This is a genomic window from Lysinibacillus sp. GbtcB16, assembly GCF_019091145.1.
GTDB lineage: Bacteria > Bacillota > Bacilli > Bacillales_A > Planococcaceae > Lysinibacillus > Lysinibacillus fusiformis.
This window is the reverse complement of sequence record NZ_JAGXJV010000002.1, coordinates 346,029-461,371: the sequence shown is the minus strand read 5'-3', so window position 1 is coordinate 461,371 and position 115,343 is coordinate 346,029. Positions and strand designations below refer to the sequence as shown.

Sequence of the window (115,343 nt, the reverse complement as noted above, 5' to 3'; positions counted from 1 at the left end):
TAAGACTACATGACCTCCACCAAATACAAGTGCCCCTGCTAGATAAAACTTCTCAAGCATTGTTACCCATTCATGATTCCACAAAGTACTCATCATCGGTAACCCAAAGAGCAATAGTAAGAAAAGGCTTAATAAAGCAATACCAGTGGATTTAGAAATAGGCATATGAATCGCTAAAGGTGCATTGCCCTCGTTACTTTTTTTTATTCGTTGAAAGCCGATACAAGCAGCTAGTAAAATGGCTGTTATTTGTGCCAGCGGATGGGCCCATAATAGCACGATGATAAGCGCCATTATAGCGATCACCCCATGCAATTTTGTTGATAGTAATTTTTTACTCATATCAAATATTGCTTGTGCCACAATTGCCACAGCTACTAACTTCAAACCATGTATCCAATCCATTTTTAACTCTGTATACATGGAAATATAGGCAAATACCATCAATAACAACACAGAGGGTAGCGTAAAGCCCAGGAATGAAAGTACACTCCCTAATAAACCACCCCTTAATAAGCCAATCCCCATTCCCACCTGACTAGATGCAGGCCCTGGTAAAAATTGACTCAATATGACAAGCTGACTATAATCTTGGGCAGATAGCCATTTACGTTTTTGCACGTATTCTTGTTGAAAATAACCTAAATGAGCTGTTGGTCCCCCAAATGACGTACAACCTAATTTTAATGAAACATAAAAAATCTCCCATAGCGTTCGCAAACTCTCAACTACTTTCCATATCTTTTTTTTCATCTTACACGGAAAGGTGATCCTTTCAGATTAAGAGTTTGTAAATTTTCATTCATCGCTAATCTTTTTTTATTTTAATGGCGGAATCAAGTCTACTCCCATCCTTATCGACAGGAACTAACGTATAATTTTTCTCAGATAAGTATAGTCCATCCAAACGGCTTCCCCACTTTGTCCCTTCTTTATTTAAAGGATAGGGTGTTTCAAAAGTCCATGATTGCCCACCTTTAGACTGAATTTTAAAGAGTAGAGCCTCATTGACAATACTTTTCTCAGAATGAAAATAAATAGTAGTAGAGATAGGGGTGGAAACTACACGATCAATCATTAACTCTTGCTGATCAATATGTTTGACTTTTTTATCGATTGGAAAAATATGTCGATCTTCTTGTAATTGCTCTTGTGATGCCTCTACTTGAAATTCCCACGGCTTTTCAATGCGTGTTTCTACATTCCAATCTTTATAACGAATATCCAATTCTAAAATTTCATCTGTCGGGAAATCATCCATTTTGATGCTATTATAAATGGTATAAACATTTGCAGATTTTGCAATAGACTGACCTCCATTACGAACCATATAATCTTTACCGTTAACAAGTATTTGGGGAAAGAAAAACACCTGATGATCTGGCTTAAACTCTTTAGCAGGCTCGAAGGTTGCATTTAATAAAACTTGATTGTCATCCATGATCACTTCATTTAACGTTAAACGCCCAAGACTATTGTTAGCTGTTTCCCCTACCTCTGTTTTATAAGCTTCAAAATCTACTTCCCTATCCCATAACCAGTACAGCAAAGAAGAACTACTAACTACTAAGACTAATAAGAATACAACAACAATTCCCCATTTTTTGCGTCCTCGATTTTCCTTATTTAAATCTACAACTCGAAAGATATCATCGGACAACAAGTACACCTCTTTTTTATAAATAGTTATGATTTATTGTAGTTAGTAAAGAAGCATTATATAACCTGAATAGAAAGAAGGTTGGACAAAATCAATATGTATTTAAAGGAATTATTCAATCCCTTTATTTTAGATGACGAGCCTTATTTACTTCTTGCATTAAATAGTCCACGAATAGATCATCCCTTACTAGCCAAGCCTGGTAATATCGCTTTACATACCATTCAGCATCTTTAAAGCTCATAAAGGTTTGCTCAAGCGGCATTTTATTTATTTCAATGATCCAATCCATTTCATTATTTGAATAGAGAAGAAATAATTCATCGTGGTGATTTTTATAGAAGGTTCCAAAGGTGGTACCCTTAAGGTTATAGCGATTTCTTTTTGCGTCCTCAGGAATGGGCTCTACGTGGAAAGTTTCTAGCACAAATTGCTTGTATGCCTCCACTGTTAATGAGCACCCAGCTGCTTTTTGATGCCCTCCTCCACCAAACAAGGCTGCGATGGCCGCCACATTAATATGATCATGTATCGTACGGAAGGAAACTCTTTTACTCCCCATGTTAATCATGGCAATATAATCAAGATGAACGTTTTCTTTCCCTAATTCATTGCCAAGCTCAGAATGATAAGATTCCGCATAAACAACCCCACCATAGAAGTCACCTAAATTTGTTTGAATTAGCTCACGTTTTTTTCGGCGAATATAACGTTCTATTTTCTCCTCTTCCATGCTTAAAATTTTCTTTTCAAATTCATCAAAGTCGAAATGAGGCTGACTTTTTAATCGATCCAGCATTTTCTCTTCGAATTCTTCTATAGACACTAAAAAAAAGAGTGCATTCAATCGTTGCGCCTGATAATTTCCGTTCCTTTCCCATTCCCATGTATCATACTGTCGCACTAACTCAACAAACTCTGTTAGAACATCTGTTTTTTCTAATAGTCCATGCATGACAAGATATTGATAAAATAATGATGTGGCAGACGTTAAAAGGCCTTGTTCATCTTCCATTACAACCTTACCCCACTCGTACTGATTGAGGTGGAGGGCTGTTTGGTGATGGTCTAAAAGCTGCACATTCCCAGTAGCCTGAAAGTAATCATCAATTCTTTTTTCGTTCCCCTCATTCGGAGAAAGATCTGTAATAAATAAAAAAGATTTGGACTGTTCATTTTCCAAAAAGAACTCGATCTCGCGGTCAAGTGCTGTAACAGAGTTATATCGTATTTTCACCTGATCGTTAAACGCTAGCTTAGCTAGAATCCCGCAACCTACACCATCTAAATCGTTATGTGATAGTAATTTATACATGTCTTCACCTCCGATATAGTATGGTTACTTTTTTGTTATTCAAACAAAGAATGTCGTTGAAAAAGAATACGTGATCACATACATTTAAAACAATTAATTCAGCTACACAAATTCATATCAGAAGGAGAAATATCAATGAAACGTAAGCTCGCCTATAGTGGAATTGTCATCGTAGTAATACTTGCCTTCACATTTTCAGCCTATAAACTAATGAATGCCCGCAAATATCAATTGTTTGGAAACCTAACCTCTCAAGTTGAGACAAATGACAAAGTTGTTGCGTTGACATTTGATGATGGACCAACTAAAAATACCGATGCTATCTTAACGTTACTAGACGATTATCAAGTGAAAGCAACGTTTTTTCTAATCGGAAAGGATATCGAAGGACAGCCTGAGGAGGCGAGAAAAATTGCTGAGGCTGGTCATCAAATTGGAAATCATACGTATTCACACAAGCGTATGGTATTAAAGAGTCCTGCCTTTATTAAACATGAAATCGAAAAAACCGATGACTTAATAGCTGATATTGGCTATACGGAATCAATCGTAGTAAGACCTCCATATGGCAAAAAACTAATTGGATTCCCCTATTATTTAAATAAACATAAGCGAGAGACGATTACATGGAACTTAGAACCTGATACGTTTTTCACACAGGCTGATGAAAAAGTGAGGTATGTAAAAGAAAACATTCGACCAGGTTCCATTATTTTAATGCACCCTATGTATGATTCTACGGGTAATGAATTACAGGCCATAGAGAAAATTTTACAGACATTAATGGACGAAGGTTACACATTTGTAACGATTGATGAACTTTTAACCATCAAAAACGATTAATAAAAAAACACTAAGGAATCTGTGCCTACTATAGGACAGATTCCTTAGTCAATAATAGTCATGAGGCAGCAATATCATGTTCATTCACTATAATATTAACATTATAGTATTTTATATTATTTACTCTCCTACCATTCCACCCTCACAAATTTTACACAGCCTATATTCCCTTAATATAAAGTTAAACAACGAATTTTCTCAATGTTAGATTTTTCGGAAATGTTAATATATATTTTTTCAGTAAAATATAATCACCATCTCTGCTAAAATATGCTATTATACTTTTAGTATAAGGACCTATTTTTATTCAATTAAAAATAGAGGAAATATGAACTACGAAGGATGATGATGATGCAAAATATCCAACAATTATTCCAGAGCGAAGATGGAAATATTCAACAAAGAGAGAATTTTTTATCCTTATTAGAGAAAATTGTTTCTTCATTAGATAAGTTAAAGGATCCAAATAAAACGACACTAGGTCCAATGAAAGACCGCTCTGCTAATTTTTATCAAGAGCTTATGCAGGACCATCAAGTACCGACAACTGGCGTTGGCCTCGATCAAGTGGTAGAAGAATTAACAGAATTAATGCAAGGGCATCCCTACCATACACGTAACTTTGTCACAAATGTTTTGCCAATGGCCAGCATTCCTGGCGTATTAGGTCAGTTTACAAATGCCCTTCTGAATGGCAATAACTTATGGGATGTTTATGGACCTGCTGCTGCTGAGTGTGAGGTAAAGGTAGTAGCTATGATGTCTAAATTAGTAGGCTATGATTACACGAAAAGCTTTGGCTATACTACATGGGGCGGTCAAGGGGCTGTTTTCAGTGGTTTACGTCTAGCTATTGCAAAGCAATTCCCACACGCTAAGGAAGATGGTATTCCTAATAATTTATATTGTTTTGCTTCAGAAAACGCTCATTATAGTCTTTTAAAATCTATTGAAGCAGTAGGAATTGGCAGTAAACATCTAGTACGTGTAAAAGCAGGCGAAGATCACTCCATGGATGTAGAAGACTTACGTGCACGCATGACTGAGGTCATTGAAAAAGGCGGTATTCCTGTCTATGTCGTAGCAACTACAGGGGCAACAGATCAATTTGGTATTGATGATGTAAAGGCTGTAAAAGAAGTTACAACTAGCCTTGAGCAAAAGTACAACCTACAACCAGTACATATTCACGCTGACTCAGCTTTAGGTGGTTTTTATGCATTTTTCAATGATTATGATTTCAAGAATAACCCACTTCAATTTGAAGAGGATGTATTACAAGGTCTGTCTCAAATCCATGAACGTATGCAGCATCTAGCCATTGCAGATAGCCTTTGCTTCGATTTCCAAAAACTTGGACAAACTCCTTATTTAACAAGCTTATTCTTAATTAAAGACGGTAAAAGCTTACAGCTATTAGATATTGAGGACTTTGATACACCTTATGTTGGTAATCGTGGCTACGGCTCCTATCATACAGGTTATACGTTAGAATGCTCTCGCATGGGTAGCTCTATTGCCATTTTGGCTGCTTTACAAGCATTCGGTAAGGAAGGCTATCAACAAATACTAGCCAATTATGTACGCGTGAATTTAGCATTCCGTGCACAATTAGCTGCAGAAATACCAAGCCTACAGGTTGTCAATGAAATGAATATTGGTCCAGTCACTGCCTTCCGTTTATACCCTGATGGCTTGAACTGGCAAGCAGAACAAGCTGGTCACTATTCACAAGATCAAATTGAACGTATTAATGCCATCAATGCTTCTTTATTTGAGATTATCGGAGAAGGTCGAGACGAAGTATTCTTTGGTGATACAACTCGAGTTTGCACAGTTCGTACAAATGATACAACACAACTTGTACCAGTGGCTGCGGCAAAGTTCTTCTCCATTTCACCTTATACGGAGACTGAGCATATCCCTAATATGATTCAATTCTTACAGAAAAAGCTTCAAGTATTGGAGGCGTCTCAAATTGCGTATCGTCAATAAATTTAAGAGTTCTTTACTCTATAAATATATTGCTAGCTTTACTATTCCGATAGCCATTATTTCGTTGATATTTAGCATTGTCATGTTTGCTGTTTCCTATCGCATTATCGACAATTTTGTTATTAAACAATTTGAATCGACATTAGAAATAACATCGAGCACTATATTTGAAAATATCGATAAAAATGATGTCAAGGCTGCGGATAATGGTAGTCCTGAGAAATATAAAAAATTATTAGATCAATTGAATGCAACAATTAAAAAATACGATATTGAAAATGCCTATGTGCTATCTAATGCAAATGGGAAAGAGCATATCGTCGCTTTAAGTGATACGGACAATCATCAGCAAGATTATGAATTTAGTGTAGAAATGCGTGAAGCTATCAACACTGGAACGATTCAAACAAGTGATATTTATAAAGATGAGTATGGTATCCATAAATCTATATTCATCCCATTCAAAGATACAGATATTATTTTTGGTTTAGATATGGACGCTTCCTTTATCTCTAAACTTCAAACAGAAACACTTTGGATTTGTATTATTATGACGGTTATTTTTGTGATTTTAGGCATTATCGTTGCTTACTTCATTAGCGTAGGCATTACGAGACCTATCAAAAAAATGACTCAATATGTAGGACAAGTTGCACAGGGAGAATTAGCAGTTGAACCGCTTCAAATAAAGGGCTCCAATGAGATCGCTCAACTTTCGTCTGGCATTGAAAATATGACAGAGGATCTACGTATATTGATTCAGCAAATTGCTCAAAATGCTGAGCAAGTGGCTGCCATGTCTGAGGAATTAACGGCAAGCTCTGAGCAAACAAGTGCATCCATACAGCAAATTACTTCTTCTATGCAAGAAGTTGCCGCCGGTTCAGAAAAACAAACCTATTCGATTGAAGAAGTCGAAAGTCATATTACATCCATCTCAGGCAAAATGTCTGAGGTTGTTACAAGCGTTACGGATGTGACTGAAAAGGCATTTGATGCGTCAGCTATTTCAGAAAAAGGCAATACTACGATTAAAGATGCCACTGAAAAAATGGCTGTTACATCTCAAGCTATTCAAGAATCTGCAACTGTTGTGGAACGCTTAAGTACGTACACGAATGAAATTGGAGATATTGTCACATTAATTACACAGATTACTGATCAAACCAATTTACTTGCATTAAATGCTTCGATTGAGGCAGCTCGTGCAGGTGAACATGGGAAGGGCTTTGCGGTCGTTGCAGAGGAAGTACGTAAACTAGCAGACCAATCATTAGATGCAACAAATAGTATTCGTACACGTATTGAAACGATTAAAGAGGAATCTGCACAAGCCGTAAAATCAATGGCGATTAGCAGTAGCAATCTTGCTGAAAGCTCTACAACCTTCAACGCCTCGGGTGAAGCATTTGCTGATATTTATGCTCATATCACAGACCTGACGAAGGAAATGGATCATGTGAATAACATTATGGCCCATATCAACGAAGGAGTTAGCAGTATTGCGGTTTCTGTTGAGCAAGTGGGAGTTGTAGCTGTACAATCATCAGGCAATATTCAAAACGTAGCAGCTGCCTCCGAGGAGCAATCTGCAAGTATTGAAGAAATTACTGCATCCTCCAATAACTTAGCTGAGATGGCACAGGAACTTCGCCATATCATCCAGAAATTTAAATTATAAATAAACATAACCGCTATACCTGAAAAAGGTGTAGCGGTTTTTTAGTAGAACAAAAAAATCTTCTACCAAGAAGGTAGAAGATTAAGCAATAATACTTTTCACAACTTTTGAAATCGCTGCACCTTCAGCTTGACCAGAAAGTAATGGCTTAGCAATTTTCATAGCCTCTCCCATATTCATTCCTTTTTCAACACCAGCGGCTACTAATTTTTCAGCAATCTCTTCTTCCGATAATTGCGTTGGTAAGAATGATTTTAAGAGTACTAATTTAGCTTCTTCTTTCTCAATTAAATCTGCTCGTTCAGCCTTTTGAGCACCCTCTAAAGCCTGATTTGTTTGTTTGACCTCTCGATTTACAATGGCCATTTCTTCATCAGCAGTTAAAGCCTCTCCCTTTTCCTTTTCAGCCAAATCTAAAGCCGATTTTAAAAGAGATAATACACCCTTTGCCAAAATATCTTTTTCTTTCATTGCCGTTTTTAATTGTTCAAATACCTCTGTTTTTAACAATGTCCTCACTCCTTCAAGCCTTTATATTCCAAAAAATTATACCACAAAACTAGCCTGAACACTTTTAATCAGAACTTCACTTGATAATGGAGCATTCCCCTTAGCTCCCCCTGATAAGAAATGAGCCACCTTGGAGCCATTTCCTCGCGCAATAAATTCTCCCCAATAAAAAACACACTAACAAAACTAGCTTTAAATTCAGCTGTTCGCCTAGTGTTGTTCATGTGTTCTCCTTTTATTCGGTTGTTAAAAAAACCTTCCCTTTATTAGTATGGCTAGATTCAACGGCGTCTATTGCCTTGTGAATGTCCAATAATGGAAAGTACGCATTTACGTTCATCATTGTTAATGTCCTATTATGTACAAGGTTGATTAGATGTTGCATAAATTGTTGCCATTTTTCTGTTGTCGACTGAAGTTGCCAATGTCGTAAATGAAACATCCTAGCCTGGACCCTTGCTTCCTTCACAATGTTTGCCCAATCTACCTGTACTCCTGATAAAAGACCAATAGCTAAAAAATTCCCACCAGGTTTCACACAAAATGCAAGTTGATTGCCAGCATCTCCTCCTATGGAATCAATGGCAGCATCTGCTCCTCGCCCATTTGTTAATGCCATCACCGTCTCATACAGGGGCATATAGGACGTATCAATGACATAGTTGGCACCAAGTTGCTGTAAGGCATCCGTATGCCGACCATTTCTTGTAACCGCAATTAGCTGGAAACCTAATAATTTCGCAAATTGCGCATAAATATGTCCGATAGCTGAGCCACAAGCGTTCACTAATAAAACATCACTCGATCGTAATTTTATAACTTCTGTACAAGTTACTAAAGCTGTAAGAGGATTAATATACATTTGTGCTGCAGTAAAATTATCCATGTCAGCTGGGATCGCTATAGCAAATTCAGCTTGGGTTTTTACCACTTCTTGCCAAGTCCCCTCTCCCCGTAGAGGTAGCACTCGCTGACCAAGAAGCTTGGGCGAAACAAGCGATCCGACAGCTTCAACAATGCCAACGCCCTCATAGCCAGGTACTGTTGGTAAAGTGATTCGATGAGCATATTTCCCCCATATTGGGATAAGATCAGATGGATTGATCGGCCTTGCTAGCATACGTACAAGAATTTCATGGGGAGTAGGAGGTGTAATGGTTTTATTTTCAACCCTTATTACCTCTTTTGGATTTCCATATTCATATATTTTAAGAGATTTTACTTTCACTATTCTTTCTAGCTCCTTTATGGATTAACTATTAAACAGAATCATTCCAGGGGCATTTTTGCGTCACGTTTCTTAAACCCAAGCTTCTGATAAAATGTTTGCTTCCCTTTAGCGCAAAATAATTGAACCCATATAATATTTTCCTGCTGACAATGCTTTAACAAGGTCTCCATCTCCATTGTACCAATTCCTTTTCGCTGAAAATCTATGTGCACCATCACATTACAGATAAAGGTTTGATAGATGCCTGTACTAAGTCAACTATTTCTATTGCCTTGTTTAGCCGTTCATACAAATAAAGCCCCTTTGCATTCCAGCCAATTGTTTGGTGTCATGCTTGATACGCTTTCTTCGTTGGATAAGACTCACTTATTACATTTTAGGGTACTGTCATTGTACGACAGTTAGATGCCCCTTTTCGTTCATTATTAATTGGAGAGTGTCATTTATTTCTATACATAATGGACTGACCTGCGCAATCTTATCTGAAAAATACCACAGACGAGCACTAGGTCCTACTAAAATATTGGCTCCATCTTCATAGTTGCCTAGAAAATTCAGGGAATCCTGTTGAATATTTTTGTTATTAATTGGCTTTATACCATATTCATTTAACTCTCCTGCTACTGCTAAAATATCATCTGTTGTTAAATTAATTTCACCAATATGTAACACTTGATCGATTGAAAAAGTCGTTGTATTGAGCTTTGGATTCACTTCCTGTCTAGAAATAAACTCCACTATATTGCCCTCAGGATCATAAAAATAACATGAATAGGCTTTTAAAAATTGAAAATAAACTTCATCCTGACCTTCCGAAAAAAGTAGGCCGACTCGTTCATTCGCCCAATCCTTTGCTTGTTGAAATAAATTACTTGGAATGTTTAAAGCAAAATGATATTGTTTTTGTATTTGAGAAGAGACCTTCTCGAAAGTCATCTCACTCTCCCCAGCAGCTATTGTAAAATAATCCTCTGTACCTTTGACCAATGCAAATCCCATTTGCACACAATAAAATTGCTGCATTTTTTGTACATCATGAACAACTAGTTTAACCCTCGTAATTTTCATTCAAATCCACCCCTTGCTTGTAGTTAACTCTACTATACTAGTCATACAGGGCATTTTACTTCGTGCAAAAGAATGAAGTTTATTTAGATAACTTACAGATGATCTTGATCTCCTTTGCAAGTTGGCTGAGGACTAATCAAAAATTCCACATCAAATTGCGAATCATTTCGCATCTGGTGGCTGATTTGATGGTATTTTCATATTTCATTAAATCAAACCATCTTGTTTTTATTTCATGTAATGAAATTTACCAAATCTCTCATGTTAAAAATTCTGCTAAGCTTATTTTCTTTTTGTGATAATCTGCACCAATGTGTTGTAGTTCTTTTTCTAATTGAACTGCACCCGCTTCGATGCCTCTATAAATTAATAACGGCAACTGCTCTAAAGATTTTTTAGCTGTTGAATAATCACAGGACAGTCTCTTTTTAAGTAGTAATAAAGTTTTAAGCTTATCCTTTCCATTGCCGGTAATATAAATCTCATAATAATTGTAAGAATGATCTTCCAGTTGCTCCTCCTCTAGATTAGATGGTACAAGAACACTCTGAAGAAACGCTACGAGATGATCATAAGCCATTTCAAAATCCCAACTCCCTGCGCCATGATAGGCAGTGAAAATAGCCGTATCCCCTCTCGATATATCTATACAATATGGATCTCCCTCATCCGTAGCGATGACTACATAATGTTGTGGCCAATCAGAAATGATTTCTTTTGTGACTGGATTATAATTGTAACCATCCTGTCCTCGCATTAAATCGGTAGCCCCGTATATTTGTAGGTTTATATAGTCACCTGTATTCCATGTAATTCCTTCCACGACATAATGTTTCAAAAAGTAGATATATTCATCCGGTAATTGCCAATGGCTACCTATTAATTGACTGACATCTTCTTCTAGTGGCTGGTGAAAAATCATCGGATATATGCCATAAAATGAAGGATCTTGTTGTTGAATCTCTGAAATAAAACTACGCATGTTCTCTATTACTTCATCTATGTCCTTAAATACTTCATTCATAGGTAGTTCCCTCCTTACTGCTTTGCATTTATCATACCCCATCATTACCCAATGAAGGAGAACATGTTATAATTTTAAAGTGCACAGCTATAATTATTTTGTATATCCGTTTGTAATCTTATAACATTTATCCAAGCCGTCACCATACTAAAGACATACACCAGATCTATTAAAAACAGTAAAAGGAGAAATCTCTTTTGAGAAATATAATCATCAGACGCCCTGAGCCAGCAGATACTCCTGTACTACATCAATTCTTTTTACATGTCATTCAGGATACTTTCGCTAAAGAAGGTCTTGCCGAGCTGGTGGACGATCAACAACATGAATGGACAACGAAAAAACAATACTTAGCTGCTGACTTTGAAAGTCAGGGCCAAAAAAGGTTTTTCTGGCTGGCTGAGGATGACGAAACAAAAGAAATCATTGGCACCATCGAGTATGGTGAGTCAAATGAATTCATTCAAAAAACGATTATGGAAGACCTGTCAAATTGTCCAGAAATCGGGACCGTTTATGTTCATCCAAACTACCAAGGTTGTGGGATTGGAACGAGACTTGTAAAGAAAATGCTAACAACGTTAGAAATGAAAAACATCCCTAGCTTTTGTTTAGACAGTGGCTATAAACAAGCACAACTGGTTTGGCAGTAAAAATTCGGACAGCCAAACTATGTGCTTGAACATTTTTGAGGAACAAATAATCATCATATGATTTGGAAACGCGATTTACCATTTCAACTAAAGGAGTAAAAGATGTCCTTACAAATCACACAACAATTAGATGCAAAAAATAAATCCTATGTTAATCACATGCTTTATGAATATAATGTAGAACACTTCCCAAAAGACCTACAAGGGCGCTATAAGGAAATTAATTTATTTCTAACAGATCAAGACAGTCAAATTTTCGGTGGCATATTAGGGGAGGTTTGCTGGAACTGGTTAGAAATACACACATTAATGGTCGATGAAAAATTTCGTGGTCAAGGATATGGTTCAAAATTGTTAGCAGCCATTGAGGAAATTGCTTTAGAGAATAAGTGCGATTTCATTAAGGTTGACACCTTAAGCTTTCAAGCGTTAACTTTTTATGAAAATCATGATTATGAAATTTATGGGACCCTTGATCAAGTAGGAAGAGATTTTAAACATTACTATTTAAAAAAGACTTTACAATATGATTTTGATGATAAGTGAAATTCATTATCATTGACCTTTCATCGATGTGAGCAGTCCTAAATATTTGTTATACTTTTCGATGAATGTTAGTATTGTTTATACAGATTTAGTTTTTAATAGTGAAATAGTAAAAAATATGTAAGATTTAATAGCTTCAACTGTGACGTTGAGGCTTTTCTCTTTTCGCAATTTGTAAGTGCCTATACTTATTATGTTTGGAGGGAAATGAAATGTTAAAATTCATTGATGATTTAGCCGGTGCGATTTTCGATGTATTTATGCTATTTTGTTATTTCTTGGCAGGCGTAATAATTGTAGGGGTCCCTATTTTTTTATTAGCTAAATTCTTTTTATGGTTTCAATAAATATTGCAGGCGACATCAAAATGCCAAAAGGAATCACCCGCTTTACGGTGATTCCTTTTTGTTTTCTTTTTCATCTATGTTTATAGCTCAGCAAGCCCTTTAAACAATTCGACTCCTGTTACGATCAGGTCATCTTTAAAATCATATTCAAAGGTATGGATGTTTGGATAATCCTCTCCATTCCCTATATAGCAGTAAGAGCCTTTTGTCAGTTTTGTATAATGACCAAAATCCTCTGAAGCACGGAAAGCCTCCTTTAGCTCGAGCATTGGTATATTTTTCTCTGCACAAACCTGACGTATTTTATCGGAGCTCTCTTCGTGATTAGCCGTTTCAGGGAATTCATCCTGAAATTCAAAACGAATTTTCAGCCCATATTTTTCCGCTTCTGCTTGTGCTAGATTTTCCAATTTATGCTGAAGTTTACCCATCTCTTCCTCATATAGAGCTCGGATAGTCAATCTTAGTGTGCCCTTACTTGCGTTGACACCAAATGCTTTCTCTCCGATATCTACTTGGACGACGGTACATAATACATTACCTTTATTCGCTGTTGAATCAATCAAGCTTGGAATGCTATCAATAATTTTTGCTATGGCAAAAGCAGGGTTTATGCCATTCTCGGGTTCACTTGCATGAGAAGGTACCCCCTCCATATAGAAAGACATTCCTTTTGATGCATACTGGGCTGTTCCATTGGTAACATAAACCGTATTTTCTTTAATGCCACTCATATTATGCCAGCCAAAAATCTCATCAATTTTCTTTTCTTCTATTAAGACGGCACATTCTACAGCCCCATCACCAGTTTCCTCGGCATGTTGGAATAAAAAGAATATATTATTGTCAGAGCCCTTCTGATCGATTTCAAGGGCAAAGCCGCAAAGAGTTGCGGAATGTCCATCATGACCACATTTATGAGAAACACCAGGAAACTTCGAACCGTAAGAAAGCTCAATCGTCTCCTCAATCGGGAGGGCATCAAAATCAGCCCGAAAAGCAATATTTCTTTTGCCTACTTTTGAGTGATAAACGGCATAAAACCAACGCCCCTTATCTACTACTTCAAGATTTGTATGGGTTTTAAGAAACTCTATTAAATGCTGTTTCGTCCATGCTTCTTGATTTGATAATTCTGGATGCGCATGTAACTCATGTCGTAATTGTATAGCCAACTGTAAATTATTCTTTTCCATTATTCTGTATCTCCTTTAATTCATCGCAAATCTCTTAACATTCTGATTGTTTACTAGAAAAATGGATGCAACCAACGATCATGTTATTGATTATTTTATTTCTTTATCATGTATATGTGCTTCTAAAAATGGCTTATAGCTAGGATCATGAATTTTCCCTTTTTTATACAAATAAGTACCCACAATAAAGTACATTATTAGCATAGGAACACCAATATAGAATGAGAATCTTGTTTCAGGACTATAAGCTGTATAAATGGCAATGGCTATTAAAGCAGCTAAACAAAGTAGCGTTGGAATTGGATAAGTACGCATTTTGAATTTTAGCTTATCGACAGACCCACCATTTTTCACTAACCACTTCCTAAATTTATAGTGGGAAAGATAGCTACCAAACCAGCCAAGTAGTGTATTAAAGCCTGCAATAGATGTTAACCAAATAAATACTTTATCTGGTGAAATAAAGTTCGTAATCAACGAAACCTGTCCAAGGAATAATGTCAAAATTACCGCATTCATTGGAATGCCTCGTTTATTAACCTTCCCTAATGCTTTTGGTGCTTTCCCTTCTTTTGATAATGCAATCAGTGTTCTACTTAGGAAATAAACGATCGAGTTAGCTGCAGAAACCAAAGATGTTAGAATAATAATATTCATGATTGTTGCAGCTCCAGGAATGCCAGCTAAACCTAAAAGACCAGCATATCCATTACTTAGAACGCTTACATTTTGATAAGGAACAACTAAACCAATGATGGTAATAGATCCAACATAGAAAATTAAAATACGAAGGAAAATTGTATTAATGGCCCTTGGAACGTTTTTCTGCGGGTTTTCTGCTTCACCTGCCGCAGAAACAACTGTCTCAACACCTAGATAGGACCAAACTACACCAGTCATCATAATAATGACCGCTGTTAGACCATTTGGAAACATCGATTCACTGTTCCAATTTGAAAAACCTATAAATCCTTGTTCTCCAATCACTCCGAAAATCATTAGGACCCCAATGATAAGAAATACAATGATGGCAAGTACTTTAATACCGGCAAACCAATATTCAGCTTCCCCATAGGATTTCACATCAATTAAGTTCAAAAACAAAATGATAGCTGAAATACAAAGACAAAATATAAAGGTAGACGTACTTGGGAAAAATTGATTAAGAATCATCCCTCCCCCAACAATTTCAGCACCGAGCCCGAGGAATCCATTAATATATAAATTCCAGCCAACCATAAAACCTAGCACAGGGTGAACAAATAATCCTGAATAGGTAGTATAAGCTCCTGGTATAGGCATGAAGGTTGACATTTCTCCAAGACCCTTCATTAACACAAATACTAAAATACCAATCACTAAAAATGCTATAGGACCTCCAAGAGCTCCAGCATTTGAAACAACATTTCCAGATGCAAGAAATAACCCTGTCCCAATGGTTCCACCGATTGAGATCATTGTAAGATGTCTGCGTTTTAACCCACGTTGTAAATCGTACTCTTTATTCTCCACTGTAAATCCCCCTAAATCTTTCAAATCATTGCCTTTCTACACCAGTAATTACGTCTCCACATATGCCTCCGATGTTTTTCAAGTTCACTTGAAAAGCTTCTCTAAAAACAGTCAGCATAATATTACACAAGCACCTGCAGTAGAAAGGTTTTTTCCCCTTATTAAAGAGAGAGAAGTTTGTTGAAACAAAATAATCCCCTTTCTCCTTTGTTGAAAGACAATATATAATATTCAGTCTTTAATTCTATATATTATATATTTTATTTTATATGTCAATAAAAAAAGAATCTGTCTCATTCGAAACAGATTCTTAGTTTTTCCAGTTTTTCTAGCAATTATAGCAATACTTTCTCCGCTCTTTCCATATTCCAGTGAACTTCTTTGAGGAATCTTTCTAAAGCAATGGCATCTCCATTCTTGAAAAAATCAAGAATTTCCCGATGTTCATTGTTGAGCTGCGTTAACATTTCCTTTACTCGATCAGTTGAGTCATTTTCCCCTAAGTTTTTCATAAATTTTTTCTCTAATTGCAGTAAAAGTTCGATCAAACTTCTATTCGGGCATAGCTTATGATAAACACCATGAAAAGCCTCTTGCATTTTATCGTACATCCTGTAATTTTCTGTATTAATAGCTAAATCAATACTTTGAATATAAAACTCCATTTCCTTCATATCTTTTTCCGTTAAAAATGGCAATGCCAGTGAAGCAGCTAATCCATCCAATGCCCCAATAATAAAATAAGTCTCCTTCGCTTCTTCCTTCGTTAAACTTTTGATGACAAACCCTTTACGTGGGATATTTTCTAGTAAACCTTCTGATGTCAGCTGAATGAGTGCTTCCCTTACTGGTGTTCTACTTACATTGAGGCTTTCACTAATATGGTTTTCATTCACCTTTTTTCCAGCCAGCAAGCTCCCATTGTTAATTTGTTCCACAATATAATTATAAACATGGTCTTTTAGCGATAAATATTCCATTATGAATTCTCCAATACGTTATTTAATACAATATATTGTATGTATAAATTGATTTTAATATATACCCTATTTTTTCTCAATTAATTCTTTTCTTATCAATGGAAAAAGTACTAATTAACACAGAACATCCTAGTAGAGGTAAAAAGAAAAAGACCACCCTTTAGAGTGATCTTTAAGATTGGAACTATTTATTATTGTTTTTCAGTCAGCATTTTCACCATTTCTTTAATTTGCAGTTCTAATGAGATTGGGTCATTGCCCCAGAACAGCTCTGGGTCAAGCTTGAATACTCGGTCATTCTTCACAGCGTCAAGTGACTTCCAAAGTCCTTCGCTCTCCCCCCATACCTCTGAGATTAAATCACCTTGATCGATGAAAATATAATCGCCGGCATATTCAGGTATGACTTCATACGAAACTTGACGATAAGCTTCTTTCCCTATCATTTCTTTCGCCTGTTTCGCTGGTGGCTTTAGTTGAAGATGCTTATAAATAGCTTCTCCGCCTCTATAGCCTCCGTCAGCATAAATATAAAACCCTTTATCTACTACAAAAACGCCCATCAGCGCAAACGTATCATCAGGTTTAATTATAGTTGCAAGCTGTGCTCGTGCTTCCTCAGCTGTGTGATCTAATTGCTTAATCCATTTTTCCGCTTCATCCTTTTTGTCCAAAGCATCACCTAATAGACGCATAGTTTCATAAATATCCCCTGTTGAGCTATAAGGAATTGCAAGAGTTGGTGCAATCTTCTCATATTGCTGAAGGATTGCTTCATCACTCACCCAAGTAATAATTAAATCTGGTTTCAGTTGTACGATGGTCTCTAATGATCTCTCTCCAGTTGTTTCAATTCCATCAATCTGATCTTGGATTACTTTGTTCTCCAAATCCCATTGTGTAGAACCGATCGGCTTGACACCTAGTACAAGTAGCTCTGGTAAATAACCGTCTGTCACAATACGCTTTGGATGACTTGGCATTTCCAAATCCCCACGTTGTGTTTTAATAATCTTTGTTGCTGATTCTGACGTTTCGGCTGTAGAAGCATCCTGATTTGTATTGGTTTTAGTGCTGTCATTGGCATTGCCACATGCCGTAAGTATGGTGATTAAAGCAAGAAATAATATTGATTTTAACAACTTATGTAAGTACAAGATTGTACCTCCTTATTTGATAATGATTATCATTCGCGATGATATATTCATTATAGAGACAGTCTTGTACAAGAACAACGCCTTTAAATTGGATGTTTTATAGGGAAAATTGTTGGATTTAGTTTTATTTAATTAACAATTTTACCATTACATCCAGCTGGAGCTCCAATGAGAAACCATCATCAAACCAAAATTCATTGAGCTTCAGTAGATGTAATTGGCAGCCTTGCTCATACACTAATTGTTGCCAAATGGAACGCTGCATAAGCTGGGCACGAAAAGATTCCGTATCATCCGTTGGCACAATCAAAAACATATGACTTGCCGCATATATGGGCAAATCCTGTTCTGTCACTTTAAGATGCTTACCAGTTTGAAGTATCTCCCGTTCAATGGTTTGAGGGGCTCGTAGCCCTAATAATTCAAATAGAGTGTAGGCGGAGCGCACCGATAGATAAGGGATTAGCCATAAATTATCATGACTTAATTCAAAGATACCAGCTGTTGTATCTGACTTTAAAAATGGTTGAATGACTTCTCTTGCTTCTTGAGCCGACTGTTGTAGCTTTGCAATCCACTCCTCAGCCTGTTGTGTACGCCCTAGTAGTGTTCCAAGCAGTCTTACCTCTTCCAGCTTGTCCAACTGCCCCCAAGGAATTGTTAAAACAGGGGCAATTTGTTCGAGTATTTTCATTATATCAGGATAGTTATAAAAATAAGTTGGTGCCACAATTAACTCTGGTTCGAGCTGGCGTATCTCTTCGAGTTGATCAAAGGACTCTATTTCCACAATGGTCGGCAATCGTTTGTGCAATAGCTTAGAAGATTGAAGTAGCTCCCGTGTAGTAGCGAGGGGTTGAATGCCCAATGCTACTAATGCCCCTAGAAATTGTATACTAACTATACGATGAGAATGCCTCCTCTTACGAAAACTGCTAGGTGAAAGATGAACATATTTAGTAAAGGTTTTCCCCAAATATGAACCGTCTGCGAACCCTGTTTTCAACGCAATATCCTGCAATTTGTCATTTGTTCCTAGTAGTAGAAGCTTTGCTTGATCTACCCGAATTTGATTCACATACTCAGCAAAGCTCCACCCTGTTTCCTTCTTAAACAGCGAGGAGAAATAGCTTTCGTTAAAGCCAGTCATAGCGGCCATAAAAGAACGCGTTAGCGGTGCTGCAAAATGTTGTTTGATATATGTAACAGCCTGTTGAATTGCTTGATCGTTCGTCACAAAACTGTTATCAATACTCTTTCTTTCAAAAATGGTATCGAGTAATTCGTGCAGAAGCAAATGGAGCTTAGGGGTTGTATTCAGATTTTGCGTTCGCTGGAACTGTTCCAGCAAATTTTTAAGCAAACCTTCTGCATACCGAGGAAATTCCATGATCTGCCCATGTGCAGGCAAATGCGTTAAATCAATCACATATAATAGCTCATCCTTCTCCCGTTTTGCCAACCGATAACTAGTAAATGAGATGCTGTAAACAGGTGCAAAACCCTCCCTATCGCTTGGAACTAGATAGATATCCTGCTCTTGTTGTAAAAGTAAGACAAATTGCCCTTTACCTATTCGATAAATACCTTTCTCTGCTCGAATAGATACGGGCTGTGTCGGAATGATAACCATAGGAAATGGACCTGCCAGCACAACAGGGCTAATCGTTCCCTCGTCTGCTAGAAGCATTGTGTCCAGAAGCTCATATGTCAGCATTTCATTAAATTCCCCCATTTTATTTTTTGCAAAACAATCTTCTATATGAAATATGTACAGTGTTGTCAGACAGCAAGTGTGACCCAATCAATGAGGCCAAACCAACTAAACTGTAATCTACCATAAAAAAAACAAATCCAAAAGGGATACAAAGCGAATTAAATTGGCCATTTACAGTTTCTCGCCCATATATATTAAAATGATCTTGCTATTCACTTTATATGAAGAAAAATGCGTTAGCTTATAAAAGCTTTGCCCCAATAATCACCTCAAAAAAGCCCATGTTCCGTCCTGAACGCGAGCCTGGAGCTTATTAAACCTAATTAAGTTCATGCTTTATCTGTAATGCAAATTCTTCAATCGTTTTTCGATCTTGATAAATGGTAATTCCAATCCCAGAACGTGTAGACGACTTGACATATATTCACCAGCATCTATCCAACATTGGAATTGGTAAATTTGTTCTTCAATCAACTCACTTTTGTTTGCCGAGATAGACAACGAAAAGGAAGGATCCGTTGAATCCCATACTCCTGCTTCTAAAAATTCATCCCAATTTCTTAGAATTAACGTATGTAACATCATCAGGTCACTTCGTAAAACGAAAAATGTATAACCCAAATGATGATTACCACAATAAAAATGAATATTAATTGTACTAGAAACAGAATCCGTTTCCACTATCGTAAATTCCATACTTGTTTTCGAAGCACTAAATGATCTATCTTTTATAATGGCCATTCATTTTCACTTCCATTACTAGTAATAATTTTTAAAGCAATCACTCCAGCATCGAGATTACCAATTTTGGAATTTTCTACATAAAGAAAATGAATATTCTATATCTTTGTATAAGTGTACTTGTCCATGGATTTTTCGACCTTCTGCGACCTCCTGAAAAGAAGTGTTCGTATTCATTTACTATACATGAAGTTCACTGCTAGAATTATCTAATTTCTACACATACACAAAAACAACAAAATAAATTAATATGGCAGGAATTACATAAGAGGAAATACCCATTAAACTCCATTTGTCTTCATCAAGTGACCAAAGAAAAAGAAATAAAGTTATCATCGTAATCCCAAAAGCACTCATAATAATATTTAATAATCCAATAATCCCCATCCCCTTTTCTATCCTTTACATTACATCTAGTATATTCTTTAACCATTTAGACCATTCTAACCGCTTTTTCATATTCGAAGCATCCTTTACAAATAGCTGATAATTTTCATAAATGGTGTTTCATTAAATTTTAGAATTCTAAACCTCCAAAACTCATTCGATAATACATTTGCAAACTAAATTTACCCATTGGAATAATAAACTTAGTTAATAAATACTTTATAGTCTTAGTTTTTTACAAAATTTTCTATGTTAAAATAAATAGCAGCGTTCCAACGGGAAACAGAATAATTTACATTTCCAATTTATGTTATGTTAAATTCTTAAAAATGAGTTCCCTAGCTTTTGTTAATGCCAATGCAGTATTACCAACAACATATCTGCGAATAAAGTCCGTTTTTTAAAAAATACAGGTATAACATCATAAGGAGAATGAAAGTGGATAATGACAAAAGGCTGAATTTATGGATCATCTTTTTAAGTATTATTTTAGTTATTTGTTTGCCTTTTATTATTGGAAAAAGGGAAAATTATAATGATAATTTGGAAAATCTAATAGGAATCTACGGATTTCCATTTGATTGGTTACATATATATGCTAATAAGGGTTTCAGTTTTTTAGGTATAGGTTTTATAGTTAATACTATTTTTTTCTATTTTGTTATTAAAAGTTTGATATGGATTTTCAAGAAAATTATTGGCTATGTGCGTTTTTTTTTTTTCGTAATTTGGTTTATAAAACATAATAAAAGTATTTTTCGAAAAAAGTAATCAAATGACCACCAAAGGGTGGTCATTTTAAATATTTTTCGATTAAATTAAAATAAACGAGGGATATTTAATCGGATCAGTTAAATAATATCTGTAGGAGGTGTCAAATATGAAAAGAGATAAAAAAAATACAGAATTTGCAACAGATGAGCCAACAAAACAATCATTTTCTAGTGGAGCAGACTTAGGAAAAATTAAAGAACCTAATAGGGGTAAGGGTAATGAACTCCCTCACCCAGATAAAGAAGACCTTATTATGAATGAGAAAAAAGGTAAGTCCACTTCATTATAATCTAAGACTATTTAACGTTTTATCTATTCAGACCGCTCATTTGAAGTGGTCTTTTTTATATTAGTTTTTAGTTTTATTAATGAGTCAAAGGAACCTACTAATGACAACAGACATTGACATAACAAGCTGCCGTAATAGATTGCTGTCCACCCCAGTGAGAAAGTGGACAAAAATTTTACATACATCTCTGACTCATTCGCAAGCTCTATAAGAATTGCTTAAATATTTTATAGTGGTCCCCCCTTACTGATATAAAAGCACTTGTTTTATTCAACGCTGTTAGACCAATCTTACTTCGTATCATCCATCTTCAGTACAGCCATGAATGCCTCCTATAAAAATGCTATATTCAGGCATATCTTTTTATACTTCTATAGAACCGACAATCCTATAATATATAAGGGTTTGTCGGTTGTTTTTTTATTTAATTTTATTCATGGATATTTTCATTTATCGAGCTTTATTTTCTACGACTGGTGGAGATATGATGGGGAAAATTTAAGACCACCCATCATAGAGTGGTCTTTTTCTTTGGCTGTTTTCGTATAGATTGTTGCTTATGGTCTGGAACAACTATAGTGTCCCCTTAAATTTTTGGCTAATTTACAGTGAATCTTTTCACAGAGTAACTATAGCCTTTGAACCTCATACATTTTATTAAGATATTTTTTCTCACTCTTTTTCTTTTCTTTTCTTTTCGATTTTTCTAAATAATAAATAAACTATTGTAATTACAATATAAAGTATGACAAAATTTAGAAATACACTATTTTCATATTTACTATATATATATACGTATAACCCTACCACTACCGCTATAATCAATGGTTTGTACATCGAAATATTCATAATCAATCCACCTTTTCTTAATATTACAGTTTTGCTAACTGGAGCTGCTTGAACATTTGCAGAAGCAAGAGGAATAACTATAGCAGCTGTCGTAACACTTGCTGCTAGTGCTTTAATCATTAAATTATTGTTCGATGATTCCTTATGTAACATTTCATACCTCACCTTTTATATAAAATTATGTACATACCAAAGTTACCATATATCCCCTTAATAAGAAATATAGACTATAGGAGATAACTTCTTTTATATCCTTCTATCTACTAACACTACAAATACACGTCCTCCACACCTAAATAAATACAAAAAAAACCAGCCTTCATGGCGTGGCCTTTTTCTGGTTTATTTAGGTGAAGCCCTTTTAATTTTAATCTAATCTTAAGTTTCTATCGTTTAATATTCAACCGTTTTAACAAATTTCCAACAATCTCTATAGCTTCGTCTCTTTGCTTATAGTCAGAAGTGCAAAACCTAATCATTTCTAAATCATTCATAGCTTGTTCTACAATTTTGTTTATCTCTTTTGGAACATCAATCAAAGATAAGTTATGTTCTAAATCTGCAATATTATACACCCCTTCTTTAAACTTCTTACAAACTAATCCCAACTCATACAAATCATCCTTCAATGCCTTCCAATTAGGATTTCTTTTATCTCGTTCATTAGACTTTCGAACATTTTTAACAAACCTTTTCTCACAAGCACCATACCTAATATAATTTTTTTGTGCTTCAATAAGGGGCACTTGGTTAGCACCTAAATTGTACTCATTGTCTTTTTGAAAAGGGTCGTCCTCCCAAAAACAAATTGGGCATATATCATAATCTCCAACACTATTCAATGTTCTATAACCACAACATGGGCACGTAATTTTGTTCATAGTACACCTCACCTCTCGACTCAATTCTATGTAAATTTCTTCAAAATTCTATTGCATTAAACTACTCAATAAGTTTAATAATACCTCACATAACTTTCATTTGGATAACTATTTCCATTTGCCACTCAAGCCAATTATCTAGCGATGGTTCACTAAGCACTATTGATTGTGGAAGACTTTCGTAATGGAAGATGGTACGAAGATTTAAAACAGATAACTAAACAAGGTTGTCTGTTTTTTTGTATGCTTTCTTTGTGTTATTTCCTAAAATGGTAATATCAAGGGGTGTTGAAGAAATTATTTTACATTGGAGCAGTGAGGTTGGTGCTCATGAGGGATATGGAAATGAAATTTAACTGGAAATTATATATAGGCGAGATTGTAAAATAATGATTTTAGGTCACTCAATCGAGTGGTTTTTTTATTAAATACGCAAGATACTTATCATGGTAAATAAGTATCTTATTGGTTAAAGTTGTTTTTATAGGTTATTTATAATAGCCTTGTTAATTTAAAGGAGGATACATACGTGGTTAATTTATTAAAAAAACGTTTTATTTACCTAGCATTAATTATGCTAACATTAATCAGTTTTAATGTTGAAAATGCACATGCTGAAGATGGGTATTCAGAAAATTTAATACCTAAAATGACTTCAAATGAATCAGAATATGGTAAAGCATCATCTTCAAATTACTATGGTTCTACACCAAGTTGGAAAGCTTTTGATGGAGTATTAAGCTATCAAAATGGTGGTGAGTACCGAGCATGGGGAACATCTCAAAAATCAGGTTGGTTAGCATATGAGTTTACAGAACCAAAGGTAATCAGTAAATACGTAATCCATAATAAAGGTAATTGGCCAGAACAATTTCCTAATTCTTGGACATTCGAAGCTTGGGATGGTTCAAATTGGGTTGTATTAGATTCCCATAGCAATGTAACTAAAAGTGATTGGGTAGAAAAACCTGAGCAAAGTTTCACGTTTGAAAATACTAATAAATATAACAAATACAGAGTTAATGTTACCCTAACAAATAGTACTAATAACCAGGTAAATCTAGCAATTTGTGAACTACAAATGATGGAAAAACTATCAACACCTTCTAAACCTGAATCAATTTCATTAGATAGAAATACATTAGAACTTTTAGAAGGTAGTCTAGATAAATTATTCGCAACAGTTACACCAGATACAGCGAAAGTAATATGGACATCTAGTAATGAATCAATTGCCACTGTTGATCAAAATGGTAATGTAACTGCAATTAATGAAGGTACAGCAATCATTATAGCAACAATAGAAAACACAGATATTTCTGCTACAAGTACAGTTATCGTTAAGAAACCAGATAATGCATTTTCTAACGCTATTTTGAGTATCACTTTAGTAAACGGCATAACAAAGGAATATGATGTAACGAATACAGTATTAAACAATTACTTAAATTGGTTTGAAAGTGCACAAGGTACATCAACATTCAAATTTTCTAAAACGATATCTCCATATAAAAAAGTAACAGAATATATTGTACATGATAAAATTGCTTCATTTGAAGTAAGAGAATATTAAACAAAAAATTACCAGGTACTCACTTTCAATTGAGCGCCTGGACTTTATTTTAGTGACTGATTAATAATTTTTCTATCTGAATTTTAAGAGCCTTACTAGCATATCTGAGTACTACATCATTTCCTGCTGTCGCAATATGCACACAGCACTAAAATATTCGTCTATCTTTTCGCACTTCACCAATCTTATTTTATCCTTTGCCAACAGCCTTTTTGAATTGTAATAATCATAGCTTATGTCTTTTAGTAGCTTATCAAGGATTGATAAATAAACTTTACTCATTTTCAAATTTTCAATTACAAAGAAGAAGTCACGTTGCAATGATTGAACTGCCATTTCTAGAATTAAAAATTCATTGCTCAGGATTCACATACAACTCCACCCTCTCGACAAGAACATTCGCTTGTATTGTTTAAGAACAAACGTTCTCGTTTTGACAAGCATTAATTTGTGGAAATAAAAAAGCCTAGAATCAAATTAATGAGTACTAGGGCTTCTTAACTTTATAAGGAACAAACTTTGTTTTTTTTATTTCTTAAGAAAGCTATAAACTAGTGTAATTATTCCTAAAACAAAAAAAAGTGGAACAAATAAATTGTCGATAAACGAACTCATTTTAATATCCGGAACTTCTCCGGACATTTTACCTGCAAAAAAACCAGCTTGTGCAATGCTAGTTGATAGCATTGTAAATCCTCTTTCTAAAGTATAAATCAATCCAGACATAACTAAAAGCACAATTCCAACTATTTTCACGATGCACACTTCCAATCTTGCTTTATTTTGTAAATATGTTACAATTTGTTTGTACCGGTACATAATTGTTAATTATACCGAAAAGGAGCATAAAATGAAGAAAAATACATTAAAACTCATTTTTGCGGCTGCATTTACTTTTATTTTCGCGCTAAGTAATTTCAATGAAGCATCAGCAAATACGTTAGTTAATTCGTGTACATATGACTTAACTAGTTACACTTTAAAAGAATCTGACCTTGAGTCAAATAACGGAAGTAAAATATATGATGTTATTGATTTTGAAAAAGCAGCAGTTGATAACAACATCCCATTAGAATTAGATGGCAAGGAAATAATGGGTATATCTATTTATTTGCCTGAAAGCAATGAAGTAATAGAAGATGCCGATTCACTACCGAATTTTACAACTTTCGCAGGACCCCCATCTATTAAGGTTACAAATACTGGCCAAGTATGTGGAGTAGAACTGATACGATCATCTTACTTTCCTGCCGGAAATGCTAAAATGGAAATTAATCAAAAAGTTAGAGCACAGCTCAGTGCAAATGTTAAAGTCGATTTAAGTGTAATATCCGCAGCACTCGGCTTTGATGTAAGCAAGGAATATATGGTAACAGAAACTTGGTCTGATAAAGTTCCAGCTGGACAAACATGGAACGTTGTTGCTAACCCAACGTATTTATCTAAACAATATGATGTTTATAGAGATGGTAAAAGAACAGGTGATGGCACAGCATTAAAACCTATTGGTGTTTGTTTTGGTGTTATTAAATATAAAGACTAATTAATGTTAACTAATTAAAAAAATATTTGCAAAGCTCTTTTAAATTCTTTACAAGAAGAATATGAAAGAGCTTTGCAGTCCTCATTTTCATTTACTACGGCTTTTTTTAATTTACAACCCTGGTCATTTGCTATTGTTCAAATGGTATAAAGTTTGAATTAGAAATGATAGTCTTTTGAATCTCTTTTGTATTTAAGCCTTCTTATACTTACTTATTCACTACGCTGTGAAATGATAATCTTCAATCCTTCAAATCACCACTTGTCATATTGCCATTATCGAATTTCTCCAACCAAGATTTATTAATTAGTCCTTTACCGACTGCTTATTTAATGTAGTCACGTACAGCTGCCTTAGTTGTTTCATTAGTGAATAACATTTTATCATCATCCTTTGCAATTGGTTTAGTTATATTGCCTTCCACAGTTAATTGCACTTGGTATTTACTATTAGTTGGAATAATCACTTGTCCTTCAATTTTGTACCCCTTTGGCATAATCCAATTTGGCTTAACCTCAAAGTGAGGACGATCAATATTACCTATCCAATCTCCTCCCCATGTGATAGCTTACGAGCAATAGCACCTACTCGACTTAGGGTTGCCACATCATATAAATCCTGTGGAGGACCAACAGCAATATCCCATGCTAAGCTTGACTCATGGTTACTATCTAGTGTCCAAGTAACAATCTGCCCTGGTCGAGTTCTTCCCTGTGCATAAAGGTACTTCTGTCGTTCCTGTGAGCGATATGTTCAGTAATAAAGATGTTCTTAATACCGGCTTTAAAGCACTCTTGGAACAACAATCGACAGGCTGTTTGTGCAACTGGTAATAGTTCAGAAATGTCTCGGCAGGTTGTTGTAATGCTTGTCATTTCACATCACCCTTTACCTTGCCATAATTCAATGCTTGCTCGCTGTCTGGGGTACCTTTTGTAGTCGGGACGATAATAATACCGAGTAAACCTAAAATGCTTAACACAGTCTCTGAAATGGCTGTGATTTGTGCATTGTAAATCGTAATATCGACATTAAAAATGCCCGCTGTTTGATTAGCGAGCACTAGTAATAATGCGATTAATGACACCCAAAATTGCTTATGTTGAAGACGTACTTTCCAGTTGATTTTCATATTACATCAATCCTCCTTTAATAATTAAAGCCAATACTGCACTTGCAAGACCCCCAATTAACAATTTCAATATCCAAGTTGAATTGTCTTTATTCCCGCCTATATCTTCTCGAATTTCCTTGATATTTGGTACAGCTACGGTAAGACGTGTTTTCACATCGGTCATATCAGTTTCTAATCTTTCTATTCGGTGCTCCATATCAACACCCCACATATAAAAATATCACTGTTCGGCACAGCGCATTGCTTAGGTCTTGTTGTATAAAAATAGCCCTCCACAATTCTCTGTGGAAGACAATATAAAAAGCACCCTCAATTGAGAGTGCACTAAAACTACATAATACTAAATAAAATCTTCTCTATGGGCATGAAATAACCGTGACAATAGTATCTGGGTACCCCGTAGCTTTAATAGTTATTATCCATGTTCCATCTGTCATGAACCAATGTCCTGAAACAACCAATTGCCCACTAGTAACGTTAACAGCACTTGTAACATCATGGATCTGTAATCCAGTACTACTATGAGTATAAGTTAAGCTTGTAAATGCAGCTCTCCAAGCTGTATCATCGTTAAAGCTAAATACAAAAGGTGTATTTCTAACTACATGATAAATATTACCAGAACTAGAACCTACAGTTAATGGAACCACATTTACATTTCCGTTGCTATTCTCGTCTTATACCTTCTATATATATTTCAGTTTTATAACGAGCCTTCACCGAGCAGGCGATTTTCATCGCACACGGCGATCCGTCAACAATAGATATCCTAACACTTATTTCCCCACTTTAACTATATGCATATATATAAATATAAAATATTGAGGAATGTTAATTAGTTTTTCAAAAATGTTAGTGGTTTAGATATAAAAAATAACGCTAGCTAATGCTGCGTTTACTTGTTTAATGGATCCTGAAAACGATTATGTATGTAAAAAAGAAAATGGCGGACGTTGCACGCCAAGTGTAATTAAATATAATACTATTAAAATAAGCAAAAAATTAAACATCTGTTTTAGCAAGCATTCCTTACACCACACACATGTATGCAACAGCTTTAATCCAAAACGGTACATCTGTTATAACAGTAGAAAAAAGATTAGGACATAGCAAGCTGCCGTAACAGTTCGCTATGTCCACCTCAGAGAGAAAATGGTCAAGGGTGCTACATACCTCTTTGATTCATTCGCTCACACTTTATAAAAATTACTAGTGGTAGACCCACCTAACTTTGAAAAAGCACTCGTTTTATTCAACGCTGTTAGACCAATATTACTTTGTATCATCCATCTTCAGTACAGCCATGAATGCCTCTTGTGGGACTTCGACTGAACCTACTTGTTTCATACGTTTTTTACCTTCTTTTTGTTTATCAAGAAGCTTGCGTTTACGTGAGATATCCCCACCGTAACATTTCGCTAAAACGTTTTTACGGATCGCTTTAATTGTTGAACGTGCCACAATTTTTTGGCCAACTGCTGCTTGAATTGGAACTTCAAATTGTTGACGTGGGATTAATTCTTTTAATTTTTCAACGATAATTTTACCACGATCATAGGCAAAATCACGGTGTACGATAAAGCTTAGTGCATCAACTTGCTCACCATTTAATAAAATATCCATTTTCACTAATTTTGATTGCTGGTAACCGATTAATTCATAGTCAAATGATGCATAGCCTTTTGTATTTGATTTCAAATAATCAAAGAAATCATACACGATTTCTGATAGTGGCATTTCATAAATAATACTTACACGAGTTGTATCGATATAATCCATTGTCATGAAATTACCGCGCTTCATTTGACATAGCTCCATGACCGCTCCTACATAATCATTTGGCACCATAATTGTAGCTTTTACATATGGTTCCTCTACACGATCAATTTTTTGTGGATCTGGCATAAAGGAAGGATTATCTACTTTGATGGAAGAGCCATCTGTCATATGGACTTCGTAAATTACCGAAGGCGCTGTTGTAATTAGGTCAATATTAAATTCACGCTCAATTCGCTCCTGAATAATCTCCATATGTAGTAATCCTAAGAACCCACAACGGAAACCAAAACCAAGTGCTTGAGATGTCTCTGGCTCATACTGTAGAGCCGAGTCATTTAACTCTAATTTTTCTAAAGCTTCACGTAAATCATTGTATTTAGCTGTATCGATTGGGTATAAACCACAGTATACCATTGGATTTAAGCGACGGTACCCTGCTAGGGGCTCAGTAGCAGGACGGTTTGCATAGGTTACTGTATCCCCTACGCGTGTGTCCCCTACATTTTTAATAGATGCTGTTAAATAGCCTACATCTCCAACCGTTAATTCAGATTGTGGCACAACTTTTGGTGTATGTACCCCAACTTCAATGACTTCAAATTCCGCTCCTGTTGCCATCATGCGGATTTTATCTCCAGGCTTTACAGTCCCGTTGATAACTCGAATGGAGATGATAACGCCTTTATAGGCATCATAAATTGAGTCAAAGATTAAGGCTTGTAGAGGTGCATCTGGATCACCTGTTGGTGCTGGTACCTTTTCAACGATTTGCTCTAAAATATCCTCAATCCCAATTCCCGCCTTAGCAGAAGCTAATACTGCTTCAGATGCATCTAACCCGATGACATCCTCCACTTCTTGACGTACGCGTTCAGGATCTGCTGCTGGTAAATCAATTTTATTAATAACAGGTAAAATTTCAAGATCATTATCAAGTGCTAAATAAACATTTGCCAGTGTTTGCGCTTCAATACCTTGTGCAGCATCCACTACTAAAATGGCGCCCTCACAAGCAGCTAAACTACGGGAAACCTCATATGTGAAATCGACATGTCCTGGTGTATCGATTAAATGAAATGTGTATACTTCACCGTTTTTTGCTTCGTACTTTAATTGAACTGCATTTAATTTAATCGTAATGCCTCGCTCACGCTCTAAATCCATTGAGTCGAGGAGCTGTGCTTTCATTTCACGGGATGTTAATGATTTTGTTTGCTCTAAAATACGGTCAGCAAGCGTTGATTTCCCGTGGTCAATATGTGCAATAATAGAGAAATTTCGTATATTCTCTTGTCGTTTTAAACGTGCTTCTCGGTTCATCTTTTCCACTCCTAATTAAACTATAATGAATTATACTATGAACGCTACTCAAAGTACAACAGCAACTAGACTAGAAAGCCTATAATATCAATACTTTCAATGTTCGCTACCGCTATTAATTTTCATAGTTTTAAGTATATAAATACAGTGGGATTGGACTCCTCACTCAGTATGGATAGAAAAATTATTTTATTCTACGAAATAAAAAAAGTCAGCTACACAGACAAAAGCTGTATATACTGACTTTTTTATTCATTTATTTGTTGATAGATTGTTGAATAAGATTTGTTAAAACCTCAACACCCTTTTTCTCTAAATGAACACCATCTGGAGCGAAGTATTCTGGATGATTAAGGGCTGCCGCATGCCAGTCAATGAGTGTAATATTTTCATGTTCCTCTGACTTTTGGTGTAAAGACGCATTCACTTTCCCTTCCCATGAACGAGGCACACGTGTATTTACTAAATAAATATCTGCATTAGCAAATGCAGCTAGAAGTGTATCTATTTGGTCATTCGTAAAATAGCCATTTGTCCCTAATTGGATAATTATCGCATTATTAGATTGATTAAAACTCGCATAATTTGGTGCTAGCTTGACAGCTTGTGAAACTTGACGACCTATCTTCCCATCAATTGTAATGTTCGGAAAAACCTTATGTAAGCTCGTTGCTATATCGATCATAACAGAATCACCAATTGCTAGTATGTTTTGATAAGTATCCTCTTTCTCAGGTACAACATTTGTTTCGTTTTCTTCTGGCTTTGGTGTTTCTATATTTGGAACATCAGTTACTTCTTCCTCCTTACTAGGTGAAGGATTGTCGTTTGTTTTGTCCGGTTCTTTTATTGGATTAGCAGTAGGTTCATCACCATTAATTTTAATGGCAGTTGGATACGAATCCTTTGAACTTTGCTGACCTTCTCCCACGACCCCTGTAATCCCTGTGAAAAATACAAGTAGGAAAAGTGGAACCATGACAGTAGATACTTTTCTTGAAAATGTGAGGCTTCCCCATTTCTTTTTATTGAATACGAAATATGTCCGATAATAGGCCCAGAACCCTTCTTTACGAATCGGCATTTCAATAAAGCGATAGGAGCATTCTGCAATCGTCACGATGAGTACTAGCTGAAGCGCAATTCGCCAATAGGAGGGGTTTCCAATTTCATGAATAGGTGTGCCTAATACCATGACGGGGTAGTGCCAAAGATAAATACCGTAGGATCGAGAGCCAATCCAACATAGTGGTTTCCATGCAAGTATTCTTCCTAAAATACTAACTGGATGACAAACACAAGCAATTAATACGGCTGCATTCAAGCAAAATAGGAACATTCCTCCTCTATAAAGGAATGTTTGAAATTCATCCACATACATAATGCTGACAAGAAAAATAGTAAACGAAATAAAGCTAATAGCATTTAATTTCTTCATATGGCTTGTTGATAATTTTTGTGATGATAGTCTTTTCATTGGCCAAATAAGCGCTAACCAACAGCCAATTAATAATTCAAAACAGCGTGTGTCCGTTCCATAATATACACGACTCGGATCAGCACCTGGCTGGTAAAGTATCGCCATTAATAAGGCTGAGCAAATAGCTCCAAAGAAAACAATCTTTGCTAGTTTACTTTGTTTTTTTACAACATACAGTCCTATCATTAAAAGCAATGGCCAAATTACATAAAATTGTTCTTCAATGGCTAATGACCATAAATTCTTTAAGGGTGATGGAGAACCGAAACTATCAAAATAAGAAAGTTTATGAAAGATGAACCACCAATTACTTGAATAGAAAATAGAAGACAGTGCATCTCCACGTAATGTATGAAGGAGCTCTTTATGAAAGAGCATTGCCCAAACAAATGATGTAATAATCATAACGTAGGCAGCCGGTAGTAACCGTCTAAATCGCCCAATCCAAAATTTCTTTAGACTGACTGTTAATTGGTTTCCCTTTAAAGGTAACATGGTAGAGGTGATTAAATAGCCTGATAGTACAAAAAAGATATCAACTCCTAAAAAGCCACCTCTAGCCCAACTGAAGTTAAAATGATAAGCAATAACTGCTAATACAGCTAATGCTCGAATCCCGTCTAGTCCAGGAATGTAACGATGATTTAATGACTTGCCTGACATACTATTCCTTCCTTCAATAATCTATAAAACCTATTGTCAAGTAATGTGAAACCTTGATTGAAAACCATCCCCTCTCAAATGATTAGTTTGTTCACTTATATGTTTGACGTTTGAGAAACGATAAAAGTTTTAGAGAAATATTGAATATCATTACTTTTCTAGTCTCTTATAAAATTCATTCTCTACATATGTATTTCTAAAAAGGCATTACCATAAATGGTAGATACTACAAAAGCTCTTTCACCCTGTTAGCATATGCCTTCATTCATTATAAAATCGTGAGCCAACTTGAAAATTATAAGGCAAGAATTGAGCAATGGAAAGCCCAATAATTAGATTTTTTTCTGGAAATTTTTATTATAATAAAATATCAAAAAGCGAGCCTTTAGGAGACTCACTTTTTGAATACTATGTTTATTTTTTTGAATCATTAACAAATGCCTTTGATATGGCTTTCCCGATTACCGCAATCGTTCGATTTACCTCTTCTTCTGTATTGCCAATCCCACCGATTTCAATAATCATCATTTGCTTTGCTAAATCTTGATTATATCTCCCATCGACACCATCTCCACTTTTGGAAATAACACCTTTTGATATTTTCGGAACGATGGCATTCAATGTGGAAGATAAACTTTCTGCATAAGCTGTGTTCCAGCGGTAATTAGCATGCTCTGCCCCAACGACGATAGCGATTTTCGCATAGTTTTCCCCATTATATGAGATCGTTGTAAGATCATGTTTTAAGGAATCACGATGTAAATCTAGTATTAAATCATAATTATTGGTTTCTAAATGTTTACTAAGAAAAGGTCTTATTACATCATAGGATTGATGATAGCCCTTCCCCTGTGCTTGTAATTCCTTCATAGTATCTACATCAAGAATATCCGTCTTTAAACCATTGACATTAAAATGATTCACAATCTTATCCTTCAAGCTCATAATGTTGACCGTTTCATGAGAAGTCGCTACCTTACCACTCACAGCTTTCACCATCGGTTCGTATGCTTCATGCGTATGCGTAAATAATACTAACACCTTAAACGGATCTAAATCTGGTTCGGGCTCTTTCGTTTGTTCAAGTACATTCTGTTCTTCTAGATTAGTAGCGGCAAACACGACTTGTTTATCTTCAGGTTGTTTAATCGGAGTCGATGCTTGCTTGTTGAACGGAAGTTGCCCAGCAATGACAGGTAATACGAAAAAGAACAATAATATACCAAAAGACCATTGTAGTTTTTTTAGCAAAGTCACACCCTCCTCCCCATATCGTATGGAGGGGGGGTGTTATTTAGAACGTAAAAATTTTTCCTGATTTATGCATAATATTAGCTAATTTTTATAAATCACTGGCCCAGTTCATCAGCATTGAAGCGACTAAATTTGCGTAGCGATCAATCCAATAATCCGCTTCTTTAGGCGTTACCATCAATTGTCTATGTGAGGCTGCAAAGGTTTCCTCAAACAATTGCTGACGTTCCTCTCTCGTCCATGTTGCCCATTCCCCGAAAATAGGTTCAACCAATGACATATCTAGCTCCTTGTCGATATTTGGCTGCCATGAGGATAATGATAGCTTCGATGAAGGATTACTACGTTCAGCTACGCGAGCCGCTATTGATCGCAGCATAACTTCTACCGCATCAGCAATTAAAACAGGCGCATCTACCACTGTCGGTATACCTATGGCTGTTACAGGAATGCCAAGCATTTCATAGGAGATTTCTTGCCTTTGATTCCCTACACCTGACCCTGGATGTATACCTGTATTCGTTAATTGAATCGTTTTGCAAAGTCGATTACTAGCTCTTGTCGCAAGCGCATCAACGACAATGACTAATTTTGGCTTTAATCGCTCAGCAATTGCGGCTACAAACTCTCCCGTTTCATAGCCTGTTTGTCCAGTGACCCCTGGGGCATACATAACAAATTTATCATCAATCACATCTAAACTATGCAAATGATCTATCAGATACGGACCAATTGCATCAGGTGTAATAGTGCGATTACCCAAACCAATAATTAAAATTTTATCGTCTTCTTGCCAGGAGAGCGATTCATGTAATTTTTTAAAATTCTCTAGCAATTCTTGCTCTAACTGTACAAATCCGTCCTGATCTTCTAATGTCAGTGTAGGAACAGAAAGGGTAATATATTGGCCTTCTTTTTTGCCAATTTGCTTCTCACCTTCACCATCCACTAGCACATCCGTAATTTTCACTCGTCCGGCTGTTCGGTCTTCAATTTGAACGCCACTCGATTGTTTAAGCTTTTCTTTTTGCTCTTTCGTTTGATGGACAACTACCTCTTCAGATTCATCGATTAAATCTGTCCGATACCAGTTAAAATTTTGCATACAAATCACCTCAAGCAGTAGTTTGTTCAAACTGTCAAGTAAATATTCTTTGCATTTATCTATTGCAATTTAGCCAAGCGTTTGTTAAAATGATTTTTGTTGTATTAACACAAGAAATCAATGAGAAGATATCATCTCGTACCTAATTTAGGAGGTGAAATATATGCCAAACATTAAATCTGCGATTAAACGCGTAAAAGTTAACGAAAAAGCTAACATTGCTAATTCTCAAGCTAAATCTGCTATGCGTACTACAGTGAAAAAAGCTGAAAACGCTGTTGCTGACAATGCTGAAAACAAACAAGAACTTTTACAAGCAGCTTTCAAATCATTAGATAAAGCAGCTTCAAAAGGACTTATCCACAAAAACGCGGCGGCTCGTAAAAAGTCTCGCCTTGCTAAAAAAGCGTAATTGTTTAAAGGATCAGATACTCTATTAAGAGTAGCTGGTCTTTTTAATTTTTATAGAAAACATAAAAGCTGTCCGCTATTGGACAGCTTTTGTATTAAAGTTGACGAAGTAAAAAGAGCTCCAAATAACGTTCGCGATTACCACCTGTTGATTTCAACTGTAAATCGACCTCCGCTAGTTGATATAATGCTCTCAGTAAGCTTTCTTCTGACGGTCGATTACGTTGCTCCGTCATTAATTTGACACGATACGGATGTATTTTTAGGTTTTTGGCGATTTGCTGCGGATGGTACCCTTTTTTCAATAAATAAAAAACATTCGACATCGTGCGAACATTGGATGCTAGTAGTCCAACAAGCATAATCGGCTCTTGTTTTTGTCGCAATAAATCATGATAAATCGACAAAGCGCTGACCGAATCATTAGCCAAATAGGCGTTGAGCATTTTAAAGGCGTCCTGCTCCAATGTTTTTGCCACTAAATCCTCCACTAGCGATACCGTAATTTCTCCGCCTTCACCAAGATAAAGGGTAAGCTTGTCTATTTCCATTTGTAATTGAAGCATGTTCGCCCCAACCATCGTCACAAGAAGCTCAATCGCATCCTGTGTAATGCTATTGCCCTGTGCCTTAACATTACTTTGAATCCAAACAGCTAAATCCTGCTCTTTAGGTGTTTCTGCTTCGACCAGTAATGCATGCTCTTTCATCATTTTTGTCACTTTTTTACGCTCATCTAACTTTTCATATGGAGCAATAAAAACGGTTACGGAAAAATCAGAAGGGTTGGACAACCATGTCTCCAGTCGTTTCACATCATGGTCAATCTTTTCTTTTCCTTTCTCTGTTGCCTTTAAAAACGAAGCATTTTTGGCAATAATGAGCTTTTGCGCAGAGAAAAAGGGAATGGTATCCGCTTCATCCATAACAGCATCAACAGGTACTTCATCTAAATCAAAAGTACTTATTTCCAGCTCATCTTCTGGTCCCATTGCTTCTTTTATACGCTTAATGGTTTCATCTATAAAATAGCTTTCTTCACCAACTAGTAGATATACTGGTGCCAGCTCACCTTTTTTTATTGTTTTCCAAACCGTTGAAATCATAATTTTCCCTCCATCTAGCAATACTATAAGTATACATGATTTTATCTGGATTGAGCAGGCTACAACCTTGATAGATGCCATACTTATATGGCGTTCATTTGGTAAGCCAATCCAAGATTACATTTCAGTCGAGCAATCACCAAGCTATCTTAGGTGTCCTGTAGTGAGTTTGACCGAATTGTGTCGATTCCTTGCCAGCCGGGGAATTCTCCTTTTCGATATAGCTTTTATGTACATGTTGTCTTATAATAAATAACAGAATTGGAGGGATAACAATGAATCCATTTGAAGGAAAAAACATACAATGTCGACGTAACGATGCAATCGATTCAGGTGTTGGTTTCGGTGTATCATTTGGCGTTTTCACACTAATGTTTATTATCGCGACAATAGTAGAGTTCGTATCACAGTAATCAGACTTAAATACGAAGGAAAAAGACCTTGCTCATTGGACAAGGTCTTTTTCTTTTGCTGTGACTGTCAAACGATTCCCCCGAATACGTACTTCGATTGTGCCATCCTCTCCCGTTGTCCAAGTAGCTAAATTACGATTGACAAATCGCTCAACTACCTCTTCATGTGGATGACCATAACGATTTTGAAGCCCAGCACTGAAAACGGTGAATTGAGGTTGTACGAGCTCTACAAATGATTCGATACTAGATGTTTTACTGCCATGATGACCAGCCTTCAGAAGGGTTATATTAGCTATTAGAGGTCCATAATGCATCATTAGCTGTTGTTCGCCATACTTCTCTAAATCACCTGTAAATAACGCTGTAAACGCCTTCTGACGCATGTATAAAACAAGGGAGTCATCATTGCCTTCGTAATAGGTATCATGAGGCCATAAATAAGAAAAGCTAGTCTCGCCTTTCTGCCATGAAGTGCCCTTCATCTTTTCTTTTATAGGAACGTTTTGCTTTTGGGCTTCCCTTAACAAATCCCTCATAATAGGCTGTCCCAACGAACCAGGTGTAACGTGAATTTCTTTCATCCCAATCTCTTGTAAAATTTCCTCGGCTCCTTCCACATGATCAGCGTCTGCATGCGAAACAATAAAAATATCAATGGTTCGTATTCCCTTCCCTTTCAGAAATGGGACTACCACTTGTTTCCCCACCTCGTAAACATTATTTGGCTTCTTCCATTGCTCTTGTTCAAAGCGTAAAAGGCCACCAGCATCAATGACATATACAGCCTCCCTAAATGGCAATTCAATCACAATGCAATCACCCTGCCCTACATTTAAAAACGTTATCTTTGTGTCACTATAAAGCATTGGATAAAAATGAATCCAGATCGCTGGGATGACTAAAACAACAATCGCATGCCCAAAACGTTTTGTTTCTAAGAAATAGAAACACGCGAGAACGCTTAGCATCGCTAAACAGCAAAGCCAGATGGATGGTTTACCTGGTGACCATAATTGAAAAGGAAGTGCTTGTATTGAAAAAATGACATTCGTTAGCCCATTTCGCAGAGGCTCGTAGCCTGCAAATAAAAGGTTTGCTAATGGTAAGGAAATATACGTAAGAACTAGCGCTACAATATTAAAAGGTAAAATAAAGAAGGAAAACAATGGAACGAAGATAATATTGACAAAAAACGAGGAAATGGAAAGTTCATAAAAATGATGAAGTAATAATGGATAGACGAGTAGCTGACAGACGAATGTGACGAAAAAAGAACGGGATATCCAATTGCTAGTCTGTATAAAAATAAAACTAGAATAAACTAGACTAGCCGCTGCTAAATAGGACAGTTGGAAACCAATTTGAAAGATTACTCCCGGTTCAAGTAAAACAAACCCTATAAAGCTGATAGCAAGTGCATCATCGATTGACAGCGTCCATTTCAAATAACGGAGCAACATCATTAATTCTACGACTGAAACTGCACGCCATACAGACGGAGCACCCCCCGCAATGACCCCGTAGATCGGTAGTAAAATGAACAAGGCCACTGTCGCCATCTCTTTGCGAATACGTATGCGTAGTAAGCCTTCAAAAAATAACCATGACATCAGTGCTACATGTAAACCAGAGATAGCAAATAAATGAGTGATTCCTAGCTTTTGATAGGCTCGTTGTAGCTCATCATCCATTTGATCCTGTTCTCCAATGAGTAGGGCTTGAGCCTCCGCTACTAGTGTTTGGGGAAATGTCATTTCTATATGCCTTTTCATCTGTTGTCTCAGTTTAGCGAGAAATATGGTGGGGGAACTGCGCTTCTCCATAAAGGTCCAACTAGTGACTTCAACGATACCAGTTGCCCCCTTACTCGTTAAATAAGTTGACATGGAGAAGGCGTAATCATGGGCTGATGGCGAAGGAGTCACAAGCTCACCTTTCGCAAGATACGTCATTCCTGCTATAGATGTATGTTCATAATTAACTTTTTCTTGTTCTGAGGAAAATGTATATACTACATATAACTTTTGACCATTTGTAGTTGTAGCAAATCCACGGAGCTTTTGGCCGCTTATTTTATAGTCGTTTGACCAAGTTAAAGGGAAAGAGGATGGCAGTGGGGAAGGTGCTGTTAATTGAATTGTCACAAAAAAAATATGCGATATTAATCCACCTATTAACACAATCATCGCTAAGAAACGTGACTCACCCTTTAAGATGAGCCACAGGGCTAAAAGAAGTACTAATACGAGTAGCCATGCCGACTTGTGAGCCGCTAAGGATGCCACAAGTACAGCGAGAGCTATATAAATCCATTTATGCCTTAAAGCTTTATACCAAATAGTGCACTCACCTTCTGTTCATAGGGAAGCAATTTTTCTGCTGGCAATCCGTTCTCGCGAAGCTCATGAAGCATCTCTGTATACAAGGCTAGTTTTTCATCTCGTAAAAAATCGATTTTCCGTTCATCAAATGGTACATGGACGACTGTCACACCTGCTTTTTCAAATAATTCTTGAGCATATGGATTATTTTTATAATCAGTTGCATAACAAACACGCTCAATGCCTGCTTGAATAATAGATTTTGTACAAGGGAGACATGGGAAATGAGTCACATATAAATCTGCACCTTTTGTTGGTGTGCCGTATTTAGCACACTGTAGCAACGCATTCATTTCAGCATGCACCGTACGCACACAATGGTTGTCCACCACATAGCAGCCATTTTCGATACAATGTTCATCACCCGTAATGGACCCATTATATCCCCCTGCTATAATCCTTTTATCGCGGACAACAGTCGCTCCTACCGCTAGTCTTGTACATGTACTACGCAATGCGAGTAAATGGCTTTGTGCCATAAAAAATTGATCCCAAGTAATTCGCTCCATATGACTACCTCCAAAATTTTGCCTTACAAGTTTTTCGATCTCGTTGCTTTTCTACTATAGTGTAGCCCTTTTGGAAAAGGGGCGTCAATATGTCATATGCTATTAGCTTTACTTAACTGTAATAGAATCCTTTAATTTCTCAAATGTTTTCTCACCAATACCACTAACATTCCTTAAGTCATCAATAGTTTGAAAGCGTCCGTTCTGCTCCCGATAACTAAGAATACTTTGAGCTTTTGAGGGGCCAATTCCTGGTAATGTGGCAAGAGTCTCCGTATCAGCGATATTGATATTAATTTTTTGATCCTTATTCTCGCTCTCTATAGGTGAAAAGAGTAGATTTGTAGATGCATCTTCAAGATGCTCACCCTTGATGGGAATATAAATGACCATTTCGTCCTGAACTTTTTGCGCATGATTAACAAGTTGCGTATCCGCATTCTCAATATAACCACCTGCAAGCTGAATGGCATCGATAATACGATTATCTGGCTGAAGCTCATAAACGCCGGGATACATAACAGCACCCTTTATATCAACAAATATCTGCTGCTGGACCGCCTCCTCCACAGTAGATGTCACTTGATTTATTTCTTCAATAGGTTGGATGGTTTCGATGAGCTCTTCTTGGGGAAGTGAAGAGTCAGAACTCGAAAAATAGAAGTAAAAAAACAGTCCACTGATTACTAGTACGCCAGGGATTAGCATACCTTTTTTGTACTTTTGCCATAAAGATTGCAACATAGTACCATCCTTTCAATGCAAAAGGTCATCATATGGAGGTACCCTCATCATACACTAACAAACCTGGAATGCAAACCTGAAAGCAGGGACGAAAAACTCTCATTTGATCGCTCGATTGGTTATTTTTGTTCTATCCGTCACTTTTGCTGCCCTATCCGTCACTCTGACTCCATTATCCATCGCTTTCGGTTTATGAATCACTCTCGCTTTATCCGTCACTCTTGCTGTTCTATCCGTCATTCTGACTCCTCTTTATCCATCACCCTCGATGCTCTCTCCACCAGCTCTATAAAAAAAATCCACACTACCAATCGGCAGTGTGGTACTTTTCCATATTTATTTTACCGCACGGATGAAAATGCGTTCGCTTTCATATTCGGGTGTTTCGTCTGTAAAATCTGATGTTACTTCCACATCACTAAAGCCGATGTCGCGAAGCCAAGTCATATATTGTTCGATAGGAAACGTGCGTTGAATATGTTCCTCATCAAAGCGTTCATATAAATCACTTGTAGCATCACGCACATAAAAGGTCATTTGATGAATAATCGAATGCTCAAAGTCTCCAGGCTCAGTATGCCATACATAACTAATGTCTCCATCGTCATACGTAAATGGACCATCTAAAAAGATTTCAGTCATTTTAAATAGTGAATGGACATCAAAAAATAGCTGGCCCCCATCTCGTAATGCCTGATAGATCCGTTCTAACGTCGTATAGACTGCTTGCTCCTCTATAACATAATTCAGAGAATCAATGGCAATTGTGACCACATCTACTTCCTCAAAGCCATCGAGCTCATCCATGGACATACAATAAAACGGAGCCTCGTATCCTGTATTAGTAAAACGTTCAGTCGCAATGGAAAGCATTTCTTCTGATAAATCAACGCCGCTGACTTTGTAGCCAGCCTGTGCAAATAACAAGCTAAGCACACCAGTTCCACAACCAATATCCAATAGCTTTTTGTATTGGCCGCTAGGTGCATGCTGTACAACCCAATCTACATAAAGATTGTAAGGAATATCTGCTTGTAGCTCATCATAGACATGGGCGAAGCGTTCGTAACTACTCACTTAGGCCTCTGGCATGTCTAATTGTGGTGCATCGCCCCATAGACGCTCTAAATTATAATAAGCACGCTCATCTTTATGGAATACGTGTGCTACTACATCTCCTAGGTCTACTAGAACCCAACGAGCTCCATCAAAACCTTCGACACGGCGAATTTCATAGCCATCTTTTTCGGCTACATCCTGTAATTCGCGTGCAATTGCTTGCACCTGACGATCAGAGTTACCATGGGCAATGATAAAGTAATCTGCTAAAAGAGAAATTCCTTGCATATTTAAAACGACAATATCCTCACCATGTTTGTCGTCGATCGCTTTGTAAGCTGCTTGTAATAAAGTTGAAGTCATCCTTCACTATCCTCTCTGTTCATCATATCGTTATAACATTCTATTGATAACGGATAAATAGGCTGCCTTGTGTCGATTAAAAATGCCAATGTATGACGGACACATGCACTCATGGCCTTATCCAAATTTTTTTGCGCCTTTTTACGCAGACGATCCACACCATCAAATTGGCGATTTGGTTCAATCATATCTGCGACAAAAATAATTTTTTCTAAACGACTCATATTAGGTCGTCCTGTCGTATGGAAACGAATAGCATTCAACAGCTCATCATCTTTGATGCCGAATTCACTTTCTGCAATATATGCACCAACTGGGCCATGAAGTAGTTCACTGCCCCAGCCAATGAGACGTTCATCTAACTTTTCCGTTCGGACGATTTGCTCCATCCACTCTATTTCTGCATATTTAGCAATATCATGAAGGATTGCAGCTGTCTCAGCCTTTTTCTCATCCTCGCCGTACTTTCGTGCAAGATCGATGGCCGTTTCCATAACACCGATTGTATGAATGTAACGTTTTTCCGGCATTTTGGGCTTAATCGCCGCTAAATACTGTTCGCGTTCCATAAAGACCTTCCTCTCGTATGAACGACTCTACCGCTTCTGGTAGTAAAAGTGTCACCGTTCCTCCAGTTGCCAGACGTTCACGAATCAGCGTGGACGATAAATCGATTTGAGGCACCTCCACCATGCATATAGGGTACTCTGTGATAGCAGCTGTTCCTGGACGCTTGACACCAACAAATTGGACAAGCTCTACTAAGTCATCTATACAATGCCATGTATGTAGCGAATCAATCATATCGCCACCGATAATAAAGTAGAATTTTACAGAAGGTTCCTTTCTACATAATGCCGAAAGTGTCTCATAGGAATAGGATACGCCACCCTTGTCTACCTCATACGACTCTACCGAAAAATTAGGAAATGGGCGAATTGCACGCTCCACCATTTCAAGTCGTTCCACATTACTGGCATCATACCGTGCATGCTTATGTGGCGGTATGGCATTCGGCATAAAGCGTATTTCATCGAGTTGCAACGCATGAAATACTTCATTTGCCATTAATAAATGCCCCATATGTGGAGGATTAAACGTACCTCCTAGTAAACCGACCCTTTTCATCGTCTCACCTTATTTCGTTGCTTTTGGTAATACAATCTTTTTTTGATTGCGTGATTCTTTATATAAAACAACTGTAAGGCCGATTAATTGGACAAGCTCTGCATGTGCACCTTTTGCAAGTGCTTCTGCCACTTCATGTTTATCCTCTTCACAATTATCTAAAATACGCACTTTAATTAGCTCACGTACTTCTAATGCCTCACGAATTTGCTTAGTCATTTCATCATTTACGCCACCTTTTCCCACTTGGAAAATTGGTGATAAATGGTGTGCTTCTGCACGTAAAAAACGTTTTTGTTTACCTGTTAACATAAAAATTAGTTTCCTCCTAATTGCGCCTTTAGCTGCGCAATCATTGAATTTGTATTTGGATAGTTGCCCAACCAGTGCTCAAAAGAGATGGCTCCTTGATGCACAAACATCCCTAAACCTGTCACAATTGTTGCCCCTTTTTCCTCAGCCGCTTGTAAAAAAGGCGTCATTAATGGATTATACACAATATCCGCAACAATTGCTCCTTTCTCAAGACGATTTAAGGAAAATGGCATTGAAAAATTGCCCGTAGCAAGACCTGCCGAAGTCATTTGCACAATGATGCTGAAATCAGCCAATGTCTCTTGCGCTTCCTTTAATGAAATGGCACGGCCAATACCCATTTCATCCACAATAGCTTGGGCATTGGCTACTGTACGATTGGTAATGGTCAAATCATTATAGCCTTGCTGCTGCATAGCAAATGCTATACCTCGAGCAGCGCCACCTGCACCAACAAGTAATACAGGCTTGTCTTTATGAGATGAACCTACTGCTTCTTCTAGTGAACGCACAAAGCCGACACCATCTGTATTAAAGCCTTTCAGCTTTCCGTCTGTTGTTCGTACAACTGTATTCACTGCACCCATTTTTTGCGCCAAATCATCTAGCTCATCTAAATAGGGAATGATTGCTGTTTTATGAGGAATTGTTACATTCCAGCCACTTGTCCCTAAAGTTTTCAAGCCAGCAACTGCTGACTCTAATTGCTCAGAAGATACGTGTATTGGAATATATGTCGCATCTATGGACATTTCCTCAAACCAAGCATTGTGCATGGCTGGTGATTTTGAATGTTCGATCGGATCACCAATAACTGCAAACCACTTCTTCATTTCCTAGTCCCTCTTCTCTCCTGCATCCTTCATCTTCTATATAAGTGATGGACGTATTGAAACTTGTACACCTTTAGGCGCGTATGCTGCTACTACGACATTGGCATGCTGTACAGTAATCCAACCTAGCCCAGAAAATACAACATCTGTTTTCGCTTCTTTGATGGAAAACTCATGGCGAACTAAAGGTGGAAGTTGGTCAATAAACTCTGCAGTCGGTGGTGCCAAAAGTTCTCCCTTATGTTCTGCGTACAGCATTTCTGCCTTCTCAAGCTTTGTTCGGTGAATCGGTAAATCATTTGCCACATGGATGGTAAAGGCAGAACGGTCTCCTTGAATAAAATCAAATCTCGCCAATGCCCCAATAAATAAGGTTTGTCCCGCATTTTGTTGGTAGACTTTCGGCTTGATTTCTTTTTTGGGCATAATGTATTTTAATTCACTTGAATCAATATGATGGGCCATTTGATGGTGATTAATAATACCAGGCGTATCATATAATGCACTTCCATCATCCAATGGAATTTCAATCATATCTAATGTAGTACCTGGGAAATGGGATGTAGTAATAACCTCACCTTCTCCTGTTGCCTGCTTAATAATGCGGTTAATGAATGTGGATTTTCCTACATTGGTACAGCCCACAACATAAACATTTTGCCCTTGTCGATATTCATCAATGGCTTCCATGGCTTCGGCCATTCCCTTACCTTTATGGGCACTTACTAACAGCACATCAACAGGCTGAAGTCCTAACGCTTTTGCTTCGCGTTTTAACCAATTGATAACTTTTTTCGGTTTAACCGATTTCGGTAATAAATCAGCTTTATTCGCAATCAAAAGCACAGGATTCTTCCCTACAAAACGGTGTAGGCCAGGTAGCCAGCTCCCATTAAAATCAAAAATATCAACAATTTTTACGATTAAGCCTTGCTGTGTACCAAGGCCATTTAAAATGCGTAAAAAGTCGTCATCAGTTAATGACACTGGTTGAATTTCATTGTAATTTTTCAAACGGAAGCAACGTTGGCAAATGACCGCATCCTTTTCTAATGATGATGGGGGTGCATACCCAACTGCTGTTTTATCTTCTGTTTGAATTGTTGTACCACAGCCAATACAATTTGGCATTTCAATCATTCTTGTTCCTCCCAAGTTATAATTCCTTTTCGTTTCAAATCATTAAACACTCGACGTTCAATGAATCGATTCAGTTTTGTTACAAGGCCATCAGACTGTGCAACAGGTTTTACTAGCACTGTATGCAAGCCTAAGCGATTCGCACCCATTACATCTGTAAGAAGCTGATCGCCTACCATGACTACTTCATTAGGACGCAAGCCTAATTGAATAAGGGCATTATAAAAAGCATTTCGCAATGGCTTTTTTGCCTTATGAATATATGGAATACCTAAAGGCTCTGCGAAGCGTTTAACACGTGCCTCATTGTTATTAGACGCAATAATAACACGAATACCGGATTCCTTCATGATGCGCAGCCAGATAATCAGTTCCTCTGTTGCATCCTCACGATCCCATTCCACAAGGGTATTATCTAAATCTGTAATGATCCCTCTAATACCTAATTCTTGTAGTTTTTCAGGTGTAATTTCGAAAATATTCGTCACAAATTCGTTTGGTAATAAAAAATTATACAAAATAGCGACCCCTAATCTTAACGTATTATTCGACCATTATAGCATATTTGCAAAGGCTTCACCCATTCGAATTGGGTTGCCCTGAACAACATTTTCCGTAAACTCAATCGAATCCTTTTCGAACAGCATCACAACTGTTGAACCAAATGAGAAATAACCGACTTCCTGCCCTTTATACCAGTGAATTGTTCTATTCGTGAGCACAATGGAATTCACGAAGGTCGCACCCACTTTTATAAACGCTACTTGTTGATTATGTGCAGTTTTCAACTCTGTCACTAAACGGTAATTATGGGAAATTGGCTTTTTACCGTATGTAAGACCTACTTGATTCACAGGATAAGATTTCTGACCAAGCGTATACTGTCTTAGTACTTCCCCATCAATCGGGCTGTGAATACGGTGATAATCAGCAGGACTTAAATAAAAGACAATAAAATGGCCGTCTACATAGTTGGCTGCTCGCTCCGAATGACCAAGTAAATCCTCAAGTGCATATGGCTTACCCTTTACAAGGAAAGTCATATCCCATTCAATCCTTCCAAAGGATTCTACCTTTGCATCTACAGGACTTACATACACCATCGGATTTTTTTCAATCGGTCGTGCTTCTTCTAAAAGCTCTCTTGTAAAAAATTCATGTAAACTTGCAAATTGTTGTTGTTTTTTTGAAACTTCTTCAAGGTTTATATCGTATAACTTCATGTAGCTTGGAATTATACGTTTACTCCACTTAGCTTTCGCAATAGCTTGCAAAAGGTTGGAGGATTGCTTACCATTCGTTAGTTCTATCAAGCGTTGATATAGTTTTTCTTTCATTAGTAAAAACCCCTATCCATTAATTTAGACTGTCAATTTTTTCGCATTCGAAGTATAATGGTACAATATCTTAAGTGCAAAGGAGTGATCCCCCTTGTTTTTTTATCACAAGTTGGTGGATACCACGGTTAAGAAAATGAAATCGCACGCAGCTAACTTCATTACAATTAGTAATATGTCCTTTGGAGGCGCGGCTATAATGGCCACTTTACATGAATACTATAGCTATAGTGTCTTGTTTATCTTTATTGCAGCTCTACTTGATCGCTATGATGGTAAGGTAGCTAGAGCACTCGGACAAGTGTCTGAGTTAGGTAAACAATTAGATTCTATGAGTGATATTATATCATTTGGCGTGGCGCCTGCATTATTAATGTACGAAGTTGTTCTAGTTGATTTTGGTTTTGTCGGCATGATGATGGCCGTCCTGTTTATCGTTTGTGGTGCGATGCGATTAGCCCGCTTTAATATTAGTGAAGCAAATGGCTATTTCACAGGTTTACCTATTACAGCTGCTGGTACGTTCTTAACTTTAACGTATTTTGTAGCGACTACGTTCCATCCGGCCTTTTATCTTTTCCTTTTTCCAATTTTAGCTTTCCTCATGATTAGTACATTTACGTTAAAAAAAGTGTAACAGCACAATTGCTGTTGCACTTTTTTCATTTCCCACAGCTTTGAAACATATACTGTCGAAAAATGGGGAAAGGATGAAATCATTCAATGAGCGGAATTTTTACATCAATGTTGCAGTTATGGCTTGAGATCCCAGCGTTACTTGGCTATTTAAAGGGGCAAACATTCCATAAACCCTTTTCAAAAGAAGAGGAAGCTGCTTGTATTGAACGATTTTTAGGTGGCGACGAGCAAGCACGCCTGGACCTAATAGAACGCAATATGAGGCTCGTCGCGCACGTCGTAAAAAAATTCCATCCAAAACATGAACAACTAGATGATTATATTTCCATCGGGACGATCGGGCTAATGAAAGCAGTAGAAAGCTATACCCCGGACAAAAAAACAAGACTTGCCACATATGCAGCTCGATGTATTGAAAATGAAATTTTGATGCATCTACGCACACAGAAAAAAGTGCAGAAGGATGTCTCTTTATTTGAGCCAATCGGAACAGATAAAGATGGTAATGCGCTTCAAATTCGAGACTTACTCCAATGTGATGAAGAAAGTGCAACCGAGAAAATCGAACATAAAGAGCATGTGGCACAGCTATATCATTACTTGCATATGCTTGATGAACGAGAACTAGAAATTGTGACACTTCGCTATGGATTAAATCAACAAGATGCCCTCACGCAAAAGGAGATTGCAGCTCGCTTAAATATTTCTCGAAGTTATGTATCTCGGATTGAAAAACGGGCACTCATTAAACTCTATCAATTATACAAACGAGACCAAAAGTCAATTGAGTAATATATTGTAAAATGTTCACTAAGAAAATTCAATGTATCTTTGGCGGAGAATGTGCCGATTTTATGGCATAAAAAAAAGCCCTTTGCGACATTGTTATGTCGCAAAGGAACTTTTACATTTCATGAATGTGCGATTCTGATAATTCTGCCGTAATCAATGTACCTATTAAAGTAGTGATAATCACTACACCTACTGTTAATAATAGCATCATGAATGCCTCCCATTCTAATATGAAGAGATTTATTACAGCTAGTGTAGCATTTATACTATTCAATCACTGTGATTTTTCTCACATTAGAAACAACACATTTTGACCGTTTTGTGTATTATAGTGAGGCGATTGCTTGTAAGACAACTTGTGTCGAGTGTTTTGCAGCAACTGGTAAAAACTCATCAAAGCTAATGTTTGACTCTTTACCTGCAATATCTGATAAAGCACGAATTACTACAAAAGGTGTAGCAAATTGATAACAAACTTGCGCAACCGCAGCCGCTTCCATTTCCACCGCTTTCATTTGAGGGAAATGATGACGAACTGCTTCTACACGCACAGGATCATTCATAAATGCATCCCCAGAGCAAATTAGACCAATACCGTATTGATGCTCTCCAACTGCCTTAACAGCTTCCTCTGCTACTTTCATTAATCGTTCATCTGATTTATAAGCTGCTGGCATACCAGCCATTTGTCCAATTTCATAACCAAAAATTGTGACATCCACATCATGGTGACGGACTTCATCCGAAATGACTACAGCTCCCACCTCAAGGGCTTCGTCGTAACCACCTGCAGAGCCTGTATTAATCACAACATCGGGCTTAAACTCATGCAAAAGAATGGTTGTGGACATAGCCGCATTGACTTTACCAATACCACTTTTTAATAACACAACTTCCTTGCCTTCATATGTTCCTGTTGTATATTCACTACCTGCTATCGTTGTACTTTGTGCATTGCTTAAAGATGCTCGTAGTAATTCAACTTCCTGTTCCATTGCCCCAATTACTGCAATTTTCATGTAATGTTACTTCCCTTCTTTATCAACTCTATTAAAAATAATCAAAAGAGTGATTTTCGTCAATAGGCGCCTTCTAATGTATTCAGCTGTTCAAGCTTTACAGGCAACCATCCTTCATTATCCACCCATTCCATACTGACACGGTACATCTGTGTCTTATCTTTTGTTGAAACTGTGGCAATTGAAGAATTAGGACCACCATTATTTTGCATACGCCAAATAATCATATTATCTTGATTAATACCGGTTACACCTGTAACAGTTGCTACTTTTTCAGACCAGTCTACGGATGAAGAATCGTAGGATGATACATGCTGTCCCGTTTGAGTTGTAGGTGTTGGCTGCCAATTTTTATTTGTGATAACTTTCTCTACGTTTGGATTATCTGAAGTTGATTCTTCTGGCTCACCTTGTTCCTGTTGATTTTCTTCAGGTTGTGATCCATGCTCTTCCTCAGCTTGATCTTCTTCTACAGCCAGATCCTTTTCATCCTCTTTCACAGGCTCTTTATCTACTTCTTTGTTGTCATCTTTTTCCTCTTGAGCCGGTTCATCTTTCACTGTTTGTTCTGCATCATCTTGCCATTTAAACACATAAGTTGCTGTGATAATAATTAGTACAACTACTACACCAATTAAAACATTCAATAGTTTATCTAGCTTTTTATTACGAGATGGCTGCAAATGACGACTACTACGAGTTTGTCGTTCACTCATATTTCCTCCCCCTCTCTAGCAAATATTCTATCAAGTTCGACAGCACTTGCAAAACAATTATACTCATTAATTTATTTCGTGGCATTTCAGCCTGAAATATAAAAGCAGCTAGCCTCCCTGAATTAGAAAGACCAGCTGCTTGTCCACTTACATATTATTTAATTGAAACAATCTTAACTTTCATTTCGCCACCAGGTGTTTGAACAGCTACTTCTTCGCCTTCAGCGCGGCCAAGTAAGCCTTTCGCAATTGGTGATTCGTTTGAAATACGGAACTCCATTGGGTCTGCTTCAGCCGAACCTACAATTGTATAAGATTCTTCATCAGTTGATGGTTTACCATTAATAATTTCTACAAATGTAACCGTTTTCCCAAGTGATACCACACTGTTATCTGTCTCATCCTCAGAAATAATCACTGCATTGCGAATCATCGATTTTAAAGTTGAAATACGACCTTCTAAAAAGGCTTGTTCTTCTTTTGCTGAATCATACTCAGCATTCTCAGAAAGATCACCAAAATCACGAGCAATTTTTATACGTTCAACGATTTCTTTACGTGTTTCAGTTTCTAATTTCACTAATTCTTCTTCTAATTTTCGTTTTCCCTCAGCTGTCATAGGGTACTGTTTTTCATTTGCCAAAGTCCTTCACTCCTTGTTTCTTCAATATAAAAACATAAAACTCGACTAAATGCTTGGTAGGTGCATTTAATCGAATTTTATTATTTTTAAACGTTTTTCAAATTACGCTTTGACCTAATAGTATGCATGCTTTTTTTAAATATGCATGTAAATATTGTCAATACCACTCTATCTTATTACAATACGTTGTCGGTTTCAAGAATAGTTTTAATTTTCGTTACCATTAAATCAATCGCTACCTCATTATCCCCACCTTCAGGAATAATGATATCAGCATAACGTTTTGTAGGTTCAATAAATAAATTATGCATTGGTCGAACCGCTGATAAGTATTGATCGATAACTGAATCTGTTGTACGTCCACGTTCTTTAATATCACGCATAATACGACGAATAATTCGTAAATCAGAATCGGTATCTACAAATAATTTAATATCCATTAAATCACGCAGATCGGCATCTTCTAGCACGAGAATTCCTTCTAGAATAATAACATCTACCGGCTCAACATGGATCACTTCTGCTGCTCTAGTATGCTGCACATAATCGTAAACTGGCTTCTCGATTGGCTGTCGCACTAAAAGTTTTTTTATGTGCTGTATTAATAAATCATTATCGAATGCTAACGGATGATCGTAGTTTGTTCCTAATCGCTCTTCAAATGTTAAATGACTTTGATCTTTATAATAAAAGTCTTGTTCAATAACAACAACTGAATGCCCTCGGAAAACATCATAGATGGCGCGTGTCACACTCGTTTTACCTGAGCATGAGCCACCAGCGATACCGATAACAACAGGACGCTTCACTTCCATTAGTTATTCTCCTTTCGCATCATGTTATGCGGCATTAATGGTGTGTCACATTTAAATTTAACTATTTGTAATGGATGACGTGCTGCATCTAGGCTATTGCCATCTTCATCCCAAATTTCTCCCATTGTCAGACGGAAATTCTCGATTTCTGGACCAAAGAACTCTACTTCGTCACCAGGTTTAAAATAATTTCGTTGCTGCATCGTAACCATTTTTGTTTCTGGATCATGTTCTAAAATTAAACCAGCAAATTCATATGTTGTTTTTCGGCCATGAATACCAAACATTTGCTCCTCTGAGCCAGGTGCATCATGGAAAAATGCTTCAGCCGTATCACGGTTTGCACATTTATCTAGCTCCTCTAGCCATTCGCGTTTAATTTTAAAATTATCAGGATCAGCACAGTAAGCATCGATAACTTTGCGGTATACGGATACAACGGTTGCCACATAGTGAATCGATTTCATACGCCCTTCTACTTTTAATGAATCGATACCAAGCTCGATCATATGTGGAATCGCTTCGATTAATTTTAAATCTTTCGGACTCATAGCAAAAGATGCGTGATTATCATCAAACAGTGCTTTTTCTTCCCCATCTTCTAATTCATATAAATCATAATCCCAACGGCATGATTGGCAGCAACCGCCACGGTTAGAGTCACGAGCAGTCATATGGTTAGATAGAACGCAACGGCCAGAATAAGCAATACACATGGCGCCATGAACGAAGGCCTCGATTTCAATATCGACTTTTTCCTTCATCATTTTCATTTCTTCTCCGCCTACCTCACGTGCTAATACAACACGATGTAAGCCTTCTTCCTTCCAGTACTGCACTGCCTTCCAGTTGGACAATGACTGCTGTGTAGAAAGATGAATTTCAAGTTTAGGAGCAGCTGTACGACATGTTTCGATAATTAGTGGGTCCGCAACGATAATACCTGTCACACCTGCCGACTCGATATCTTTTAAATATCGCTCCAAGCCTGCCATATTTTCATTATGTGCAAATATATTTGTCGTTACATAAATTTTCGCACCATATTGATTAGCAAACTCTACCCCTTCACGCATTTCATCTATAGAGAAATTATCTGCATTGGAACGTAGACCAAACTCTCGTCCCCCAATAAATACAGCATCCGCTCCGTAATGCACGGCTACTTTTAATTTTTCTAAGCTACCCGCTGGGGCAAGTAGCTCTGGTTTTTTTGTAATGACACGTTTACCGTCGACAATGTCACGGATTTTGTCATTTTGTTCTAACGCTAATGCCATGTTATTGCCCCCTCTTAGTAAACAGTTTCCTTGAAGATAAAGCCTGTATCTAATGGTCTAATGGCTGGTTGAATATCTTCAATTTTTGCTAATAATTCATCTTTTATGTCATCATATGCTTCTTCGGATTCGTCAAAATATGCATCGATGGCTTTGCGATAGGCCTCAGTCACAGCTACCACATATTCTGGAGTTTGTAGCACACCCTCAATTTTTAGGGCATCGATGCCACCTTCGAATAATTCGCCAAGTTCATCAATAACACACATGTCATTAGGACTAAAAATATGTGTACCGTTTACATCTTCGTAAATTGGATATTTATTATTGCGCTCATCATCGTGTAGGAACATGTTACGATTTTCTTTACGATTTTCAATTTCCATTACTTTATCTTGATATAAGAAATAATGGCCAAGAAGCGGGCGTTTTGATTGGAACATACACGTCATACCATGTACTTGTACTTCAATTTCTAATTCCGCATTTTCTTTAATTTCTAAAACCTCATCAAGAGAAAGCTCACGTGCTAACACTGCCCGAGTCGCACCGCGTTTTCCCCAGTAATTAGCCGTAAACCAGTTTGTTGCAGTCGTCTCAGGATTCCAATGCAATGGAATTGTTACGCCTTGCTCACGACGAATAATTAATACTGCTGGGTCGCCATAAATTAAACGATCCACACCGATACGTTGCATTTCTGTTAAATAGTCGGCAAGTGCCTCCAGTTTTTCATTATGGAAAAGGCCATTCACTGCAACATAAACTTTTTTACCTGCCGCGTGAATGAGCTTCGTTGCCTCTTCCACCTCATCTACTGAGAATTCTCCTGCTAGACGTAGACCAAATTGTTGTTCACCAATAACAAAAGCATCCGCTCCAGCGTCTAAAAGTGCTTTAATATGTTCTAATGATTGTGGTGTCACAAGCAATTCTGGTTTTTTCATAGTAGTCACCTCTTCAAACATAGTAATAAACCGTCACCTACTGGTAAAAAAGCACTGGTGTAATCTGGGTGCTGCATTATCCATTCTGTGAAGTTTTTTAAATTGCGGATCATTGTGCGCTTTCGACGTGGGACATCCTTCAAATCTAGATCTGACAAGCCATGCATATACATATTGTCGATATACAAGACTCCGCCTGATTTTACGAGGGGCGCGTACTTTTCAAAGAATCGCTGATATTGTCCCTTTGCGGCATCGATAAATACTGCATCGAACTCTGTGTCAATGGCCTTATCCTCTACCTCTAAAGCGTCGCCTTCAATGACCTTAATTCGATCAGATACGGTTGACCGTTCAATATAGGCTTTAGCTTTTGTCACACGCTCTATATCGCGTTCAATCGTAACGATATGGACATTTGGTAAAGCTTCTGCCATGCGAATAGCAGAATAACCAATTGCCGTGCCAATTTCTAAAATTTTTTGCGGATTTTGAATGCGCAACAATTGATTTAAAGCATCAATACCTGCAAGTTGCATAATCGGTACATGATTCTCCTCCGCATATGCTTCCATTTCTAAAAGCAATTCATTACGTGGCTGTATAAATGATTGTATATACGCATCTGATAATTCCATTGTTCCACCCTCAATTAAAAGGCAACGTGCATGTAGCCGTTGTCCGTACTTCATCATTTATCAACAAAAAGAAAAAGACCAAACGTGATGTCTTGGTACTTTGCCATACAAAAATGAGCAATTGTTTTTGACATGCTCAAACAATTGCCACCACGCATATTTGTCCCGAATAAACGAATTGATCAAAAATCACACTTTATAATAGCATGAAAATAGAAGGAAAGCTATTTTTCTTTCCTTCTACTTCCTATGTTTGCTCTATGCCATTAACTCTTTGCTAACGCTTATTCTTCTTTTCGTAAATATTTTTCTACTTTCTGTAAATGTTCATCATATGTTTTCGAGAAGTGGTTGACACCCTCTTTATCTGCTAAGAAATAGAAATAATCTGTTTGACTAGGGTTTAATGTCGCCTCAATAGAAGTCTTTCCAGCACCCGCAATTGGGCCTGGTGGTAGGCCTTTATTTTTGTAAGTATTATAGGCATTATCTACTTCTAGGTCTTCATACAGCACACGATCTTTATGATCACCAAGCGCATATAAAACAGTTGGGTCTGTTTGTAGTGGCATCCCTTCATCAATACGATTATAGAAGACACTTGCTATTGTCTCTCGATCTGTTTGAGCCGTAGCTTCTTCTTCCAATAATGATGCAAATGTTAACAGTTGGTGAACGGACATTTGTTTTTCCACTAAAACATCACTGTAATTTTTCACCACATTGTTCATAGCCCCTATCATTTCTTCAACAATCGCTTCTAGAGATGGTTTCTCCTCATAGTACGAGTAAGTTGCTGGATATAAATAGCCTTCTAAATCATAGCGAATATTGTCAGCTAACACTGCATCCGTTACGAGCTCAGGGTAGTTGGCCATCATTTGTTGTACAAATGTGTCACTCGTTACTAAATCCATAAATTCCTTTTGTGTATATGGCGTTTTCTTTTCAATAACTTTCCCAATTTGCTCAATTGTTAAGCCTTCAGGAATCGTCATTGTAAAGACAGGTTTTCGGTATACCTTCCCTGTTTTTAAACTTTCAATAAGTTCATCAAATGTCATCGCTTGCGTTAAATCGTAATTGCCCGCTTGGAATTGAGACTCGTTTTTAAATTTTGCATAATATTTAAAAACACGTGCATCTTTAATAACACCTTTTTTCTCTAATAATGTAGAAATAGAACTTAAGCTAGAACCGATTGGTACTTCTACTGCAATTGCTTTTGTCGCGTCAGGATCTAGTGGTTTTAAAGCACCCTTAACATAATTGTACCCGAATAAACCGACAATCCCTATAACGAGGACAAAAACAATTGCCACAATGGCAACGATTTTTCTCACGATTTTTACCTCTGATTTTTTTTCCTGCATTTTTGAAAACATTTCTTGTTTTTTAGTACCGTTATCCACGGGTTTCCCCCCTATCACTATCCAATATCATACTAGAAATCAACTATCACGACAAACAGAAATCGACAATTCAGGAGAATTTGCATATATAAAAAAATCTGCTAGCTATTTTTTCCAGCAGATTGTCTTGCTAAAAACTTTAATAGTATCACTTTACAATACTATCAGACTGTCATAATTGCTCTTCTAAGATGTTCGATTATTGTAATAGAAATGTTTAAACTTGATGGTAAGATTCTTTACTAAAACAAAAAAATCCGAGTGGCTACTAACCACTCAGAGTTCTTATAGTTCGTTTAATATATCTTCAACGTACACCCATTCTTCATCTGTTTCTATTGGTAATAACTCTTCAATAGAACCATCGTTTCCAGCCAGATATTGAGCCGCGAAAATTTCACGCTCATCCATTGGCTCATCTGTCGCGGGCACATATAATACATACGATTTACCGAATTGCTCGGATGCAAAAGTATGAATTACCTCACAAACTTGATCCGTTCCATCTTCATTTGTCACGGTAATAAGCTGTGGCTCTTCTTCAAATTCATCTAGAAGTGTTAATACCACCTCATTAATCATTTCCCATTCAGCATCCGTTTCGACAGGCTGTAGATTGGTCATCTCGCCGTTGTTATCGTCATAATCGAAAGTCATCGCTGATAGATCTCCTGGAATTTCTTCACCATTGGCATCCAACAAAGAAAATAGCACATAGGATTTATCCTCTGCATCAAATGTAAAGACCACATGGCAACGTTGTTCCTTCCCATTTTCATCGATTATCATAAATTCTTGTGTTTCTTCATTCATTCGATTATCTCCTTCTGACAGTTTAATGTCATTTACTTAAGTAGTTACTTCTACACGTACTAAATATCTTCGAGCAGAATCTCACCATTATTCGGATATTTACATACTTTCAATAAAAAAGGAACAAGGACTGCAAGCTGCGATCCTTGTTCCAAGCTTTAAGAAAGAAGATTATTCTTATTCTTCGTCTTCATCTTCTAAAGCGTTTAATACGTCTTCTACCATATCCCATTCTGCTTCAGTTTCAATAGGTGTTAGTTCACCATCTTCACCGTTTTCAGACGGTACGAATGAAGAAACGAAAATTTCAACTGAGCCATCTTCATCTTCTTCTGCGCCTACCATTGAGTAAAATACGTATGATTTTCCAAACTCTGGAGATTCATGTACGTGAATCACTTCACAAAGCTGTTCATTTCCGTTTTCATCAATCACTGTAATGTGTTGAACGTGTAATTCTTCTTCATGGTTATGCTCGTTTGCCATGTATAGTCACCTCATCAATTAATTTTTGCTATCTAAATAGCCTTGTAAAATCATCACAGCTGCCATTTTATCAATGACTTGCTTGCGCTTTTTGCGACTCACATCTGCTTCGATTAGCATACGTTCCGCTGCCATCGTTGTTAAACGTTCATCCCATAATTTAACCGGTAGTGAGAACGTTTCTTCCAATAACGTTTTATAGTTTTCAGAAGCCTCTCCACGCGGTCCAACCGTATTATTCATGTTTTTCGGGAAGCCTACAACAAATTCTGTTATTGCGTATTCCTTTACTAGCTCAGCGATACGATCGATACCGAACTCGCCATTAGCCTCATCAATTTTTACGGTTTCAATACCTTGGGCAGTCCAACCAAGTGCGTCACTGACAGCAACGCCAACGGTTTTCGACCCAACGTCTAATCCCATAATTCTCATTTCTAGTCCTCGTTATTCTTTTTGATATAAAATTTAACAAGCTCTTCTAGAATTTCGTCACGCTCAAGCTTGCGAATTAAATTACGAGCATCCTGATGGCGAGGAATATACGCCGGATCACCAGAAAGTAAGTAACCAACAATCTGATTGATAGGGTTATATCCCTTTTCCTCTAATGAAGAATGAACTTTCAACATTACCTGCTTGACTTCCTGTTCCATTGATTCTTCTGGAAAATTAAATTTCATCGTTTGATCAAATGAACTCATGACCAGCACCTCGCTTTCAGAAATAAGGAGATGTGCGAACAAGCTCATCTCCAATTTCTCTTTATTATAACATGTTTTGGTGAATTAATTAAATGGATTTAACATAATCATACACAGAAAGTAGTGCTTCATCAAGTTTTGAAGCTTCTTTTGCTCCTGCCATCGCCATATCCGGACGACCGCCACCTTTACCACCACAAGCTTCTGCAACCATTTTAACGATATTTCCAGCATGGTAATTGCCACCAACTAATTCTTTTGATACTCCAGCACATAGCATAACCTTATCGCCATCCACTGCTCCAAGAACGATAACAGCCTTTGGCATTTTCGCCTTCAAATCATCCATCATCTGACGCAGTTGGTTATTGTCTTTTGCTTCTACCTTTGTAGAAAGAACTGTGACATCTCCAATTGTTTGTGCTGCATCAACAATTGCCCCAGCCTGAGCATTGGCAATTTTTTGAGATAATGCTTCATTGTCACGTTGTAATTCTTTGTAGTCACCTTGTAAGGCTTGTACTTTTGTTACGATATCTTTAGGATTTGCTTTTAACAATGCTGCTGCATCATTTAAAAGAGCTTCTTCTTCTTTGACTACTTCATAAGCCACTTTACCTGTAACAGCTTCAATACGACGAGTACCCGCACCAATTCCACCTTCTGAAACAATTTTAAAGAAACCAATTTCAGAAGAACGTTTTACATGGATACCACCGCATAGCTCGATGGAATAGTCTCCGATTGAAACGACACGTACAACATCGCCATATTTTTCGCCGAATAAAGCCATTGCACCCATTACTTTCGCTTTATCGATGGCCATTTCTTCAATAACGACCTCTATATCATCCCACACTTTTTCATTTACAATACGTTCAATTTGCTGTAATTCCTCTTTAGTCACTTGACCAAAGTGAGAGAAGTCAAAGCGTAAACGATCAGGGCCTACATATGATCCAGCTTGGTTGACATGATCACCTAATACATCTTTTAACGCACGTTGCATAATATGTGTCGCTGTATGGTTTTTAATAATTAAATTGCGATCATCACGATTAACAATTGCTTGGACAGCATCTTCCACATGCATTTCACCTGATTCAACAACTACTGTATGGAGTGGCTGACCATTTGGTGCCTTTTGAACATCCTTTACTACAGCGGTGAAGCTATCATTAGAAATGATACCGCTATCGGCAATTTGACCACCCATTTCAGCATAGAATGGTGTTTGAGCTAAAATAACTAAAGCTTCTTGGCCTTCAGATGCTACTTTTTCTACTTGACCATTCACAATCATTGCAGCAATTTCAGTTTTAGCTACTAATGTGTCAAAGCCAACAAATTCGCTGGCAACCGTTAAGTTTGCTAATACTTCATTTTGTACTTGCATAGAGTCAACATCTTGACGAGCTGCACGCGCACGTTCACGTTGTTCCTCCATCGCCGTTTCGAAGCCTTCATGATCGACTTTCATTCCTACTTCTTCTGCATATTCTTCCGTTAACTCGATTGGGAAACCGTAAGTATCATATAAACGGAAAGCATCTGCTCCTGGGATAAAATCATGACCAGCCGCTTTTTGTGATTCTGCTACTTCATTAAAAATTGCAAGACCACCATCTAATGTTTCATGGAAACGAATTTCTTCATTCTTAATAACACGTTGAATAAATTCACTTTTTTCCGTTACCTCTGGATAGAAGCCTTCCATGATTTTGCCCACTGTTGGGACCAATTCAAACATAAATGGTTTCTCAATACCAATTTGTTTTGCATAGCGTACAGCACGACGTAGTAAGCGGCGTAATACATAGCCACGGCCTTCGTTTGAAGGAAGGGCACCGTCACCAATAGCAAACGCTACCGTACGAATGTGGTCTGCAATAACTTTAAATGGCGTATTTATATCTTCTTCAGAGCCAAAGATTTCATTTAAATCTACTTCACTTGGGCGTTTGTATTTACGGTTGGCAAATTCCTCAATTTTTTCAATGATAGGCATGAATAAATCCGTATCGAAATTCGTTGGTACATTTTGAACCACGGAGACAATACGTTCTAGTCCCATACCAGTATCAATATTTTGCTTTGGCAGTGGTGTATACGTACCATCAGGATTATGGTTGAATTGAGAGAACACTAGGTTCCAAATTTCTAGATAACGTTCATTTTCCCCGCCTGGATACATTTCTGGATCATTTTCGTCTGAGCCATATTCTACGCCGCGGTCATAGAAAATCTCTGAGTTTGGACCAGATGGACCTTCACCAATATCCCAAAAGTTCCCCTCTAAACGAATTAAACGTTCTTCAGGAATACCAATTTCTTGATGCCAAACATCATATGCTTCCTGATCTTCAGGATGGATAGTGATAGATAGTAATTCAGGATTAAAGCCCATCCACTTTTTATCCGTTAAAAATTCCCAAGCATAATGAATAGCTTCTTTTTTGAAGTAATCCCCAATAGAAAAGTTTCCTAGCATTTCAAAGAAAGTATGATGACGCGCCGTTTTACCTACATTTTCAATATCGTTAGTACGAATTGATTTTTGTGCATTTGTAATTCGAGGGTTGTCAGGAATAACACGACCGTCAAAATACGGTTTAAGTGTAGCAACACCTGAGTTAATCCAAAGTAGGGATGGATCATTGATTGGCACTAGAGGCGCAGACGGTTCATGGTGATGCCCCTTTTCTTTAAAAAATTCCAAATACATTTGACGAATATCTACTGCTTTCATTGGATAAATTCCTCCTAGTTTATATTGTAAAATCACGATATGAATCAGACCTTGACGCCCTATCTATTCCCTGCAAACAAATATTGGTACCAACCACTATAATTGGAATTATTTTACTAAATGAAAATAAAAAAGCCCTCATCCCCAAAAAGGGACGAGGACTTATCATCTGTCTCGCGGTACCACCCTAGTTGTAAGTAAACATTCTTACTTACCTCTTTAGCACTTGTAACGTCAGTGAACGGCAGGGATTAACTGCACTCCGGAGTAGCTTTCGGTATTTGCACTGTGAGGATTTTTTCAGCCAAGAAATCCCTTTCTTCTACACGTGCAATTACGTACTTTTTCCATCGTCGTGTTTACTTTTTCTAACGAAATTATAAGAAAAATCTATTCACCTGTCAATTGGCACTACTACGACAAATCATAACTAAGCAATCATTCTTCTGAAGTATGCCCACATTCCCCATGTAAATAACACTAAAAAGGCACTCAGCGCAATCGTAGTAATAGGTGAATCTTGATAAGGTAATGGTACATTCATGCCAAAGAAGCTAGTAATAACAGTTAAAGGCAACATAATTGTAGAAATAACGGTTAATAAGTTCAGCTTTTCAATAGACTTGCCACTAATAATCGAGTAATACGTATCTAATGTGCTGTTGACTAAGTCTCGATACGTTTCAGTGGAGTCGACAATCCGCTCAAGATGATCATTTAAATCCTTATAGAAAGGGATATTTTCCTCTTGTATATCAAATTTCCATTGGCCATTAATTGTAGAAAAAATTCTTCGTTGTGGCATGATAGCCTGACGAATTAAAATAATTGTTCGTTTTAAAGAAAGGAATTCTTCTGTTACTACTTTCGGTTGATAATCATAAACTTCTTCTTCTAGCTCATCAATCCGTGCTCGAATTCGCTCTAATACAGGGAAATACTCATCTGTAATTCCATCAATAATCGTATGCAATAAAAAATCAGTGCCTTTTTCCAAATATTTCGCACTATTTAAACAAACTTGTTCTATATGGCCAAGCCATTGTAATTTTTGTTTATGGACCGTAACAATATAATTGGGTCCCATAAAAATATTTAACTCGACCGTTGTAATTTCATTGTTACTTTTTTCATTGTAGATAGGTGCATGGAAAACGAAAAATTTATAATCCCCATAACTATCCATTTTCGGGCGTGAGCCTTCATGTAAGCAATCTTCCACTGCTAGTGGATGAAAGCCAAATACATCTGCTATATTATTTAATTCATTATGACTATACGCATATAAATCCACCCATAATAAATCCTCGCTATGAATGGGAAGTCGTAAATCATTCATATTGAAATCGTGTTGAACTGTTTTGCTATTGTGATTGAAATAGTGAATTTTAATCATGATACTTCACCTCGTGTTTTATTATAAAAAGTAACAAAAGGTCATTTTTTAAAACCTTCTGTCGGTGCCGGCGATAAGAAACGACGGCTGTCTCCATAAATGCTGACTACCTACCTCATACTTACTCGGTTCAGGACTACTATCCATTTCTCATCACCTTCCTTTCATAACAAAAACACGCCTTCTAGGAATGAAGGCGTGTTGAATACACATATCAAAAAAACAGCAAAAAAACTTTGCATATTTGTTACCTTCAAACGTTGAGTTTTAGCACTATGCGGCATAGGAAATTATCCAGCTACGTTAAAAAACACCTTATTTCGATGATTTCTGTTGACCCATTGGCGTCTCTCGACATTTTTGGGTAGTAGCGTATCTCCACATAGGAGCCTCACCTAACGAAGGGAGTCTTATTTTTTTATTCCTGTACATAATAACGGATAGTTTCACAACTGTCAAACTTTTAATCAATCATTTTTCAAAAAGTCTTCTACTCTTTGTACTAAATGATCGCGCTTATACGATTGATAGAGTAGGCTTGACAGACGAACAGGATCGCCAAAGAAAAATCGTTCATACAGCGTTTGCCTTGTGCCAAAATTACTCATCGTTAAATCCCAAGCTAAACGGAATTTTTTAACTCGTTCCTCCCCTTTGTCTTGAAATGATTGCAGATAATGATCAAGATCCCCATCATCCGTTGCAAAAGCTTTTGCACTCGGTATGGACATTAATCCACTTGCTCCAAGTAGCTGGATGATATCTGTAAAGGTAGGATATACTTTCGGGAAAATATGAATAGCGACCTGTAATGTCGATAGGTCTGGTCTTATAAAGCCAAAGGAATCCCTTTGTGCCTCAATTTCTGATTTTAATTGCAGTGCTTTCATCGTTTCTAATGCTACGATGACATCTACCACTTTTTGATGGACATGCTGGTAATCCCCGATATTTATGGTATCCACAATCGTTTGTACAACCCCTAGGATGAATTCGGTCTTAGCAATTTGACGTGACAGCACATGATGCAATGTATACGCTTGGAAGCCACTAACATTCATAAATTGATTGGCTACTTCAACATTTTCATAATAAAATACACGCTCCCATGGAACAACTACATCATCAAAAACAACAATCGCATCCATTTCTTCAAAGCGTGCACTTAAAGGATGATCAAACCTAGAATCTCCTCCGACAAAAGATTGCCGACATAAAAACTTTAAGCCCTTTGTGTTACTCGGTATAGAAAAGCCAAAACCTTTTCCTTCATCATAGCCATTTGTTGATAGAACAAGAAGTTCATCCGTTATTCCTCCCTGTGTGGCTAGTAATCTAGCTCCTTTAATGACTAAGCCCTCGCCCGTTTTTGCAACAATTTTAGCAGCTATCGTTACTTCTTCATCCTCATAGTAATAACGCTTGCGGTTTACTTGCGGCTCTATAAAGGTATGTGTCATGGAAATATCATTCTCACGGGCATATTCATAAAACTTCAGCAAATGGTCTGGAAAACAATTTGGCTTATCTTTCAAAAAGTTCGATGCTGATGCCAAAGCCATCAATGTCGTATTCATGTAGTCAGGACTTCTTCCCATCAAACCGTTTGTTTGTAAAGCCCATTCTCTTGCGGCCAAACGTCTTTTTACTAGATCCTCGGGACTCATGACTTGAAGGAAAGACATGCCGACTCTCTCTTTGCTAGTTGGCGATTCATATGTCATTTTTTCAAGATATGCTTCTTGATGTTGTAGATCAAAAAGCTTTGCCTGACTTTGCATGATTCCCTTAAATGCAGGATGTTCTGACACCTTGCCCGTCACAACTTCCCCATCAATTGAAATATACGTATTTAAAGCATCGATACGTTCCATATACTGCTGTCCTGTCATTATTGGCATGTTGTCACTCCTAAACATTTCCTATGTTTTTGTACTTATGTAGTATATGAAATGTCCAAATATTAGGTGACGATACAGCGTATTAGAAAACCCGATTAGGAAGAATCTAATCGGGTACAATCGTTACTTTTCCAAAAAATCATAGGGGGAGACATCATCCATACCAATCATTGGATGAATATAAGGAGCTGTTTCTACTGTTAATTTAGGGTCCTCGATAGCCGCTTCTTGCACAACCTCTTGTTTTACTGGAACTGCCTCGACTTCAACAATGACTTCGTCGACATCCATTGGATTTAATCGAGCGCGCAACGAAGTAAAACGCTGTAAATCGTCTGTACGCTGCAAACCATCTGCCAGGACATCGGGTTCCCCACATAAAATCAAAAAGTTTTTCGCTCTTGTAATACCTGTGTACAAAAGATTACGCCGCAGCATTTTAGAATACCCTTTGACAACAGGCATAATGACGGTTTGAAACTCTGAACCTTGAGATTTATGAATGGAGCAACAATAAGCTAGTGTCAATTGATTGAGGTCACTTCGTTGATAGGTCACTTCAATGCCATCAAAGGAGACAATCAGTAAATCTTGTTTTTCTACTGTCTCTTTTGCCTTAATAATACTAATGACTTCTCCCATATCACCATTAAAAACATTACTTTCAGGCTGATTGACGAGCTGCAGAACTTTATCCTTTATTCGATATGTTACGTCCCCAAAGACAAGTTCCTTTCTTGTCCCTGTATCATTAGGATTAATAAGCTCTTGAATCATTTTATTTAAATTATCAATGCCAGCAGGACCTTTATACATCGGAGCTAATACTTGTATATTACGAATTTCTTGCCCCTTAGCAACAGCACTTTTTACTACCTGTGTCACAACATTTCCTACCTGATCGACGGATGATTTAATAAACGAGCGATCAGTAGTTTTCGATGTTAAATCTTTCGGAATGGTTCCTTTTTTGATTTGATGGGCTAGTTCAATAATTGTAGAGCCCTCTGCTTGTCGGTAAACATCTGTCAATTCCACCGTTGGAAGCTGCTTGGATGCTAATAAATCCTTCAACACCTGTCCTGGTCCTACAGGCGGTAATTGGTCCTGGTCCCCTACAAAGACAACCTGTACATCCTCATGTAAAGCTTTTAATAATTGATGAGCAAGCCACGTATCCACCATTGACATTTCATCTACAATAATAAGCTTACCTGTGACCTCTCGTTCAGTCTCTTCTTCTTTTTCTTGACCAGTAAAGCCGAGTAAACGATGAATAGTCATAGCTGGTAGTTCAGTCGATTCAGCTAAGCGCTTCGCAGCTCGCCCAGTGGGTGCACAAAGGATAATAGGAAAAGGCTCCTCTTTTTGAGCATATTCTTTTGGATTTAATGATAAGCCATGAAGCTTCGCATAAACTTCAACAACCCCACGTACAACAGTCGTTTTACCCGTACCAGGTCCACCTGTTAAAATCATTACGGCTGAATTTAAAGCCTGTTCAATGGCATTTGCTTGTGTTTCAGCATAAGTCACATGGAGTAGTTCCTCAGTTTCACCAATCGCTTTACGAATCTCATCTTTGCTAAAATGCTCAGCCTTGCTATTTCGTTCAACAAGCGTCAATATTTTAGAAGCAATTCCCACCTCAGAAAAATAAAGAGAGGGTAAATATAATCTTGTTTCTTCCCCACAAATTTTGCCTTCTTCTCGTAGCTCGATACATGCTTTTGAGATGTCTTCAAACGGAATTTCCTGACGTTGGCTTTGTTCAAGCATTTCCTTTACAAGTGGTAGAACATGCTCCGCATCTAGATAAACATGCCCGTCAGATAGTGCAGCCGTATTTAAAACATGGAAAATCGCTGCTTTGACACGGTCAGGATGTTTTCCGGTAATGCCTAATTTGGCACCAAGCTCATCTGCTCGAAAGAACCCTACCCCTTCCACATCTTCTATTAAGCGATATGGGTTTTCAGTTAGTAATTCAATGGCTTCAGTTCGATAGGTTTGATATATTTTCATTCCAAGCTGTGGACCAAAGCCCCATTCATTTAGCTGGATCATTACCCGTTCTAAACCAAGATTTTGCTCAATCGTGCGATGGATCACTTCTTTTTTTTCAGATGATAAACGTGGAACAGCATCCAGTGCACTCGGATCTTCTAAAATAAGACGTAATGCATTAGCACCTAGTTTTTCAACAATGGTTTCAGCCGTTTTTTTCCCGATTCCTACAAATAAGTCACTAGATAAATAATGAATAATTCCTTGTTCAGTAGCGGGTACCTCTTTTGTAAATGTCTCGATTTGGAATTGTGCACCATATTTAGGATGCTGTTTCAATATACCTGTAAAGCGGTATTGCTCATCCATTTGTAACGGTGGAAAATAGCCAACAACAATAATTTCTTTATCTTCATACTGTAAGTTTGTCTCTTGAATTTTCACTCGTATAATGGAATACATATTTTGTGTGTTATGAAAAATAGAGACAATCGGACGTCCGAGAATAAAAAATTTATTGAGTTCAAATAAATCGAGATGATCTGTCATATTCGGTCCGCCCTTTCTAATTGTTTTCAATCTTTTTATTTTACCATAGACCTTTCGAAATATCGTTGATAAAAATATTTCCTCTTTATTATTTTTACATTATTTCGACAAATGACAATTCTCAGCTTTTATCCATATTTCCATGCTATGATAAATAGAATTAGTGGCACGGAAGGATCGTGAAGTTATTGGAATTTAGACCTTGCATCGATTTACATGAAGGCAAAGTAAAACAAATTGTAGGGAGTACTTTAGGTACTACCAATCAAACAGTCGTTGAGAATTTTATTTCTAGTTATGATTCTAGCTACTATGCACAAATGTTTGCACAGGATGACTTAACAGGTGGACACGTCATCATGCTTGGTCAGGGAAATGAAGATGCTGCTCTAGCTGCTTTAGCTACATTTCCACAAGGCTTACAAGTCGGTGGTAGCATTACTGCTGCAAATGCCCAAAAATATATTGATGCTGGTGCCTCACATGTGATTGTCACTTCCTATATCTTTCATGATGGCAAGCTAGATTTAGAACGTTTACAACATTTAAACAAATTGATTGGTAAAGAACATCTTGTCATTGATCTCAGCTGCAAAATGCGAGACGGTAAGTGGTTTGTCATGACGGATAAATGGACAAAATTTAGTCACTTCGAAGTTAATGCGGCCTCTATTCAAGATATTGAGAATTATTGTGATGAACTGTTAATTCACGCAGTCGATGTGGAAGGAAAAAAAGGTGGGATGCAGGAAAGCTTGGTACGAGATCTTGCAGCCTGGACCTCCATCCCAACCACCTATGCAGGAGGCATTCGTTCAATAGAAGACTTAGAAAAGTTTAACCAAATAGCCAACGGAAAGCTTCATATCACAATCGGGAGTGCTCTCTCTATTTTTGGAGGAGAGCTGCCCTATACAGATGTCGTGAAATATTGTAAAAAAGGCGGGATTATGTGAACCTCATTTATAAAGATTATGTTTTTCCATTTCAAGAAACAAATTTGGAACGTATCATTGATGGCAAGTATTTCAAAGTAAATAAAAAAGATCATTCGCTTGCCATTCATGTTCAACTTGATAATGAACAAATGCTACTAGAGTTTTCTAAATCGTTAAAGGCAACTTGTGGTTTCCTACGCGATCAAGAAACAGAGCCGTATATAGGAACCTCTATTGACTTACAAATATTTGTGGATGAGTTTAATAAACGGTATAACTTAAATGCTGAAATTATTAGTTAACACAAAGGGGTAGTTTTCTCCCCTTTGTTTGCAACAATACTCCCCCTCCTTCACCTTTTACAATCCATTTTAGCCTTTTTGAAACCTTTTACCTCTTATGTGAGTTATATATGATGTAGAAAGGTTTTATCCTTATGAAAAACTATCCTAACATTTAAACCTTGCCAATCTTTGGCTGCTATTTTATTGAGATGAAGGACTATTCTACATAGAATGAGAAGTGGAACATCATTAAGTGTCCACAGACATAAGGGAAAGGATTTTTTTAATATGAAAACCGAACTCGAAGTAAACTCTTTAAAATCATTTCAAACGGAGTTAACACGCTTCTTTTTAGCTTATAAATTTGCTTTACAGGAAGTGGAAACGAAAATTAATATTTTGCAAGAGGAATTTAAGCTTATTCATGAATATAATCCCATTGAGCATATTTCAACACGCGTAAAGTCACCGAAAAGCATTTTAACAAAGATGTTAAAAAAGGAACTTCCTCCAACGATGGAGGACGTACGCGAAAACATTCGTGACATTGCAGGTGCTCGCATTACTTGTTCATTTGTCGAGGATATTTATAAAGTTAGTGCCATGTTGCAGGCACAGCATGACATTGAGGTTGTAGAGGTGAAGGACTATATTGCTAGTCCTAAAGAAAATGGCTATCAAAGCTTACACCTTATTATAAAAATCCCTATTTTCATGTCAGATCATATGGAGAAGGTCTATACAGAGATTCAAATCAGGACCATTGCGATGGACTTTTGGGCCAGCCTGGAACATAAAATTTATTATAAATATAATAAAGAAGTGCCAGAACATATTCGTGTTGAATTAAAAGAAGCGGCACTACAAGCTGCTGAGTTAGATCGAAAAATGGAGCGACTCAATAAAGAGATTAATATATTAAAGGAAAATGAGGCCGAGCCCACTTTATTAGATAGTACACCTATATCACAGCTAGCTAAATATTTTGCACAACTTCCAAACCTGAATCATCATGATTAAATCCTCTTGAACAAAAAATCCACCTTGCTCCAGCAAAAATATCGGCCTGGAACAAAGTGGATTTTCATTCATATTTAAGCCTTGTCTTTGGATTTCGTCACAATAAAGAAAGATAAAATAAGGGCACAAATGGCAAATACTAAAGTTGTTATATATACATAGCTTACACCATTCGCAATGGTTCCCTTCAAAAAGCTTATTTCTTCTAGACTAAAGCCGCCTTTTGCAAATTCACCATTAAGCTGAATTTCACCTTTACCTAATGAAGCCATTTTCTCACTCGTGGCAAGGTTAAAAACCATACCAAATAGCGCTGCACCTACCGCTTGACTAAATGTATTGGTAAAGGAATTGAGGCCAATTGAAATACCCAGTTGCTTTGGATTAGCCACCTTTTGAATGGAAATCATCAACATTGGCATAATAAAGCCCATACCAAGCCCGATTAATGAAGAGCCAAGATACACGCTTAAATCACTAGAGCCTGAGGATAGTCTAGCCAGCATAATCGTTCCCGTAACTAATAAAATCGTCCCCATTTGGATAATTCGTTTATTCGTTAAACGTCCGATTAAATAGCCTGCTGCAATGGAATTCATCGTCCAGAAAATGGACATGGGTGTTAGAAGTAGGCCAGCTTGCGTGGCATTTTTTCCAAGAACACTTTGCGCATATATCGGAATATAGACCGTCACACCAATGACAATTGACATCGTACTTAATGTGAGTGAATTAATCACCATGAGACGACCATTTTTAAATAATGTTAATGGAATAATCGGCTCTTCTGCACGGAGCTCCACCCATATAAAAACGCCTAAAAATACAGCTGCAACGGCATACATCATGAGCGATTGACTCGATAACCATGCTTGTGTCTTACTGTTTTCAATAATGACATATAAGAGCGAAACCATTCCGACCGTAAATAGGCCAGCACCTAAATAATCAATTTTCCGCTTCACTGCCTCAAGCTGTTCTTTATAATGTTTAACAATAAGATAGATAGAAGCTAAACCAAATGGTACATTAATGAAAAAGATAAAGTGCCATGATACTTGGTCAACAATAAAACCTCCAAAAAGTGGACCAACTACGCCTGATACGCCCCATACCATGCTTAAATAGCTTTGTCCTTTAGCACGTGCTTTTTCAGTCGTAAATAGTTCACCAACCATCGTTAATGTAATTGGTAAAATAGAGCCTGCACCTATCCCTTGGATCGCACGAAAGACAATTAATTGTTCCATTGACTGTGCTAACCCACATAACATGGAACCTAATAAGAAAATAATAATACCCGTAATAATCATTCGTTTACGCCCAAATAAATCGGCTAGCTTACCAAAAATAATCGCAGCGATAGCAGAGGCTAATAAATAAGCAGAATAAATCCAGCTTATTAAGTCTACGCCTAATAAATCTGCCGTTATACTTGGAATAGCTGTACTAACAATCGTTCCTTCAATTGCCGCAAGCGCTGTTACAAGTAATAGTGCCATAAATACTTTATTCATCGTGTCACCTATTCCTTTCCTGCATGACATACACTAACAAATTTAACCTAAAAATAAAAGAGGATAGGATAATTTTTATACAAAATATCAAATGACCATAAAAATTCAATCCACAATCCATCGACATCCTACTATAGAACTGCATAAAAAAGCAGCAAGTTCAGCCAATCACACTTGCTGCTTTTATCTATTAGTTAAATCGCTGAGCAATCATATCATAAATATAACGAGCTTGATCGTATTCTGGCTGTAAGGTAAAGGCCTGTTTTAAATGATACATTGCATCCTCTGTTTGCTCTGTAGACACTGCATACAGTACACCTAAATTATAGTGGGCATCTGCATTGTTCCAGTCCTGTTCAATTAAAAGATCCAGCTCCTTCTTCCCTTGCTCAAACATCTCTAATGCACATAGCACAATTGCATAGGCTAATCGAATCTGTGCATCTTCCGGAACAATTTCCACGGCTCTTTGTAAATAAGGCAATGCTAATTTTGGATTCTCCATACGCTCAAAGCATTTCCCCATCATATAGTACACATCTGCGCCTTCGATATGATGCTTAAGTGCTTGTTCATAAAGCTTTACAGCCTCAGCATAGCGTTCCCCATTGTAATAAAGGTTTGCTAAGCCATAATAAGCTGTAGCTGCTGTCTCATCCACTGTAATTGCCTTTTGGAAAAAACGCTCTGCACGTTCTGTATCCTCTAAGACTGCTAATAAATTGCCGAAGTTTACATAACCAATAGCATTTTCTGGCTCAGCTTCTATCGCCTTTGTAAATAGTTGTGCAGCCTCTTCATAACGCTTATCTTGAAATGCTTGAATGCCCTGTTCATTATAATTCATTATTTCTTCACCTCTATGTAGCGAAAGACTGCTTCCATGAAGCCATATGGCAATAAAAGCAGTCTTAGCGCAAGTTATCCAACATATGTTAGTTTTTCATTACTTTTAAAAACTTCATCAATCGTTCCGCCACCAATACATTCTTCTCCATCATAGAGAACAACTGCTTGTCCTGGAGTGATAGCACGGACAGGCTCTGCAAATGTAATATGAGTACGACCATCTGCTAATATTTCAACTTCTACTGGTGTATCCGTTTGACGATAACGGAATTTCGCCGTACAAGAAAATTTCCCAGGCAATTTTTTTGTCGAAGTATAGTTCATTTTTACAGCAGATAATGAAGTAGAATATAAATGCTCATTGTCAAAACCTTGTCCAACAAGTAGAACGTTACGCTCTAAGTCTTTCCCTAATACAAACCACGGCTCACCATCTCCACCAATACCAAGACCATGTCTTTGCCCAAGAGTATAATACATTAAACCATCATGTTTTCCCATGACAATGCCATCCATTGTTTCCATATTGCCAGGTTGAGCTGGTAAAAATTGACTTAAAAATTCTTTAAAATTACGTTCCCCAATGAAACAAATCCCTGTAGAATCTTTTTTCTTCGCTGTTGCCAATCCTGCTTCTTCAGCAATTTTACGCACTTCTTTTTTCTCAATATCGCCAATTGGGAACATAACATGTGCCAATTGCTCCTGTGATAGTTGATTTAAAAAGTATGTTTGGTCTTTGTTATTATCCACACCGCGTAACATTTGCACTTCTCCATCACCGCTACGATCGATACGTGCATAATGACCTGTTGCTAAATAATCAGCGCCAAGGCTCATCGCATGCTCTAAAAACGCTTTAAATTTAATCTCTTTGTTGCACATTACATCAGGATTTGGTGTACGTCCTGCTTTATATTCTTCTAAAAAGTATGTGAAAACTTTATCCCAGTATTGTTTCTCAAAATTTACAGCATAATAGGGGATGCCGATTTGATTACATACTTTTATGACATCATCATAATCTTCTGTTGCTGTACAAACACCATTTTCGTCAGTATCATCCCAGTTTTTCATAAAGATCCCGATTACTTCATACCCTTGTTGTTTTAACAAATATGCAGCCACCGACGAATCTACCCCACCAGACATGCCGACAACAACGCGAATTTGAGAGGGGTCACGTGTTTCTTTCATTGTGGTCACCTTTTCTTTTATCTATTTACAGTTAATGCTTCATAAATTGTAGAAACCTAACATGTTCTTCATAAATTATCTTTTAGCTAGTTTTTTCACTATTTGTGCTGTTTTTTCAGCTGCGTCACGAATATCTTTTTCCGTTAAATCCTGTCCAAAGCTAAATCGGATCGAGTTTCGTAATTCCTCTGTACCTTGCCCAAACATCGCTACTAACACATGCGATGGATCAATCGACCCAGCGGTACATGCAGAACCACTAGATACACAGATTCCTGCCATATCAAGATTCACTAAAAATGATTCTACTTCCATGCCCTCAAAGCTAATATTTAAAACATGTGGCAATGACTGCTCTTCATCACCATTAACATGGAACGCTAATTTTTCCTGTGAAAATACATCCAGCATAATTTGCTTAAAGTGATTGTATAGTGAACGCTTTTCTTCACGCAACTTATTTGCAACTTGCACAGCCGTCGCAAAGCCAATAATTGCTGGTATATTTTCAGTTCCTGCACGACGTTTTTTTTCTTGTGCACCGCCTAATGCATAAGTAGCTAAAGGTGTTCCAGCCTTTTGGAAAAGGAACCCAACCCCTTTAGGCCCATTAATTTTATGAGCGGACACACTCAATAAATCTACTTTTAATTGAGCCACATCAATTTGTTCTAAACCATATGCTTGAACGGCATCTGTATGGAAGGTAGCTTGATGTCCTTGTAATAGCTCACCAATTTCTGCAATAGGCTGAATAGTACCCACTTCATTATTCCCATACATAATTGTCACTAAAATCGTATCATCACGAAGTGCTTTTTGGACATCCTCTACAGCTACACGCCCCGCCTTATCCACGGGTAAATAAGTCACATCAAAGCCATCTCGTTCAAGTTTCTCACATGTATGTAACACCGCATGATGCTCTACTTGTGTTGTAATAATGTGCTTTCCCTCTTTAGCTCGTGCATAGACAGTCCCCAGAATGGCCGTATTATCAGCTTCAGTACCCCCACTTGTAAAGATTATTTCTCCCGCATGAGCACCAATAGACTTGGCTAAAATGTCGCGAGCATCATCAAGATATTTGCGCGCCTCTCGACCTGCCCCATGGATACTGGATGCATTGCCAAATACGTGTTGCATAGCAGACGTCATCGCTTCTATAACTTGGCCATTCATCGGTGATGTGGCAGCATGATCGAGATAGATATATGAATTCATGTTGAAAACTCCTTTTTAATAAAAAACGCTGGAACCCACATTATTTATCATAATTTTATGAAAAACATTCCGCATGAAATTCAATACAAACAGCTAAGTATTTTGATTTCACCGTTTATTTTTCAACTCAACTATGATACGTATGGGGAGCAGCGCTTTAGCTTAAACATTTTAAATATAGAACATATAGCCTTCTGCTACATTTTCTTCTGTGTATTGTGCTAAATCTTCAATTGTTGTTGTATCTAACACATTTTTTACTGCGTCACGAATGCGCAACCATAACTCGCGTTGTGGTGCTTCCTCGTTTTCAATACCCTCTACTGGTTGAATTGGCCCTTCTAGTACACTAATAACATGGGCTGCAGAAATTTCGCTCGGTGGGTTTGCTAGCATATAACCACCATAAGCGCCACGTACACTTTTTACTAAGCCTGAATTACGAAGTGGTGACACTAATTGCTCTAAATACGCCTCTGAAAGCTCCTTTTCAGCAGCAATTTTACGTAAAGGAATAGGACCCTCTCCGTAATGCTTTGCTAATTCAATCATAATCGTAAGCCCGTAACGGCCCTTTGTTGAAATTTTCATTTTATCACCCTCAATTAGTCTAGTCAAAATTACTACCAACAGTATATCATAATCTCCTCTTGATGAACTCGGAAATACACCTAGAAGGATATGATATACTAAATACTGCGATTCAACATTGTTCAACGATCCACTAGTAGCGCTGAATTTTAGTGCAAAAAAATGGATAAATAAAAAATGACAACGACTGAAAGGGGGATTTATTTTGCACAATGAACCACTTGCTTTTCGAATGCGTCCTTTAACACTTGATGAGATTGTAGGTCATCAAGATTTTATTGGTCCAAACACTGCTCTATATAAAATGATTCAAAATGAACATGTCCCTTCCATGTTGCTCTATGGAGAACCCGGCATCGGCAAAACCTCTATTGCAAATGCAATTGCAGGAAGCTCTCAGCTCCCTTTCTTTGCACTCAACGCGACACGAGCTGGCAAAAAAGATGTAGAAGATATTGTCCAAGAAGCTAGAATCTCGGGAAAAGTTCTACTTTTTTTAGATGAAATTCATCGCTTCAATAAATTACAGCAAGACACTTTGCTACCACATGTGGAAAATGGCTCGATTGTCTTAATCGGTGCAACAACGGAAAATCCTTACCACGATGTCAATCCAGCGATTCGATCTCGCTGTGGTGAGATTTATCAACTTAAACGATTAACGAAGGAAAATCTAATGGAGCTTGTAGAAAAAGCACTTGCAGATGAAAAACGAGGTTTAGGTAAATATCATTTCGTCTTAACACCTTCACAAATTGAGCATATTGCAGAGGCAGCTAATGGAGATGCACGAAAGGCATTAACGTTACTTGAATCCATTTACTACGCAAGTGATGAAGTAGAGGGACAAACGATTGCAGCCGACCATATTATTGATCACTTAATTAGTCGAATTGGTGTTTATGGTGATAAAAAGGGCTCACATTTTTATAATTTACTTTCTGCCTTGCAGAAGTCTGTCCGTGGCAGTGATACGAATGCCGCACTATATTATTTAGCACATTTATTAGAAACTGGTGATTTAGTGGCTGTCAGCAGACGTTTACTTGTCATGGCTTATGAAGATATTGGCCTTGCCAACCCTGAGGTGGGTCCGCATATGCTGGCCGCGATACAGGCAGCAGAACGTCTTGGATTACCAGAGGCACGCATCCCACTTGCAAGTGCAGTTATTGAAATGTGTTTAGCATCAAAATCTAATTCAGCTATCCTGGCAATCGATGACGCGATAAAGGCGATTCATGATGGTAAAACGGGTGATATACCTCATCATTTGCGTGATGCTCACTACGCTGGGGCAACAGATTTAGGTCATGTTGGATATCAATATCCTCATAACACACCCATCGGAACATTCGGCGGCTGGGTAGATCAGCAATACTTACCTGATGAACTGGTAGGAACCGAGTTTTATAAACCTGTTATTGCTGGTGAGGAAAAACGTATGGCTAGTATCTATGAAAAACTTAAATCTTTTCATCAAAATATAAAGTAGCTTTCCTAGAGCAAAGTCATTACTTCTACCATTAGAAGAGACTTTGCTTTTTTTAGCGATACCATAAAAAAAGAACCCACGAAACTTTAATGGGCAAATACATCCACTTTCCAACACATACCACGGTTGAAAAACTAGAAATAATTACAAAAGTTCACGCAGATTCCTATTATATAGTCTATTTTCAGACAATAGAGTGTCTTCCACTGTCTAGATATTCAATTCATGATCAACAAATAATTTAAACTGTTGAAGACATTGCTTCACATCACCATTTTGTACAAGTACTTCATTGCGCAACGTAGTCACTTTTTCTTTATCCTCTACGACTTCAGCCATGAGGGCAAAAATATCTGTTAATAATTGCTCATTTTCCTCTTGATCGATACTAGGTAAAGAAGTAGCAGCAATATGTAATAACTTCTCGATTTTGTCTGGCGTCTTTTGTAAAGCATTAGATGAATAGAACGTTGAAGCCGCTAAAAAATAACATAACTTGGCACTACAGTCGATAAACAAATGCCAATACGTATTTGCACTAGGAATCTCCCCTGCCCGATGATCGATATATTCCTTATAAAAAGTTGTCACTTGTATATATAAAGGATTTAATTCTCGCATCGCTTTCGGATAATTATCAGATGTGTCTAAGTAATCAAATACAATGGCATTCATTTTCTCTTGAAGCTTGACAATATCTAAATGATCTCGAATAATTTGAATTTCCATTTTCCCACTCTCCCATTTGTCATTTGTTGATTCCGCATTTTATGGCTATTTTTGATTAGCTCAAAGCATCCCAAACAAACTGATCGATTATCTATTGGAATTATTCAAATTATAGCAATAAACCAATTAGAGTAGTGGAGACATGAAAAAAATAAGACAATTTCGTGAATTAATAGCATTTTATGCACATAAGAAGAACTATTTTGGTAAAATTATACCCTTTGTACATACTCGTCAAATAACGCTTGTTCCATAGTTCGATCAACAATTTCCACAATACTTCCCTGGACATATTTTTTAATACGTTTATTAGGGATATAAAAATAAGCATTGTTTTTTATTAACCATTCACTTAATGTTAGGTCGCTATCAGCTTGTTGATTCGTTAATATTTTTTTATGGCGCAAAATATCGGCCATTTTATAAAAGCCATCTGACAATTCATAGGCAGATACATCAAAATTAAAAATGGGGCTTACAACCTGTCCAATATCATAAATATGTATCGTTTGCTTTTCTTCATCTATAGCTAACTCAACAGTGCTTATTTCATCGAAAAGATTTAAACCTCTATACTCCATTTGATAAATTTTATCCATCTGTATACGCCTCCTTTTTATAACGGTCTAATTGTAACATAGAAAAAGTAGCCCCCCCTAAAAACAATAAAAGGCGGCTACTTCTATGAATTTGATTCATCATGCTGTTTTGTGAAATCCTATAGACTAATAACCTTGTACGCGTGTGATTTTCACATCTTTTAAGATCGTATTAACAACCCAGCTTGCTGCAATTAAACCAGCTACTGAAGGCACAAAGGCATTGGAGGAAGGCGGCATTTTCGCTTTCCGAATTGCAGCATCCGGCTTCCCTACATGTTCAACAACATCTGGACGTACGACAATCGGACTTTCATCTGAAAATACAACTGTCACACCTTTATGAATACCTTCTTTACGTAACTTTGTACGGATAATTTTTGCTAGTGGATCTGTGTGTGTTTTAGAAATATCTGCTATTTGGAAGCGAGTAGGGTCCATCTTATTCGCTGCACCCATACTAGCAATAATAGGAATATTACGCTTTAAGCATTCTTTCATAATATGAATTTTATACATGACTGTATCACTTGCATCGATTACATAATCAATGCCTTGTGCAAAAAATTCTTCATACGTTTCTTCCGTATAAAACATATGCATATCAATGACTTCACAGTCAGGATTAATATCTGCAATGCGCTCTTTCATAATAGCTGATTTAGATTGCCCAACTGTAGATAGGTACGCCACTAATTGTCTGTTCACATTAGTAATATCTACATTATCCTTATCGACTAATATAATTCGGCCGATACCACTTCGTGCACATGCTTCAGCAGCAAATGAACCGACACCACCTACACCCAGAATAGCAACCGTTGTATTTTTTAATTTTTCGAGACCCTCTGTTCCTATAGCGAGCTCGTTACGTGAAAATTGATGTAACATCCTGACACTCTCCATCTATGAAATTTTATTAGTAAACCTAGTTAAATACTAAGATAAAATCAAAACCTATATTACATTTTATCATGTTATTCATCAAGTTAAAATTATAAAGAAAAAAATAGAGCAATTGAATCGATTCAATTGCTCTATGCTTCATTATACATAATTTTTTTGAAAGGTCTCAACAAAAGAACTACTAAACTGGACATTCGTTTGTTGAAGGGCCGCAATAACAGCTCCTCCTATTGGGGGTAATGCAGGGGTCTTAAAACGGAACGGTAATGTCTCCTCCATTGCCATCGCTTGAAGCCTTGGAACAAAATAATTTTCATGCGTAAACACGCCCCCACATAGGACGACAGGCACTTCTTCTTGCCCCCACACCATTCGTAAATAACATGCTTTAATGGCCTTAAAATAGTTTTGACAGGCTTCTTCAATGATTCTCTTAGCTACTAGATCACCATCTTCAGCCGCTGCAACAATATAAGCACTCAATGGCGCGATAACTGTGCGTGGATGCTCTTCTCCATAAACAGAGGCGATTAATTGTGGCACATGTTCTACAGAGAAATGTTTCAGCACAGCTTCTGTCAATATAGTACTTGGAGCTCTGCCATCATAGCTTTGTAGCACAGCCTTTAGTAGCTGGACGCCTAAATCATAGCCGCTTCCTTCATCATCAAAAAGATACCCCCAGCCACCTACTCGATGAAAATGCTGCTGCTTATCATATCCCATCGTTATAGCGCCTGTCCCCGCGATTTGCACAATTCCTGCCTTTCCAAGTGTACCCGCATAAAGAGCGATCAACGCATCATTATCGACTGTAATGGACGCGGAGCTACATACATATTGCCGCAATATAGATTCTACGATGCTCTCGGCTTGAAGCTCCTTGACACCCGCCATACCCGCAAAGCAGCTGCTAATCTCTGCCACTATTTGATGGTTTTGTTGCTGCAGGCTTTGCATGATTGAATGGATGGTTGCTTCGAAATATGGTTGATCCATAGCTGTAGGGTTACTGCGTGTCGTTTGGATTTGGGCAAAGCATTGACCTTTTTCATCACAAATAACCGCCGTCGTTTTTGTGCCACCACCATCAATGGCTAAAACATACATAACACCATATCCTTTCTCATAAAGAAAAAGAGATTGATGACTCAATCCCTTCCTCTCTTATTTTCATTTCGTAAACCCAAATGACGACCACGGTTGAATGTGTGCTAGTAAAAACTGTTCCTCTTCCACAACAGTTGCAACAACATTACTTGACCCAGCATTCGGAATTTCCTTTCGTACAATTTGTAGCTCACCTTTATAACGAACATCCAAATTATTATCGATCGTGACATCGCCCACCTTTAATGGTCGTGTATCGTGTACAGGAAAATCCCCATTTTTATATTTCACGCGAGATTGTGTACTCCGAATCACATATTCAGATACATCCCCTCGATTAAAATGTGGTTCCTTATAAAGGATTGTTTCCTCTAAAATACTGGTGTCAGCTGACTGAACAAGTTTTAATTCAAGCTTCTGGCGATTTAATTGCCCTAAAGCTTGTATTTCTTCCTCCGATGCATACATATTACCAATGATGCAATCATCGATTAACCCAGTGTGCCATAAATCTTTTGCTTGCACCGTAATAGGAAGGTGACGGTGCTCCTCCAATGTTGGTAAACCTTGTTCCGTTACTTCCCATGGCCCAAACTTACCATACTGTGAGGAAATCATCGCAGCCGTTCGTATATTGTTTGCTTTAAACTGTCGTGAGGTTTGTAAAAAATGCTGACGAGATAAGCCTGTAAATTGTCTTGGATAAAAATTATGACAGCCGATAATATTTTCTTTATTCGGACGGTAGGATAAAATGTTGTCTACATATTTCGTACCATTGCTTATATTTAATTCAATTTTTAGATTACTTTCATCAAGTGACATGAATGCTTCTTCCTGACCTGAGAAACCCATGTCTAAACGTAATGCCGCCAAATGATAATGCTCTTTCAAATACCCTATATCTCTATAGGTTAAATTTAGCTCTTGAAAAACGGCTGGCGCTATATCAGCAGAGATGTCAAACCCTAACTGCTGTGCAAATTGATTAATTTGCTGTAATTTCTGCCGTTCTTCTTCCTGCTTTAATGACATCAAACATGTAAAAATACGATCAAAACCGTTGTCATGAGCGAGCTGAACATAGCGCTTCATTTCGTCTAATGTACTATGCTGTGGATATAGCGAAATACCTAATCTCTTCACTTCAAACCCTCCGTTAGTAAACGCTTATACTTCTACCTTTTGACCTTCTGATTGGGCTACAGTTGATTCATTCTGTGCCGCTAAAGCAGCTTTTTGCTCGTTTTGCTTCGCCATGCGATTTGCCATAGACAGGAATGGCAGGTAAATGCATATAGCTACTACGATTAATACGATACTTAATACTGCTCCACGCCAAGATTGTGTTACTAAGAAACCATTAATAATCGGTGGTGTCGTCCATGGGACCGCAATTGTTGCTGCAGGCACAAACCCCCATTTTGTTGCAAAGAATGCAATCGTCACATTGACCATTGGTGTTAAAATAAATGGTACAAATAAAACTGGATTTAATACAATTGGTAAACCAAATAATAATGGCTCGTTAATATTAAATAATCCAGGTGCAGCTGATAGCTTACCTACTGTATTGTACTGTTTATTTTTTCGAGCGATAATGAAGATGGCAATAATTAAGGCAATCGTTGTACCTGAACCACCCATATTAATAAATGCATCAAAGAACGGTTTATTAATAATATACGGTGCTACTTTGCCAGCAGAAATAGCTGCAACATTCGCATCGATTGCTTGAAGATTAATGGATTGCATAAATGGCTCGATAATATTCGCGCCATGTATACCAAATGACCATAAAAACGTAGGAATGAAAGCTAAAATAAGACCAGCTACCCATGTATTTGTTAAGCCCATAAATGGCTCTTGTATTGATGAATAAAACGATCCAATAATATCTGGTACATCAAAGCCAGCCGAAATGATCGTTCGAACTAATGCAAATAATCCAATCGTAATAATTGCAGGCAGTAAAGCAGCAAAAGATTTGGATACAGCCGATGGTACTCCCGCAGGCATTTTAATTAATAGTTTAGAGTTGCCAGATAATCGCGAGAATAACTCTGCGGAAATCAAGGCCGTTATGAGGGCAACAAATATTCCTCCCGTACCTGTCGTTAATCCCGTTAAACCACCTTCCCCAAACGTACCAAATGTCATATAACCGGCAAGTCCGATAACCCCTCCAGATAATGCATCCTTGTTATAGCTTTTTGTCAAATGGTAGGCAACGGAAAACGCTAATAATAGTGAGATGATTCCAAATGTTGCGCCCCAGACATTGCCTCCAAACTGTGTCCATGTCTCATGTTTCCAAATGGCATCGAGTGCATTTTGATAAAATTTGATAGGCAAATTATTAATAAGTACAGCCAGTGATCCTACAATCGTCAAAGGCATGATCGTAATAAATCCATCACGAATGGCAACTAAATGACGCTGATTCCCAACCTTAGCAGCAACCGGTACAAATTTTTCTTCTAAAAAACGGAACATTCTCATACACTCCCTTTGCTTTTTATTGTGACATCAAAATTTGATGTTACTCCCCTTTGATTTGTTCATATAATTCAATCATTTCCTGTGCTAGATCACGAAATGTAATAGCGTTCATTAAATGGTCTTGCGCATGAATTAATAACATCGATACTTCGACTTTTTCTCCCCTTGCTTCCTGTGATAATAAACCTGTTTGAGAATGGTGTGCTTCGATTAATGCCTCATTCGCTAATTTAATTTTTTCCTTTGCTGCGTCTATCTGTCCCTTTTTAGCCAATTGTAGAGCTTCCATGCATTCACTTTTTGTATGTCCACTATGAACAATAAGCCCCATAATGGATTCCATTAATGCTGTTTCTTCCATCCCCCTTGAGCCTCCTTTAACCTATTAATTGTAATGCTTGCTGCAAGACTTTTTCGCCATTCATCATGCCGTAATCTGCCATATTAATAACATCGATTGGGAAATCCATGTCCTTGAATTTTGTTTCAAATGAGCCCTTTAAATAGCGTACTTGAGGACCTAATAACAGTACATCAGCTTTTTTAGACGCTAGTACTTTTTCAACCTCGCCTTCTGCAATTGCATAAATATCTGCCTCAATATTTTGCTCCTGTGCAGCTTTTTGCATCTTGGATACTAATAAACTAGTACTCATACCAGCTACACACACTAACATAATATTTTTCATTTCAAACACTCCTTTTTTTCATTTTCCAACAGTGTAATCGCTTACTTATTCTGAGAATAGCACCTATTGGTATATACCACAATATATTTTTTACAGTAATTTTCTTCTTATGAAAGTGTTTACAAAATTGGGCTATTGCACTTTTATTGAAAAATAAACGATTATACTTAACTGGTATAGTCCACAAAAGAATTCAAAAAAATTTTAATTTTACTGACTATTCATTCCTTAAAAATACTCATAAAACGCTGGTTTTTCAGTAGGTAATGCCCACTGCCATTGCTGGATAATCTTCTCTTCTATAGGTTGATTGGCATACATAAGAGCATCTTTTACTGACAGATAGCCAACCATCATGGCAGAAAAAAGATTAATAGGTAATGTTAACATATGCATGTCACTGATCGAATTTGTCTCAATTATTGAGACATGGCCACTTTTATTTATTTGATAAATCTGTTCATTCCAAGGGCAATACTTATCTTCAATACGGACATACAATGTTTCAGCAATATCCTTCCATGGATATTGCTTCATAAATGCATAAGCATCTACTACTCTGACCATCACATCTTGTTTAACTTCCTTTTTAAATTGTGGCTCTTCGAAATAAAAGCCAAATGGCCTATGATTGGAAGTAACCCCTTTCATACTACTGACACTCGCTGCATGTGATGTCATGTAACGCCACATAGCTTGTTCTGCTGAATAATTTGCTACGATAAAATCTTGAATTTCAAACGTACCCTGCTGGATCGTATAACGGATATATCCTTCTAAATGATCCTCGTTAAAATAGGCAGCAAAATGACTATCAGGGCTCCTTCTTTCAATTCTTTTCCACCATGCATCATCACGGATCATGCCACCATTTTGAGCAATAGCCATTGCTTGATGAAATTCCTTGATTTTTTCGAAAAGCTTCGAGTCTGGCCATTCAAAGCTCATCCGTTTGACGACCTCTAATTGCTTCCCAAAAGAAGGGAACATCGATTGTGGTATTGTGTAATATAATTTCTCAAAGAACAACTCCCATCCGAAATGACGATAGAAGGACACAGAAAATGGTGCTAACACAGAAATGGTTTGCCCATTTTCACGCATACTTTGTAGAGCTTCTGTCATCAGTTTTTTTATTATTCCCTGCTGACGATACTCAGGATAGGTAGCGACAAACCCTATGCCCCCCATCTTGTAGCTAATACCATGCACGGTCATATTGAGTGGTAGAATTAATAGCTGCCCCACTACCTTTTTGGCATCATAAGCACCTAGTGTTGCACTATGCTCAATCCAATAGTGAAAATCCTCTCTACGTGGCCCAGTATATTTATTTGGAAAACAATAATCTCTTAATTGATGGATCTGCCCATAATCGTTTGGTGAGACGATACGAATGTCCATATAACCACCCCTTTTAGAACTGAATATTCTTATAATTAAATAGCTATGAATCTGTTAAAGGAGATTCGACTGCAGTGGCTTGTAAATCAACCACTGCTAGAATCCTTAAAGCATTTCCCCTATTTCCTTTGATACCATAATATCTGTTATTGTTTGAAATAATTTTTCAACATCTGGTCCATCCGCTGATATTTCCACTACACTTCCGGGTTTAACCCCTAATGACATAACACCCATAATAGACTTTAAATTTACGGCCTTCTCTTGAAAAGTTAAGGTAATATCACTTTCGAATGGTGTAACCGCAGTGACTAGTAAGGCAGCGGGTCTTGCATGTATTCCTTCGGGTGTAGTAATTTTATACATTTTCTTCATTCATAACGCCTCCATTTTCATGTGAAATCTATTCGATCTTGATAATTGGCAATCATTATCTCATTATGTGACCAATCGGAGTCTACATTATTGCTAACAAAAATGGGCAGCTCGGTTGAAGTCTTGGCAATTTCCTCAATAACTTCGCTGAATAAAGCATTCAATAGCAGCGAACCGATAACTGTCGATGCAGGGGCATATTGCATGTTATGAGCATGTGCATGTAGAACACCATCACCAATAGGTATATGGGTGTTAATAACGAGATCTACCACTTCTTCCAGTCGTAGTCCACAATGATGACGTGTTGCCTGCTCTCTATAATCAAGTGATTGGAGAGATAGGACAAATACGTTTGCATGTTTGGCTAATAAAGCTGCATCAATCGGTGCTAAATTTCTACCAGAAGTTGAAATCACAATGCAAATATCATTTTCACGAAAGTCAAATTGCTCTTTATGTTGTTCAATAATTGCTGGGTCCTTTTCGTTAATAGAAGAGGCTATGGCTCCTGCATGTAATGCTAGAGGTTCAATAAAAATCGGACGTACAGGTACTAAACCTCCCGCACGATAAAAGGCCTCCTGTGCTAATAGCTGTGAATGACCACATCCGAATAATTGGATAATCCCACCTTTTTGAAGGCGTTGCACAATAATTTGTGCCGCTTCCTTTATACAAGCAGACTCCTGCTCCTTCACAACCTGGATCAGCTTTTCAATTTCAGAAATATATGCATCCATATAATCACCTTTTTATTTCACTTATAAATTTGTAACGATCCGCACGATACGTACTACGTACAAGCTCAAATGGCCGACCGTCAGATAGATAACTCGTACGTTTAATAATTAAAACAGGCGCTGTTTGATTAATTTGCAAAAACTTTCCATCCTCTTTCGACACAATCGCTGCTTCCATTTGTTGGACGGCATTACCAATTTTCTGATGGAATTTTGCTTCGATTAATGCATATAATGAGCCCATTATTTGCTTCTCATCCAACTCTGGATATACTTTCACAGGTATATACGTTTTTTCAATCGCCATTGGCTTGGAATCAGCATTTCTTATTCGCACGACAAAAAACACTTCTTCTCCGGGCTCCATCATTAAATCCCTTGCAATATCCACTGGCGGTATAATTTTTTCAAAACGTAATACTTTACTACTCGGTTCCATTCCTCTTGCTCGCATATCCTCAGTAAAACTTGTTAAGCCTTTTAACGGTTGCTCTAATTTTGGATTGGCAACATAGGTACCTCTTCCTTTTTCTCGATATAGCAAACCGCTATTTACGAGATTGGTAATGGATTGACGGACAGTCATTCTACTAACATCAAACTGTGCAGAAAGCTCTCGTTCTGAAGGTATTGTTTCACCAATTTTGTACTCTTCTAAATAAATTCGTTGTTTAATAATCTCTTCTATTTGTATATAGATAGGTATATGAGAATTTTTCTCTAACAATTCTTGCACCTTCCTTATCGCCTCATTTATGATTTCTCAAATACAACTTTACCTCGACAAATAGTTTTTTGCACATTTAATTTTTGATCAAGCAATACAAAATCTGCATCAAAACCTTCTTTGATTCGCCCCTTCTTAGACAACCTTAACTGCTCTGCGGCATTTGTAGAGGACATGGCGACTATTTCTTGCAGTGAACATTTTGTAACAGTCTTCATATTTTTTACTGCCTGTTCCATCGTTAAAATACTGCCAGCTAATGCACCATTTGCTAAATGAGCACCTTTTTCACTCACAGACACTGTTTGCCCGCCTAAATCATATTCGCCATACTGTAACCCTTTCGCGCGCATCGCATCCGTAATAAGAATAATGCCCTTTGCACCTTTCAAACGATAAGCCAACATGACTGATTGAGGATGACTATGCACAAAATCAACAATAAGTTCAACCTTAATCTTGTCATCTAGTAAAGCTCCACCGACTACACCAGGGTCACGATGATGAAAAGGCCGCATTTGATTGTATAAATGAGTGGCCTGATTTACTCCTAAAGCTACTGCTTTATGGACTTCATCAATTGAAGCGTCAGAGTGACCAATAGATGGAATGACCTGATAGTCTCTTAGTGCTTCAAGAAATGTAAAGCCACCCTCTATTTCTGGTGCTATCGTAATTTGTCTTATTTGATGGTTACTAATATTTTGCCAATGGGCAAATTGCTTAATCGTAGGACTAATCATGTAAGCTACTGGCTGAGCACCAGCGCGAATTTTCGAAACAAATGGACCTTCCACATGTATACCCAATACATTCGCTTCGCCTTCATGACGTTGGAATTCCGCTACATTCAATAAAGCGCTTTCAATTTTACCAACGGATTGTGTCATTGTCGTAGCAAGAAAACTTGTAACACCTTCTTGCACTAAAGAGCGAGCCATCGCATGTAAAGACTGTTGAGTAGCATCCATCGTATCATGGCCTGCTGATCCATGAATATGCATATCAATATAACCTGGGAGCAGAAACCAATCCTGATCTGTACCATCTATATAGTGAGCTGCCTCGATATTTAAGTTACAGCCTATTTGAGCAATTTCCCCGTCCTGAATAAAGAGATCACCCTCAAATGGTTTCCCCTCAGGATTAATCATTGTGACATGGGAGATTAATAGCGTATCCTTCAAAATTTCACCTCCAGCTAAATTTTTAAAGCTTCGATGAATTTTCACCATTTCTTATAAGGTATAGTTGTCTATACCAATTATATGCTCATTTTCCAAAAATAAAAAGCTATTTTTTCTATTTTCTAAATTTTTCATACATTATTTTGTCCTTTGAAATAGTTCCGTATATAAAAGCTAAGACACGTGAGAGGTTGATATATTCATTTGCACATAAAAAAGGAGCTTTTTTATAAGCTCCTTTTCAATCCTATGTATAGGACGAATCCCAATTGTGCCGTAATGCCAAGAAACATTCGTTTTGAACCCGCAATTTGCAGGGGGGTGCCTGCTTTGCAGCTTTAAACGTCCCGCTCCGCTAGGGGCATGTTTGCGACCACAAAATGAAGGCTCCCGATTCGATAGTGTTCGGTCAAAACTGTGAAGTAGAATTAGCAGGTAGACAAACACATCAGGATTCGTATTACAGTTATCATAGCACCACTTTTCTGATAATTCAAACGATTTTATCTAATAATCTATAATTTCTTGAGAAAACGCAAAAAATACCTAGATTCCCAACAATTTTTGCTAGGAAATCCAGGTATTTTGCATTATAAATTATTTTCTAAAAGGTTTAATTGCCAAGCTTAACTCGCTAAGTTGCTCAGAAGATACTTCACTTGGTGCCTCTGTCATTAAGCAGCTTGCACTTGCTGTTTTCGGGAAGGCAATTGTATCACGTAAATTGTGACGGCCTGCTAATAGCATCACAAAGCGATCAAGACCAAATGCAAGTCCAGCATGTGGTGGCACGCCATATTCAAATGCTTCTAATAAGAAACCAAATTGGGCTTGAGCTTCTTCTTCGGAGAAACCAAGTAATTCAAACATTTTTTCTTGTAGGTCACGTTCATAAATACGCAGTGAACCACCACCAAGCTCATAGCCGTTTAATACGATATCATATGCCTGTGCACGAACAGCTGCTGGATCTGTATCCATTAACGGAATATCCTCGTCAAACGGGCGTGTAAATGGATGGTGAGCTGCATAATAACGACCGTCCTCCTCGGAGTATTCAAATAATGGCCAGTCTGTAATCCATAGGAATGCAAATTGTGATTCGTCGATTAATTCTAAGTCTTGACCTAATTTCGTACGAAGTGCCCCTAAAGAAGCCGCTACAACGGATGCTTTATCAGCAACGAATACTAGAATATCGCCAACTTCTGCACCCATTCGTTCGATTAATGCTGCCGCTAACGCCTCATCGAAGAATTTTGCGATAGGGCCATTTAAGCCTTCCTCTGTTACCTTTAACCAAGCAAGACCTTTAGCTCCGTAAATACCCACAAACTTAGTTAGTTCATCCATGTCTTTACGAGAGTATTTGTCAGCTGCACCTTTAATATTGATACTTTTAACTTGTTTTCCTTGTGCCACTGTATCAGCGAACACTTTGAAACCACAGCCTTCAAAAACATCATTTAAAGCTACTAATTCTAATCCAAAGCGTACATCTGGTTTATCAGAACCATAACGATCCATTGCTTCTTGGTATTTCATACGTTGGAATGGTGCAGGAATATCAATCCCTTTTACTTCTTTCATGACTGCTTGGATTAATCGCTCGTTCATTTCTAAAACTTCTTCTTGTGTTAAGAAGCTTGTTTCAATGTCCACCTGTGTAAACTCAGGTTGACGGTCAGCACGTAAGTCCTCATCACGGAAGCAACGTGCAATTTGGAAATACTTCTCAAAGCCAGCAACCATTAATAATTGTTTAAATAGCTGAGGTGATTGTGGTAAAGCATAAAATTCACCTTCATGGACACGTGATGGTACTAAATAGTCACGAGCACCCTCTGGCGTTGATTTTGTTAAAATCGGAGTTTCAACCTCTAGGAAGCCTTCGTTTTGTAAGAAGTTACGGATTGTACGCGTAACGTCCGAACGCATTTTGAATGTATCGAACATAACTGGACGACGTAGGTCAAGATAACGGTATTTTAAACGAAGATCTTCTGATACGTCTGTGCGATCTTCAATTTGGAATGGTGTAGTTTTTGCTGTATTAATGACGACTAAATTCGTCGCCTCCACCTCGATTTTACCGTTTGGTACATTCGGGTTGATTTGGTCCTCTGTACGTAGGATGACTGTTCCTTCTATTTCAATTACATACTCACTACGCACTTTATCCGCCAATGCATGCGCTTCTGCAACGTCTGGACTAAAGACAACTTGTGTAATACCTGTACGGTCACGTAAATCAATGAAAATTAATCCACCTAGGTCACGACGACGCTGTACCCATCCTTTTAATACGACTTTTTCGCCTTGTAACGTTTCTGAAAGTTCGTTACTAGCATGTGTTCTTGTAGCCATTGTTAAATTCCTCCAAAATATACTCAATTTATGTAGCATTTAACGAGAAATGCCATATCTTTGTTTAGGATTGTTGCGATAAATAATTGACTAACTCTGAAAATGCAACCTTGTGCTGCTCACCAGATTCCATATGTTTTACGGCAGCTGCTTGCTCTTCAAGCTCTGTTTCACCAAGAACAATTGTATACTTGGCCCCTAGACGGTCGGCTGATTTCATTTGGGCTTTCATTTTACGATCTAAATAATCCATCTCTGTTGCAAGGCCCTTTGCACGGAAAGTACTAGTTAACTCTACCGCCTTTTGCTTTGCCTCATCGCCCATGGCAATAATATAAACGTCTAATCCTGAAGCCGTATCTAATTCAACACCTTCTGCTTCAAGCGCTAATAACAAACGTTCAATACTTAAAGCGAAACCAATACCAGGTACATCTGGACCGCCAATTTCTTGCACTAGACCATTGTATCGTCCACCACCACAAAGTGTTGTAATAGCTCCGAAGCCAGATGCCGTTGACATAATTTCGAATGTCGTATGGTTGTAATAATCCAGTCCTCTTACAAGGTTTGGATCAACCTCATACGTAATGCCAAGAGTATCTAAATATGATTTCACTTGAGCAAAATAAGCAGCCGATTCCTCTGTAAGGAACTCTGTTAATGCAGGAGCTGTTTTCATTAATGGGTGCTCACGATCCACCTTACAATCTAAAATACGCAATGGGTTCTTTTGTAAACGATTTTGGCAATCTGAGCAAAATTCATGAATATGTGGCTCAAAATGTTGTAATAAAGCTGTACGGTGCGTATCACGTGTTTCTTTATCACCTAGTGAATTGATCACTAATTTTAAATCCTGTAAGCCCGCTGATTCATAGACATCCATTGCAAGCGCAATGACTTCTGCATCAATTGCAGGATCTGCTGAGCCAATTGCCTCTACACCAAATTGAACAAATTGGCGATAACGACCAGCTTGTTGACGCTCATAGCGGAACATCGGTCCTAAATAAGACAGCTTAACAGGTTGATCTGGAGCGCCAAACATTTTATGTTCCACATACGCACGTACAACACCAGCTGTATTTTCAGGACGTAGTGTTAGTGAACGACCTCCACGATCCTCAAATGTATACATTTCTTTTTGAACAACATCCGTTGTTTCCCCTACACCACGTGCAAATAAATCAGTCTGCTCGAAAATCGGTGTGCGAATTTCGTTGTAGCGATAAACGCGACAAATATCACGAATAATTGCTTCAACCTTCTGCCATTTTTCAGATTGACCTGGCAAAATATCTTGTGTCCCTCTTGGCACTTTAAAACTCATGTAATTCCCTCCTATATTGATTGCCTATGATTGAGCCATTTTCATCGAGACTAGGCGGGTTCTACTTATGTTGAGCGAGGCTCCATCTGACCCTCCTCCAACGTAAGTGGCGGACATTCTCATATTAAGTAAACTGCCTCATTACTAGCATTCCATGTTTTTAGACAACACAAAAAGCTCCCGTCACCTTGCCTATGCAAGGGACGAGAGCTGTATAAGCTTCCGCGGTTCCACCCTAGTTGACACAAATTTTTACATGTGTCCTCCTCGTAATCGGATAACGGCCGATTCCGTTTTTTCCTACTAAGCACTGCTTTTCAGAAAAAAGCCTCTCAAGTGTTATTCACGTTATACATTTTTGTAGGAAAGATTGCAGCCTAAGTCTTTCCTTCTCTGTTCCAATAGAGGTACACGCTACTTGCTTGGTCATAAGCGATTAATCATTTTTCGATTACCCTTTATGTTAGTCACTAGCTAACCCAATGTCAACTATTTTTGTATTTTTCATAAGACAGTAACGAAAATAACAAATTCCATTACCTTTTTACCACGAATTTTTATACAAAAGCATGGTAAAATAGCACAAGGAATAGGAGGAATCTGATGAGGACAAAAATTTTACATAGTATTATCATCTTCGTACTAATAGTAACAATTGCGATTCCAAATAAGAACTTTATTCAAAATGCTTCCGCTGATACGAGTGATCTAAAAGTATCAGGCACGATTCTTCATTTACGTGAGGGTCCTGGATTGTCTTATCCAATTATTACGACTTTAGATGAAGGTGATCCTTTAACATCGATCGCTCGTGAAGGTGATTGGATACAGGTAAAAGCAGGTAGCTATGAAGGCTGGGTAGCATCCTGGCTAACTACCTCTACAAGCACTCAAAAAACCATTGATAAAACTGTTATTTCACAGGTTGACCGTTTAAATATTCGCACTGATCCAGATATTTCTTCAGCTGTTCTTGGACAGCTTTCTACGGGCAACCAAGCAAACCTCCTGGAGGAAAATAATGAATGGGCAAAAATTGATTGGAATGGACTATCCGGTTGGGTTTCTAAGGATTATGTGACGATTAATGACAGTCCTAAAAAAGAAAAAGAGCCAAAAGAGGATTCTGTAGAAGTATCTACAACCACTACACCTATTAATAAAGATACAACCTTTACTATATTGGTGGATGCACTGAATGTTCGTAAAAAACCTGATTTGAATGCAAAAAAAATTGGCACAGTGACAAAGGGACAGGCTTACAAGGTCCTTGCACATGAGCACAATTGGGTACAAATTCAGTATAATGATAAAAAAGCTGGATGGGTTTATAGTTTTTACGGCACTTTTTCAAATAAAGTAAAGAGCACATCTAAATCGTCCTCTTCAAAAGATTTAGAATCCGTTACTATTATTTATAATGGGACAAACTTACGAACTGATGCGTCAACTGCTGCTGAAGTTGTGGAGCGAGTAGACGCTGGTAAAACCTACCCTATTGTCGGCGTAAAAAATGATTTTTACGAAATTCAATTAGACAAAGAAACAGCGTTTGTTGCGAATTGGGTTGTTACAACGAGCTCCAATAAAACTTCTATCCCACAAAAGGATCAACAAGAGCCTCGTAAAAAGGGAACATTAAATGGATTAACCATTGTTGTAGATGCTGGGCATGGAGGCAATGACCATGGAACAACAGGTCAACGTGGAACAGAAGAAAAAGGGATTACTTTGAAAACAGCTACTCTCCTTGCTTCTAAGCTAAGTGCAGCGGGTGCCAATGTTGTTATGACAAGAGAGTCTGACGAGTATGTGGCATTGCGGAAGCGTGTCTCGATTGCCCATCAGTATGAGGCAGACGCTTTTATTAGTCTTCATTATGATGCTACCGATGATAGCTCTATTAACGGCTTCACATCCTATTATATGAATAGTAATCAAAAAGGGCTTGCAGAGGCAATACATGATGGACTTTCGAGTAAAATTGATTTGAGAGATCGTGGAACCCAACAAGGCAACTATTTAGTACTACGTGAGAATCGACAAAGAGCCGTGCTTATTGAGCTGGGTTACTTAAGTAATGCTAGTGAAGAGCGTGCCATCACCACGGCTAAATTCCGTGAACAGGCTACTCTTGGTATTTATCAAGGCATCTTAAATTACTTTAATGCGAATGAAGAATAATACAAAAAAGCTGTGGAATGATCATCATTTTCCACAGCTTTTTTCATGTTTTAAGAAATACCTAATGCTACTGCAGCTATTAATGCTACACATGCAATCAATGCCCAGCCAAGAATCATCTTCCAAATGAATTTAATCCACTTTTCATATGGAATACCTGCTACGGCTAAATAAGCCATTAATGCAGATGAAGTAGGAATAATGGAGTTTGTTAATGAATCTCCATACTGGAATGCTAAGACTGCTACTTGTCGTTCTAATCCTAATAAATCAGTAATCGGAATCATAATTGGCATAGTTGCTGCCGCCTGTCCACTACCAGATGAAATAAATAAATTTAACAGGGCTTGAATAAACAGCATACCGATTGCACTAATAGCATGCGGTAAATGTCCGATTGTCTCTGATGCTGCATAAACAATCGTATCTATGATTTTCCCTTGCTCTAAAACGACTGTAATAGCACGGGCAAAACCTACGATGAGAGCACCGAATGTTACAGCCTTTGCCCCATCAATAAAGGAGTCGAAAATAGTGCCAGGTTTTAAACCGCCAATTAGGCCAGCAATTAAGCCCATAATTAAAAATGAAGCCGTTAATTGTGTTAAAAACCAATCCCAATTAAAAACACCATAAATATTAAATCCAATGCCACATGCCATTACAATAAAGACTAGCTTATGTTTTCCTGTTAATGAAGGAATATCAATCGCAGATACATTGGATTTAGCCTGTTGTTCAATCTCATAAATCACACTTGCCTGCGGGTTCTTTTTCACCTTAAAAGCATAGCGAGACACATAGAAGATAGCAAAACTTAATACAAAAATATAGACAACTGCACGGAAACCAATCCCCGAGAATAAAGGTACATCTGCTAATGATTGCGCAACGCCAACCGTAAAGGGATTTAGCATTCCCCCAAAAAATCCACTGGCTGCTCCTAGTGTAATCATGGCAGTTCCTGTTACTGCATCAAAGCCCATAGCACGAGCGATTGCTACACCAATTGGTACGAAAATAATCGTTTCTTCCGCCATCCCCATTGTAAAACCACCAACAGAGAATAGAATCATAGAAAGTGGAATTAAGAGCTTTTCTCTACCCTCTAATGCTTTTACACCTTTATAAACACCAGCTTCGATAGCACCTGTCGAACGAATAATGCCAAATACACCACTAACTAAGAAAATATAGAAGATAATTTGAGCACCTTTTTCAAGGCCCATCGGTACTGCTGTAAACATTTCAAAAATGGAAACTGGATTACTGTCAATATGATGATAGCTACCATCCACAACGAGCATACGTCCTTCTGGATCTTCTACTCGGTCAAACTCACCTGCTGGAATAATATAGCTTGCAATACCTGCTAGAAAAATAATAGCAAAAATAATCGTATATGTATGAGGTACTTTCAGCCAACTCTTCTTTTTTACACGCTGTTCATTTTCCAAAATATCACCAACCTATTGATAGATTTTGACACTAGCAAACTCTATCAAAGCCCCCTTTCTGCTTTGTCGCTATATGTCGTTAATTGAAAATAAATATACATTAGTTCAAATTTATTGTAAAGTATTAATTTTCTATTATTTCAGATTTCCCATTTTGTCGTTGCCTTATAAAGCTTTCTAGGACGGCCTTGATGATAAGGGTGCTCCTCCCCTGCCAACGTAAAATAGTTCTGTTCAATTAAACGATTAATAATGCGCTCAGCAGATCTACGTGACAGATTCATATAGTCTGCTAATTCAGCAGCGGAAAAGGGGCGATTATTCGTTACCAACATGAATTGCTTCATAACGTTAATATTTTTAGCACTCATTTTCACTTTTTCAGCAATCTCTAAAATATGTCTATTATTGCTACTTAAGGCTACTTTATTATTATTTTCAAATAATGGTCCATGTAATCGATTCTGTTCATCCACCAAGCACATTATCGTAGAAGTCTCGCTATATTTGGTTGTAAAAAACAAAGCCTGTGATGAATGGGCCTCCGCCTCATGTAAAGAATAGCCATAGCCAACACCCACTCTGAAAATAGTGCCAAATTGTTGTTCATATTGTTCTTTTAGCGAGCGTAAATAAGAAGGTTCAAGCTTTTCAATTACCCCTCTTGTTGAAATAATTAAATAAGGCTCCTGCTGTGCTGGCATGACCTTTGCATGCAAACGAGCGCTTAATGTTTCTAACTTACTTTGAAATACTGGATGAAGGTGTAATAAATTTTCTTGGCAATGAATAGAGACAACGGCAATTTGCGAGGACGCCAATAATTTATGATGATACGCATCTAGGGCTCTAGTAACCGCCGCTGTAAACGTTTGTTTGCTTTCGACCATATACTTCGCAGGTATCCCTAATTGTTCAAGTTCTATAAAAACAGCATGAAGGCTAGTTAGAGCTAATTTAGTCTTTCCAGACTCGTATAACTCCTTATGATATTGAACATAATCAGCCATATTTAAATTTGCTATTTTTTCAGGTTTTTCATGGACCAATGCATAATCTTTTACATGTACATCAGTAGATGCAATTCCTGCCTCCTTCATCACTTGATAAAAGCTACTCATTTTAGGCAAATCTATCGATAATTCGCTCAATTCTACTCGTTCATGATGGTGTAGGGATAATAGCGAAAGGGCTAAAGTCAATTCATCAAAAGGAAGATATGTCGCTTGTATAGATGATGCCTTTATTTTTTCATAGCAATAGTAATAGGGAATGGAGCCAGCAAATAATACAATATCCGATTGAGATGCAGCTTCTTCAATAAAATCCACACACTGTTCAGGATGCGTATATGGAAAATGAATAAATTGTACGTGAGGAAATACTGCGAAATGCTCCTTTATATTATTCCAAAAAAACAAAGAACCTAAAATCGCTACTGTTTGCATAATTTTCAACCTCTCTAATAAATCAAATATTCTAATAATTAAGCTCATTCATTATAACGTAAATATATAAAAAAAGAACCTTCCATCATCGAAGGTTCACACATACTCATTTTTTGGTTGTTTCCAATGTAACCCACACAATTTCCTCCAACTGTATGAAGAATGGTGTACGACTAATCTCTAAAATAATATGGTCAGGTAATATTGATAATAAAATACCTTGTTGAATATTTTTTTCTGTTTGCACTACAATAGCCTGACCAACCATCATTTTAAGAGTTTCGTATAAATATGGATTGGATATACTTCCTATCTGCGCCATGTTCTTGACACTCCCTCCTATAAAACTAACCATACTCTTTAGTATATGAAGGAATGATAGGAAATGTACCATTTATTTTGACTCTAGAAGTATTGTTACTGGTCCATCATTAATAAGTGCAACATCCATCATTGCACCAAAAATGCCTGTCTCCACATGCAAACTGTGTTCCCGTAATGCTTGATTAAAAGCTTCCCACAGCGGCTCTGCTACTTCTGGTCTGGCAGCACTTGTGAAACTTGGACGATTCCCTTTTTTTGCATCCCCATATAACGTAAATTGCGAGACGGATAAAATAGCGCCACCATGCTCTAAAATAGAATGATTCATTTTTCCATCAGCATCTTCCCAAAGGCGTAAATTGGCTACTTTTTTCGCTAAGTATTCAACATCTTCCTGCGTATCTTCATGTGTAATACCAACTAGAAGAACATAGCCACTATCGATGGCTCCTGTGACAGTTCCGTCAACTGTTACAGAAGCTGTTTTACTACGCTGTAATACTACCTTCATACGTCCATAACCCCAATTCTAACTATTGCTTAATTGATAACGCGTTGCACCGAATAAATATCAGGTGTTTGTTTAATTCGCTCCACAACCTTATGCAAATGCGAAATATTTGAAATAGAGATTGTTAAATGAATTGTGGCCATTTTTTCACGATCAGCACGGCCACTTACCGCTAAAATATTTGTTTTAGTTTCACTAACAATTTGCATAATCTCATTTAAAATACCAGGTCGATCAAAAGCAGAAACCTCAATATCCACTGGGTATTCCTTTTTCTCAGGGATGACACCATGCTCCCACTCGACTTCAATTAAACGCTCCTGCTCATCCTCAATTTGAATATTAGGACAGTCTGCACGATGCACGGATACACCACGACCTTTTGTAATAAAGCCAACAATGTCATCTCCTGGAACAGGCGTACAGCAGCGCGAAAGTCGAATGAGCATATTATCAATGCCCTTCACAATGACACCTGATTCCGTACGTTTTTGTGGGATCGGATTTTTCATTTTTTGTTCGATTTTTTCTAAGGCTTCTTCCTGTTCACGCTCTTTTCGGCGTTTTTCAGCTAAGCGATTCACAACCTGTTGTGCCGTTATTCCGCTCACACCAACAGCTGCATATAAGTCCTCTTCATTCGTATAATTAAACTTATCGCATACTCGTTTTAGATTTTCAGCTGACATTGTTTCCTTTAAATCGAAATCCTGTGCACGGATTTCCTTTTCAATCATCTCTTTACCTTTGACAATATTTTCCTCGCGTAAATGACGTTTGAAAAATTGCTTTATTTTATTTTTTGCCTGTGAGGATTGTGCTATTTTCAGCCAATCTCGACTTGGTCCAAAGGATTGCTTAGATGTTAAAATTTCAATGATGTCGCCCGTTTTCAACGGTGTATCAAGCGGCACCATTTTGCCATTAATTTTCGCCCCTATTGTACGATTTCCGACCTCAGAATGGACACGATAGGCGAAATCGATTGGTACTGAACCAGCAGGTAATTCAATGACATCACCTTCAGGAGTAAAGACGTACACCATATCAGAAAACAGATCAAATTTTAAGGATTCCATAAACTCTTCCGCGTTGGAAGACTCATTTTGGAATTCTAATATTTCACGGAACCATGTTAATTTTTGGTCGACATTTTGCTTTTGATGGTCAACCTTCCTACCCTCTTTATACGCCCAGTGTGCCGCAATCCCGTACTCAGCAATCTTATGCATTTCCTTTGTACGAATCTGTACCTCTAATGGATCCCCATACGGGCCAATAACGGTTGTGTGTAAAGATTGATATAGATTTTGTTTTGGCATAGCAATATAATCTTTAAAACGACCTGGCATTGGCTTCCACAACGTATGCACAATCCCTAATACGGCATAGCAATCTTTAATACTATCGACCAATACACGAATGGCTAACAAATCATAAATTTCATTAAACTGTTTCTTTTGTAGCACCATTTTTCGATAAATACTGTAAATATGCTTTGGACGTCCATATACATCTGCATCAATTTCCACTTCATTCAGCTGTGATTTCATTTCAGCCATCACATTGTCTAAATATGCCTCACGCTCATCTCGCTTTTTCTTCATCAAACTGACAATACGATAATATTGCTGTGGGTTTAAATAGCGAAGTGCTGTATCTTCAAGCTCCCATTTGACAGTCGATATTCCAAGACGATGTGCAAGCGGTGCAAAAATTTCTAATGTTTCTTTCGAAATACGTCTCTGCTTTTCGGCAGGCAAATGCTTTAGCGTACGCATATTGTGAAGACGGTCTGCTAGCTTTATTAAAATGACACGGATGTCCTGCGCCATGGCTACAAACATTTTTCGATGATTTTCTGCTTGCTGCGCCTCTTTAGATAAATATTTAATTTTCCCTAATTTTGTAACTCCGTCCACGAGTACTGCTACTTCTTCGCCAAATTCCCGTACCAAATCATCCCGCGTAAAATCTGTATCTTCGACAACATCATGTAAAAAACCTGCCGCTACAGTTTCTGGGTCCATTTGTAATTCAGCTAGAATACCCGCTACTTGTACTGGGTGAATAATATACGGTTCACCAGAGCTACGGAATTGCTCAATATGGGCATCCCTTGCTAATTCATATGCTTTTTTCACGAATGCGACATTTTCATCATTCATGTAGGATTTGACTAACTCAAAAACGTCCTCAGGAGTCAAAATTTGCTCTTTCGCCATAACATGTCCACCTTGCTCGTCAAATTTTTCAGATTAGATATAAACTTAATTGTATAAAATTTTGTAGCCCATTGTAAAGAGACTGTGTCATTTAGTTTAGTTAATCTCGTGAACAGCAGTAAAATTGGAAAAAATATTCTTCTTTTTAATAAAAAAGACCCTCTGCGACGTTATGTCACAAAGAGTCTTTGTTTCGACAAGAGAATTAGTGTAATTGATTGAAAGCTACAGCAATTTTCGCGCCCACTACTGCATTGTTTTTCACTAATGCAATGTTGGCATCAAGGCTTTTACCTTCTGTTAATTCTTTTACTTTACCTAGTAAGAATGGTGTCACGTTTTTACCTTGAATACCATTTTCTTCAGCTTCAGCTAAAGCTTTTTCAATTATATTCGTAATAAACGCATGCTCTAAAGCTTCAGCTTCAGGGATTGGGTTAGCAATAACAGCTCCACCTTTTAAACCTAATGCCCATTTCGCACTTAGCATTTCTGCAATTTCTTGTGGTGTATCAAGTTGGAAGTTTACATCAAATCCACTTTGACGTGTGTAGAATGCAGGTAATTCATCCGTACCATAACCAACTACAGGTACACCTTTTGTTTCAAGATATTCTAATGTAAGGCCGATATCTAAAATAGATTTTGCACCCGCACAAATGACAGCAACATTTGTTTGTGCTAATTCTTCTAAGTCAGCAGAAACATCCATTGTCGTTTCAGCACCACGGTGAACACCACCAATACCACCTGTTACAAAGATTTCAATGCCTGCTAGCTCTGCACAGATCATTGTAGCTGCAACTGTTGTAGCTCCAAGTTTTTTTGTAGCAAGTAAGTAGCCTAGGTCACGGCGTGAAGCTTTAGCAACACCTTGTGCATTACCGAACATTTCAAGCTCTTCATCTGATAAACCAATTTTAATTTTCCCATCAATTAATGCAATTGTTGCAGGTACGGCACCATTATCGCGAATAATTTGCTCAACTTCACGAGCAGTTTGTACGTTTTGTGGGTATGGCATCCCGTGTGAAATAATCGTTGATTCTAAAGCCACGATTGGTAAGCCCTTTGCTTGTCCTGCTTTTACTTCTTCTGATAATACGATAAATTCTTTCATGTTGTTATTCCTCCATTTCACTTTTTAACAAATCTACAGATAATTCAGGTCTCACTGTATAGGGAGATGCTAAGGTATTTTTTGCATTGGTTAACCCTGCATCAAGACATGCCGCAAAGGATTGTCCTGTCAGCCAGCCGTGAATAACAGCACTAACAAAGGCATCTCCAGCACCTGTCACATCTTCAATCTTATCAATTACTTTGGCAGCAAAATGACAAGGCGCAATTGTTGTTGAAGCCGCATATACGCCCTTACTGCCAGCTGTGATAATTACATGCTCAGCACCTAATTGTAGGAGCTGTTCTAATGCTTTTTCATAATGACTCACGTTTTCAATTGTATGTCCTACAATTGTTTCTGCTTCATCCGTGTTACAAATAAACCATGTTACGCCTTGTAATGTTTCAGGTAGTCGATTCATTTTAGGCGAGGATACTGGCACAATGACCAGTGGGATATCGCGAGCAATAGCTACTTGCTGGATATAAGCCACTGTTTCTTTCGGACAATTTAAGTCCAAAATAAAGCAGCCAGCGTTCACAAGCATCGTTTCATGCTTTTTTAACAAGTTAGGCAATAATAAGTCATATACTTCCATATTGGCTACAGCTAGTGCTAGCTCGCCTTGCTCATCCATAATGGCCGTATAAGAACCAGTTGAAGCTTCTGGTAACTGCTCCACATATCGTAGATTCATAAACGATTCTGAAGCATCTTGGATTACTTGCCAATCCGCATCTTTACCAGCTGTTGTGAGCAATGTCACTTGATGGTTTAATCGGCCTAAATTTTCAGCAATATTTCGACCGACACCACCTACACTAAAGGAAGAACTAGCAGGGTTAGATGTTCCAAATTGAACATTGCCCTTCACATGGAATTTTCGGTCTAAGTTAGCTCCACCGATACAAATAATTTCATTTGCCTCGGGTAAAATATAAGCTCGACCTACTATTTTTCCTTCCTTCGTTAAACTAGACACTAAATTAGCAAGTACGGGACGAGATAAATTCATGGCATCCGCCATCTCTTGCTGAGACATAAACGGATTTTGGCGAATTAAAGCAAGCACCGCCTGTTCTCTTTCATTCATAGCATCACCTTTTATTATATTTGTTTACATTATAAACTTTTGTTTGAGTTTTGTCAAAAAAAAGTTGAACCTATCATACAGAGGTTCAACTTTTCATGTTTAGTTCGTTTGTGCTTGCTGAGAAGTTTGTTTTTTGACTATGATAACGAATAGGCTCGCCAATGCACAAAAAGCCCCTGCAAGAAAAAAAGCCCATGTATAGGAATTGAAAAATTTATAAATCAACCCACCACCATATGCAGCGACTGCCGCTCCCGCTTGATGAGAGGCAAAAATCCATCCGTAAATAATACTACTCTTTTGTACGCCAAAAGTTTGTCGGGCAATACTAATCGTAGGTGGCACTGTTGCAATCCAATCAAGGCCATAAAAGATAGTAAAAATAGTTAATAATACAAAGGAGCCCTGTGCCAAAGCATATGGGAGTAAAAGGAGGGAAGCTCCTCTTAATAGATAATACCAAAATAATAACCAACGATTATCAAAGCGATCTGATAGCCAACCAGATGCAGTAGTACCTAGTAAATTAAACACACCCATAAAAGAAAGGAGCGATGCAGCGGTTACTAATGGAATACCAAAGCTAATGCAATAAGAGACAAAATGAGTACCGATTAAACCACTCGTGGAAAGACCGCAAATGAAAAAGCTCCCTGCTAACAGCCAAAATGTTTTGACTTTAACCGCTTCTAATAAGCCATTGAAGGCCATACTAATTGGATTTTTCTTGAGCTGCACATCGGGATTTTCAAATAGCTCATCCTGTCCATAAGGTGTTAAGCCCAAATCCTGCGGTTTGTTTTTGATAAAAATAGCAATCATGATTAACATCACTATACTCAAAAGTAGAATAAAGCCGATTGCCCATCTCCATGAATAGTGGTCAATGATAATAGCAAGCACTGGCAATAAAATAAGCTGACCCGTGGCTGTACTAGCCGTTAAAATCCCTACTGCCAACCCTCTTCTTTTGACGAACCAATGATTGGCTACATAAGGACTGAGCACCGTTAAAAAGAGGCTTGCACCGAGACCAATAATTCCACCCCAAATAATGATTAATTGCCATGATTGATTCATAAAAAATGTTAAAGACATGCCTAACACTAATGTCGACATAGCACTTATCATCATTTTTTTTAAACCTATCACTTCAAGCAAAGCCGCCATAAATGGTCCAGAGATGCCATATAAAAATAAGCTGACGGCAAATGCTAGCCCAATCGTCGACCGATCCCATTGAAACTCCCTTTCTAAAGGATCAATAAACACACCCGATGATGACATCGTAATTCCAGCAACAATAATGGAGAAAAACGTGACCACTAAAATAAACCAACTGTAATGAATCCGCTTCATTATTCCACCTACTTTTCTTGTCAGAGTCACTCTAAAAGCATGTATATACATGTTTTAGAGTATATTCGTCCATTTATATGTATATACATGTATAATGATAGTAACCATTCCATTAGATAGCTGTCAATAAGTATTTTTTCGCGTTTAGGTGTATACTTAAAATTAGTAGAATCCCCTCAAAGGAGTACTGACCATGAAAAATCAACAGAATACTATCGATTACACACAAATATGTGTTTGTGCGAACCTTCGAAAAAAAACAAGGGTCGTGACGCAGTTATATGATAAATTACTTCAGCCTACCGGTTTAAAAGTGACTCAATATTCTATGCTGGCACACATCGACCTTCAACAAGCTGTTTCCATTAGTCGTTTAGGTGAAATTTTATTGCTCGACCAAACGACCGTGACACGTAATATCAATCTATTAAAGCAATATGGCTACGTCGAGTTAAAGCGTGATCCACAGGACGCTCGCACTAAAAATATAATGCTCACTGAAAAAGGGTTAGAAAAGCTGCATGAGGCTGCACCCATTTGGCAAACGATTCAAGATCAAATCATTGATGATATTGGTGTTGAAAAATATGCTGATTTCTATGATACTTTGCGAACAATGCAAAAGATCATTCAGTCCTACGATGAACAATAAAAAAGCGCCCATGTGATGGCGCTTTTTTCTATGCTCTTAATATTGAATAAGAGTTTTAATATTTAAGTCGCCCAGCTTGTCACGACCATTTAATTCTAAAAGTTCAATTAAGAAGGCACAACCTACTACTTGACCACCTAATTGTTCCACTAGACGAACAGTGGCTTCTACCGTACCGCCTGTTGCTAGTAAATCATCACAGATTAGTACCTTTTGACCAGGCTTAATCGCATCATTATGCATAGTTAATGTATCTTTGCCATATTCAAGACCATAGTCTGCACTAATAACCTCACGTGGTAATTTACCCGGTTTGCGAACTGGTGCAAAGCCGATTTCAAGGGCATAGGCAACTGGGCATCCAATAATAAAACCACGTGCTTCAGGACCCACTACAATTTCTGCGCCTAGTTCTTTTGCATATTCTACAATTTGATCTGTTGCATATTTGTATGCTGGTCCATGATCCATAATTGTAGTAATATCTCTGAATGTAATACCCTCTTTCGGCCAGTTTTCAACCGTTGTAACGTATTGCTTTAAATCCATTTTATTGCTCCTCCTACGAAACGTTTTCGTCTAGTCATGTATTCGTTCATCAAACCATTGTTTTAATTCTATATAAGGAGCATAAACAAGCATTTGCTCCATTTCAATCTGTTCTGAACGTTGTTTGTACGACGGTGCCTCGGTCAATGCTTGTTTTGGAGCATCTACGTTGACAGTCGTCAGTCCACTCTCCATTTTAACAAAATCAAGCTCAAAAAACACCTGTGTCATAAATTTTAATGTTTCTAATGGCCATCCAGTATGCTTAGCTATGTCTGCTACATGCATATCAAGTGGAAATGCTGGTCGATTTTTCAAGAATTTATAATACCATGCAAATTGCTCACGGGTAGGTAAAACATTAAAGTATTGTGAATCTGGCATATAAAAATGTGCATAGATGCGTGAAGAGGCCGTCTTCTGTAAAACCTCTTCTAGCTTTTGAATGTTTTCAGGCAAATCTAAAAGGACAATATATTCACTTTGTCCGATGTTTGAAAGAGTAGGATCAACGACTATTATAGGAACATCAATTAACGATTGATAATAGGTCATTGTTGTTGGACGGAAGGCAATAAATGTCGCCTCTTCCTTTGGCACTGTATTGAGCCAGCGAGCCGTTTGACGAATACCACGAATATCAAAAAGCTGCCATTCAGTGGTTTGAACATCTTCAATCATAAATTGAGCTTTTTTACGACCCTGCCACTCGTTAATTTGCAAATCACCAATAAAGGACACTTTTATGCCATACGTTAATTCATCATGTAAATGGCCCTTATGGAAACCAACACTATCTAATTTGTCATAGCCATTCGTTAATTCCATTTTTATATGGTTCTCAGCTGCTCCAATTTTTCGCATCGAAGATATTTCAACATCCTCAAGCACATAAACTGGCTTCGGAAAATCGGTACCAAACGGGCCAAGTGTTGATATTTCTTCAATAGCATCTGCAGAAATTTCATCTAGGCTTAGAGGAATATCAATATGGACCACAGGTGTTAACTGCTCTTCTGTTAAACATGCTCTTGCCTGTGTATCCAAGCGTGACCGTAGTTCATCCACATGCTCAATTGATAAAGTCATCCCCGCTGCCATCGGATGCCCCCCAAAATGAGGTAAAATATCACGGTTTTTGGCCAATTCATTATATAAATGGAAGCCTTCAATGCTTCGTGCAGAGCCTTTTGCTGTACCTTTATCAGGGTCAAGTGAAAGGACAATCGTCGGACGATAATATTGTTCAACAAGACGTGAAGCAACGATTCCTACAACCCCTGCATTCCAGCCTTCTCCTGCTACAACAAGGACTAAAGAATCGCTAATTTTCTCATCTGCTTCAATTAGGGCAATGGCTTCATCCGTTATACTTTTGACAATATCCTTACGCTCGGTATTGCAGGCATTTAGCTGTTTGGCCAATGCTGTTGCCTTTGCGCTATCCTCTGCCATTAATAATTCGACACCTGGCGATGCATCACCGAGACGACCTACTGCATTAAAGCGTGGACCAAAATAAAAGCCAATCGTTTCCTCATTAATTTTCGCTTGCTCCGTACTCGCAATATCACACATGGCTTGTACCCATGGACTAAGAGAACGACGCATTTCCTCTATCCCTCGTTTAACGAGATAACGATTTTCATCCACCAATGGCACCAAATCAGCCACCGTGCCAATCGCAACATATTCTAATAAATGAGTTGGTAGTTCTCCGTATAGAGCATGTGCAAGCTTAAAAGCTACACCTACGCCAGCAAGCTCTCCAAAAGGATAATGCCCTTCTGGTAAACGTGGGTGTAAAATGATATCTGCTGGTGGTAATTCCTCCCCTGGCTCATGGTGATCGGTCACAATGACATCCAGCCCAAGCTCCTTCGCTACACGAATAGGTTCAATCCCTGAAATCCCATTATCCACAGTGATAATTAACTGCACACCCTCCTCATACGCTTCCCGGAAAAGAGCCTCATGTGGCCCATAACCATGAATAAAACGATTCGGTATTTTAAACGATACATCAGCACCAAGATCTAATAGAACATTTAGCATGACCGTCGTGCTTGTCACACCATCGGCATCATAATCGCCATAGACTAAAATTTTCTCTCCATTATCAAGAGCTTGCTCAATGCGTGCCACTGCTTCCGTCATACCGTGCATGAGAAAAGGTTCATGGACATTGGCTTCTGTCATATTTAATAAGCTTTCTGCATCAGCTGTTGTTTCACAGCCTCGCGCTGCTAATATTTTTGCTGCAATCGCAGAAAGTTGTAAGTCATTTTGTAATGCTTGTACAAGTTTTACGTCTGGGCGCTCCACTTGCCATCTTTTTTTCGATAGAATCATTTTCTCACTTCCTTACGAAAGCTATTATACCGAAATTCTACACGATACGCACTATCCGTAAGATTGATAGTTTTATCCAAGTAAGGCTATGTCTCTGCTTCGGCATGCTATCCACTACACAGCAAAAAAGCCCACTCTAGTAAAGAGTAGACTTTTCGTAAATGCCTTTTGAAGCGGCTATTAATGCTTCTATTGCTGCCATCCTGCCTTCATGTAAGGCTGTCACAACGGCACTTCCAACGATGACCCCATCTCCCAACATCCCCATACTTTTCACTTGCTCTGGCGTTGAAATGCCAAATCCTGCTAGTACTGGGATTGGACTTACCTGACGCAAGCTTGCAAAATGTTGTTCTAAATTAGTAGCAAAATTGGACCGTTCCCCCGTAATTCCATTGACAGTGACTGCGTAAACAAATCCTTGGCTTGCAGCAGCAATACGAGCAATTCGTTCAGGAGGACTTGTTAATGATACAAGCTGGATGACATCAATGCTATGTGGATTTAAGGCTTCTCGTAAAATCCCGCTTTCCTCTAATGGCACATCGGGTACGATTATTCCTTTGACTCCTCCAGCTACACAAGCTTGAGCAAAAGCCTCTAAGCCATATGCTAATACTGGATTAAAATAAGTCATGATAACTAATGGGACAGTTATTTCTTCTTTAAATGAAGCGAGAGTTTGTAATACTTTCTTCAACGTTACACCCGCCGCTAATGCACGTTCTCCAGCCCGTTCAATTGTTGGACCATCTGCAACAGGGTCCGTAAAGGGAATGCCTACCTCAATAGCTGTTACACCCAGCTGCTGTAGCTTTATAATCGTTGGCTTGATTGTTTCTAATCCCCCATCGCCTGCCATCATATACGGTATAAAAGCCTTATGTCCTGCAGTCGTTGTCTGGTCAATCGCCTGTTGTAAAGTCGTCATTTCAGATCCCCTCCTAGTGCCGCACGAACCGTGTGTACATCTTTATCCCCTCGGCCAGATAAGCACACCACAATAATGCTGTCACTCGGCATAGTTTTAGCAAGCTTCGCTGTATAAGCAATAGCGTGGGAACTTTCCAGTGCGGGAAGTATGCCCTCTGTTCGACTTAATAATTGTAAGCCTTCTAATGCTTCAGCATCTGTGATAGAGTCAAATTGCGCTCGACCCATCTCATGTAAATAACAATGTTCCGGCCCTTTTCCTGGATAGTCTAATCCTGCTGAAATAGAGTGCGCTTCTTGAACAAAGCCATTTTCATCTTGTAATAAATACATGTATGCACCATGTAATACACCCAATTGTCCACCTGCAATGGCTGCAGCATGCCGCCCCGTTTCAAGACCACTTCCCGCTGCCTCTACACCATATAAGGCAACTGATTCATCGTCAACGAATGGATGAAACATGCCAATTGCATTACTACCGCCACCAATACAAGCTACAACTGCATCTGGTAAACGACCTTCCTTTTGCAAAATTTGTGCCCTTGTTTCTACCCCGATAATTCGCTGAAAGTCCCGAACAATTTTTGGAAATGGATGTGGGCCTAACGCAGAGCCTAAAATATAATGCGTATCCTCTACATTTGTCACCCAGTAGCGCAAAGCAGCATTTACAGCATCCTTTAAAGTTTTTGACCCGCTTTCCACAGACTGAACCTTCGTGCCAAGTAGCTCCATACGGAAAACATTTAACTGCTGACGTTTGATATCTTCTTCGCCCATAAAAACTACACATTCAAGATTTAATAAGGCGCAAGCGGTAGCCGTTGCTACTCCATGTTGCCCTGCTCCTGTCTCCGCAACAATTTTCTTTTTCCCCATTCGTTTGGCAAGAAGGGCCTGGCCGATCGCGTTATTGATTTTATGGGCACCTGTATGATTTAAGTCTTCACGCTTTAAATAGATTTTCGCTCCACCAAGCTTCTTTGTTAAATTTTCTGCTAAATAAAGCGGGGTTTCACGTCCCACATAGTCCTTTAAATAATAGGATAGCTCCTCTGTAAACGCTGCATCTTTTATTGCTTCCTCATAGGCAGTCTCTAATTCTAGCAAGGCTGTCATTAATGTTTCGGGTACAAACCGCCCACCAAATTGGCCGAACCGCCCATCCTTTGTTGGTACACTATTGGCTATCGAAATTGTCATTATCTATGCCCCCTCTTTGCCATTTGTAAAAATGTCCGTATTTTTTTATGATCCTTTATGCCATCTGTTTCTACACCACTGGATACATCCACCATGTGAGGGTCTACATCTGTAATGGCTCCTTCAATATTTTCCGCCTTCAATCCACCAGCTAGTATTAACCTTTCCCGTGGAATTCCCACTTCATCGAGTAAAGTCCAGTCAAAAGTTTGACCACTTCCACCTTTAAAATCAGTCCCAGGGGCATCGAATAAATAATAGTCCACCTGATAATCAGCAGCGGCTTGCACGTCCACTTTTGTCCGTATAGATAATGCTTTTATAGCCGGATAACCTTGTTCTGCAATGAAAGCTGCTGTTTCCTCTCCATGGTATTGCACGTAATCTAAAGGCACTCGCTCAACCGCTTCCTGTAATTCAGCAGGAGTTGGATTGACAAAGACACCAATTTTCAAAACACCTTGTGGCACTTGCTTTGCTAACAGCTGTGCTTCTTCAATAGATACACGGCGTTTACTTGGTGCAAAAACAAAGCCCACAGCATCTGCACCCGCATGAATTGCTGTTTGGATATGTTCTACTTCTTGTAATCCACAAATTTTAACTTTTGTCATACTGAAGTCTCCTCGGTTTGAACTTGTAAACGTCTGAGTGCTAGCCCTACATCTTCGCTCCGCATTAATGCTTCTCCAACAAGAACGCCACTAGCGCCCATAGCCGCCACTTGTTTTGCATCGTCTTGCGACCAAATACCACTTTCACTAATTAATAGATGTTCCTCATCAAACGGAAAGGCTTCTGCAATCTCCTTTGTTCGCTGTAAATTGACCTCAAAAGTACGTAAATCTCGATTATTAACGCCAATCAATTTTGCATCGACTGCAAGGGCCCGTTTGAGCTCCTCACTATCATGTACTTCCACTAAAACCTCTAAGCCTAAGCTCGTTGCATAGCTATATAAATCACGTAAAGCTTCATCCGTCAATGCTGCCACGATCAATAAAATAATTGATGCACCAGCAGCCTTCGCAAATCGAATTTGCACTCGATCCACCATAAAATCTTTACAAAGAAGTGGCTTATCCACTGCACGAGCAACTGCAGCTAAATCTTCAAAGGAACCTTTAAAAAATTCCTTGTCCGTTAATACAGAAATAGCTGCTGCCCCTGCCTGAGCATACACTTTTGCTTGGGCAACCGGGTCAGCACCACCAGCAATTAACCCTTTGGAAGGCGAAGCACGTTTCATTTCAGCAATCACTTGCAATGTGTTTGCTTGCCGTAATGATTGGAATAACGAAGGGCGTTGCTGTTCTGAAAAATTTGCTAAAGGATCAGGCTGCTCTAATAATGCTCCTACCTCTATCCTCTTTTGCTGAAGTATTTTTTGAAGAATATTCATTGTCCAACCTCCACTCCTTTTAATTGATCACTATAAGCTACAACCGTTGCTAATTTTTGTAGGGCTCGCCCACTACTAATACTGTCTTTCGCCATAGCCACACCCTCTTTAATCGTTTCTGCCTGACCATGACCGAATAATCCGATACCGGCATTTAACAATACCGTATCTAAGTAGGCACTCTGCTCCCCAGCCAATAAATTTTTCATAATTACCGCATTTTCATCAGCATTGCCACCGCGAATGGCCTCTAATGGTGCCGAGCGAAGCCCGACATCCTCTGCGCTCAATGAGAATGGAATCAAATCTCCTTTATCTAGTAAAACCAATGTATTTTGCCCTGCTAAGGAAGCCTCATCTAGCCCTTGAGGACCTGATACTACAATGGCACGCTCTCGTCCTAGCATTTGTAGAACAGAAGCATACTCCATGACAAAATGGGGACGATTAATGCCTGTAAATTGTGTTGAAAGGGTTACAGGATTTGTTAAAGGGCCCACTAGATTAAAGATGGTTGGTCGACCCAGTGAACGTCGCACCTCCCCAATCCTTCTTAGTTTAGGATGGACATTCGGTGCATATAAAAAAGCAATGCCCTCTTTCTCCAATAGCTCTACAGTTTGTGGAATTGTCATATCTGTATGAATGCCTAATGCCTCTAAAACGTCCGAGCTGCCAGAGGAAGACGAAATTTTACGATTTCCATGCTTGGCGATTTCAACACCAGCTCCTGCTAGCACGAAAGCAGAGGCAGTGCTGATATTAAAAGTATGAAGACCATCACCACCAGTACCGCAATTATCCATATAATCCCCCTCTTTTACGGGGACATGGCGGGCAAATGACCGCATAGTTGTTGCTAATGCCGCTACTTCATGAGCCGTCTCCCCCTTTATAGATAGGGCTGTTAAAAAGCTTGCGATTTCATCTTTAGGGGTGTCATCCTGAAATATCCATTGCGCCACCTCCAGCATTTCTTCATACAATAAATGCTCCCCTTGCAACACTTTCCGCTGTAAATGTTTCATTCGTTTTGCCCTCCATTATTCGCCAATAACTGTAAATATGCTCGTTCTTCCTCTTCCACCTGCTGTAAAACACTTAATACGTCCGTATATTTTGTAACCGCAATGGTCGATTGCCTATGCATAATTGTCTGTTGCACCACAATGGATTGCCCAGCTAAAGCAAAATCCAACTGCCCATTAAAACCAATGAAGCCGAGAGCTCCGCCAAAAATACCCGCAGGTTGATGCCATTTTTCTAAGTAATGGGTTGCCTGTTCCTTAGGTATCCCTGTAGTTGAATGTGGTGGTAGCATTGCTGCTAATACATCAAGGGCGTGAAGCATCGGCAACAGACGTCCCTCTATTCTAGAAGTCATGTGTAAAGCTTGCTTCGATCTCTCAATACGCATAGCATCAATTACCTGAATGGAATCTCGAAAACAAACAGACTGTAGCTCTTGCTGCACTGCGCTCACAAGGACGGCATGTGATTTTCTAATCTCTAGATGATTGAATAGTTTTCGTTCATTTTCTAAGTCGTCGCTTTTTGTTCCTCCCCGTGGGTATGTTCCCTCTGTTGGGGTTGCAATTACTCGATCTCCTGTTACTCGTATTAGACTGTCAGGAGAAGTTCCAAAAACTACATAATCTTCAAATTCTACATAATACATATAAGCTGCTGGCTTTTTTTTACGGAGCTGTCTATATAACGAAAAAGCGTCTCCTTGAAACTTTGCCATATAGCGCTTCGGTAATACGACTCTTGTCATTTCCCCTTGTAAATTACGTTGAATATTTTGTAGAGCTTTTGTAAATTGATCTTGTGTAGAAGTATCAAGCGTTTGATACTTGTAAGTTGCTTCTTCACTTGCATGCCCCTGTAACAACTGTTGGGCTAAATCCTCCAAGTCAGGCTCTTGTTTTTCCACATCTATATTTGTATGAATCAGTGTCACTTCATCCGTTACATGGTCAAACATAATGATTGTTTCATAGACATGAAAATGAACATCAGGGAGATCCTTTGCATCGGTTGGCAGCATCGATGTTCCTCCATGACCTATATAACCAACGGCACCACCAGAGAACGGAAATTCAGTCGTATTGGAAATGCGTGGCATGAGTCTTTTCAGTAGAGCAAAGAGCTCACCTTTATGGACATAGGTTTTTCCTGTTCGGTAGGAATACTCCTGAATTTCTTGCCCGACACCTTTATATGTTTTTCTTGGATTCGCACCAATAAAGGAAAACCTTTCCGCACCCTCATGCTGGGCTGAACTTTCCAGCATAAATTTATGCTTACCTTGTAAACGTCTAAAAATTAAAATCGGTGTTAAAGAATCGCCATTGATGGTTTTCATTTTTGTTCTTGAACTCGTGGTTTGCATAGCTTTCAATCTCCTTTTTCAAAGATTCCTTTAGCTAATGTCTAGACGAATGAAGAAAAATTGCACTGTTGAATGAAAATAAAAAAATCCCCTGCAAAAAGGATTATTCCTAATTGCAGAGGACGATCATGACCGCGTTGCCACCTCATATTAGAGCATACTGCTCTCACTTTAATGCTTGCTCCTGCTACGTCCATAGCTAATCATTTAGATAGCTATGCCCATATATCGTTCAAGCATTCCCTATAACGTGGGGATTCACGTTCGCTTTTTTAAAGGCGACTCTCATAAGTCCATTCACATAAGCTACAAATCAGTTCTCACCAGCCACTGACTCTCTACATTGCACACTTATGTTACTACTCTTATTCAACAATTTCTCAGCTATTCTCATCTAAACTCAGCTCATCTGTTCTTAGGCTGACCACGCTCCCGTAGCCTTCTACCTTGACCGAACAAAAAGTTAGCCTTAATTCTATGCCAAACAAATATAATTGTCAATGAATTTTGAAGAATCAAGTGATTGACATGGATTTCAGAACCTTTTTATATAGGTATATTACCCTTTTTAAATCCCACAAAAAGGAAATACTACTCCTACTGTTGAAAATTTTCTGAGTATTGACCTTGTAAAAATATCAAGTTATAGTAATTTCAGAACTTTTATTTTTTCTATATAACAAAAGAAGGTAGGAACGTCTATGTCCGTTCGTAAAAAGCTAAATCTGGGCTTCATTTCATTAACATGTTTACTCTTCATTTCAAGCATTGTGAGCTTTCTTCAATTTAAAGCTACGCAAAATGATCTAGAAGAAGTGCTGCAAAATCGTATAGTTCAAATGCAATTAACAGTGAAAATCCAGCAAGAACTCGCATCGCAAGGTTTATTTTTACGTTCCTATATTCTAAATCAAAAGGATGAAACAGCTAAAGCTAATTTAGAGCGCTATGAAAAGCTATTACCAGAATCAGTGAATGAACTTTCTACGCTTGTTCGTTCTGATTACACAAAAAATATCATGCAGCAAATCACAGCACTACAAAAAGATTTACTTACTCATTCCGAAGAGGCGGTCCAAGCCTTCAATAATGGAAATGTAGATTTAGCACTCTCTTACATAAATAATGATGTGACAAAAGATAATAAGGAAATCTTTCAATTGACGAAGGAAATGTTAGAGTATCATAATGAACAGCTTCAAAAGGTTGATGCTGAAGTTAATCAAACGGTTGCACGAGCAATTATTATTTCCATCACGCTACTATTGGCTAGTGTCGTTATTGGCGTATACTTTATGTTTTTTGTTAAAAGGTCGATTGTCCAGCCATTGCGTCAGGCTATTGGAGCGGCTGATACATTAGCACAAGGAGATTTAACGATTGATGAGCTGACTCACCAATCAAAAGATGAAATTGGTACACTAGCCGTGGCCGTCAATACGTTAAAGCAAAATCTAACTGGATTAATGTCAAACATCCAAGATAGTGCCTCCCACCTATCAGCTGTCTCTGAAGAGCTATCTGCTAGCACGGAGGAAGTGACGGCAACATCTGATGATATTGCCCAACGAATTCAAGAAAACTCAACACATATCGTTTCATCCGCTAGTGCTTCACAGCAAAGTGCTGTAGCAATGGACGAAACAGCAGCCGGTGTCCAACGCATTGCAGAAGCGACACTAAGCCTTCATTCCAATGCAGAAAGTATGACTCAGCTCGCACAAACAGGAGGAACAACTATTTCCATAGCGAAAGAACAAATGTCTATCATTTCTGTGGCTACCTCTGAAATTGCTACATTAACCGAAAAATTAAGTAAACAATCAGAAGAAATTGGACAAATTACAACCGTCATCACGGCCATTTCAGAGCAAACAAATTTACTGGCATTAAATGCGGCAATTGAAGCAGCAAGAGCTGGGGAACACGGTAAGGGCTTTGCAGTAGTAGCTGATGAAGTACGTAAACTTGCTGAGGAATCCAATCAGTCTGCCAATCAAATAGTTGCCATTACAAAAGAAATTCTGACAGATACACGCAATGTTGCAGTTGCCGTCGATCATGGACTGGCTTCTGTAAAAGATGGGGTAAATAAAATTCACGAGGCAGGGGATGCTTTCTACTCAATCACATCAGCTGTGACTGCATTTACTGAGCAAATTGAAGAAATCTCTGCTACATCTGAAGAAATTTCCGCCAGTGCTGAACAGGTTGCTGCCTCTGTCACGGAAATAGCTAGTGTGTCAAATCAATCAGCGAGCAATTCACAAATAATTGGTGAGTCTGTTGATGAACAAGTCGCAACAATGCAGCAAGTGAACGCGGTCGCTGAGGAGTTAAGTCAACATGCCCAGCAGCTACAAACATTACTTCAACAATTTAAAATATAAAAATGAAAATCTGCTGCTTTTTAGAAAGCCAGCAGATTTTTTTGCATCATAAAAGCAGGGTATAGAAAACAATTTGTTTTCTACCCCTGCCCATTTAAATTATACAGTAGGTTCGTCTGTACCCCATTGTTTTTTCTCTTTCTTGTGTAGCTGTCCATCTGATTTTTTCATTTCACGAATTTTTAATGAATACCAGATTTGAGCTGCGATACAGATGGAAGAATACATACCTGTAATTAAACCAATCAATAACGCGATCGAGAAGTTTTGAATAGATGGTGCACCGAAAATTAATAAAGCTATAACAACAATAATAACTGTTAGGACTGTATTAACAGAACGTCCCATTGTTTGTCGTAGTGATTTATTTACTATGTTCGCCAATACTTCACGGTCATTAATCGTATCATAACGATCTAAGTTTTCACGCATACGGTCAAAGGTAACAATCGTATCATTAATGGAATAACCAACAATTGTTAACACAGCCGCAATAAATGTAATATCTACTTCTAAACGCATGAAGCTAAAGACGGCAACAATTAAGAATACATCATGCAATAATGAAACAATTGCACCGATACCCATGCGCCACTCAAAGCGAATTGCTACATAAATGATGATTCCAAGTGCTGCAAGTGATAATGCTTTAATGGCATTTTTCACCAATTCCTTACCGACTGTTGGTGATACCGTACTTACAGTAGGCTTATGACCATATTTATCTGTTGTTTCTTTTTGGAATTTTAAAATATCTGCTTGTGATAAATCGGATTTATAACGTACAACTGCAGATGTACTCTTTTCTCCTGAAAGGACAATATCCTCCGAAGGGAAACCGATGCTATCAACAAATTTTGCTACTTCTTCTTGTGTTAATGTTTGTTCTGCTTCAATTTGAATACGTGTACCACTAGAGAAATCAATACCAAGGTTTAGACGGAAAATACCCATAACCACTATCCCAGCCACTAAAATGGCTAAAGAGAATGTATAAAATTTCTTACGGTTGTGAACAAAATCGAAACGATCAAATTTCGTTGATAAATCTAATGTGCCAATGTTTTCATCTAAACTATGTTGTTTAGATTTGGCAATACCATACCATGCTGGATTATTGAAATAGCCACTGTTAACAAGGACTCCTAATAGAACGCGAGAACCCCAAACCGCTGTTAAGAAGCTCAATAAAATACTGATAATTAATGTAGTGGCGAATCCTTTAACAGAGCTTGTCCCGAAGTAAAATAGAACGCCAGCTGCTAATAGAGTCGTCAACTGTGCATCGACAATCGCTGATAAAGATTGTTTAGAGCCGATTTGGAACGCCTGCTTAGCAGAATATCCTACTCGAAGCTCTTCTCGTATACGTTCTGCTGCTAGAATGTTGGCGTCCACAGCCATCCCTATACCGAGTACAATAGCAGCAATACCCGGAAGTGTTAATACGGCGTTAATCCAATCAAATACAACCAAGACTAAGAAAGTGAATACA

114 protein-coding genes, 1 other RNA gene, 1 pseudogene, 1 riboswitch and 3 other annotated features (2 of these 120 cut by a window edge) are annotated in these 115,343 nt (G+C 37.9%); of the genes and pseudogenes, 21 read left to right on the top strand and 95 right to left on the bottom strand.

Going from position 1 to position 115,343, the window contains the following annotated elements:
• The 3 genes from chrA to KVT27_RS14140 all read right to left on the bottom strand — a co-directional run.
• Positions 1 to 753 carry the 5' portion of a chromate efflux transporter gene (gene chrA / locus KVT27_RS14150; protein WP_233301358.1) on the bottom strand. It extends 444 nt beyond the left edge of the window, so only the first 753 of its 1,197 coding nucleotides appear in the window; the start codon lies at positions 751 to 753; its stop codon lies off the left edge, out of view.
• A gap of 55 nt (positions 754 to 808) precedes the next feature.
• Positions 809 to 1,669, bottom strand: coding sequence for a DUF4179 domain-containing protein (locus KVT27_RS14145; RefSeq protein WP_309140236.1), 861 nt, complete (start codon positions 1,667 to 1,669; stop codon positions 809 to 811).
• Between the two features lie 115 nt (positions 1,670 to 1,784).
• Entirely contained in the window at positions 1,785 to 2,975 is a 1,191-nt protein-coding gene (locus tag KVT27_RS14140; protein WP_217581489.1) for a DHH family phosphoesterase, read from the bottom strand.
• A gap of 135 nt (positions 2,976 to 3,110) precedes the next feature.
• Between KVT27_RS14140 and KVT27_RS14135 the strand changes: the two genes are divergently transcribed.
• From KVT27_RS14135 to KVT27_RS14125, 3 genes are all read left to right on the top strand, one after another.
• Entirely contained in the window at positions 3,111 to 3,818 is a 708-nt protein-coding gene (locus KVT27_RS14135; protein ID WP_217581488.1) for a polysaccharide deacetylase family protein, read from the top strand.
• A gap of 351 nt (positions 3,819 to 4,169) precedes the next feature.
• Positions 4,170 to 5,813, top strand: coding sequence for a pyridoxal phosphate-dependent decarboxylase family protein (locus tag KVT27_RS14130; protein ID WP_036149141.1), 1,644 nt, complete (start codon positions 4,170 to 4,172; stop codon positions 5,811 to 5,813).
• Entirely contained in the window at positions 5,797 to 7,494 is a 1,698-nt protein-coding gene (locus KVT27_RS14125) for a methyl-accepting chemotaxis protein (RefSeq protein WP_208705613.1), read from the top strand. Before KVT27_RS14130 ends, KVT27_RS14125 begins: the two co-directional genes overlap by 17 nt.
• Before the next feature lie 81 nt (positions 7,495 to 7,575).
• Here KVT27_RS14125 and KVT27_RS14120 read toward each other — a convergent pair whose 3' ends face one another.
• The 5 genes from KVT27_RS14120 to KVT27_RS14100 form a co-directional block, all read right to left on the bottom strand.
• A complete protein-coding gene (locus KVT27_RS14120) occupies positions 7,576 to 8,004 on the bottom strand; it encodes a GatB/YqeY domain-containing protein (protein WP_217581487.1) in 429 nt (142 codons plus the stop codon).
• Between the two features lie 235 nt (positions 8,005 to 8,239).
• Positions 8,240 to 9,232 (bottom strand): zinc-dependent alcohol dehydrogenase family protein, encoded by a 993-nt coding sequence (locus tag KVT27_RS14115; RefSeq protein WP_217581486.1) that lies wholly within the window; start codon positions 9,230 to 9,232, stop codon positions 8,240 to 8,242.
• Between the two features lie 41 nt (positions 9,233 to 9,273).
• Positions 9,274 to 9,411 (bottom strand): GNAT family N-acetyltransferase, encoded by a 138-nt coding sequence (locus tag KVT27_RS26725; RefSeq protein WP_254636158.1) that lies wholly within the window; start codon positions 9,409 to 9,411, stop codon positions 9,274 to 9,276.
• Between the two features lie 211 nt (positions 9,412 to 9,622).
• A complete protein-coding gene (locus tag KVT27_RS14105; RefSeq protein WP_217581485.1) occupies positions 9,623 to 10,303 on the bottom strand; it encodes a VOC family protein in 681 nt (226 codons plus the stop codon).
• Between the two features lie 259 nt (positions 10,304 to 10,562).
• Positions 10,563 to 11,327 (bottom strand): SMI1/KNR4 family protein, encoded by a 765-nt coding sequence (locus KVT27_RS14100; protein ID WP_036149161.1) that lies wholly within the window; start codon positions 11,325 to 11,327, stop codon positions 10,563 to 10,565.
• Between the two features lie 197 nt (positions 11,328 to 11,524).
• Here KVT27_RS14100 and KVT27_RS14095 point away from each other — a divergent pair, with 197 nt between their 5' ends.
• The 3 genes from KVT27_RS14095 to KVT27_RS27080 all read left to right on the top strand — a co-directional run bounded on the left by KVT27_RS14095 (position 11,525) and on the right by KVT27_RS27080 (position 12,873).
• Positions 11,525 to 11,980, top strand: a complete 456-nt coding sequence (locus tag KVT27_RS14095; RefSeq protein ID WP_235213927.1) for a GNAT family N-acetyltransferase — start codon at positions 11,525 to 11,527, stop codon at positions 11,978 to 11,980.
• 102 nt (positions 11,981 to 12,082) lie between these two features.
• On the top strand, positions 12,083 to 12,526 hold the full coding sequence (locus KVT27_RS14090) for a GNAT family N-acetyltransferase (RefSeq protein WP_025114321.1): 444 nt from the start codon (positions 12,083 to 12,085) through the stop codon (positions 12,524 to 12,526).
• Between the two features lie 212 nt (positions 12,527 to 12,738).
• Positions 12,739 to 12,873: a hypothetical protein gene (locus KVT27_RS27080; protein ID WP_255350092.1), complete on the top strand. Its 135-nt coding sequence runs from the start codon at positions 12,739 to 12,741 to the stop codon at positions 12,871 to 12,873.
• 80 nt (positions 12,874 to 12,953) lie between these two features.
• Here the strand turns inward: KVT27_RS27080 and KVT27_RS14085 are convergent, their stop codons facing one another.
• From KVT27_RS14085 to KVT27_RS14055, 7 genes are all read right to left on the bottom strand, one after another.
• Positions 12,954 to 14,069, bottom strand: a complete 1,116-nt coding sequence (locus KVT27_RS14085) for a M20 metallopeptidase family protein (protein WP_036149162.1) — start codon at positions 14,067 to 14,069, stop codon at positions 12,954 to 12,956.
• A gap of 90 nt (positions 14,070 to 14,159) precedes the next feature.
• Positions 14,160 to 15,581 (bottom strand): amino acid permease, encoded by a 1,422-nt coding sequence (locus KVT27_RS14080; protein WP_042737440.1) that lies wholly within the window; start codon positions 15,579 to 15,581, stop codon positions 14,160 to 14,162.
• A gap of 335 nt (positions 15,582 to 15,916) precedes the next feature.
• Positions 15,917 to 16,561 (bottom strand): GntR family transcriptional regulator, encoded by a 645-nt coding sequence (locus tag KVT27_RS14075; RefSeq protein ID WP_217581484.1) that lies wholly within the window; start codon positions 16,559 to 16,561, stop codon positions 15,917 to 15,919.
• A 191-nt stretch (positions 16,562 to 16,752) separates the two neighbouring features.
• Positions 16,753 to 17,718, bottom strand: coding sequence for an ABC transporter substrate-binding protein (locus tag KVT27_RS14070; protein ID WP_217581483.1), 966 nt, complete (start codon positions 17,716 to 17,718; stop codon positions 16,753 to 16,755).
• Between the two features lie 124 nt (positions 17,719 to 17,842).
• Entirely contained in the window at positions 17,843 to 19,435 is a 1,593-nt protein-coding gene (locus tag KVT27_RS14065; RefSeq protein WP_217581482.1) for an AraC family transcriptional regulator, read from the bottom strand.
• A 336-nt stretch (positions 19,436 to 19,771) separates the two neighbouring features.
• Complete coding sequence (locus KVT27_RS14060; RefSeq protein WP_208705600.1) at positions 19,772 to 20,176, bottom strand: hypothetical protein; 405 nt, start codon at positions 20,174 to 20,176, stop codon at positions 19,772 to 19,774.
• A gap of 216 nt (positions 20,177 to 20,392) precedes the next feature.
• Positions 20,393 to 20,563 (bottom strand): hypothetical protein, encoded by a 171-nt coding sequence (locus tag KVT27_RS14055; protein ID WP_217581481.1) that lies wholly within the window; start codon positions 20,561 to 20,563, stop codon positions 20,393 to 20,395.
• A gap of 438 nt (positions 20,564 to 21,001) precedes the next feature.
• Between KVT27_RS14055 and KVT27_RS14050 the strand changes: the two genes are divergently transcribed.
• Both KVT27_RS14050 and KVT27_RS14045 read left to right on the top strand, forming a co-directional pair.
• Positions 21,002 to 21,334, top strand: a complete 333-nt coding sequence (locus tag KVT27_RS14050) for a hypothetical protein (protein WP_217581480.1) — start codon at positions 21,002 to 21,004, stop codon at positions 21,332 to 21,334.
• Between the two features lie 109 nt (positions 21,335 to 21,443).
• Complete coding sequence (locus KVT27_RS14045; RefSeq protein WP_036149169.1) at positions 21,444 to 21,626, top strand: hypothetical protein; 183 nt, start codon at positions 21,444 to 21,446, stop codon at positions 21,624 to 21,626.
• A gap of 672 nt (positions 21,627 to 22,298) precedes the next feature.
• On the opposite strand, the gene KVT27_RS14040 is transcribed toward KVT27_RS14045, so the two are convergent.
• Both KVT27_RS14040 and KVT27_RS26720 read right to left on the bottom strand, forming a co-directional pair.
• Complete coding sequence (locus KVT27_RS14040; RefSeq protein WP_036149170.1) at positions 22,299 to 22,628, bottom strand: hypothetical protein; 330 nt, start codon at positions 22,626 to 22,628, stop codon at positions 22,299 to 22,301.
• A 473-nt stretch (positions 22,629 to 23,101) separates the two neighbouring features.
• Positions 23,102 to 23,356, bottom strand: a pseudogene (locus KVT27_RS26720) (CPCC family cysteine-rich protein); the annotation flags it as partial.
• Positions 23,357 to 23,885: 529 nt separating this feature from the next.
• On the opposite strand from KVT27_RS26720, the gene KVT27_RS14030 reads away from it, so the two are divergent.
• Positions 23,886 to 24,929, top strand: a complete 1,044-nt coding sequence (locus tag KVT27_RS14030) for an Ig-like domain-containing protein (RefSeq protein ID WP_036149171.1) — start codon at positions 23,886 to 23,888, stop codon at positions 24,927 to 24,929.
• 111 nt (positions 24,930 to 25,040) lie between these two features.
• Here the strand turns inward: KVT27_RS14030 and KVT27_RS27530 are convergent, their stop codons facing one another.
• Complete coding sequence (locus KVT27_RS27530) at positions 25,041 to 25,265, bottom strand: YhjD family protein (RefSeq protein ID WP_473828607.1); 225 nt, start codon at positions 25,263 to 25,265, stop codon at positions 25,041 to 25,043.
• 192 nt (positions 25,266 to 25,457) lie between these two features.
• Positions 25,458 to 25,685: a hypothetical protein gene (locus tag KVT27_RS14025; protein ID WP_036127239.1), complete on the bottom strand. Its 228-nt coding sequence runs from the start codon at positions 25,683 to 25,685 to the stop codon at positions 25,458 to 25,460.
• Positions 25,686 to 25,779: 94 nt separating this feature from the next.
• Between KVT27_RS14025 and KVT27_RS14020 the strand changes: the two genes are divergently transcribed.
• A complete protein-coding gene (locus KVT27_RS14020) occupies positions 25,780 to 26,472 on the top strand; it encodes a hypothetical protein (protein WP_051998118.1) in 693 nt (230 codons plus the stop codon).
• 325 nt (positions 26,473 to 26,797) lie between these two features.
• Here KVT27_RS14020 and KVT27_RS27265 read toward each other — a convergent pair whose 3' ends face one another.
• The 8 genes from KVT27_RS27265 to gpr form a co-directional block, all read right to left on the bottom strand.
• Positions 26,798 to 26,968, bottom strand: a complete 171-nt coding sequence (locus tag KVT27_RS27265) for a hypothetical protein (protein WP_309140235.1) — start codon at positions 26,966 to 26,968, stop codon at positions 26,798 to 26,800.
• 375 nt (positions 26,969 to 27,343) lie between these two features.
• Positions 27,344 to 27,604, bottom strand: a complete 261-nt coding sequence (locus tag KVT27_RS14010; protein ID WP_036149177.1) for a phage holin — start codon at positions 27,602 to 27,604, stop codon at positions 27,344 to 27,346.
• 1 nt (position 27,605) lies between these two features.
• Complete coding sequence (locus KVT27_RS14005) at positions 27,606 to 27,803, bottom strand: hemolysin XhlA family protein (RefSeq protein WP_036149180.1); 198 nt, start codon at positions 27,801 to 27,803, stop codon at positions 27,606 to 27,608.
• Positions 27,804 to 27,963: 160 nt separating this feature from the next.
• Positions 27,964 to 28,257 (bottom strand): hemoblobin-interacting domain-containing protein, encoded by a 294-nt coding sequence (locus tag KVT27_RS27260; RefSeq protein WP_036149183.1) that lies wholly within the window; start codon positions 28,255 to 28,257, stop codon positions 27,964 to 27,966.
• A 622-nt stretch (positions 28,258 to 28,879) separates the two neighbouring features.
• Positions 28,880 to 30,706, bottom strand: coding sequence for a translation elongation factor 4 (lepA, locus tag KVT27_RS13995; protein WP_036127241.1), 1,827 nt, complete (start codon positions 30,704 to 30,706; stop codon positions 28,880 to 28,882).
• A 256-nt stretch (positions 30,707 to 30,962) separates the two neighbouring features.
• Positions 30,963 to 32,849: an acyltransferase family protein gene (locus KVT27_RS13990; protein WP_217581479.1), complete on the bottom strand. Its 1,887-nt coding sequence runs from the start codon at positions 32,847 to 32,849 to the stop codon at positions 30,963 to 30,965.
• 414 nt (positions 32,850 to 33,263) lie between these two features.
• Positions 33,264 to 34,106 (bottom strand): stage II sporulation protein P, encoded by an 843-nt coding sequence (gene spoIIP / locus KVT27_RS13985; RefSeq protein WP_225316126.1) that lies wholly within the window; start codon positions 34,104 to 34,106, stop codon positions 33,264 to 33,266.
• 85 nt (positions 34,107 to 34,191) lie between these two features.
• Positions 34,192 to 35,208, bottom strand: a complete 1,017-nt coding sequence (gene gpr / locus KVT27_RS13980) for a GPR endopeptidase (protein WP_008180896.1) — start codon at positions 35,206 to 35,208, stop codon at positions 34,192 to 34,194.
• A gap of 163 nt (positions 35,209 to 35,371) precedes the next feature.
• On the opposite strand from gpr, the gene rpsT reads away from it, so the two are divergent.
• Positions 35,372 to 35,620 carry a 30S ribosomal protein S20 gene (rpsT, locus tag KVT27_RS13975; RefSeq protein WP_008180898.1) on the top strand — a complete coding sequence of 83 codons (249 nt, stop codon included), beginning with the start codon at positions 35,372 to 35,374 and terminating at the stop codon, positions 35,618 to 35,620.
• Between the two features lie 94 nt (positions 35,621 to 35,714).
• On the opposite strand, the gene holA is transcribed toward rpsT, so the two are convergent.
• A complete protein-coding gene (holA, locus tag KVT27_RS13970) occupies positions 35,715 to 36,725 on the bottom strand; it encodes a DNA polymerase III subunit delta (protein WP_036149188.1) in 1,011 nt (336 codons plus the stop codon).
• 275 nt (positions 36,726 to 37,000) lie between these two features.
• On the opposite strand from holA, the gene KVT27_RS13965 reads away from it, so the two are divergent.
• The gene (locus KVT27_RS13965; protein WP_004226902.1) at positions 37,001 to 37,138 is read left to right on the top strand and encodes a YqzM family protein; all 138 of its coding nucleotides are present in this window, start codon (positions 37,001 to 37,003) and stop codon (positions 37,136 to 37,138) included.
• 32 nt (positions 37,139 to 37,170) lie between these two features.
• Here KVT27_RS13965 and KVT27_RS13960 read toward each other — a convergent pair whose 3' ends face one another.
• From KVT27_RS13960 to KVT27_RS13900, 13 genes are all read right to left on the bottom strand, one after another.
• Complete coding sequence (locus KVT27_RS13960) at positions 37,171 to 39,426, bottom strand: DNA internalization-related competence protein ComEC/Rec2 (protein WP_309140234.1); 2,256 nt, start codon at positions 39,424 to 39,426, stop codon at positions 37,171 to 37,173.
• Positions 39,427 to 39,461: 35 nt separating this feature from the next.
• The gene (locus KVT27_RS13955) at positions 39,462 to 40,031 is read right to left on the bottom strand and encodes a ComE operon protein 2 (protein ID WP_208705590.1); all 570 of its coding nucleotides are present in this window, start codon (positions 40,029 to 40,031) and stop codon (positions 39,462 to 39,464) included.
• Between the two features lie 108 nt (positions 40,032 to 40,139).
• Complete coding sequence (locus KVT27_RS13950) at positions 40,140 to 40,775, bottom strand: helix-hairpin-helix domain-containing protein (RefSeq protein ID WP_036127248.1); 636 nt, start codon at positions 40,773 to 40,775, stop codon at positions 40,140 to 40,142.
• A 99-nt stretch (positions 40,776 to 40,874) separates the two neighbouring features.
• On the bottom strand, positions 40,875 to 41,015 hold the full coding sequence (locus KVT27_RS13945; RefSeq protein ID WP_191967668.1) for a hypothetical protein: 141 nt from the start codon (positions 41,013 to 41,015) through the stop codon (positions 40,875 to 40,877).
• A 96-nt stretch (positions 41,016 to 41,111) separates the two neighbouring features.
• Positions 41,112 to 41,852 carry a class I SAM-dependent DNA methyltransferase gene (locus KVT27_RS13940; protein WP_217581478.1) on the bottom strand — a complete coding sequence of 247 codons (741 nt, stop codon included), beginning with the start codon at positions 41,850 to 41,852 and terminating at the stop codon, positions 41,112 to 41,114.
• Entirely contained in the window at positions 41,853 to 42,197 is a 345-nt protein-coding gene (gene rsfS / locus KVT27_RS13935) for a ribosome silencing factor (RefSeq protein WP_008180916.1), read from the bottom strand.
• Positions 42,194 to 42,766, bottom strand: coding sequence for a bis(5'-nucleosyl)-tetraphosphatase (symmetrical) YqeK (gene yqeK / locus KVT27_RS13930; RefSeq protein ID WP_217581477.1), 573 nt, complete (start codon positions 42,764 to 42,766; stop codon positions 42,194 to 42,196). The genes rsfS and yqeK overlap by 4 nt, the downstream gene beginning before the upstream one ends.
• Complete coding sequence (locus tag KVT27_RS13925; protein WP_036127251.1) at positions 42,735 to 43,325, bottom strand: nicotinate-nucleotide adenylyltransferase; 591 nt, start codon at positions 43,323 to 43,325, stop codon at positions 42,735 to 42,737. The genes yqeK and KVT27_RS13925 overlap by 32 nt, the downstream gene beginning before the upstream one ends.
• A gap of 9 nt (positions 43,326 to 43,334) precedes the next feature.
• On the bottom strand, positions 43,335 to 43,637 hold the full coding sequence (yhbY, locus tag KVT27_RS13920; protein WP_008180921.1) for a ribosome assembly RNA-binding protein YhbY: 303 nt from the start codon (positions 43,635 to 43,637) through the stop codon (positions 43,335 to 43,337).
• Positions 43,638 to 43,642: 5 nt separating this feature from the next.
• On the bottom strand, positions 43,643 to 44,473 hold the full coding sequence (gene aroE / locus KVT27_RS13915; protein ID WP_217581476.1) for a shikimate dehydrogenase: 831 nt from the start codon (positions 44,471 to 44,473) through the stop codon (positions 43,643 to 43,645).
• 36 nt (positions 44,474 to 44,509) lie between these two features.
• Positions 44,510 to 45,613, bottom strand: a complete 1,104-nt coding sequence (gene yqeH / locus KVT27_RS13910) for a ribosome biogenesis GTPase YqeH (RefSeq protein WP_036149193.1) — start codon at positions 45,611 to 45,613, stop codon at positions 44,510 to 44,512.
• Positions 45,610 to 46,131: a YqeG family HAD IIIA-type phosphatase gene (locus tag KVT27_RS13905; protein WP_036127255.1), complete on the bottom strand. Its 522-nt coding sequence runs from the start codon at positions 46,129 to 46,131 to the stop codon at positions 45,610 to 45,612. Before KVT27_RS13905 ends, yqeH begins: the two co-directional genes overlap by 4 nt.
• Positions 46,132 to 46,167: 36 nt before the next feature.
• Positions 46,168 to 46,950, bottom strand: a complete 783-nt coding sequence (locus tag KVT27_RS13900) for a phosphatidylserine decarboxylase (RefSeq protein WP_036127257.1) — start codon at positions 46,948 to 46,950, stop codon at positions 46,168 to 46,170.
• Between the two features lie 136 nt (positions 46,951 to 47,086).
• Here KVT27_RS13900 and pssA point away from each other — a divergent pair, with 136 nt between their 5' ends.
• Complete coding sequence (gene pssA, locus KVT27_RS13895; protein WP_008180930.1) at positions 47,087 to 47,587, top strand: CDP-diacylglycerol--serine O-phosphatidyltransferase; 501 nt, start codon at positions 47,087 to 47,089, stop codon at positions 47,585 to 47,587.
• Between the two features lie 86 nt (positions 47,588 to 47,673).
• Positions 47,674 to 48,381: an RNA polymerase sporulation sigma factor SigK gene (gene sigK / locus KVT27_RS13890; RefSeq protein ID WP_008180932.1), complete on the top strand. Its 708-nt coding sequence runs from the start codon at positions 47,674 to 47,676 to the stop codon at positions 48,379 to 48,381.
• A 326-nt stretch (positions 48,382 to 48,707) separates the two neighbouring features.
• Here the strand turns inward: sigK and mtnN are convergent, their stop codons facing one another.
• The 16 genes from mtnN to recD2 form a co-directional block, all read right to left on the bottom strand.
• Positions 48,708 to 49,400, bottom strand: coding sequence for a 5'-methylthioadenosine/S-adenosylhomocysteine nucleosidase (gene mtnN, locus KVT27_RS13880; RefSeq protein ID WP_036127262.1), 693 nt, complete (start codon positions 49,398 to 49,400; stop codon positions 48,708 to 48,710).
• 59 nt (positions 49,401 to 49,459) lie between these two features.
• Positions 49,460 to 50,116 carry a YrrS family protein gene (locus KVT27_RS13875; RefSeq protein ID WP_036127264.1) on the bottom strand — a complete coding sequence of 219 codons (657 nt, stop codon included), beginning with the start codon at positions 50,114 to 50,116 and terminating at the stop codon, positions 49,460 to 49,462.
• Positions 50,117 to 50,270: 154 nt separating this feature from the next.
• Complete coding sequence (gene greA / locus KVT27_RS13870; protein ID WP_008180941.1) at positions 50,271 to 50,759, bottom strand: transcription elongation factor GreA; 489 nt, start codon at positions 50,757 to 50,759, stop codon at positions 50,271 to 50,273.
• A gap of 176 nt (positions 50,760 to 50,935) precedes the next feature.
• A complete protein-coding gene (gene udk, locus KVT27_RS13865) occupies positions 50,936 to 51,574 on the bottom strand; it encodes a uridine kinase (protein WP_025114351.1) in 639 nt (212 codons plus the stop codon).
• On the bottom strand, positions 51,574 to 52,854 hold the full coding sequence (locus KVT27_RS13860) for a peptidase U32 family protein (protein WP_008180945.1): 1,281 nt from the start codon (positions 52,852 to 52,854) through the stop codon (positions 51,574 to 51,576). The genes udk and KVT27_RS13860 overlap by 1 nt, the downstream gene beginning before the upstream one ends.
• Positions 52,855 to 52,868: 14 nt before the next feature.
• Complete coding sequence (locus tag KVT27_RS13855) at positions 52,869 to 53,801, bottom strand: peptidase U32 family protein (RefSeq protein WP_036127266.1); 933 nt, start codon at positions 53,799 to 53,801, stop codon at positions 52,869 to 52,871.
• Positions 53,802 to 53,806: 5 nt separating this feature from the next.
• Positions 53,807 to 54,439: an O-methyltransferase gene (locus tag KVT27_RS13850; protein ID WP_036127267.1), complete on the bottom strand. Its 633-nt coding sequence runs from the start codon at positions 54,437 to 54,439 to the stop codon at positions 53,807 to 53,809.
• A 284-nt stretch (positions 54,440 to 54,723) separates the two neighbouring features.
• Positions 54,724 to 55,851, bottom strand: coding sequence for an endolytic transglycosylase MltG (gene mltG / locus KVT27_RS13845; protein WP_036127268.1), 1,128 nt, complete (start codon positions 55,849 to 55,851; stop codon positions 54,724 to 54,726).
• A 285-nt stretch (positions 55,852 to 56,136) separates the two neighbouring features.
• Entirely contained in the window at positions 56,137 to 56,664 is a 528-nt protein-coding gene (locus tag KVT27_RS13840) for a DUF1292 domain-containing protein (protein ID WP_036127275.1), read from the bottom strand.
• A 177-nt stretch (positions 56,665 to 56,841) separates the two neighbouring features.
• The gene (locus tag KVT27_RS13835; RefSeq protein WP_036127277.1) at positions 56,842 to 57,150 is read right to left on the bottom strand and encodes a DUF1292 domain-containing protein; all 309 of its coding nucleotides are present in this window, start codon (positions 57,148 to 57,150) and stop codon (positions 56,842 to 56,844) included.
• 18 nt (positions 57,151 to 57,168) lie between these two features.
• Positions 57,169 to 57,585 (bottom strand): Holliday junction resolvase RuvX, encoded by a 417-nt coding sequence (ruvX, locus tag KVT27_RS13830; RefSeq protein ID WP_008180957.1) that lies wholly within the window; start codon positions 57,583 to 57,585, stop codon positions 57,169 to 57,171.
• Positions 57,586 to 57,587: 2 nt separating this feature from the next.
• Positions 57,588 to 57,854 (bottom strand): IreB family regulatory phosphoprotein, encoded by a 267-nt coding sequence (locus KVT27_RS13825; protein ID WP_004226839.1) that lies wholly within the window; start codon positions 57,852 to 57,854, stop codon positions 57,588 to 57,590.
• 88 nt (positions 57,855 to 57,942) lie between these two features.
• Positions 57,943 to 60,603 carry an alanine--tRNA ligase gene (gene alaS, locus KVT27_RS13820; protein ID WP_217581475.1) on the bottom strand — a complete coding sequence of 887 codons (2,661 nt, stop codon included), beginning with the start codon at positions 60,601 to 60,603 and terminating at the stop codon, positions 57,943 to 57,945.
• A gap of 147 nt (positions 60,604 to 60,750) precedes the next feature.
• Positions 60,751 to 60,966 (bottom strand) — a binding site (T-box leader).
• Positions 60,967 to 61,033: 67 nt separating this feature from the next.
• A complete protein-coding gene (gene corA, locus KVT27_RS13815) occupies positions 61,034 to 61,999 on the bottom strand; it encodes a magnesium/cobalt transporter CorA (protein ID WP_036127283.1) in 966 nt (321 codons plus the stop codon).
• Between the two features lie 245 nt (positions 62,000 to 62,244).
• Positions 62,245 to 62,409, bottom strand: a riboswitch (M-box (ykoK) riboswitch).
• Positions 62,410 to 62,466: 57 nt separating this feature from the next.
• On the bottom strand, positions 62,467 to 63,900 hold the full coding sequence (gene hpaB / locus KVT27_RS13810) for a 4-hydroxyphenylacetate 3-monooxygenase, oxygenase component (RefSeq protein WP_208705578.1): 1,434 nt from the start codon (positions 63,898 to 63,900) through the stop codon (positions 62,467 to 62,469).
• 123 nt (positions 63,901 to 64,023) lie between these two features.
• A complete protein-coding gene (gene recD2 / locus KVT27_RS13805; RefSeq protein WP_036119087.1) occupies positions 64,024 to 66,456 on the bottom strand; it encodes an SF1B family DNA helicase RecD2 in 2,433 nt (810 codons plus the stop codon).
• A gap of 188 nt (positions 66,457 to 66,644) precedes the next feature.
• Between recD2 and hisA the strand changes: the two genes are divergently transcribed.
• The 3 genes from hisA to KVT27_RS13790 all read left to right on the top strand — a co-directional run bounded on the left by hisA (position 66,645) and on the right by KVT27_RS13790 (position 68,698).
• Positions 66,645 to 67,412, top strand: coding sequence for a phosphoribosylformimino-5-aminoimidazole carboxamide ribotide isomerase (gene hisA, locus KVT27_RS13800; protein ID WP_150907095.1), 768 nt, complete (start codon positions 66,645 to 66,647; stop codon positions 67,410 to 67,412).
• Positions 67,409 to 67,696: a hypothetical protein gene (locus tag KVT27_RS13795; RefSeq protein ID WP_008181526.1), complete on the top strand. Its 288-nt coding sequence runs from the start codon at positions 67,409 to 67,411 to the stop codon at positions 67,694 to 67,696. The genes hisA and KVT27_RS13795 overlap by 4 nt, the downstream gene beginning before the upstream one ends.
• Positions 67,697 to 67,966: 270 nt before the next feature.
• Positions 67,967 to 68,698: a GTP pyrophosphokinase gene (locus KVT27_RS13790; protein WP_036149211.1), complete on the top strand. Its 732-nt coding sequence runs from the start codon at positions 67,967 to 67,969 to the stop codon at positions 68,696 to 68,698.
• Positions 68,699 to 68,772: 74 nt separating this feature from the next.
• On the opposite strand, the gene KVT27_RS13785 is transcribed toward KVT27_RS13790, so the two are convergent.
• The 5 genes from KVT27_RS13785 to cymR form a co-directional block, all read right to left on the bottom strand.
• On the bottom strand, positions 68,773 to 70,215 hold the full coding sequence (locus KVT27_RS13785; protein WP_036221271.1) for an MDR family MFS transporter: 1,443 nt from the start codon (positions 70,213 to 70,215) through the stop codon (positions 68,773 to 68,775).
• A gap of 190 nt (positions 70,216 to 70,405) precedes the next feature.
• The gene (locus tag KVT27_RS13780) at positions 70,406 to 71,065 is read right to left on the bottom strand and encodes a tetratricopeptide repeat protein (RefSeq protein ID WP_217581474.1); all 660 of its coding nucleotides are present in this window, start codon (positions 71,063 to 71,065) and stop codon (positions 70,406 to 70,408) included.
• Positions 71,066 to 71,139: 74 nt separating this feature from the next.
• The gene (gene mnmA, locus KVT27_RS13775) at positions 71,140 to 72,264 is read right to left on the bottom strand and encodes a tRNA 2-thiouridine(34) synthase MnmA (protein WP_036119107.1); all 1,125 of its coding nucleotides are present in this window, start codon (positions 72,262 to 72,264) and stop codon (positions 71,140 to 71,142) included.
• Between the two features lie 75 nt (positions 72,265 to 72,339).
• Positions 72,340 to 73,488: a cysteine desulfurase family protein gene (locus KVT27_RS13770; RefSeq protein WP_008181124.1), complete on the bottom strand. Its 1,149-nt coding sequence runs from the start codon at positions 73,486 to 73,488 to the stop codon at positions 72,340 to 72,342.
• Positions 73,489 to 73,659: 171 nt separating this feature from the next.
• Positions 73,660 to 74,079, bottom strand: coding sequence for a cysteine metabolism transcriptional regulator CymR (gene cymR / locus KVT27_RS13765; protein WP_008181126.1), 420 nt, complete (start codon positions 74,077 to 74,079; stop codon positions 73,660 to 73,662).
• A gap of 205 nt (positions 74,080 to 74,284) precedes the next feature.
• Here cymR and KVT27_RS13760 point away from each other — a divergent pair, with 205 nt between their 5' ends.
• Complete coding sequence (locus KVT27_RS13760; protein WP_036119112.1) at positions 74,285 to 75,574, top strand: replication-associated recombination protein A; 1,290 nt, start codon at positions 74,285 to 74,287, stop codon at positions 75,572 to 75,574.
• 210 nt (positions 75,575 to 75,784) lie between these two features.
• Here KVT27_RS13760 and KVT27_RS13755 read toward each other — a convergent pair whose 3' ends face one another.
• The 16 genes from KVT27_RS13755 to hisS form a co-directional block, all read right to left on the bottom strand.
• Positions 75,785 to 76,303 (bottom strand): hypothetical protein, encoded by a 519-nt coding sequence (locus KVT27_RS13755; RefSeq protein ID WP_036119116.1) that lies wholly within the window; start codon positions 76,301 to 76,303, stop codon positions 75,785 to 75,787.
• A 212-nt stretch (positions 76,304 to 76,515) separates the two neighbouring features.
• Complete coding sequence (locus KVT27_RS13750; protein ID WP_036119119.1) at positions 76,516 to 76,902, bottom strand: hypothetical protein; 387 nt, start codon at positions 76,900 to 76,902, stop codon at positions 76,516 to 76,518.
• 126 nt (positions 76,903 to 77,028) lie between these two features.
• Positions 77,029 to 77,793: a tRNA threonylcarbamoyladenosine dehydratase gene (locus KVT27_RS13745; protein ID WP_008181132.1), complete on the bottom strand. Its 765-nt coding sequence runs from the start codon at positions 77,791 to 77,793 to the stop codon at positions 77,029 to 77,031.
• 156 nt (positions 77,794 to 77,949) lie between these two features.
• A complete protein-coding gene (locus KVT27_RS13740; RefSeq protein WP_254636145.1) occupies positions 77,950 to 78,963 on the bottom strand; it encodes an N-acetylglucosamine kinase in 1,014 nt (337 codons plus the stop codon).
• Between the two features lie 18 nt (positions 78,964 to 78,981).
• Positions 78,982 to 80,064, bottom strand: a complete 1,083-nt coding sequence (locus tag KVT27_RS13735) for a DUF871 domain-containing protein (protein ID WP_036119121.1) — start codon at positions 80,062 to 80,064, stop codon at positions 78,982 to 78,984.
• Positions 80,065 to 80,088: 24 nt separating this feature from the next.
• Positions 80,089 to 81,414: a PTS sugar transporter subunit IIC gene (locus KVT27_RS13730; protein WP_036119124.1), complete on the bottom strand. Its 1,326-nt coding sequence runs from the start codon at positions 81,412 to 81,414 to the stop codon at positions 80,089 to 80,091.
• 46 nt (positions 81,415 to 81,460) lie between these two features.
• Entirely contained in the window at positions 81,461 to 81,781 is a 321-nt protein-coding gene (locus KVT27_RS13725) for a PTS lactose/cellobiose transporter subunit IIA (RefSeq protein WP_036119127.1), read from the bottom strand.
• A gap of 16 nt (positions 81,782 to 81,797) precedes the next feature.
• Positions 81,798 to 82,109 carry a PTS sugar transporter subunit IIB gene (locus KVT27_RS13720; RefSeq protein ID WP_036119130.1) on the bottom strand — a complete coding sequence of 104 codons (312 nt, stop codon included), beginning with the start codon at positions 82,107 to 82,109 and terminating at the stop codon, positions 81,798 to 81,800.
• Positions 82,110 to 82,337: 228 nt separating this feature from the next.
• Positions 82,338 to 83,513, bottom strand: coding sequence for a GNAT family N-acetyltransferase (locus KVT27_RS13715; protein WP_217581473.1), 1,176 nt, complete (start codon positions 83,511 to 83,513; stop codon positions 82,338 to 82,340).
• 105 nt (positions 83,514 to 83,618) lie between these two features.
• Positions 83,619 to 83,888: an HPr family phosphocarrier protein gene (locus KVT27_RS13710; protein WP_036119135.1), complete on the bottom strand. Its 270-nt coding sequence runs from the start codon at positions 83,886 to 83,888 to the stop codon at positions 83,619 to 83,621.
• Positions 83,889 to 83,905: 17 nt separating this feature from the next.
• Positions 83,906 to 84,631, bottom strand: a complete 726-nt coding sequence (locus KVT27_RS13705) for a sugar isomerase domain-containing protein (protein WP_217581472.1) — start codon at positions 84,629 to 84,631, stop codon at positions 83,906 to 83,908.
• A 4-nt stretch (positions 84,632 to 84,635) separates the two neighbouring features.
• Positions 84,636 to 85,358 (bottom strand): GntR family transcriptional regulator, encoded by a 723-nt coding sequence (locus tag KVT27_RS13700; protein ID WP_025114380.1) that lies wholly within the window; start codon positions 85,356 to 85,358, stop codon positions 84,636 to 84,638.
• A gap of 26 nt (positions 85,359 to 85,384) precedes the next feature.
• The gene (nagA, locus tag KVT27_RS13695; RefSeq protein WP_217581471.1) at positions 85,385 to 86,593 is read right to left on the bottom strand and encodes an N-acetylglucosamine-6-phosphate deacetylase; all 1,209 of its coding nucleotides are present in this window, start codon (positions 86,591 to 86,593) and stop codon (positions 85,385 to 85,387) included.
• A 210-nt stretch (positions 86,594 to 86,803) separates the two neighbouring features.
• A non-coding RNA gene (gene ssrS / locus KVT27_RS13690) (6S RNA) lies at positions 86,804 to 87,003 on the bottom strand.
• Between the two features lie 139 nt (positions 87,004 to 87,142).
• On the bottom strand, positions 87,143 to 88,912 hold the full coding sequence (aspS, locus tag KVT27_RS13685) for an aspartate--tRNA ligase (RefSeq protein WP_036119141.1): 1,770 nt from the start codon (positions 88,910 to 88,912) through the stop codon (positions 87,143 to 87,145).
• A gap of 64 nt (positions 88,913 to 88,976) precedes the next feature.
• On the bottom strand, positions 88,977 to 90,245 hold the full coding sequence (gene hisS / locus KVT27_RS13680; protein ID WP_036119144.1) for a histidine--tRNA ligase: 1,269 nt from the start codon (positions 90,243 to 90,245) through the stop codon (positions 88,977 to 88,979).
• A gap of 196 nt (positions 90,246 to 90,441) precedes the next feature.
• Positions 90,442 to 90,684 (bottom strand) — a binding site (T-box leader).
• 164 nt (positions 90,685 to 90,848) lie between these two features.
• Here hisS and KVT27_RS13675 point away from each other — a divergent pair.
• Positions 90,849 to 92,429: an N-acetylmuramoyl-L-alanine amidase family protein gene (locus tag KVT27_RS13675; RefSeq protein ID WP_036119147.1), complete on the top strand. Its 1,581-nt coding sequence runs from the start codon at positions 90,849 to 90,851 to the stop codon at positions 92,427 to 92,429.
• A gap of 50 nt (positions 92,430 to 92,479) precedes the next feature.
• Here the strand turns inward: KVT27_RS13675 and KVT27_RS13670 are convergent, their stop codons facing one another.
• The 8 genes from KVT27_RS13670 to KVT27_RS13635 form a co-directional block, all read right to left on the bottom strand.
• A complete protein-coding gene (locus KVT27_RS13670) occupies positions 92,480 to 93,886 on the bottom strand; it encodes a YfcC family protein (protein ID WP_036119149.1) in 1,407 nt (468 codons plus the stop codon).
• Positions 93,887 to 94,026: 140 nt separating this feature from the next.
• Positions 94,027 to 95,382 (bottom strand): MarR family transcriptional regulator, encoded by a 1,356-nt coding sequence (locus tag KVT27_RS13665; protein ID WP_036119151.1) that lies wholly within the window; start codon positions 95,380 to 95,382, stop codon positions 94,027 to 94,029.
• Between the two features lie 58 nt (positions 95,383 to 95,440).
• Complete coding sequence (locus KVT27_RS13660; protein ID WP_036119154.1) at positions 95,441 to 95,656, bottom strand: DUF2642 domain-containing protein; 216 nt, start codon at positions 95,654 to 95,656, stop codon at positions 95,441 to 95,443.
• Positions 95,657 to 95,728: 72 nt separating this feature from the next.
• The gene (gene dtd / locus KVT27_RS13655; RefSeq protein ID WP_036119157.1) at positions 95,729 to 96,169 is read right to left on the bottom strand and encodes a D-aminoacyl-tRNA deacylase; all 441 of its coding nucleotides are present in this window, start codon (positions 96,167 to 96,169) and stop codon (positions 95,729 to 95,731) included.
• A gap of 29 nt (positions 96,170 to 96,198) precedes the next feature.
• Positions 96,199 to 98,394: a RelA/SpoT family protein gene (locus KVT27_RS13650; protein WP_036119160.1), complete on the bottom strand. Its 2,196-nt coding sequence runs from the start codon at positions 98,392 to 98,394 to the stop codon at positions 96,199 to 96,201.
• 205 nt (positions 98,395 to 98,599) lie between these two features.
• The gene (locus KVT27_RS13645; RefSeq protein ID WP_025114648.1) at positions 98,600 to 99,514 is read right to left on the bottom strand and encodes a pseudouridine-5'-phosphate glycosidase; all 915 of its coding nucleotides are present in this window, start codon (positions 99,512 to 99,514) and stop codon (positions 98,600 to 98,602) included.
• A 4-nt stretch (positions 99,515 to 99,518) separates the two neighbouring features.
• Positions 99,519 to 100,610 (bottom strand): carbohydrate kinase, encoded by a 1,092-nt coding sequence (locus KVT27_RS13640; RefSeq protein WP_036119164.1) that lies wholly within the window; start codon positions 100,608 to 100,610, stop codon positions 99,519 to 99,521.
• 99 nt (positions 100,611 to 100,709) lie between these two features.
• Positions 100,710 to 101,969, bottom strand: coding sequence for an MFS transporter (locus KVT27_RS13635; protein ID WP_217581470.1), 1,260 nt, complete (start codon positions 101,967 to 101,969; stop codon positions 100,710 to 100,712).
• A 193-nt stretch (positions 101,970 to 102,162) separates the two neighbouring features.
• On the opposite strand from KVT27_RS13635, the gene KVT27_RS13630 reads away from it, so the two are divergent.
• Positions 102,163 to 102,621: a MarR family winged helix-turn-helix transcriptional regulator gene (locus tag KVT27_RS13630; protein ID WP_036149222.1), complete on the top strand. Its 459-nt coding sequence runs from the start codon at positions 102,163 to 102,165 to the stop codon at positions 102,619 to 102,621.
• 36 nt (positions 102,622 to 102,657) lie between these two features.
• Here the strand turns inward: KVT27_RS13630 and KVT27_RS13625 are convergent, their stop codons facing one another.
• The 8 genes from KVT27_RS13625 to KVT27_RS13590 all read right to left on the bottom strand — a co-directional run bounded on the left by KVT27_RS13625 (position 102,658) and on the right by KVT27_RS13590 (position 111,458).
• Positions 102,658 to 103,170, bottom strand: coding sequence for an adenine phosphoribosyltransferase (locus tag KVT27_RS13625; RefSeq protein ID WP_008181098.1), 513 nt, complete (start codon positions 103,168 to 103,170; stop codon positions 102,658 to 102,660).
• Positions 103,171 to 103,200: 30 nt separating this feature from the next.
• Positions 103,201 to 105,522: a single-stranded-DNA-specific exonuclease RecJ gene (recJ, locus tag KVT27_RS13620; RefSeq protein ID WP_217581469.1), complete on the bottom strand. Its 2,322-nt coding sequence runs from the start codon at positions 105,520 to 105,522 to the stop codon at positions 103,201 to 103,203.
• A 136-nt stretch (positions 105,523 to 105,658) separates the two neighbouring features.
• Positions 105,659 to 106,453 carry a tryptophan synthase subunit alpha gene (gene trpA, locus KVT27_RS13615; RefSeq protein WP_150907089.1) on the bottom strand — a complete coding sequence of 265 codons (795 nt, stop codon included), beginning with the start codon at positions 106,451 to 106,453 and terminating at the stop codon, positions 105,659 to 105,661.
• Positions 106,450 to 107,661 carry a tryptophan synthase subunit beta gene (gene trpB / locus KVT27_RS13610; protein WP_036119179.1) on the bottom strand — a complete coding sequence of 404 codons (1,212 nt, stop codon included), beginning with the start codon at positions 107,659 to 107,661 and terminating at the stop codon, positions 106,450 to 106,452. Before trpB ends, trpA begins: the two co-directional genes overlap by 4 nt.
• Positions 107,661 to 108,275, bottom strand: coding sequence for a phosphoribosylanthranilate isomerase (locus tag KVT27_RS13605; protein WP_217581468.1), 615 nt, complete (start codon positions 108,273 to 108,275; stop codon positions 107,661 to 107,663). Before KVT27_RS13605 ends, trpB begins: the two co-directional genes overlap by 1 nt.
• Positions 108,272 to 109,063, bottom strand: coding sequence for an indole-3-glycerol phosphate synthase TrpC (gene trpC, locus KVT27_RS13600; RefSeq protein ID WP_217581467.1), 792 nt, complete (start codon positions 109,061 to 109,063; stop codon positions 108,272 to 108,274). The genes KVT27_RS13605 and trpC overlap by 4 nt, the downstream gene beginning before the upstream one ends.
• Positions 109,060 to 110,091 (bottom strand): anthranilate phosphoribosyltransferase, encoded by a 1,032-nt coding sequence (gene trpD / locus KVT27_RS13595; protein WP_036119189.1) that lies wholly within the window; start codon positions 110,089 to 110,091, stop codon positions 109,060 to 109,062. The genes trpC and trpD overlap by 4 nt, the downstream gene beginning before the upstream one ends.
• Positions 110,088 to 111,458 carry a chorismate-binding protein gene (locus KVT27_RS13590; protein WP_217581466.1) on the bottom strand — a complete coding sequence of 457 codons (1,371 nt, stop codon included), beginning with the start codon at positions 111,456 to 111,458 and terminating at the stop codon, positions 110,088 to 110,090. The genes trpD and KVT27_RS13590 overlap by 4 nt, the downstream gene beginning before the upstream one ends.
• 115 nt (positions 111,459 to 111,573) lie before the next feature.
• Positions 111,574 to 111,840 (bottom strand) — a binding site (T-box leader).
• A gap of 319 nt (positions 111,841 to 112,159) precedes the next feature.
• On the opposite strand from KVT27_RS13590, the gene KVT27_RS13585 reads away from it, so the two are divergent.
• Positions 112,160 to 113,848, top strand: a complete 1,689-nt coding sequence (locus tag KVT27_RS13585; RefSeq protein WP_036119195.1) for a methyl-accepting chemotaxis protein — start codon at positions 112,160 to 112,162, stop codon at positions 113,846 to 113,848.
• Positions 113,849 to 113,947: 99 nt separating this feature from the next.
• Here KVT27_RS13585 and secDF read toward each other — a convergent pair whose 3' ends face one another.
• A protein-coding gene (secDF, locus tag KVT27_RS13580) for a protein translocase subunit SecDF (RefSeq protein ID WP_036149238.1) crosses the window boundary here: on the bottom strand, positions 113,948 to 115,343 show its 3' portion. It continues 872 nt past the right edge of the window; 1,396 of the gene's 2,268 nt are visible here — the last part of the coding sequence; its start codon lies off the right edge, out of view; it ends in the stop codon at positions 113,948 to 113,950.

Excerpts from the sequence above, each read along its gene's own strand:
- KVT27_RS14140 (WP_217581489.1), bottom strand. The coding sequence starts at position 2,975 with ATGTATAAATTACTATCACATAACGATTTAGATGGTGTAGGTTGCGGG.
- KVT27_RS14135 (WP_217581488.1), top strand. The coding sequence starts at position 3,111 with ATGAAACGTAAGCTCGCCTATAGTGGAATTGTCATCGTAGTAATACTT.
- KVT27_RS14130 (WP_036149141.1), top strand. The coding sequence starts at position 4,170 with ATGCAAAATATCCAACAATTATTCCAGAGCGAAGATGGAAATATTCAA.
- KVT27_RS26725 (WP_254636158.1), bottom strand. The coding sequence starts at position 9,411 with ATGGAGATGGAGACCTTGTTAAAGCATTGTCAGCAGGAAAATATTATA.
- KVT27_RS14105 (WP_217581485.1), bottom strand. The coding sequence starts at position 10,303 with ATGAAAATTACGAGGGTTAAACTAGTTGTTCATGATGTACAAAAAATG.
- KVT27_RS14100 (WP_036149161.1), bottom strand. The coding sequence starts at position 11,327 with ATGAATGAAGTATTTAAGGACATAGATGAAGTAATAGAGAACATGCGT.
- KVT27_RS14090 (WP_025114321.1), top strand. The coding sequence starts at position 12,083 with ATGTCCTTACAAATCACACAACAATTAGATGCAAAAAATAAATCCTAT.
- KVT27_RS27080 (WP_255350092.1), top strand. The coding sequence starts at position 12,739 with ATGTTAAAATTCATTGATGATTTAGCCGGTGCGATTTTCGATGTATTT.
- KVT27_RS14085 (WP_036149162.1), bottom strand. The coding sequence starts at position 14,069 with ATGGAAAAGAATAATTTACAGTTGGCTATACAATTACGACATGAGTTA.
- KVT27_RS14075 (WP_217581484.1), bottom strand. The coding sequence starts at position 16,561 with ATGGAATATTTATCGCTAAAAGACCATGTTTATAATTATATTGTGGAA.
- KVT27_RS14065 (WP_217581482.1), bottom strand. The coding sequence starts at position 19,435 with ATGCTGACATATGAGCTTCTGGACACAATGCTTCTAGCAGACGAGGGA.
- KVT27_RS14060 (WP_208705600.1), bottom strand. The coding sequence starts at position 20,176 with ATGGCCATTATAAAAGATAGATCATTTAGTGCTTCGAAAACAAGTATG.
- KVT27_RS14055 (WP_217581481.1), bottom strand. The coding sequence starts at position 20,563 with ATGGGGATTATTGGATTATTAAATATTATTATGAGTGCTTTTGGGATT.
- KVT27_RS14045 (WP_036149169.1), top strand. The coding sequence starts at position 21,444 with ATGAAAAGAGATAAAAAAAATACAGAATTTGCAACAGATGAGCCAACA.
- KVT27_RS14040 (WP_036149170.1), bottom strand. The coding sequence starts at position 22,628 with ATGTTACATAAGGAATCATCGAACAATAATTTAATGATTAAAGCACTA.
- KVT27_RS27530 (WP_473828607.1), bottom strand. The coding sequence starts at position 25,265 with ATGGCAGTTCAATCATTGCAACGTGACTTCTTCTTTGTAATTGAAAAT.
- KVT27_RS14020 (WP_051998118.1), top strand. The coding sequence starts at position 25,780 with ATGAAGAAAAATACATTAAAACTCATTTTTGCGGCTGCATTTACTTTT.
- KVT27_RS27265 (WP_309140235.1), bottom strand. The coding sequence starts at position 26,968 with ATGCCAAAGGGGTACAAAATTGAAGGACAAGTGATTATTCCAACTAAT.
- KVT27_RS14010 (WP_036149177.1), bottom strand. The coding sequence starts at position 27,604 with ATGAAAATCAACTGGAAAGTACGTCTTCAACATAAGCAATTTTGGGTG.
- KVT27_RS14005 (WP_036149180.1), bottom strand. The coding sequence starts at position 27,803 with ATGGAGCACCGAATAGAAAGATTAGAAACTGATATGACCGATGTGAAA.
- lepA (WP_036127241.1), bottom strand. The coding sequence starts at position 30,706 with ATGAACCGAGAAGCACGTTTAAAACGACAAGAGAATATACGAAATTTC.
- KVT27_RS13990 (WP_217581479.1), bottom strand. The coding sequence starts at position 32,849 with ATGTCAGGCAAGTCATTAAATCATCGTTACATTCCTGGACTAGACGGG.
- gpr (WP_008180896.1), bottom strand. The coding sequence starts at position 35,208 with ATGCAAAATTTTAACTGGTATCGGACAGATTTAATCGATGAATCTGAA.
- rpsT (WP_008180898.1), top strand. The coding sequence starts at position 35,372 with ATGCCAAACATTAAATCTGCGATTAAACGCGTAAAAGTTAACGAAAAA.
- holA (WP_036149188.1), bottom strand. The coding sequence starts at position 36,725 with ATGATTTCAACGGTTTGGAAAACAATAAAAAAAGGTGAGCTGGCACCA.
- KVT27_RS13965 (WP_004226902.1), top strand. The coding sequence starts at position 37,001 with ATGAATCCATTTGAAGGAAAAAACATACAATGTCGACGTAACGATGCA.
- KVT27_RS13955 (WP_208705590.1), bottom strand. The coding sequence starts at position 40,031 with ATGGAGCGAATTACTTGGGATCAATTTTTTATGGCACAAAGCCATTTA.
- KVT27_RS13950 (WP_036127248.1), bottom strand. The coding sequence starts at position 40,775 with ATGTTGCAATCTTTATGGCAAAAGTACAAAAAAGGTATGCTAATCCCT.
- KVT27_RS13945 (WP_191967668.1), bottom strand. The coding sequence starts at position 41,015 with ATGACGGATAGAACAGCAAGAGTGACGGATAAAGCGAGAGTGATTCAT.
- rsfS (WP_008180916.1), bottom strand. The coding sequence starts at position 42,197 with ATGACTTCAACTTTATTACAAGCAGCTTACAAAGCGATCGACGACAAA.
- yqeK (WP_217581477.1), bottom strand. The coding sequence starts at position 42,766 with ATGGAACGCGAACAGTATTTAGCGGCGATTAAGCCCAAAATGCCGGAA.
- KVT27_RS13925 (WP_036127251.1), bottom strand. The coding sequence starts at position 43,325 with ATGAAAAGGGTCGGTTTACTAGGAGGTACGTTTAATCCTCCACATATG.
- yhbY (WP_008180921.1), bottom strand. The coding sequence starts at position 43,637 with ATGTTAACAGGTAAACAAAAACGTTTTTTACGTGCAGAAGCACACCAT.
- aroE (WP_217581476.1), bottom strand. The coding sequence starts at position 44,473 with ATGAAGAAGTGGTTTGCAGTTATTGGTGATCCGATCGAACATTCAAAA.
- yqeH (WP_036149193.1), bottom strand. The coding sequence starts at position 45,613 with ATGATTGAAATGCCAAATTGTATTGGCTGTGGTACAACAATTCAAACA.
- KVT27_RS13900 (WP_036127257.1), bottom strand. The coding sequence starts at position 46,950 with ATGAAAGAAAAACTATATCAACGCTTGATAGAACTAACGAATGGTAAG.
- pssA (WP_008180930.1), top strand. The coding sequence starts at position 47,087 with ATGAAATCGCACGCAGCTAACTTCATTACAATTAGTAATATGTCCTTT.
- sigK (WP_008180932.1), top strand. The coding sequence starts at position 47,674 with ATGAGCGGAATTTTTACATCAATGTTGCAGTTATGGCTTGAGATCCCA.
- mtnN (WP_036127262.1), bottom strand. The coding sequence starts at position 49,400 with ATGAAAATTGCAGTAATTGGGGCAATGGAACAGGAAGTTGAATTACTA.
- KVT27_RS13875 (WP_036127264.1), bottom strand. The coding sequence starts at position 50,116 with ATGAGTGAACGACAAACTCGTAGTAGTCGTCATTTGCAGCCATCTCGT.
- udk (WP_025114351.1), bottom strand. The coding sequence starts at position 51,574 with ATGGAAGTGAAGCGTCCTGTTGTTATCGGTATCGCTGGTGGCTCATGC.
- KVT27_RS13860 (WP_008180945.1), bottom strand. The coding sequence starts at position 52,854 with ATGGCATTAGCGTTAGAACAAAATGACAAAATCCGTGACATTGTCGAC.
- KVT27_RS13855 (WP_036127266.1), bottom strand. The coding sequence starts at position 53,801 with ATGAAAAAACCAGAATTGCTTGTGACACCACAATCATTAGAACATATT.
- KVT27_RS13850 (WP_036127267.1), bottom strand. The coding sequence starts at position 54,439 with ATGGAATTATCAGATGCGTATATACAATCATTTATACAGCCACGTAAT.
- KVT27_RS13840 (WP_036127275.1), bottom strand. The coding sequence starts at position 56,664 with ATGAATGAAGAAACACAAGAATTTATGATAATCGATGAAAATGGGAAG.
- KVT27_RS13835 (WP_036127277.1), bottom strand. The coding sequence starts at position 57,150 with ATGGCAAACGAGCATAACCATGAAGAAGAATTACACGTTCAACACATT.
- ruvX (WP_008180957.1), bottom strand. The coding sequence starts at position 57,585 with ATGAGAATTATGGGATTAGACGTTGGGTCGAAAACCGTTGGCGTTGCT.
- KVT27_RS13825 (WP_004226839.1), bottom strand. The coding sequence starts at position 57,854 with ATGAGTTCATTTGATCAAACGATGAAATTTAATTTTCCAGAAGAATCA.
- alaS (WP_217581475.1), bottom strand. The coding sequence starts at position 60,603 with ATGAAAGCAGTAGATATTCGTCAAATGTATTTGGAATTTTTTAAAGAA.
- corA (WP_036127283.1), bottom strand. The coding sequence starts at position 61,999 with ATGATTAAAATTCACTATTTCAATCACAATAGCAAAACAGTTCAACAC.
- hpaB (WP_208705578.1), bottom strand. The coding sequence starts at position 63,900 with ATGCCAATAATGACAGGACAGCAGTATATGGAACGTATCGATGCTTTA.
- recD2 (WP_036119087.1), bottom strand. The coding sequence starts at position 66,456 with ATGACAGATCATCTCGATTTATTTGAACTCAATAAATTTTTTATTCTC.
- KVT27_RS13790 (WP_036149211.1), top strand. The coding sequence starts at position 67,967 with ATGAAAACCGAACTCGAAGTAAACTCTTTAAAATCATTTCAAACGGAG.
- KVT27_RS13785 (WP_036221271.1), bottom strand. The coding sequence starts at position 70,215 with ATGAATAAAGTATTTATGGCACTATTACTTGTAACAGCGCTTGCGGCA.
- KVT27_RS13780 (WP_217581474.1), bottom strand. The coding sequence starts at position 71,065 with ATGAATTATAATGAACAGGGCATTCAAGCATTTCAAGATAAGCGTTAT.
- mnmA (WP_036119107.1), bottom strand. The coding sequence starts at position 72,264 with ATGAAAGAAACACGTGACCCCTCTCAAATTCGCGTTGTTGTCGGCATG.
- KVT27_RS13770 (WP_008181124.1), bottom strand. The coding sequence starts at position 73,488 with ATGAATTCATATATCTATCTCGATCATGCTGCCACATCACCGATGAAT.
- cymR (WP_008181126.1), bottom strand. The coding sequence starts at position 74,079 with ATGAAAATTTCAACAAAGGGCCGTTACGGGCTTACGATTATGATTGAA.
- KVT27_RS13755 (WP_036119116.1), bottom strand. The coding sequence starts at position 76,303 with ATGGAAATTCAAATTATTCGAGATCATTTAGATATTGTCAAGCTTCAA.
- KVT27_RS13750 (WP_036119119.1), bottom strand. The coding sequence starts at position 76,902 with ATGGATAAAATTTATCAAATGGAGTATAGAGGTTTAAATCTTTTCGAT.
- KVT27_RS13745 (WP_008181132.1), bottom strand. The coding sequence starts at position 77,793 with ATGTTACATCAATTTTCACGTAACGAGCTCGCTATAGGAACAGAGGGT.
- KVT27_RS13730 (WP_036119124.1), bottom strand. The coding sequence starts at position 81,414 with ATGTTCCGTTTTTTAGAAGAAAAATTTGTACCGGTTGCTGCTAAGGTT.
- KVT27_RS13725 (WP_036119127.1), bottom strand. The coding sequence starts at position 81,781 with ATGGAAGAAACAGCATTAATGGAATCCATTATGGGGCTTATTGTTCAT.
- KVT27_RS13720 (WP_036119130.1), bottom strand. The coding sequence starts at position 82,109 with ATGAAAAATATTATGTTAGTGTGTGTAGCTGGTATGAGTACTAGTTTA.
- KVT27_RS13715 (WP_217581473.1), bottom strand. The coding sequence starts at position 83,513 with ATGGACATTCGTATCGTCTCACCAAACGATTATGGGCAGATCCATCAA.
- KVT27_RS13710 (WP_036119135.1), bottom strand. The coding sequence starts at position 83,888 with ATGAAGAAAATGTATAAAATTACTACACCCGAAGGAATACATGCAAGA.
- KVT27_RS13705 (WP_217581472.1), bottom strand. The coding sequence starts at position 84,631 with ATGGATGCATATATTTCTGAAATTGAAAAGCTGATCCAGGTTGTGAAG.
- nagA (WP_217581471.1), bottom strand. The coding sequence starts at position 86,593 with ATGGTGAAAATTCATCGAAGCTTTAAAAATTTAGCTGGAGGTGAAATT.
- aspS (WP_036119141.1), bottom strand. The coding sequence starts at position 88,912 with ATGGCTACAAGAACACATGCTAGTAACGAACTTTCAGAAACGTTACAA.
- hisS (WP_036119144.1), bottom strand. The coding sequence starts at position 90,245 with ATGAGTTTTAAAGTGCCAAGAGGGACACAAGATATTTTGCCAGGTCAA.
- KVT27_RS13675 (WP_036119147.1), top strand. The coding sequence starts at position 90,849 with ATGAGGACAAAAATTTTACATAGTATTATCATCTTCGTACTAATAGTA.
- KVT27_RS13665 (WP_036119151.1), bottom strand. The coding sequence starts at position 95,382 with ATGAGCTTAATTATTAGAATATTTGATTTATTAGAGAGGTTGAAAATT.
- KVT27_RS13660 (WP_036119154.1), bottom strand. The coding sequence starts at position 95,656 with ATGGCGCAGATAGGAAGTATATCCAATCCATATTTATACGAAACTCTT.
- dtd (WP_036119157.1), bottom strand. The coding sequence starts at position 96,169 with ATGAAGGTAGTATTACAGCGTAGTAAAACAGCTTCTGTAACAGTTGAC.
- KVT27_RS13650 (WP_036119160.1), bottom strand. The coding sequence starts at position 98,394 with ATGGCGAAAGAGCAAATTTTGACTCCTGAGGACGTTTTTGAGTTAGTC.
- KVT27_RS13645 (WP_025114648.1), bottom strand. The coding sequence starts at position 99,514 with ATGAAAGAATTTATCGTATTATCAGAAGAAGTAAAAGCAGGACAAGCA.
- KVT27_RS13640 (WP_036119164.1), bottom strand. The coding sequence starts at position 100,610 with ATGAATGAAAGAGAACAGGCGGTGCTTGCTTTAATTCGCCAAAATCCG.
- KVT27_RS13635 (WP_217581470.1), bottom strand. The coding sequence starts at position 101,969 with ATGAAGCGGATTCATTACAGTTGGTTTATTTTAGTGGTCACGTTTTTC.
- KVT27_RS13630 (WP_036149222.1), top strand. The coding sequence starts at position 102,163 with ATGAAAAATCAACAGAATACTATCGATTACACACAAATATGTGTTTGT.
- KVT27_RS13625 (WP_008181098.1), bottom strand. The coding sequence starts at position 103,170 with ATGGATTTAAAGCAATACGTTACAACGGTTGAAAACTGGCCGAAAGAG.
- recJ (WP_217581469.1), bottom strand. The coding sequence starts at position 105,522 with ATGATTCTATCGAAAAAAAGATGGCAAGTGGAGCGCCCAGACGTAAAA.
- trpA (WP_150907089.1), bottom strand. The coding sequence starts at position 106,453 with ATGACGACTTTACAACAGGCGATTGACCAGACAACGACTGCAGGACAT.
- trpB (WP_036119179.1), bottom strand. The coding sequence starts at position 107,661 with ATGACAATTTCGATAGCCAATAGTGTACCAACAAAGGATGGGCGGTTC.
- KVT27_RS13605 (WP_217581468.1), bottom strand. The coding sequence starts at position 108,275 with ATGACAAAAGTTAAAATTTGTGGATTACAAGAAGTAGAACATATCCAA.
- trpC (WP_217581467.1), bottom strand. The coding sequence starts at position 109,063 with ATGAATATTCTTCAAAAAATACTTCAGCAAAAGAGGATAGAGGTAGGA.
- trpD (WP_036119189.1), bottom strand. The coding sequence starts at position 110,091 with ATGAAACATTTACAGCGGAAAGTGTTGCAAGGGGAGCATTTATTGTAT.
- KVT27_RS13590 (WP_217581466.1), bottom strand. The coding sequence starts at position 111,458 with ATGCAAACCACGAGTTCAAGAACAAAAATGAAAACCATCAATGGCGAT.
- KVT27_RS13585 (WP_036119195.1), top strand. The coding sequence starts at position 112,160 with ATGTCCGTTCGTAAAAAGCTAAATCTGGGCTTCATTTCATTAACATGT.